Annotated in this window: 104 protein-coding genes, 1 other RNA gene and 1 pseudogene (2 of these 106 only partly in view); 55 read left to right on the top strand and 51 right to left on the bottom strand. The window is 69.9% G+C overall.

The genetic code is table 11. From position 1 onward, the window contains the following. Positions 1–116: the beginning of a uroporphyrinogen decarboxylase gene (gene hemE, locus Pph01_RS16720; RefSeq protein WP_204073998.1), read on the bottom strand. It extends 922 nt beyond the left edge of the window; only the first 116 of its 1038 coding nucleotides appear in the window; its start codon is at positions 114–116; its stop codon lies beyond the left edge, outside the window. 325 nt (positions 117–441) lie between these two features. Between hemE and Pph01_RS16715 the strand changes: the two genes are divergently transcribed. The 6 genes from Pph01_RS16715 (at position 442) to Pph01_RS16690 (ending at position 5784) form a co-directional block, all read left to right on the top strand. Then, positions 442–600 carry a hypothetical protein gene (locus Pph01_RS16715; RefSeq protein WP_204073997.1) on the top strand — a complete coding sequence of 53 codons (159 nt, stop codon included), beginning with the start codon at positions 442–444 and terminating at the stop codon, positions 598–600. A gap of 69 nt (positions 601–669) precedes the next feature. Next, positions 670–1266, top strand: a complete 597-nt coding sequence (locus tag Pph01_RS16710; RefSeq protein ID WP_204073996.1) for a DUF3000 domain-containing protein — start codon at positions 670–672, stop codon at positions 1264–1266. A gap of 17 nt (positions 1267–1283) precedes the next feature. Further along, the gene (locus Pph01_RS16705) at positions 1284–2507 is read left to right on the top strand and encodes an HRDC domain-containing protein (protein WP_204073995.1); all 1224 of its coding nucleotides are present in this window, start codon (positions 1284–1286) and stop codon (positions 2505–2507) included. Positions 2508–2627: 120 nt separating this feature from the next. Further along, a complete protein-coding gene (locus Pph01_RS16700) occupies positions 2628–3773 on the top strand; it encodes a Gfo/Idh/MocA family protein (RefSeq protein WP_204073994.1) in 1146 nt (381 codons plus the stop codon). Further along, positions 3770–4945 (top strand): dihydrodipicolinate synthase family protein, encoded by a 1176-nt coding sequence (locus Pph01_RS16695; protein ID WP_373315670.1) that lies wholly within the window; start codon positions 3770–3772, stop codon positions 4943–4945. Before Pph01_RS16700 ends, Pph01_RS16695 begins: the two co-directional genes overlap by 4 nt. Beyond that, complete coding sequence (locus Pph01_RS16690) at positions 4936–5784, top strand: sugar phosphate isomerase/epimerase family protein (protein ID WP_204073993.1); 849 nt, start codon at positions 4936–4938, stop codon at positions 5782–5784. Before Pph01_RS16695 ends, Pph01_RS16690 begins: the two co-directional genes overlap by 10 nt. Here the strand turns inward: Pph01_RS16690 and Pph01_RS16685 are convergent. Then, positions 5771–6757 (bottom strand): LacI family DNA-binding transcriptional regulator, encoded by a 987-nt coding sequence (locus tag Pph01_RS16685; protein ID WP_204073992.1) that lies wholly within the window; start codon positions 6755–6757, stop codon positions 5771–5773. The genes Pph01_RS16690 and Pph01_RS16685 overlap by 14 nt on opposite strands. A 129-nt stretch (positions 6758–6886) precedes the next feature. On the opposite strand from Pph01_RS16685, the gene Pph01_RS16680 reads away from it, so the two are divergent. Together Pph01_RS16680 and Pph01_RS16675 are read left to right on the top strand one after the other, a co-directional pair. Beyond that, complete coding sequence (locus Pph01_RS16680) at positions 6887–8071, top strand: thiolase family protein (RefSeq protein ID WP_204073991.1); 1185 nt, start codon at positions 6887–6889, stop codon at positions 8069–8071. Then, a complete protein-coding gene (locus Pph01_RS16675; protein ID WP_204073990.1) occupies positions 8068–10176 on the top strand; it encodes a 3-hydroxyacyl-CoA dehydrogenase NAD-binding domain-containing protein in 2109 nt (702 codons plus the stop codon). Before Pph01_RS16680 ends, Pph01_RS16675 begins: the two co-directional genes overlap by 4 nt. A 44-nt stretch (positions 10177–10220) precedes the next feature. Here the strand turns inward: Pph01_RS16675 and Pph01_RS16670 are convergent, their stop codons facing one another. Further along, positions 10221–13088, bottom strand: coding sequence for a helix-turn-helix transcriptional regulator (locus tag Pph01_RS16670; protein WP_204073989.1), 2868 nt, complete (start codon positions 13086–13088; stop codon positions 10221–10223). Positions 13089–13283: 195 nt separating this feature from the next. On the opposite strand from Pph01_RS16670, the gene Pph01_RS16665 reads away from it, so the two are divergent. Together Pph01_RS16665 and Pph01_RS16660 are read left to right on the top strand one after the other, a co-directional pair. After that, positions 13284–14681 carry a sensor histidine kinase gene (locus Pph01_RS16665; RefSeq protein ID WP_204073988.1) on the top strand — a complete coding sequence of 466 codons (1398 nt, stop codon included), beginning with the start codon at positions 13284–13286 and terminating at the stop codon, positions 14679–14681. A gap of 67 nt (positions 14682–14748) precedes the next feature. Next, a complete protein-coding gene (locus Pph01_RS16660) occupies positions 14749–15363 on the top strand; it encodes a LysE family translocator (protein ID WP_204073987.1) in 615 nt (204 codons plus the stop codon). Here Pph01_RS16660 and Pph01_RS16655 read toward each other — a convergent pair. From Pph01_RS16655 to Pph01_RS16625, 7 genes are all read right to left on the bottom strand, one after another. Further along, positions 15335–16810: an amino acid permease gene (locus Pph01_RS16655; protein WP_275412839.1), complete on the bottom strand. Its 1476-nt coding sequence runs from the start codon at positions 16808–16810 to the stop codon at positions 15335–15337. The genes Pph01_RS16660 and Pph01_RS16655 overlap by 29 nt on opposite strands. A gap of 125 nt (positions 16811–16935) precedes the next feature. After that, positions 16936–18837, bottom strand: coding sequence for a 1-deoxy-D-xylulose-5-phosphate synthase (dxs, locus tag Pph01_RS16650; protein WP_204073986.1), 1902 nt, complete (start codon positions 18835–18837; stop codon positions 16936–16938). 263 nt (positions 18838–19100) lie between these two features. Further along, positions 19101–20306, bottom strand: coding sequence for an ROK family transcriptional regulator (locus tag Pph01_RS16645; RefSeq protein WP_204074117.1), 1206 nt, complete (start codon positions 20304–20306; stop codon positions 19101–19103). 82 nt (positions 20307–20388) lie between these two features. Then, complete coding sequence (locus tag Pph01_RS16640; RefSeq protein WP_204073985.1) at positions 20389–21639, bottom strand: sugar ABC transporter permease; 1251 nt, start codon at positions 21637–21639, stop codon at positions 20389–20391. Beyond that, on the bottom strand, positions 21636–22412 hold the full coding sequence (locus Pph01_RS16635) for an ATP-binding cassette domain-containing protein (protein WP_204073984.1): 777 nt from the start codon (positions 22410–22412) through the stop codon (positions 21636–21638). Before Pph01_RS16635 ends, Pph01_RS16640 begins: the two co-directional genes overlap by 4 nt. 66 nt (positions 22413–22478) lie before the next feature. Then, positions 22479–23594, bottom strand: a complete 1116-nt coding sequence (locus Pph01_RS16630; RefSeq protein WP_204073983.1) for a sugar ABC transporter substrate-binding protein — start codon at positions 23592–23594, stop codon at positions 22479–22481. 244 nt (positions 23595–23838) lie between these two features. After that, positions 23839–24567: a TSUP family transporter gene (locus tag Pph01_RS16625; RefSeq protein ID WP_204073982.1), complete on the bottom strand. Its 729-nt coding sequence runs from the start codon at positions 24565–24567 to the stop codon at positions 23839–23841. A 188-nt stretch (positions 24568–24755) separates the two neighbouring features. On the opposite strand from Pph01_RS16625, the gene Pph01_RS16620 reads away from it, so the two are divergent. Then, the gene (locus Pph01_RS16620; RefSeq protein WP_204073981.1) at positions 24756–25079 is read left to right on the top strand and encodes a hypothetical protein; all 324 of its coding nucleotides are present in this window, start codon (positions 24756–24758) and stop codon (positions 25077–25079) included. Then, the gene (locus tag Pph01_RS16615) at positions 25045–25383 is read left to right on the top strand and encodes a type II toxin-antitoxin system PemK/MazF family toxin (RefSeq protein WP_204073980.1); all 339 of its coding nucleotides are present in this window, start codon (positions 25045–25047) and stop codon (positions 25381–25383) included. The genes Pph01_RS16620 and Pph01_RS16615 overlap by 35 nt, the downstream gene beginning before the upstream one ends. A 56-nt stretch (positions 25384–25439) precedes the next feature. On the opposite strand, the gene Pph01_RS16610 is transcribed toward Pph01_RS16615, so the two are convergent. The 3 genes from Pph01_RS16610 to Pph01_RS16600 all read right to left on the bottom strand — a co-directional run bounded on the left by Pph01_RS16610 (position 25440) and on the right by Pph01_RS16600 (position 30644). Next, a complete protein-coding gene (locus tag Pph01_RS16610) occupies positions 25440–28214 on the bottom strand; it encodes an aconitate hydratase (RefSeq protein ID WP_204073979.1) in 2775 nt (924 codons plus the stop codon). A gap of 163 nt (positions 28215–28377) precedes the next feature. Further along, on the bottom strand, positions 28378–29094 hold the full coding sequence (locus tag Pph01_RS16605) for a metal-dependent hydrolase (RefSeq protein WP_239116754.1): 717 nt from the start codon (positions 29092–29094) through the stop codon (positions 28378–28380). 182 nt (positions 29095–29276) lie between these two features. Then, entirely contained in the window at positions 29277–30644 is a 1368-nt protein-coding gene (locus Pph01_RS16600) for an MFS transporter (RefSeq protein WP_239116753.1), read from the bottom strand. 88 nt (positions 30645–30732) lie between these two features. Here Pph01_RS16600 and Pph01_RS16595 point away from each other — a divergent pair, with 88 nt between their 5' ends. The 6 genes from Pph01_RS16595 (at position 30733) to Pph01_RS16575 (ending at position 34831) form a co-directional block, all read left to right on the top strand. Then, entirely contained in the window at positions 30733–31269 is a 537-nt protein-coding gene (locus Pph01_RS16595; protein WP_204073977.1) for a CGNR zinc finger domain-containing protein, read from the top strand. A gap of 97 nt (positions 31270–31366) precedes the next feature. Further along, positions 31367–32080 (top strand): PadR family transcriptional regulator, encoded by a 714-nt coding sequence (locus Pph01_RS16590; RefSeq protein WP_204073976.1) that lies wholly within the window; start codon positions 31367–31369, stop codon positions 32078–32080. A gap of 5 nt (positions 32081–32085) precedes the next feature. Then, positions 32086–32625 carry a DUF1707 SHOCT-like domain-containing protein gene (locus tag Pph01_RS16585; RefSeq protein ID WP_204073975.1) on the top strand — a complete coding sequence of 180 codons (540 nt, stop codon included), beginning with the start codon at positions 32086–32088 and terminating at the stop codon, positions 32623–32625. A 150-nt stretch (positions 32626–32775) separates the two neighbouring features. Then, positions 32776–33879 carry a HesA/MoeB/ThiF family protein gene (locus tag Pph01_RS16580; protein ID WP_204073974.1) on the top strand — a complete coding sequence of 368 codons (1104 nt, stop codon included), beginning with the start codon at positions 32776–32778 and terminating at the stop codon, positions 33877–33879. Between the two features lie 104 nt (positions 33880–33983). Then, on the top strand, positions 33984–34109 hold the full coding sequence (locus tag Pph01_RS43340; protein WP_275412838.1) for a hypothetical protein: 126 nt from the start codon (positions 33984–33986) through the stop codon (positions 34107–34109). Between the two features lie 107 nt (positions 34110–34216). Next, on the top strand, positions 34217–34831 hold the full coding sequence (locus tag Pph01_RS16575) for a DUF6879 family protein (protein WP_204073973.1): 615 nt from the start codon (positions 34217–34219) through the stop codon (positions 34829–34831). On the opposite strand, the gene mug is transcribed toward Pph01_RS16575, so the two are convergent. From mug to Pph01_RS16555, 4 genes are all read right to left on the bottom strand, one after another. Next, a complete protein-coding gene (gene mug, locus Pph01_RS16570) occupies positions 34774–35373 on the bottom strand; it encodes a G/U mismatch-specific DNA glycosylase (protein ID WP_204073972.1) in 600 nt (199 codons plus the stop codon). The two genes, Pph01_RS16575 and mug, sit on opposite strands and share 58 nt — an antisense overlap. A 55-nt stretch (positions 35374–35428) precedes the next feature. Then, complete coding sequence (locus Pph01_RS16565; RefSeq protein WP_239116752.1) at positions 35429–37909, bottom strand: polynucleotide kinase-phosphatase; 2481 nt, start codon at positions 37907–37909, stop codon at positions 35429–35431. Positions 37910–37970: 61 nt separating this feature from the next. Next, complete coding sequence (locus tag Pph01_RS16560; RefSeq protein WP_204073970.1) at positions 37971–39542, bottom strand: 3' terminal RNA ribose 2'-O-methyltransferase Hen1; 1572 nt, start codon at positions 39540–39542, stop codon at positions 37971–37973. Between the two features lie 63 nt (positions 39543–39605). Continuing rightward, positions 39606–40523 carry an LLM class F420-dependent oxidoreductase gene (locus tag Pph01_RS16555; RefSeq protein WP_204073969.1) on the bottom strand — a complete coding sequence of 306 codons (918 nt, stop codon included), beginning with the start codon at positions 40521–40523 and terminating at the stop codon, positions 39606–39608. A 93-nt stretch (positions 40524–40616) separates the two neighbouring features. Between Pph01_RS16555 and Pph01_RS16550 the strand changes: the two genes are divergently transcribed. Further along, positions 40617–41690, top strand: coding sequence for a glycoside hydrolase family 18 protein (locus Pph01_RS16550; protein WP_204073968.1), 1074 nt, complete (start codon positions 40617–40619; stop codon positions 41688–41690). A gap of 24 nt (positions 41691–41714) precedes the next feature. Here the strand turns inward: Pph01_RS16550 and Pph01_RS16545 are convergent, their stop codons facing one another. The 3 genes from Pph01_RS16545 to Pph01_RS16535 all read right to left on the bottom strand — a co-directional run bounded on the left by Pph01_RS16545 (position 41715) and on the right by Pph01_RS16535 (position 46024). Further along, a complete protein-coding gene (locus tag Pph01_RS16545; protein WP_204073967.1) occupies positions 41715–42536 on the bottom strand; it encodes a helix-turn-helix domain-containing protein in 822 nt (273 codons plus the stop codon). Between the two features lie 175 nt (positions 42537–42711). Further along, positions 42712–43947 carry a class I SAM-dependent RNA methyltransferase gene (locus Pph01_RS16540; protein ID WP_239116751.1) on the bottom strand — a complete coding sequence of 412 codons (1236 nt, stop codon included), beginning with the start codon at positions 43945–43947 and terminating at the stop codon, positions 42712–42714. A gap of 31 nt (positions 43948–43978) precedes the next feature. Beyond that, positions 43979–46024, bottom strand: coding sequence for an APC family permease (locus Pph01_RS16535; protein ID WP_204073965.1), 2046 nt, complete (start codon positions 46022–46024; stop codon positions 43979–43981). A gap of 107 nt (positions 46025–46131) precedes the next feature. On the opposite strand from Pph01_RS16535, the gene Pph01_RS16530 reads away from it, so the two are divergent. Together Pph01_RS16530 and Pph01_RS16525 are read left to right on the top strand one after the other, a co-directional pair. Next, on the top strand, positions 46132–46800 hold the full coding sequence (locus Pph01_RS16530) for a potassium channel family protein (protein ID WP_204073964.1): 669 nt from the start codon (positions 46132–46134) through the stop codon (positions 46798–46800). Then, positions 46800–47459, top strand: coding sequence for a potassium channel family protein (locus tag Pph01_RS16525; RefSeq protein WP_204073963.1), 660 nt, complete (start codon positions 46800–46802; stop codon positions 47457–47459). The genes Pph01_RS16530 and Pph01_RS16525 overlap by 1 nt, the downstream gene beginning before the upstream one ends. 178 nt (positions 47460–47637) lie before the next feature. On the opposite strand, the gene Pph01_RS16520 is transcribed toward Pph01_RS16525, so the two are convergent. From Pph01_RS16520 to Pph01_RS16500, 5 genes are all read right to left on the bottom strand, one after another. Next, positions 47638–48312, bottom strand: coding sequence for a DUF3159 domain-containing protein (locus tag Pph01_RS16520; protein ID WP_204073962.1), 675 nt, complete (start codon positions 48310–48312; stop codon positions 47638–47640). A gap of 16 nt (positions 48313–48328) precedes the next feature. Further along, positions 48329–48721: an OB-fold nucleic acid binding domain-containing protein gene (locus Pph01_RS16515; RefSeq protein WP_203951509.1), complete on the bottom strand. Its 393-nt coding sequence runs from the start codon at positions 48719–48721 to the stop codon at positions 48329–48331. Positions 48722–48868: 147 nt separating this feature from the next. Continuing rightward, positions 48869–49534, bottom strand: coding sequence for a DUF3710 domain-containing protein (locus Pph01_RS16510; RefSeq protein ID WP_204073961.1), 666 nt, complete (start codon positions 49532–49534; stop codon positions 48869–48871). Between the two features lie 44 nt (positions 49535–49578). Then, positions 49579–50016: a dUTP diphosphatase gene (dut, locus tag Pph01_RS16505; RefSeq protein WP_203883216.1), complete on the bottom strand. Its 438-nt coding sequence runs from the start codon at positions 50014–50016 to the stop codon at positions 49579–49581. An 11-nt stretch (positions 50017–50027) separates the two neighbouring features. Beyond that, a complete protein-coding gene (locus Pph01_RS16500) occupies positions 50028–51251 on the bottom strand; it encodes an AI-2E family transporter (RefSeq protein ID WP_204073960.1) in 1224 nt (407 codons plus the stop codon). 378 nt (positions 51252–51629) lie between these two features. Here Pph01_RS16500 and Pph01_RS16495 point away from each other — a divergent pair, with 378 nt between their 5' ends. Next, positions 51630–51923 carry a DUF4235 domain-containing protein gene (locus tag Pph01_RS16495; protein WP_204073959.1) on the top strand — a complete coding sequence of 98 codons (294 nt, stop codon included), beginning with the start codon at positions 51630–51632 and terminating at the stop codon, positions 51921–51923. On the opposite strand, the gene Pph01_RS16490 is transcribed toward Pph01_RS16495, so the two are convergent. The 5 genes from Pph01_RS16490 to Pph01_RS16470 form a co-directional block, all read right to left on the bottom strand. After that, a complete protein-coding gene (locus Pph01_RS16490) occupies positions 51920–53296 on the bottom strand; it encodes an alpha,alpha-trehalose-phosphate synthase (UDP-forming) (protein WP_204073958.1) in 1377 nt (458 codons plus the stop codon). The two genes, Pph01_RS16495 and Pph01_RS16490, sit on opposite strands and share 4 nt — an antisense overlap. 209 nt (positions 53297–53505) lie before the next feature. After that, the gene (locus Pph01_RS16485; RefSeq protein WP_239116750.1) at positions 53506–54258 is read right to left on the bottom strand and encodes a hypothetical protein; all 753 of its coding nucleotides are present in this window, start codon (positions 54256–54258) and stop codon (positions 53506–53508) included. A 21-nt stretch (positions 54259–54279) separates the two neighbouring features. After that, positions 54280–54579: a DUF4193 domain-containing protein gene (locus tag Pph01_RS16480; protein WP_030505490.1), complete on the bottom strand. Its 300-nt coding sequence runs from the start codon at positions 54577–54579 to the stop codon at positions 54280–54282. A 260-nt stretch (positions 54580–54839) separates the two neighbouring features. Beyond that, entirely contained in the window at positions 54840–56282 is a 1443-nt protein-coding gene (locus tag Pph01_RS16475; protein WP_204073957.1) for a sensor histidine kinase, read from the bottom strand. Positions 56283–56308: 26 nt separating this feature from the next. After that, positions 56309–56962, bottom strand: a complete 654-nt coding sequence (locus Pph01_RS16470; protein ID WP_204073956.1) for a response regulator transcription factor — start codon at positions 56960–56962, stop codon at positions 56309–56311. Between the two features lie 240 nt (positions 56963–57202). Here Pph01_RS16470 and Pph01_RS16465 point away from each other — a divergent pair, with 240 nt between their 5' ends. Continuing rightward, on the top strand, positions 57203–57367 hold the full coding sequence (locus Pph01_RS16465; RefSeq protein ID WP_203951515.1) for a hypothetical protein: 165 nt from the start codon (positions 57203–57205) through the stop codon (positions 57365–57367). Between the two features lie 65 nt (positions 57368–57432). On the opposite strand, the gene Pph01_RS16460 is transcribed toward Pph01_RS16465, so the two are convergent. Both Pph01_RS16460 and Pph01_RS16455 read right to left on the bottom strand, forming a co-directional pair. Continuing rightward, positions 57433–58266, bottom strand: a complete 834-nt coding sequence (locus Pph01_RS16460; protein ID WP_275412837.1) for an inositol monophosphatase family protein — start codon at positions 58264–58266, stop codon at positions 57433–57435. Between the two features lie 389 nt (positions 58267–58655). After that, positions 58656–60623 (bottom strand): S9 family peptidase, encoded by a 1968-nt coding sequence (locus Pph01_RS16455; protein WP_204073955.1) that lies wholly within the window; start codon positions 60621–60623, stop codon positions 58656–58658. An 88-nt stretch (positions 60624–60711) separates the two neighbouring features. Between Pph01_RS16455 and Pph01_RS16450 the strand changes: the two genes are divergently transcribed. Continuing rightward, the gene (locus Pph01_RS16450) at positions 60712–61686 is read left to right on the top strand and encodes a ferrochelatase (protein ID WP_204073954.1); all 975 of its coding nucleotides are present in this window, start codon (positions 60712–60714) and stop codon (positions 61684–61686) included. A gap of 23 nt (positions 61687–61709) precedes the next feature. Here Pph01_RS16450 and Pph01_RS16445 read toward each other — a convergent pair whose 3' ends face one another. Then, positions 61710–62915, bottom strand: a complete 1206-nt coding sequence (locus Pph01_RS16445) for a lytic transglycosylase domain-containing protein (RefSeq protein WP_239116749.1) — start codon at positions 62913–62915, stop codon at positions 61710–61712. Between the two features lie 223 nt (positions 62916–63138). Between Pph01_RS16445 and Pph01_RS16440 the strand changes: the two genes are divergently transcribed. The 3 genes from Pph01_RS16440 to sepH all read left to right on the top strand — a co-directional run bounded on the left by Pph01_RS16440 (position 63139) and on the right by sepH (position 68315). Continuing rightward, positions 63139–64329 carry an MFS transporter gene (locus Pph01_RS16440; protein ID WP_204073953.1) on the top strand — a complete coding sequence of 397 codons (1191 nt, stop codon included), beginning with the start codon at positions 63139–63141 and terminating at the stop codon, positions 64327–64329. Positions 64330–64433: 104 nt separating this feature from the next. Next, positions 64434–65759 (top strand): D-arabinono-1,4-lactone oxidase, encoded by a 1326-nt coding sequence (locus tag Pph01_RS16435; RefSeq protein WP_204073952.1) that lies wholly within the window; start codon positions 64434–64436, stop codon positions 65757–65759. Positions 65760–66302: 543 nt separating this feature from the next. After that, on the top strand, positions 66303–68315 hold the full coding sequence (sepH, locus tag Pph01_RS16430) for a septation protein SepH (RefSeq protein WP_204073951.1): 2013 nt from the start codon (positions 66303–66305) through the stop codon (positions 68313–68315). Positions 68316–68393: 78 nt separating this feature from the next. Here the strand turns inward: sepH and Pph01_RS16425 are convergent, their stop codons facing one another. Together Pph01_RS16425 and Pph01_RS16420 are read right to left on the bottom strand one after the other, a co-directional pair. Then, complete coding sequence (locus Pph01_RS16425; protein ID WP_239116748.1) at positions 68394–70253, bottom strand: PH domain-containing protein; 1860 nt, start codon at positions 70251–70253, stop codon at positions 68394–68396. Then, positions 70250–70765, bottom strand: a complete 516-nt coding sequence (locus Pph01_RS16420) for a PH domain-containing protein (protein WP_239116747.1) — start codon at positions 70763–70765, stop codon at positions 70250–70252. Before Pph01_RS16420 ends, Pph01_RS16425 begins: the two co-directional genes overlap by 4 nt. Positions 70766–70883: 118 nt before the next feature. Here Pph01_RS16420 and Pph01_RS16415 point away from each other — a divergent pair, with 118 nt between their 5' ends. Next, positions 70884–71855 carry an ATP-binding cassette domain-containing protein gene (locus tag Pph01_RS16415; protein WP_204073950.1) on the top strand — a complete coding sequence of 324 codons (972 nt, stop codon included), beginning with the start codon at positions 70884–70886 and terminating at the stop codon, positions 71853–71855. A 109-nt stretch (positions 71856–71964) separates the two neighbouring features. Continuing rightward, entirely contained in the window at positions 71965–72777 is an 813-nt protein-coding gene (locus Pph01_RS16410) for an ABC transporter permease (protein WP_204073949.1), read from the top strand. A gap of 14 nt (positions 72778–72791) precedes the next feature. Here the strand turns inward: Pph01_RS16410 and Pph01_RS16405 are convergent, their stop codons facing one another. After that, positions 72792–76061, bottom strand: coding sequence for an AfsR/SARP family transcriptional regulator (locus Pph01_RS16405; protein ID WP_204073948.1), 3270 nt, complete (start codon positions 76059–76061; stop codon positions 72792–72794). 187 nt (positions 76062–76248) lie between these two features. On the opposite strand from Pph01_RS16405, the gene Pph01_RS16400 reads away from it, so the two are divergent. From Pph01_RS16400 to Pph01_RS16385, 4 genes are all read left to right on the top strand, one after another. Further along, positions 76249–76791 carry a YbhB/YbcL family Raf kinase inhibitor-like protein gene (locus Pph01_RS16400; RefSeq protein ID WP_204073947.1) on the top strand — a complete coding sequence of 181 codons (543 nt, stop codon included), beginning with the start codon at positions 76249–76251 and terminating at the stop codon, positions 76789–76791. A gap of 183 nt (positions 76792–76974) precedes the next feature. Further along, positions 76975–78879 carry a hypothetical protein gene (locus tag Pph01_RS16395; protein ID WP_204073946.1) on the top strand — a complete coding sequence of 635 codons (1905 nt, stop codon included), beginning with the start codon at positions 76975–76977 and terminating at the stop codon, positions 78877–78879. A 52-nt stretch (positions 78880–78931) separates the two neighbouring features. Continuing rightward, the gene (locus Pph01_RS16390) at positions 78932–81199 is read left to right on the top strand and encodes a SulP family inorganic anion transporter (RefSeq protein ID WP_204073945.1); all 2268 of its coding nucleotides are present in this window, start codon (positions 78932–78934) and stop codon (positions 81197–81199) included. Between the two features lie 86 nt (positions 81200–81285). Beyond that, entirely contained in the window at positions 81286–82302 is a 1017-nt protein-coding gene (locus Pph01_RS16385; protein WP_204073944.1) for an NAD-dependent epimerase/dehydratase family protein, read from the top strand. Between the two features lie 175 nt (positions 82303–82477). Here Pph01_RS16385 and Pph01_RS16380 read toward each other — a convergent pair whose 3' ends face one another. Continuing rightward, positions 82478–83203: a TetR/AcrR family transcriptional regulator gene (locus Pph01_RS16380; RefSeq protein ID WP_204073943.1), complete on the bottom strand. Its 726-nt coding sequence runs from the start codon at positions 83201–83203 to the stop codon at positions 82478–82480. Between the two features lie 171 nt (positions 83204–83374). Here Pph01_RS16380 and atpB point away from each other — a divergent pair, with 171 nt between their 5' ends. Further along, entirely contained in the window at positions 83375–84166 is a 792-nt protein-coding gene (gene atpB, locus Pph01_RS16375) for a F0F1 ATP synthase subunit A (RefSeq protein ID WP_239116746.1), read from the top strand. A 19-nt stretch (positions 84167–84185) separates the two neighbouring features. On the opposite strand, the gene Pph01_RS16370 is transcribed toward atpB, so the two are convergent. Together Pph01_RS16370 and Pph01_RS16365 are read right to left on the bottom strand one after the other, a co-directional pair. Continuing rightward, a complete protein-coding gene (locus Pph01_RS16370) occupies positions 84186–85706 on the bottom strand; it encodes an MDR family MFS transporter (RefSeq protein ID WP_239116745.1) in 1521 nt (506 codons plus the stop codon). A 427-nt stretch (positions 85707–86133) separates the two neighbouring features. Further along, the gene (locus Pph01_RS16365) at positions 86134–86781 is read right to left on the bottom strand and encodes an FMN-dependent NADH-azoreductase (protein ID WP_204073941.1); all 648 of its coding nucleotides are present in this window, start codon (positions 86779–86781) and stop codon (positions 86134–86136) included. An 84-nt stretch (positions 86782–86865) separates the two neighbouring features. On the opposite strand from Pph01_RS16365, the gene Pph01_RS16360 reads away from it, so the two are divergent. Next, positions 86866–87336, top strand: coding sequence for a MarR family winged helix-turn-helix transcriptional regulator (locus Pph01_RS16360; RefSeq protein ID WP_204073940.1), 471 nt, complete (start codon positions 86866–86868; stop codon positions 87334–87336). After that, on the top strand, positions 87296–87514 hold the full coding sequence (locus Pph01_RS43700) for a class I SAM-dependent methyltransferase (protein ID WP_373315668.1): 219 nt from the start codon (positions 87296–87298) through the stop codon (positions 87512–87514). The genes Pph01_RS16360 and Pph01_RS43700 overlap by 41 nt, the downstream gene beginning before the upstream one ends. A gap of 141 nt (positions 87515–87655) precedes the next feature. Here Pph01_RS43700 and Pph01_RS16350 read toward each other — a convergent pair whose 3' ends face one another. After that, positions 87656–88225 (bottom strand): TetR/AcrR family transcriptional regulator, encoded by a 570-nt coding sequence (locus tag Pph01_RS16350; RefSeq protein ID WP_204073938.1) that lies wholly within the window; start codon positions 88223–88225, stop codon positions 87656–87658. A gap of 107 nt (positions 88226–88332) precedes the next feature. On the opposite strand from Pph01_RS16350, the gene Pph01_RS16345 reads away from it, so the two are divergent. Further along, positions 88333–89265 carry an SDR family NAD(P)-dependent oxidoreductase gene (locus tag Pph01_RS16345; RefSeq protein WP_204073937.1) on the top strand — a complete coding sequence of 311 codons (933 nt, stop codon included), beginning with the start codon at positions 88333–88335 and terminating at the stop codon, positions 89263–89265. 52 nt (positions 89266–89317) lie between these two features. On the opposite strand, the gene Pph01_RS16340 is transcribed toward Pph01_RS16345, so the two are convergent. Continuing rightward, on the bottom strand, positions 89318–89689 hold the full coding sequence (locus Pph01_RS16340) for a VOC family protein (protein ID WP_204073936.1): 372 nt from the start codon (positions 89687–89689) through the stop codon (positions 89318–89320). Between the two features lie 285 nt (positions 89690–89974). Here Pph01_RS16340 and Pph01_RS16335 point away from each other — a divergent pair, with 285 nt between their 5' ends. The 4 genes from Pph01_RS16335 (at position 89975) to Pph01_RS16320 (ending at position 92903) form a co-directional block, all read left to right on the top strand. Beyond that, positions 89975–90496 carry a hypothetical protein gene (locus tag Pph01_RS16335; protein WP_204073935.1) on the top strand — a complete coding sequence of 174 codons (522 nt, stop codon included), beginning with the start codon at positions 89975–89977 and terminating at the stop codon, positions 90494–90496. A gap of 319 nt (positions 90497–90815) precedes the next feature. Next, on the top strand, positions 90816–91229 hold the full coding sequence (locus Pph01_RS16330) for a GNAT family N-acetyltransferase (protein WP_239116744.1): 414 nt from the start codon (positions 90816–90818) through the stop codon (positions 91227–91229). A gap of 213 nt (positions 91230–91442) precedes the next feature. Then, positions 91443–91790 (top strand): GNAT family N-acetyltransferase, encoded by a 348-nt coding sequence (locus Pph01_RS16325; protein WP_204073934.1) that lies wholly within the window; start codon positions 91443–91445, stop codon positions 91788–91790. 84 nt (positions 91791–91874) lie between these two features. Then, positions 91875–92903 carry a S66 family peptidase gene (locus Pph01_RS16320; protein ID WP_204073933.1) on the top strand — a complete coding sequence of 343 codons (1029 nt, stop codon included), beginning with the start codon at positions 91875–91877 and terminating at the stop codon, positions 92901–92903. A 45-nt stretch (positions 92904–92948) separates the two neighbouring features. On the opposite strand, the gene Pph01_RS16315 is transcribed toward Pph01_RS16320, so the two are convergent. The 3 genes from Pph01_RS16315 to Pph01_RS16305 form a co-directional block, all read right to left on the bottom strand. Continuing rightward, positions 92949–93230, bottom strand: coding sequence for a hypothetical protein (locus Pph01_RS16315; RefSeq protein ID WP_204073932.1), 282 nt, complete (start codon positions 93228–93230; stop codon positions 92949–92951). Between the two features lie 68 nt (positions 93231–93298). Next, positions 93299–94018, bottom strand: coding sequence for a transglutaminase domain-containing protein (locus Pph01_RS16310; protein ID WP_204073931.1), 720 nt, complete (start codon positions 94016–94018; stop codon positions 93299–93301). A 28-nt stretch (positions 94019–94046) separates the two neighbouring features. After that, on the bottom strand, positions 94047–94475 hold the full coding sequence (locus Pph01_RS16305) for a hypothetical protein (protein WP_204073930.1): 429 nt from the start codon (positions 94473–94475) through the stop codon (positions 94047–94049). A 220-nt stretch (positions 94476–94695) separates the two neighbouring features. On the opposite strand from Pph01_RS16305, the gene Pph01_RS16300 reads away from it, so the two are divergent. The 3 genes and pseudogenes from Pph01_RS16300 (at position 94696) to Pph01_RS16290 (ending at position 96347) form a co-directional block, all read left to right on the top strand. Continuing rightward, entirely contained in the window at positions 94696–95154 is a 459-nt protein-coding gene (locus Pph01_RS16300) for a hypothetical protein (protein ID WP_204073929.1), read from the top strand. Positions 95155–95172: 18 nt separating this feature from the next. Beyond that, positions 95173–95436 (top strand): annotated as a pseudogene (locus Pph01_RS16295) (arginase family protein); the annotation flags it as partial. Between the two features lie 266 nt (positions 95437–95702). Next, a complete protein-coding gene (locus Pph01_RS16290; RefSeq protein ID WP_204074108.1) occupies positions 95703–96347 on the top strand; it encodes a DNA alkylation repair protein in 645 nt (214 codons plus the stop codon). 356 nt (positions 96348–96703) lie between these two features. On the opposite strand, the gene Pph01_RS16285 is transcribed toward Pph01_RS16290, so the two are convergent. Next, positions 96704–97186 (bottom strand): PAS domain-containing protein, encoded by a 483-nt coding sequence (locus Pph01_RS16285; protein ID WP_204073928.1) that lies wholly within the window; start codon positions 97184–97186, stop codon positions 96704–96706. A 177-nt stretch (positions 97187–97363) separates the two neighbouring features. On the opposite strand from Pph01_RS16285, the gene Pph01_RS16280 reads away from it, so the two are divergent. From Pph01_RS16280 to Pph01_RS16270, 3 genes are all read left to right on the top strand, one after another. Further along, a complete protein-coding gene (locus tag Pph01_RS16280) occupies positions 97364–98293 on the top strand; it encodes a LysR family transcriptional regulator (protein WP_204073927.1) in 930 nt (309 codons plus the stop codon). Between the two features lie 376 nt (positions 98294–98669). Continuing rightward, on the top strand, positions 98670–99212 hold the full coding sequence (locus Pph01_RS16275) for a hypothetical protein (protein ID WP_204073926.1): 543 nt from the start codon (positions 98670–98672) through the stop codon (positions 99210–99212). 317 nt (positions 99213–99529) lie between these two features. Continuing rightward, positions 99530–99820: a tyrosine-type recombinase/integrase gene (locus tag Pph01_RS16270; RefSeq protein WP_204073925.1), complete on the top strand. Its 291-nt coding sequence runs from the start codon at positions 99530–99532 to the stop codon at positions 99818–99820. A gap of 35 nt (positions 99821–99855) precedes the next feature. Here the strand turns inward: Pph01_RS16270 and rnpB are convergent. The 4 genes from rnpB to Pph01_RS16250 form a co-directional block, all read right to left on the bottom strand. Further along, an RNA gene (gene rnpB, locus Pph01_RS16265) (RNase P RNA component class A) lies at positions 99856–100244 on the bottom strand. Positions 100245–100306: 62 nt separating this feature from the next. Further along, positions 100307–101455 carry a bifunctional RNase H/acid phosphatase gene (locus Pph01_RS16260; protein ID WP_204073924.1) on the bottom strand — a complete coding sequence of 383 codons (1149 nt, stop codon included), beginning with the start codon at positions 101453–101455 and terminating at the stop codon, positions 100307–100309. Continuing rightward, positions 101452–102192, bottom strand: a complete 741-nt coding sequence (locus Pph01_RS16255) for a zinc ribbon domain-containing protein (protein ID WP_204073923.1) — start codon at positions 102190–102192, stop codon at positions 101452–101454. The genes Pph01_RS16260 and Pph01_RS16255 overlap by 4 nt, the downstream gene beginning before the upstream one ends. Continuing rightward, a complete protein-coding gene (locus Pph01_RS16250) occupies positions 102189–103025 on the bottom strand; it encodes a Nif3-like dinuclear metal center hexameric protein (protein ID WP_204073922.1) in 837 nt (278 codons plus the stop codon). Before Pph01_RS16250 ends, Pph01_RS16255 begins: the two co-directional genes overlap by 4 nt. 72 nt (positions 103026–103097) lie before the next feature. Here Pph01_RS16250 and Pph01_RS16245 point away from each other — a divergent pair, with 72 nt between their 5' ends. The 5 genes from Pph01_RS16245 to Pph01_RS16225 all read left to right on the top strand — a co-directional run bounded on the left by Pph01_RS16245 (position 103098) and on the right by Pph01_RS16225 (position 108617). Next, entirely contained in the window at positions 103098–104147 is a 1050-nt protein-coding gene (locus Pph01_RS16245) for a dipeptidase (RefSeq protein WP_239116743.1), read from the top strand. Further along, the gene (locus tag Pph01_RS16240; RefSeq protein WP_204073921.1) at positions 104144–105262 is read left to right on the top strand and encodes a M20/M25/M40 family metallo-hydrolase; all 1119 of its coding nucleotides are present in this window, start codon (positions 104144–104146) and stop codon (positions 105260–105262) included. Before Pph01_RS16245 ends, Pph01_RS16240 begins: the two co-directional genes overlap by 4 nt. Beyond that, positions 105259–106068, top strand: a complete 810-nt coding sequence (locus tag Pph01_RS16235; protein WP_204073920.1) for a GNAT family N-acetyltransferase — start codon at positions 105259–105261, stop codon at positions 106066–106068. Before Pph01_RS16240 ends, Pph01_RS16235 begins: the two co-directional genes overlap by 4 nt. Next, positions 106065–107168, top strand: a complete 1104-nt coding sequence (gene menC, locus Pph01_RS16230; protein WP_204073919.1) for an o-succinylbenzoate synthase — start codon at positions 106065–106067, stop codon at positions 107166–107168. The genes Pph01_RS16235 and menC overlap by 4 nt, the downstream gene beginning before the upstream one ends. A 141-nt stretch (positions 107169–107309) precedes the next feature. Then, positions 107310–108617, top strand: coding sequence for a sensor histidine kinase (locus Pph01_RS16225; protein ID WP_239116742.1), 1308 nt, complete (start codon positions 107310–107312; stop codon positions 108615–108617). A gap of 3 nt (positions 108618–108620) precedes the next feature. On the opposite strand, the gene Pph01_RS16220 is transcribed toward Pph01_RS16225, so the two are convergent. After that, positions 108621–110243, bottom strand: coding sequence for a 5-guanidino-2-oxopentanoate decarboxylase (locus tag Pph01_RS16220; RefSeq protein WP_204073918.1), 1623 nt, complete (start codon positions 110241–110243; stop codon positions 108621–108623). A gap of 155 nt (positions 110244–110398) precedes the next feature. Next, a complete protein-coding gene (locus Pph01_RS16215; RefSeq protein WP_204073917.1) occupies positions 110399–111385 on the bottom strand; it encodes a 2-hydroxyacid dehydrogenase in 987 nt (328 codons plus the stop codon). A 318-nt stretch (positions 111386–111703) separates the two neighbouring features. Here Pph01_RS16215 and Pph01_RS16210 point away from each other — a divergent pair, with 318 nt between their 5' ends. The 3 genes in view from Pph01_RS16210 to Pph01_RS16200 are tightly spaced (each overlapping or abutting the next) and all read left to right on the top strand, a layout consistent with a single transcriptional unit that may run on beyond the window. After that, a complete protein-coding gene (locus tag Pph01_RS16210; protein WP_204073916.1) occupies positions 111704–113539 on the top strand; it encodes an SCO2524 family protein in 1836 nt (611 codons plus the stop codon). Beyond that, entirely contained in the window at positions 113539–114456 is a 918-nt protein-coding gene (locus Pph01_RS16205) for an SCO2523 family variant P-loop protein (protein WP_204073915.1), read from the top strand. Before Pph01_RS16210 ends, Pph01_RS16205 begins: the two co-directional genes overlap by 1 nt. After that, positions 114453–114777 carry the 5' end (the start) of an SCO2522 family protein gene (locus tag Pph01_RS16200; protein ID WP_204073914.1) on the top strand. It continues 632 nt past the right edge of the window, so the window shows 325 of its 957 coding nt (coding positions 1–325); it begins with the start codon at positions 114453–114455; its stop codon lies beyond the right edge, outside the window. The genes Pph01_RS16205 and Pph01_RS16200 overlap by 4 nt, the downstream gene beginning before the upstream one ends.

The raw sequence follows: 114777 nt of genomic DNA, 5'->3' as shown, positions 1-114777 counted from the left end.
CGCCGGTACTCGGGCAGCGAGCGCCCGGCCTGGCGCATGAACCAGACGGGGGTGTGCGGGACGGGCTCGCGCCGGCAGGCGCGGAGGAAGGCGGACTCGGCCAGCTGGGGATTCACTCCCCCAGCGTCCCATGCCGGACGAGCGCCCGGTGCGCCAACCTCTCAGCTCGGCGCGGCCATAGAATGATCTTCGTCGACGCCCGGCACGGCGCGGCACGCACGGCGCCAATGATCGGTATGGTTGGCCCACCCCGTCGTGTGAATCCCCTCACAGCTCGGCAAAATGTTCGTCAAACGACCATCCGGCATCGATTCCAATGCCACTTTCGAGACACGCCGAGCGCGTTGCGGGGAAATGTCGGCGGGACGTGCCAACGTCGGAGCAGTCCTGAGCGACCGACACGACCGCGGATCCGACGAGAGGCCCGGAGCGATGACTTCGATGTGGAGTTCCCCCGAACGCCGCACTGAGCACTGTGCCGGCTGCGACGCCGAGCGCACGTTCGAGCGGCTCCCCTGCCCGGACGGGCACGACGAGTGTCCCGAGTTCCTCTGCATGACCTGCGGGGGCGCCCTGCTGCTTGCGACGGCGACGGCTTGACCACCATCCATGCCCCCCATCGCCACCCCCGTGCTACGCGCTCTGCCGAATCCGACCTACTCTTCGGTCATGACCCTCGGTGAACCGCCGGCGCCTCCAGCCGCCTTCCGGCGCGCTCTGGAGACGCTGCGCCCCGCCGAGGTGCGGCCGGAGATCGAGCTGGAGGACATCCCCGCCCCCCAGCGCCTCGCCCCCTATTCGGGAGCGGTCGGAGCCTCCGTGTACCGCGACGACGACGAGCTCGCCGTCGGCCGCCTGATCATGCTGTTCGACCCGGACGGCCAGCGTGGCTGGGAGGGCCCGTTCCGCCTGGTCGCCTACGTGCGCGCCGACATGGAGCCGGAGATCACCTCCGACCCGCTGCTCGGGCCGGTAGCGTGGAGCTGGCTCACCGAGGCGCTCGACTCCCACGGCGCGAGCTACGCCGCCGCCGGCGGCACGGTCACCCGCGCGGTGTCGGAGGGCTTCGGCAACAAGGCCGAGGATCCCGTCACCACTGAGCTGGAGTTGCGGGCGTCCTGGTCGCCGCTGGACGAGGACCTGTCCGCACACGTCGCCGCCTGGTGCGACCTGATGTGCCTCGCGGCGGGCATCCCGCCGCTACCCCCCGACGTCGCGGCGCTCCACCCGCGCCCGGCCCGCCGAGAAGATCCGAAAGTTCCTTAACCTGTGACCGAGAACCTGTGACCGAACCCGAAGTCCAGCCCCTGTTGGAGCCGCGAGAAGGTATTCCGCCCGTCATCGAGGACCCGGCGGCTCTGGAGGCTGCCGTGCGCGCCTTCGCCGGGGGCACCGGCCCCGTGGCCGTCGACGCCGAGCGCGCCTCGGGCTACCGCTACAGCGGCCGGGCCTACCTCGTCCAGCTTCGCCGTACGGGCGCGGGCAGCGCCCTCGTCGACCCGATCGGGTGCCCCGACCTGAGCGGGCTCGACCACGCCCTCGAAGACGCCGAGATCGTGCTGCACGCGGCGACGCAGGACCTGCCGTGCCTGTCCGAGATCGGCTTCCGGCCGCGGCGGCTGTTCGACACCGAGCTGGCGGGAAGGCTCCTCGGGTACGAGCGGGTCGGGCTCGGCACGATGGTGGAGGTCGTCCTCGGGTTGCGGCTGGAGAAGGGGCACTCGGCGGCCGACTGGTCGACCCGGCCCCTTCCCGAGGCCTGGCTGCGGTACGCCGCGCTCGACGTCGAGGTGCTGATCGAGCTCCGCGACGCGCTGCACGCGGAGCTCGAGTCCACCGGCAAGCTCGACTGGGCGCTGGAGGAGTTCGCCTCCATCGTCGCCGCCCCCGCCCACCCGCCGAGGAGCGATCCGTGGCGGCGGACCTCGGGCATCCACCGCGTGCGCACGCTGCGCGGCCTGGCCGTCGTCCGCGAGTTGTGGACGCTCAGGGACGAGATCGCCCGGACCTCCGACCTCGCGCCCGGCCGGGTGCTGCCGGACTCGGCGATCGTGCAGGCCGCGCTCGACCAGCCGCGGACCACCAAGGCGCTCACCGAGATCGCCCCCTTCACGGGCCGCAGCGCCCGGCGTCACCTGCGTGACTGGCTGGGAGCCGTGACCCGGGCGCGCGGACTGGCCGAGTCGGATCTGCCGCAACCGGTCGGGCCGGGGGACGGCCCGCCTCCCGCCAACCGGTGGGCCGACCGCGACCCCGCCGCCGCGCGACGGCTCGCGGCGGTTCGCACGGTGGTCGCGGCGCTCGCCGACGAGCACCGCATGCCGATCGAGAACCTGCTCCAGCCGGACGCGGTGCGCCGGCTCGCGTGGGAGCCTCCCGCGGACCTGTCCGACGAGGCTGTAGCCGATCGGCTGCGCGGGCTGGGAGCCCGGGAGTGGCAGATCGCGCTGACCGCGCACCCGATGGCCAAGTCCCTCGAACGCCTGGAGATCAAGGGCGAGGTCTGACCGTCTCACCTCGGGGCCCCACCGCCGAGGGAGCCGCCCTGTCCCTCTTGTGACGCCTGTCGGGGGCGGTGTTATCCTCGCCGGGAAAGCGCTTTCCCCCCTCGATCAGGAGTGCTTCGGATGAGCGACCGCGTTCTCGGCGTCGTGATGAGCGGTGTGAGCGGGCGGATGGGATACCGCCAGCATCTGGTCCGTTCCGTTCTCGCCATCAACGAGCAGGGCGGGGTGACCCTGTCCGACGGCAGCCGGGTGCGCCTGCGCCCCGTGCTCGTCGGCCGCAGCCTCGGCAAGCTCGCCGACATCGCCGCACGGCACGGCGTCGCCGACTACACCACCGACCTGGACGCCGCCCTGGCCGACCCGGCCAACGAAATCTACTTCGACGCCCAGGTCACACAGGCGCGGGTCCCCGCGACGCTCAAGGCGATCGCGCGGGGCAAGCACGTCTACACCGAGAAGCCGACCGCCGACACTCTCGCCGACGCCGTGCGGCTGGCCCGGGCAGCCGAGGACGCCGGGGTGAAGAACGGCGTCGTGCAGGACAAGCTCTTCCTGCCTGGCCTGCTCAAGCTCAAGCGCCTCGTCGACGGCGGGTTCTTCGGCCGGATCCTCTCGGTCCGCGGCGATTTCGGCTACTGGGTGTTCGAGGGCGACTGGCAGCCGGCGCAACGCCCCTCGTGGAACTACCGGGCCGAGGACGGCGGCGGCATCGTGCTCGACATGTTCCCGCACTGGACCTACGTGCTGGAGAACCTCTTCGGCCGGGTGGAATCGGTGTACGCGCACGTCAGCACGCACATCCCGGAGCGCTGGGACGAGAACGGCAAGGCGTACGCGGCGACCGCCGACGACGCGGCCTACGGCGTCTTCGAGCTCGAAGGCGGCATCGTGGCCCAGATCAACTCCTCCTGGGCGGTCCGGGTGAACCGCGACGAACTGGTGGAGTTCCAGGTGGACGGAACCCACGGCAGCGCGGTCGCCGGGCTGCGCGAGTGCCGGATCCAGCACCGCACCGGCACACCCCGGCCGGTCTGGAACCCCGACCTGCCCGTCACCGAGTCGTTCCGCGACCAGTGGCAGCGGGTGCCGGACAACGCCGACTTCGACAACGGCTTCAAGATCCAGTGGGAGATGTTCGTCCGCCACGTGCTGGAGGACGCCCCCTTCCCGTACTCGTTCGCCGCCGGTGCTCGTGGCGTTCAGATCGCCGAGCTCGGGCTCCGCTCCCACGCGGAGGGTCGCCGCCTCCAGGTGGAGGGGCTGTGACCGGTCCCGTCATCTCGCTGCCCGGGACGCGAGAGCCGTACGAACTGGGGGAACCCGTCGCCTGGGCGCGCCCGGGCGGCCCGCCGACGCGCCGGGTCGCCTACGCGGCGGCGCACGTGGTCGCGGACGCCCGGGAGGACAACGGGCCCGGCCGGCCCGCCGCGGTCGACTGGGACGCCACGCTGCGTTTCCGGCGGCACCTGTGGTCGTACGGCTTCCGCGTCGCGGACGCCATGGACACCGCGCAGCGGAACATGGGCCTGGACTGGCCCGCGACGCGCGAGCTGATCGCGCGCAGCGCCGCCGAGGCCCGGTCGCTGGGCGACCCCGCCGACCTGCTGGCCTGCGGCGCGGGCACCGACCACGCGCCGGACGCCGGCTCGCTCGACACGGTCACCGCCGCCTACCTGGAGCAGATGGAGACGGTCCGCACGACGGGCGCCGGGGTGATCCTCATGGCCAGCCGTCAGCTCGCCCGGGTCGCACGAGGGCCCGAGGACTACCACACGGTGTACGGCAGGCTCCTCGGCCAGGCGGACCGGCCGGTGATCCTGCACTGGCTGGGCGAGATGTTCGACCCTCGGCTCGCCGGGTATTGGGGTTCGGCCGACGTGGAGAAGGCCACCGAGTCGTTCCTCGCCCTCGTCCGCGAGCACGCCTCCAAGGTGGAGGGCGTCAAGGTGTCGCTGTTGGACGAGGACCACGAGGTGCGCCTGCGCGCGGCCCTGCCGGAGGGCGTGCGGCTCTACACCGGGGACGACTTCAACTACCCCTCGCTCATCAGATCGGGGTCGCACGCGCTGCTGGGGATCTTCGACGCCATTGCCCCGGCGGCCGCGGCCGCGCTGGAGGCGCTGGATCGGGCCGAGGCGGCCGGAGACACGGAGGATCAGACCCGAAATTTCGCCATTTATGACGAGACATTCGGGCCGACGGTGGCGTTGTCGCGGAAGATCTTCGAGGCCCCGACCTTCCATTACAAGACGGGGATCGTTTTCCTCGCCTGGCTGGCGGGACACCAGGACGACTTCGTCATGGTGAACGGCGCCCAGTCGGCCCGGTCGGTCGAGCACCTCGCCGAGGTCTTCCGTCTCGCCGACCAGGCCGGCCTGCTCCCCGACCCCGACCTGGCCGTCCACCGCATGACCACCCTCCTCCGGGGGTGCGGGTGAGGCTGGAACGGTTGTCGTTGAACCAGTGGACGACCAGGCGGTGGTCGGTGGCGGAGGCCGTCGCCGGGTGCGTACGGCACGGCCTGCCGGCCATCGGCCTGTGGCGGCAGAACGTCGCCGAGCAGGGGCTGGACGAGACCGTCCGCCTGGTGAAGGACGCGGGCCTCCGGGTGTCCTCGCTCTGCCGCGGCGGGTTCCTCACCGCGCCCGATTTCGAGGCGGACAACCGTCGGGCTATCGACGAGGCGGCGGCGCTGGAGGCCGCCTGCCTGGTCATGGTGGTCGGCGGCCTGCCTGGGGTCGTGCCGGGCGAACCCCTGGGCGAGATCTCGCGCGACCTTCCCGCCGCCAGGGAAAGGGTCGCCGAGGCGCTGGCCCTGCTCGCCCCCTACGCCGCGGAGCGCGGTGTGCGACTGGCCCTCGAGCCGCTCCACCCCGTCTACTGCGCCGACAGGGCCGTGTTGTCGACCCTCGGCCAGGCGCTCGACCTCGCCGCGCCGTACGCACCGGAGACGGTCGGGGTGGTGATCGACACCTTCCACGTCTGGTGGGACCCGCAAGTCTTCGAGCAGATCGGACGGGCGGGGCGGGAGGGGCGCATCGCCTCCTACCAGGTCTGCGACTTCCTGAGCCCGCTTCCCGACGTGCTGCTCGGCCGCGGCATGATGGGCGACGGGGTGATCGACTTCGGGCCGCTGACCGGCGCCGTCGCCGCTGCCGGCTACGCGGGCGACGTGGAGGTGGAGATCTTCAACGCCGACGTCTGGGCCGCCGACCCCGACGAGGTCGTCGCCACGATGAAGAACCGCTTCGAACGTCTCGTCGTCACACGCGTGTGACGCTGTCGCGCAGCACGACCTGGCCCTCGACGCCGACCACGGTCGCCGGAGCGCCGGACAGGGCCAGGTCGACCGCCCTGGCCCCCATGTCCGCCAGCGGCAGCCGTACGGTCGACAGGGCCGGCGTCAGGTCGCGCAGGGTGGCGATGTCGTCGAAGCCCGCCACCGAGACGTCGTCGGGCACGCGCACTCCCCGGTCCCGCAGGGCGGCGAGCGCGCCTACGGCCATGACGTCGTTGACGGCGAACACGCACGTGGCGTCCGCGATCTCCTGGACCGCCGTGTAGCCGCCGTCGCGGTCGAACGAGCCGTGCACGATCCGCGGCTCGGGCAGGCCGAGTTCCTTGAGCGCCTCGGTGAAGCCGGTGCGGCGGTCGATCGCCGTGACCATGTGGGGCGGGCCCGCCAGCACGGCGAACCGGGTGTGCCCGAGCGCGGCGAGGGACCTCGCCAGGTCGGCCGCGCCCTCACGGTTGGCGGGGGCGACCGTGGCGACGCCGAGCAGGTCCTGCCCCACGCAGGCGACGCGGCCGCCCGTCTCCTGGTAGCGGCCGAGTTCGGCCCGCAGCCGGTCGGTCATGGCGGAGTCGGTGACGCGGGATCCGGCGATCAGGACCGCACGCACCCGCTGCGCGTGGAGGGTCGAGACATAGGCGATCTCACGTTCGGGGTCGCGGTGGGTGGTGCCGACCATGACCATGTGACCGCGGGCGTCAGCGGCTCGCATCGCGCCGTCGGCGATGGCCGCGAAGTAGGGGTCGACGAGGTCGTGGACGACCAGCCCGATGACGTCGCTCGCACCCCGGGCGAGGGTCTGGGCGGCCACGTTGGTCCGGTATCCGAGCTCGGCGGCGGCCTTTTCCACTCGCTCCCGCATCACCCGCCCGACCTGGCGTGAGCTGCCGTTGAGCACGCGCGACGCCGTCGCGAGCGATACCCCGGCATGCCGTGCGACGTCCTCAAGTGTGACCACACGACCTCCCACGACGAGGAAAGCGGTTTCCAGTATGGCAAGGCGATCCGCGCACCCCCCGATCCGGGCACTGGTTACTGGCCAGTAGCATTGGCTTCGGAAGCTGCCGAGCAGTAGGAGCGAATCCCCGTGCCCGCATCCCGTGAAGTCGTCTTCGTCGACGGCGTTCGGACGCCTTTCGGCAAATCGGGCCCCAAGGGCCTGTACGCCGAGACCCGCGCCGACGATCTGGTCGTCCGTGTCATCCGTGAGCTGATGCGGCGCAATCCGAACCTCCCGCCCGACCGGGTGGACGAGGTCGCGATCGCGGCCACCACGCAGATCGGCGACCAGGGCCTGACCATCGGCCGGTCGGCGGCCGTGCTCGCCGGGCTGCCCAAGTCGGTGCCCGGTTACGCCATCGACCGCATGTGCGCCGGCGCGATGACCGCCGTCACCAGCGTCGCGGGGGGCATCTCCTTCGGCGCCTACGACGTGGCCATCGCCGGCGGAGTCGAGCACATGGGCCGCCACCCGATGGGCGAGGGCGTCGACCCCAACCCCCGGTTCCTGTCCGAGCAGCTCGTGGACGGCTCGGCCCTGATCATGGGAATGACGGCGGAGAACCTGCACGACCGGTACCCCTCCATCACCAAGGACCGCGCCGACGCGTTCGCCGTGGCGTCGCAGGAGAAGGTCGCCAAGGCGTACGCCGACGGCAGGATCCAGCCCGACCTGGTGCCGACGGCGACGCGCAAGGCCGCCGAGGGCTGGGGACTGGCCACCGTCGACGAGGCGCCCCGCCCGGGCACCACGCTCGAGGGACTGAGCGCGCTGAAGACCCCGTTCCGCGCGCACGGCCGGGTCACCGCGGGCAACGCCTCCGGCATCAACGACGGCGCGACGGGCTGCATCGTCGCCGCCGAGGAGGTCGCCCGGGAGCTGGGCCTGACCCCGAAGATGCGCCTGGTCTCCTACGCGTTCGCCGGTGTGGACCCCGAGGTCATGGGCGTGGGCCCCATCCCCTCCACCGAGCGGGCGCTGCGCCTGGCCGGGCTGTCCATCGATGACATCGGCCTGTTCGAGATCAACGAGGCGTTCGCCGTCCAGGTGCTCGCCTTCCTGGAGCACTTCGGCATCGCCGACGACGACCCCCGTGTGAACCCGTACGGCGGCGCGATCGCGTTCGGCCACCCCCTCGCCTCCTCGGGCGTGCGGCTGATGACGCAGCTGGCACGGGAGTTCGCCGAGCACCCGGACGTCAGGTACGGCATCACGACGATGTGCGTCGGCATGGGCATGGGCGGCACGGTCATCTGGGAGAACCTGGCATGAGCAACGTCGAGAACTGGAAGTCCCTCCTCGCGGGGAAGAACGCCGACGAGGTCGTCACCAAGGCCGTCGTGCGCGACGTCGACCTGCCGTACGGCGCGGGCACCATGGCCCTGATCACGCTGGACAACGGCTTCGACCACACCAAGCCCAACACCTTCGGCCCGCAGGGACTGCTCGCGCTCGACGAGGCCCTGGACGGCGTCGCGGCCCGGACCGACGTCGTGGCCGTGGGCGTCGTCGGCAAGCCGTTCATCTTCGCTGTCGGGGCCGACCTCACCGGGGTCGCCTCGGTGACCTCGCGCGAGGAGGCCAAGGCCATCGGCGCGCTCGGCCACCACGTTTTCCGCCGTTTCGGCGAGCTGGGCGTGCCCTCGTTCGCCTTCGTGAACGGCGCGGCGATGGGCGGCGGCCTGGAGATCGCGCTGCACTGCGTCTACCGGACGATCTCCTCCGGAGTCCCGGCCGTCGCGCTCCCCGAGTGTTTCCTCGGCCTGGTGCCCGGGTGGGGCGGCACCCAGTTGCTCCCCCGCCTGATCGGCCCCGAGAAGGCCCTCAAGCTGATCATCGAGAACCCGCTTTCCCAGAACCGCATGATCAAGGGACGGGACGCGTTCGAACTGGGCATCGCCGACGCGATGTTCGAGCCGGCGGACTTCCTGGAGGAGTCACTGCGCTGGGCCGCCCAGGTGCTGCGCGGCGAGGCGACCGTGGAGCGGGTCTCCCACACCGACGCCGACTGGACGCCCGTCATCGACCAGGCGCGCACGCTCGTCGACCTCAAGTTGCGCGGCGCCTCCCCCGCGCCTTACCGGGCGCTCGACCTCGTGGCCCTGGCCCGTACGGCGTCGCGGGACGAGGGCTTCGCCGCCGAGGACGAGGCCCTGGCCGACCTCCTGATGGGCGACGAGCTGCGGGCCGGGCTGTACGCCTTCGACCTGGTGCAGCGCCGGGCCAAGCGGCCGGCGGGCGCCCCCGACAAGGCGCTCGCGCGCAAGGTCACCAAGGTCGGCGTCGTGGGGGCCGGGCTGATGGCCTCCCAGCTCGCGCTGCTGTTCGCGCGCCGGCTCGAGGTGCCGGTCGTGCTGACCGACCTCGACCAGGACCGCCTCGACAAGGGCGTCGGCTACGTGCACGCCGAGATCGGCAAGCTGCAGGCCAAGGGCCGGATCTCGGGCGACCAGGCCAACCGGCTGAAGGCCCTGGTCACCGGTTCGCTCACCAAGGACGCGTTCGCGGACGCCGACTTCGTCATCGAGGCCGTCTTCGAGGACCTCAAGGTCAAGCAGCAGGTCTTCGCCGAGGTCGAGGCGGTCGTCTCCGAGACGTGCGTGCTCGCCACCAACACCTCCTCGTTGTCGATCACGGAGATGGCCGCCGGGCTGCGTCACCCTGAGCGCGTGGTCGGCTTCCACTTCTTCAACCCGGTCGCCGTGCTGCCGCTGCTCGAGATCGTGCGCGGCGCGGCCACCGACGACGCGACGCTGGCGACGGCCTTCTCCGTCGGCAAGTCGCTCAAGAAGTCGTCGGTGCTGGTCAAGGACGCCCCGGCGTTCGTCGTCAACCGGCTGCTGACCCGCTTCATGGGCGAGGTGATCGCCGCCGTCGACGAGGGCACCCCCCTCGAGACGGCCGACCACGCGCTCGACGGCCTCGGCCTGCCGATGACGCCGTTCGCCCTGCTGCAGCTCGTCGGCCCCGCCGTCGCCCTGCACGTCGCGGAGACCATGCACGCGGCCTTCCCCGACCGTTACGGCGTGTCGGAGAACCTGGCCAAGCTGGTCGCGGCGGGCAGGCCGGGCCTCTACGGAGCCGACTTCCAGATCGATCCGCAGGCCCGGGCGCTGTTCGAGGGTGGTTCCCAGCCGTCGACCGGCGAGCAGGTGCGCCTGCGGGCGCTGCGGGCACTGGCGCAGGAGATCCGGCTCATGCTGGACGAGGGCGTCGTCTCGGCGGCCGAGGACATCGACCTGTGCATGATCCTCGGCGCCGGCTGGCCGTTCCACACCGGCGGCGTCACGCCGTACCTGGACAGGACCGGCGTCTCCGAGGAGGTCACCGGCGGCCGGTTCCTGGCCCCCGGAGTCGCCTCGGTCCCCACGGCCTGACCGGCCGGACCTTCACCCGGTGCCGCGGCTCATCGGCCGCGGCACTAGGTGCGGTCGTCCTCCTCCGAGTCGGCCAGATGCCGCTCGGCGAGCCGGGCGAGTTCGACTCTGGACGCGATGCCGAGCTTGCTGAAGACATGGCGGAGGTGAGTGGACACCGTGTGGGGCGAGAGGAACATCTGCGCGGCCGCATGTCGGTTGGTCAACCCTTTGGCGACCAGAGCGGCGACGGCCCGTTCGGTGTCGGTCAGGCTGGCCCAGCCGGTGGCCGGGCGCTCGGTACGAGCCCAGTGCCGATGGCGGACGCCCAGCTTCCGCAGCCGAGCCCTGACCCGGGCCACGTCACGTAGCGCTCCGATCCTCTCGTAGCCGTCGAGCGCCTCTTCGAAGCTGCCGACGGCGGTCCGATCACCTGATCGGCCGGTGTCCTCGAGTAGGAGGACACCGAGATCTTCGGCGGCCGAGGCCCGGCCCCACGGGTCCGGATGATCGGTGACGGCGACGGCCAGGGCGGCGGCGTCCTTGTGAAGCACACCCCGAGCATGGGCGGCCGCGGCGGCAAGCACAGGGAAGCCCGGATTGTTCCGCGCCAGCTCCTCCGCTGTGCCGACGACGTGCTCCGCGTACCGCCGCTCCCCCGTAGCCAGTGCGAGCCTGGTCATCCAGGCGGCCGCGGTGGCCTCGACGAGAAGCGTCCAGCGCCTTTCCCGCGCATCGGTGTAGGCGACGCGGAACACGTCCAGCGCCCGGTCTGGATCTCCTGTGGCATCCACGACCACTGCCCGCGCCCATCTCCCCCACGCACCGCCGTACATCATTCCCCGCGCGCCGCGCTCGGAGCGGTAACGGTCGATGCACTGGACGGCCGAGTCGAGGTCACCGCGCCGGACGAAGACGATCGCGAGCACGCAGAGTCCCACGAGATCGAATACGTGTGCGCCCAGCTCCTCGTCGATCATCAGCCCGGTCTCGGCCTCGGCCACGGCGTCGTCGAGCCGGCCTTCGGCCAGCCTCAGGCAGCTGCGGAAGAACGCGGGTTGTGCGGCCTGAACGGTCTGCCCAAGCATCTCGATCTCCTCGGCGAGGGCCTGGATGGACAGCTCGGCCTCCTCGAGTCGCCGCACGAACTTGTAGTTCATGCTCAGCAGCATGCGGGGGAACGGGCGTTCGATGGCCTCGACCGAGCCCGTGCTCGCGATCCGCACCGCCTCCTGAAGGTGGCGGAACGAGTCGGCGACCTTCCCGTCGACCATGGCGAACTGGCCGAGCAGCATGTGCGCGCCGACCAACGCGGTGTCGTCGCGGTACTCCCGATCGGCCAGAACGGCTTCCGCGCGCTCGCGCCCCTTCCAGAAGTCGCGCAGTGACATCAGTCCCCAGAAGAGGGCCGACTCGGCGAAGCCCCTGAGATCGTCGGAGACATCAGGCCGGGCGAGCACGCCTTCGGCTTCGGCGACCGCGTCGCCGGGCCGGCCGCTCAGTACCAGTGCGTACGCCAGCGCGCATCGCAGGCGCAGGGCGGCACCGGGCGGAGCCGTACCCAGCGTTTCGCGGGCGAGCCGGGTCGCCTCCGCCACCTGCCCGGTCATCGTCAGGGCGTCCACCGCGGTCGCGACCCGGTCGAAGCGGCCGGGGTCGGTGGGATCGCTGATCTCGATCGCCCGCATGGCCAGGTCGAGCGCGGTTTGCGGGGAGGTCGTGAGCACTTCGCGCGCCGCACGGTCCAAGCCGAGGAGGGCGCGGGCGTCACCGGGCAGGGCGCTCTTGATGAGATGCGGGGCGGCCGGTACGGCGGAGCCGCGGCTGTCGAGCAGCGTCAGCCCCGCCTCCCTGTGGAGCGCCAGCCGGACCGGTGAGGCCAGTGTCTCCAGCACGGCGTGCCGCAGCAGTTCGTGCCGGAAGGCCAGCCGGTCGACGCCAGCCACCAGGATGCCCGCCGTCATCGCCTCGTCCAGCATCCAGATCAGCTCACTGGTCGGTTTGCCGAGCATCGCGGCCAGATCGCCCACGGAGATCGCCTGGCCCAGGATCCCGGCCACCTGCACCAGGTTGCGGGTCGCCGGGGAGAGGTCGTCGATGCGCTTACGTGTGATCGTCTGGACCCACGGCTGCTGTTCCGATGTCAGTCGCACGTGACCGTCGGCCGTCTCGACCAGGCCCTCCGCGGTGAGCTTGCCGAGCGTCTCGACGAGCAGGAAGGGGTTCCCCTCCGCCAGCGCCGCCAAGGCGAGCACATCGGGCCCGGGCGCGGCGCCCAGGACGTCCGTGGCGACCTCCGTCACCGCTTGCTCGTCCAGCGCCTCGAGCATGCTCCGGTCGGCGCCGTCCCGCTCCAGGCCGCCATACAGTCGGTCCAGAGGGGAGACGGGACCGCCGTCCGTCGTGCGCGCCAACATCCACACGAGCGGGTACGAGCTGAGATCCCGCACCATCGACCGGATCGCCAGCAGGGTCAGCGGATCGGCCCACTGCAGCTCGTCGAGGGTGAGCAGTGCCGCCCTCCGCGCCACCAGCCTCTCCAACGGCTCGCACACCTCACGCACCAGCATGAGCCGCATGTCCGCAGAAGACGGGGCGTTCATGCGCCCAGCGGCCAACCGGCCGCCGTGAATCTCCTCGACCGCAGATTTCAGGGGGGCCAGCGGAGCCAGCTCCAGCTCGTCCGCGGCGCCCCGGCCGACCTGGAACCTCGCCGACGCCGCGACGTCAGCGGCCTTCTTGAGCAGGCAGGTCTTGCCCATCCCCGCCCGGCCCTCGATCAGCACCACGCCGCCCCGGCCTTCTCGGGCCGCCCGCAACGCCCTCGCCACAAGGTCCCACTCCCGCGCACGGCCACGCCAGCCCGGCCATGACGACCGTCCGGAGTCCGGCCCGCCCGCGGCCGCCCGTTCCTGCGAAGAAGCGCCCGCCACAACCCCGAGCTTACGGCTCGCGTGACTTCGCACAGGCTGCCGACCTCGCCGTGGCCTATGCGTATGCGGTATGCAATATCGCCCATACATGCGATGTGCGGACCGATACGCGGGGTCACGATACGCAGAGCCCCATCCATACGAGGCCGCAGGAGTGTTCGGCGCGGGCGGCCACCATTAGGCGAGGAGGTCTCCGTGCGCGAGACGCCGCTGTCCGCCCCTTTCGCGCGACCGTTCCTACGGTCCATCCGTTCTCGCACGGCCCTGCTGGCCACTGCGTTGATCGTGCTCCTCATGGTGCCCGCGTGTGCGCAGAGGGAGGCCCTGGCGCGTCAGGCCGAGATTCAGGCCACATGGGCGGCCGTCCAGCGGCAGGCCATCCTGACCGTGTCCGCGATCCAGTTCGGCCATCTGACGAGTCCCGTGAAACCGCAGGTACCCGGTGTGGACCTGGTCCAGGTCGTCGGCCTGAGCCACCGCGTACTCGCCTCCACGACCGCCGCTCACGGGCTCGCGCCGCTGACCGACGTGTGGCCGTCGGTGCTTCATCCGCAGCAGGCCGTCCACAGCTGTTCGCGCCGGCGTCTCGGGTGCCTGTTAATCGCGGCCATCAGGGTCCGTCCTGACCAGGGCTCCGCCGTCGTCTACGCCGCCCGGCACGTGCCGGTCGGAGACCCCGTCGCGAACCGCCGGCTCCTGATCGTCGTCGAGGCGGCCGCGCTGATCCTGGCGGCCGCCTGGACGATCTGGAGGGTCGCCGGTCGCCTCCTGTCCCCGATCGAGGCCATCAGCACGCAGTTGGCCACGGTCACCATCGACAACCTCGGCCGCCGTCTCCCCGAACCGTCCGGGACGACGGAGATCGCACTGCTCACCAGGACGATCAACAGCACTCTCGTCCGGCTCGCGGAGGCGGACGAGCGCGCCGGACAGGCGCTGGCCCGGCAGCGCCGGTTCACCGGCGACGCCTCGCACGAACTGCGCACGCCCCTCGCCGGATTGCGCGTCCTCCTGGAGGAGGCGCGGCTGCATCCCGGCCAGACGGAGCCGCCCCTGGTGATCCGCGATGCTCTGAGTGCCGTGGACAGGCTCGAGGCGATCACCACTGACCTGCTCCTGCTGGCGGGCACGGATGCCGGAACGCCGCCCGAGCGCGAACCGGTCGACCTGTCCGGATTGGTCGAGGAGGAGACTTCCCGGCGCTCGGACCGCCTTCCGGTGCGGCTTCGGCTCGAGACCGGGGCAACCGTCAAGGCCTGCCGAATTCAGATGGGCCGCGTGTTGACCAATCTGCTGGACAACGCCCAGCGGCACGCGGCCCACGTCGTGCAGGTGGAGGTGCGCCGCGAGGGCTCCGTCGCCCTGCTCGTGGTCTCCGACGACGGGACGGGGATCGCCGACGCCGACAGGGAACGGATTTTCGAACGGTTCGTCCGGCTGGACGCCGCGCGCAGCCGCGACCAGGGAGGCAGCGGTCTCGGCCTCGCGATCGCCCGCGACATCGCCCATGCCCACCAGGGAACCCTGACGGCCGGATGTTCGGATATGGGCGGCGCCCGGTTCGTGATGAGGATCCCGCTAGCGGAGTACTGATCACGCCGATTCCCCCGCCGGCGGCCTTCCCGGTAACCTCACCGGGACAGATCGGGAGGATCGCCGCGTGACGGAGTTGCTGCTGGGGCTCAGCCTCGGGCTGGGCGCCGGAGTCACTCCGGGCGCGCTGCTGAGCCTCGTGATCGCCGCCAGCCTGCGCGGCGGCTTCCGGTCCGGAGTGCGCTTGGCCTGCGTACCGCTGCTGTCCGACTTTCCCGTCGTGGTGCTCTCCCTGACCGTCGTCGGCGCGATGCCGGGGACGTTCGTCCGTGTGTTGTCCGTCGTCGGCGGGCTCTACGTCGTCTACCTGGGCGTCTCGACCATCCGCGAATCCCGTACGGCGGAGCCCCCGCGGCCCGGCGAGGCGGAGCCCTCCTCGGTGCGGCAGGTCCTGAACGCGGTCGTGGTGAACCTCCTCAACCCTCATCCCTGGCTCTTCTGGATCGCCGTCGGCGCACCCGCCTTCGACGCCGCGTGGGAGCACTCGCCCGCGTCGGCCCTGGCCTTCGTGGGCGGCTTCTACCTGGTCCTGTGCGGCTCCAAGGTGGCCCTCGCCTGGGCCGTGGGGGCCGGCAGGCATCGCCTCGGTCTCAGGGGCTACCGGCTGCTGCTGGGCGGCAGCGGGCTCCTGCTGACCGTCGCGGGCGCCGTCCTCAGTTTTCGAGGACTGGCTCCTCAGTGACCGACACCCGGCTGCGGCGCCGGCCGTACCCGAAGTAGACACCGGCGCCGATCACCATCCACACGAGGAACCTGAGCCAGGTCTCGACCGGCAGGTTCAGCATCAGGTAGACGCACGCGAGCACCGACATGACCGGCACGACCGGCACCCAGGGGGTACGGAAGGCCCGGGGCAGCTCAGGTCGCGTGCGCCTGAGGATGATCACCGCGATCGAGACCACGACGAACGCGAACAGCGTGCCGATGTTGACCAGTTCGGCGATCGCGGCGAGCGGGATGAACGCCGCGAGGATCGCCGTCATCACCCCGATGACGATCGTGATCCGGTACGGCGTGCGGAACCGGGGGTGGACGCGGGCGAGGGTCCGCGGCAGCAGGTTGTCCCGGCACATCGCGAACAGCACCCGGCTCTGCCCCAGCATGAGGATCATCACGACCGTGGTCAGTCCCGCGATGCCGCCGACGCTGATGAGCGTGGCCAGCCACGGCGCTCCCACCGCCCTGAAGGCGTCGGCGAGCGGCGCCGACACGCTCAGCGAGGAGTAGTGCTGCATGCCGACCACGACGAGGGAGACCGCGACGTAGAGGATCGTGCAGACGGCCAGCGAGACGATGATGCCGATGGGGAGGTCGCGCTGGGGGCGGCGGGTCTCCTCCGCCGCCGTGGCGACCACGTCGAATCCGATGTAGGCGAAGAAGACGAGCGCCGCACCTGTGAAGATCCCGAAGACGCCGAAGACCACGGGCTGCACGCCGAACAACACCTGGATGAGCGGCGCGGCGAGCCCGCCCCTGCCGTCGACCTCGTGGGACGGCGGGACGAACGGCTGGTAGTTGGCGCCCTTCACGTAGAACAGCCCCGCGACGATGACGAGCAGGACGACCGCCATCTTGATCGCCACCATGGTCGCGTTGAAGCGCGCCGAGAGCTTGATCCCGGCGACCAGGACGGCCGTCAGTGCCAGCACGATCAGCGCCGCGGGCACGTTGACGACAGCGGTGTCGCCGGCCAGGGAGGCGGGCAGGTCGATCCCGAAGTTCTTCAGCAGCGACGTGAGGTATCCCGACCAGCCGGATGCGACGACGGCGGCGCCGAGGGCCATCTCGAGCATGAGGTCCCAGCCGATGATCCACGCAGGGAGCTCACCGATCGTCGCGTAGGCGAAGGTGTAGGCCGAACCCGCGACGGGGACGGTGGACGCGAACTCGGCGTAGCAGAGCGCCGCCAGCCCGCAGGCGATCCCGGCGACGACGAACGACAACGCGACGGCGGGGCCGGCCGTGTTGCGCGCCGCCACGCCGGTCAGCACGAAGATCCCTGTGCCGACGATGACGCCGATCCCGAACACCGTCAGATCGAGCGCGTTGAGGCTCCGCTTCAGGCGGTGTTCCCCGCCCTCGGCGTCCCGGATCGACTGCTCAACCGTCTTGGTACGGAACACGCTCATCCGCAGGCTCCTCATCGTGCCGATGACCTGCAGACTTCCCGTAATCGCCGGGGTTACGCACGGTCACCGTCAGCGGGCCCCGTCCCGGCGAACCGGTCCGGGGCCGCCGGATCACGTGGGGATCACTACACCTGGCGCGCGGGATGCCGTTCCAGCACGGGCGAGCGCTTGGCGACCGCCTCGGTGATCTCGCGGGCGAGGTCCTGCCCGGTGAGACCGATTTCGGTGAGGATCTTCTGGCGCTTGGCGTGGTCGAGGAAGCGCTGGGGGATCCCGTACGTCCGCACCGGCACGTCCACGTCGGCGTCGCGCAGCATGCGGGCGACGGCGTCGCCCACGCCTCCGGACCGCCCGCCGTCCTCGACGACCACGACCAGCTTGTGCGCCGCCGCCGCGAGCACCAGGGCCTCGTCCAGCGGCTTGGCCCAGCGGGGGTCCACCACCGTGGCGGAGATCCCCTGGGCGTCCAGCAGGGTCGCCGCGTCCATGCAGATGTCGGCCATGGGGCCGACGGCGACCAGCAGGACGTCGGGGTCGCCCGCCCGCAGCACGTCCATCCCGCCGAGGTGGCCGACGGCCTCGATCTCCCGGGGCAGCGCCCCCTTGGGGAAGCGGACGACCGAGGGGCCGTCCTCGATGCCGACCGACTCGGCGAGCAGCTCGCGCAGCCGTACGGCGTCGCGCGGCACGGCAATGGACAGGCCGGGGATCACCTGGAGCATCGACAGGTCCCACATGCCGTTGTGGCTAGGCCCGTCGTCGCCGGTGACGCCCGCACGGTCGAGCACGACCGTGACGGGGAGCCGGTGCAGGGCGACGTCCATCAGCAGCTGGTCGAAGGCCCGGTTGAGGAAGGTCGCGTAGATCGCCACCACGGGGTGCAGGCCGCCGAGGGCGAGACCGGCGGCGCTGGTCAGCGCGTGCTGCTCCGCGATGCCCACGTCGTAGATCCGCTGGGGGTAGGCGTCCGCGAAGGCGGCGAGCCCGACCGGGTGGAGCATGGCCGCGGTGATCGCGACGACGTCCTCCCGCTGCGCGCCGATCTTCACCATCTCCTCGCTGAACACGTTGGTCCAGCTGTGCGGCCGCGGCCGCTCCTCGCCCGTCTCGACGTCGAAGGGCGCCGGGCTGTGGAAGCAGTCCTCGTCGTGGTTCTCCGCGTGCGCGTAGCCGTGGCCCTTGTGCGTGAGCACGTGCACGATGACGGGCCCGCGGTAGGCCCTCGCCCGGCGCAGCGCCGCCTCGACCGCCGGCTCGTCGTGGCCGTCGATCGGGCCGACGTACTTCAGTCCCAGGTCCTCGAACATGACCTGCGGGGCGAAGATGTCCTTCAGCCCCTTCTTCACGCCGTGCAGAGTCTCGTACAGGGGCGCGCCGACGACGGGCACCCGGCCGAGGTTGTTCTTCACGAGCTCCAGCGCCTGCTCGTACCGCTGGGTCATCCGCAGCGTCGACAGGTGGGAGGCGAGGCCGCCGATCGTCGGGGAGTAGGAGCGCCCGTTGTCGTTGACCACGACGATCAGGGGCAGGTCCTTGCGCGCCGCGATGTTGTTCAGCGCCTCCCAGGCCATGCCGCCCGTCAGCGCGCCGTCGCCGATCACGGCGATCGCGGTGCGGTCGGTCTCGCCGCGGAGGGCGAACGCCTTGGCCAGGCCGTCGGCGTAGGACAGCGCGGTGGAGGCGTGCGAGTTCTCGATGACGTCGTGCTCGGACTCCGCCTGGCTGGGGTAGCCCGACAGGCCGCCCTCCTGGCGCAGCGTGCCGAAGTCGCCCGCGCGGCCGGTCAGCATCTTGTGCACGTACGACTGGTGGCCGGTGTCGAACAGGATCCGGTCCCGCGGCGAGTCGAAGACGCGGTGCAGGGCGATGGTCAGCTCCACCACGCCGAGGTTGGGGCCGAGGTGGCCCCCTGTGCGGGCGACGGTGGAGATCAGCAGATCCCGGATCTCGGCGGCGAGCTCCGGCAGATCGCCGGAGGCCAGCTTCTTCAGATCGAGCGGGTCCTTAATCGTCTCCAGAATCCCCACCGAGTCATCCCTTTCGCTCGTCTTCGAACAGACCAGAGTGTAGTTCGCGAGAGCGTGTCTCCTTCTAGGAACCGCACTGAACCTTCACACCCCGCGAGGGAATTCTCGTTAATTGTGCTTTACCGCGCATTCACCTCGACACCTGGGGTCCCCGTTCGCGTCCGGCGCTTCTCTATGGGGTGGGATGCCCATTCGAGCTTCGTCTTAGGCTTTCGCCGGGTGCGTGCCGGTCTGTGAGCCAGGTCACGCGGATCCGCGCCGGATCACCCTGTATGACGGGACAGGACGTCGAGAGGATCCGCGAGCACCTGGCCGAAGGCCAGCTCGGCGGCCCCCAGCAGGGGCGCGTCGTCCCCCAGGCCCGACGTGCGCAGACGGAGGTTCTCCCGCGACGCTCCCAGGGTCCCGAGGTTGATCTGGCTGCGCACCTGGGCCGCGGATCCCAGGTACATCTCCCTGAGCGTACCCCCGAAGATCACCATCTCCGGGTTGAAGATGTTGACCAGGTTCGAGACGCCGAGGCCGAGCCAGTTCCCGACCCCGTGAAGGGCCTCCTGGGCGACCACGTCGCCCCGGTCGGCGGCGTCGACCACGGAACGCACGCTGTCGCGGCCGACCGCGTCGCTGCCGTTGCGCCCGGCGTGCTCCATCAGCGCCCGCTCCCCCACCTCGGCCTCGAGGCAGCCGCGGGACCCGCAGCCGCACGGCCGGCCGCCGGGGTTGACGATCATGTGGCCGACCTCGCCGCCGTAGCCGGCGAACCCTCCGAGGAGCTGGCCGTTCACCACGATGCCGCCGCCGATTCCCACGTCGCCGTGCAGGTACACGAGGTCGCGGCAGCCCTGGCCGATCCCCCGCGTGTGCTCGGCGAGCGCGCCGAGGTTGGCGTCGTTGCCGACGTTCACCGGCAGCCCGAGCGCGAGCTTCCCGGAGAGCTCCTCGCCGAACGGCGTCTCCTCCATGCCGATGTTCGGCCCGATCCTGACGACCCCGTCCGACTTCCGCACGGCGCCGCAGATCGCCGCCGCCGCCCCGACGCAGACGGTGTCGGGGCGGGTCTTGCGGAGCATCTGCCGGGCGAACCCCGCCAGGATGCCGACGACCTGGGCCATGTCGAACGACCCGCGCTGCCGCACGGCCACCCGGCGGTCCAGGATCACTCCGCCGAGGCCGACCCGGGCCGCGGCGAGCCGATCCACGCCGACGTCGAACGCCAGCACGTAGACCCGCGCCGACTCCGGCCGCACGACCAGCGACGGACGGCCCGCCTTGCCGGTGTCCTTCGGGAGCTCTTCCCTGACCAGGCCCGCGGCCGTCAGATCGGCCGTCAGCGCCATGATGGTGCTGCGGTTCAGCCCCATCAGGCTGGTCAGCTCCGCCCGGGAGGTGGGCCCTCCCAGGTGGACGTGGCGGAGCAGTGTGCCGAGGTTGTGCTTGCGGATCTCCTCCTGTGAGGGACCTGCGCGCATCATCTGGACAGCCTCGGTTCTCCTTGTGGGTCAGGGATCGGTGATCACCCTACGGGGAGATCACCCTGTCGCTTTCGGTGGGTCATCGCCGGCCGGTCGAGGCCGCCCGCCTCCTGGACAGGGCGTCCACGCCAGCGGCGAGCAGCAGCACCGAGCCGGTGACGACGTACTTCACCCCCGCGCTGTAGCCCATCAGGCCCATGCCGTTCTGGATGACGGCCACGACGGCGCCGCCGAGAACCGCGTCGAGGGCTCGCCCCTTGCCGCCGAAGAGGCTGGTGCCGCCGATGACGGCCGCGCCCACCGCGAACAGGAGCACGTCGCTGCCGCCCGTGTTCGGGTCGACCGAGTTGGCGCGGGACGCCGCGATGACGCCGCCGATCGACGCCATGAACGAACAGATCACGAACGCGGAGATGCGGATGCGGTCCACGTTGATGCCGGCGCGGCGCGAGGCCTCGGCGTTGCCGCCGACGGCGTAGATGTGCCGGCCGTACGCCGTGCGGCGCAGGACGAACGTCCACACGATCAGCAGCACCACGATGATCGGGACCACGATCGGCACGCCCTTGAGCGACACGATCAGGGCGTTGCGGCTGCGCTCCAGGTTGAGCACGTAGATGGCCACGCCGCTGATGACGGCGAGGGACAGGACGCGGAAGGCGATGAGCGTGAGCGGGTCGGCCGCCAGCCCGCGGCCGATGCGGCGCCGGGCCCGGAAGAGCTGGATGCCCGCGTAGACGACCACGCCGACGACCAGCACGATCCAGCTGACGATCGGCGGCACGTTCTTGTTGGCGATCGCGAGGATCGTGGTGTCCCTGATCGAGATGTTCGTGCCGCCCTTGACCAGGAGCAGCAGGACGCCCTGGAAGCCGAGGAAGGCCGCCAGCGTCACGACGAACGACGGGATGCCCAGCTTGGCGACCAGTGATCCCAGGACCAGGCCGATGACGACGCCGGTCGCCATCGCGGCCACCACCGCCACGTACCAGGGGTAGCCCTGGTTGGTCAGGGACACGGCGAGGACGGCGGCGCACACGCCGCTGGCGTAGCCCGCCGACAGGTCGATCTCGCCGAGGAGCAGGACGAAGATGAGGCCCATCGCGATGACCACGACGGCCGCGCCCTGGGTGAACAGGTTCGCGAAGTTCCCCGGCGTCAGGAAGGCCGGGCGGAGGATCGAGAAGATCACGCACAGCACGATGAGGCCGAAGACCGCGGGCAGCGCGCCGAGCTCGCCGCCCCGCACCCGGTCGATGTAGCCCTTGGCGTAGCCGGCGATCGAGGCGTCGTTCCTGCGCTGCTGCTCCGGGAGCGTTTCCGTGGTCATGCTGCCGCTCCGTTGCCGTTCTTGATGCCGAGCTCACCGCTGCGCCCGGCCGTGATGAGTTCCACGACCTGCGAGTGGGTGACCTCGGAGGTCTTGACCTGGGCGGCCATCCGTCCCAGGTAGAGGGCCGCGACCCGGTCGGACACGGCGAAGACGTCGTTCATGTTGTGCGAGATGAGCACGACGGCGAGACCGTTGTCCGCGAGGCGGCGGACCAGCTCCAGCACCTGGGCGGTCTGCGCGACGCCGAGGGCGGCGGTCGGCTCGTCGAGGATGACGACCTTGCTGTTCCACAGGACGGCCTTGGCGATCGCCACGGTCTGGCGCTGGCCTCCGGAGAGGCTGGACACGTACTGACGCAGCGAGGTCACCGTGCGGACCGACAGGCCCTCGAGGGTCTTGGCGGCCATCTCCTCCATCGTGGCCTCGTCCAGCACCAGGCCGCTCTTGCGCTCACGGCCGAGGAACATGTTCTGGACGATGTCGAGGTTGTCGCACAGCGCGAGATCCTGGTAGACGATCTCGACGCCCAGAGCCGCGGCGTCCCGGGGCCCGCTCACGTGGACCTTCTCGCCCTCGAAGAAGTATTCGCCGGTGTCGATGGGGTGGATCCCACCGATGCACTTCACCAGCGTGGACTTGCCGGCGCCGTTGTCGCCGACCAGTGCTGTCACCTCTCCTGAGTAAGCCGAGAAGGCGACATCATGAAGGACCTGCACGGCACCGAAGCTCTTGTTGATGCCGCGCAGTTCCAGGACCGGTCCCTGGGACACGATGGATGACTCCGTACTTCAAGGGGCCGGTACGGCTGCCGCCGTACCGGCCCGATCGAGTGGAACTCAGCTGACGCCGGCCTCGGTGCACTTGGCGGCGAAGTCGCCCGTGCACAGCTCGTCCTTGGTCACGTAGCCGTCGGTGACGACGTCCTTGACGTTGTCGAAGTAGATCGCCTGCGGGTCGAGCAGGACCGAGGGGACGTCACGGTTCGACTCCGGGTCCTTGACCGTGGCGGGAGCGGCCGGCTTCTCACCCTTGGCCAGGGCGATGGCCAGCTGCGAGGCCGCGTCGGCCTCCTTCTTGATCGCCTTGTAGACCGTCATGCACTGGTCGCCGGCGAGGATGTTCTGCAGACCCTGGACGGTCGCGTCCTGGCCGGTGACCGGGACCTTGCCGTTCAGCTTCTCCTTCTTCAGCACCGCGATGGCCGCGTTGCCGAGGCCGTCGTTGGCGGCGAGAACACCGGCGATCTTGGGCTGCTGGGTCAGCTGCTGCTCGAAGATGGTGCCGGCCTGCGCGTTGTCCCAGTCCGGAACCGAGTCGTCCGGGCCCTTGACGTACTCGCCGGAGTCGTACTTGGGCTTGAGGACCGAGTCGTAGCCGTTCTTGAACAGCGTGGCGTTGTTGTCGGTCGGCGAGCCGTTCAGCTCGGCGATGATCGGCTTCTCCACCTTGTCGTCGGTGAGGCACTTCACCAGGCCCTCACCCTGCAGCTGGCCGACCTTCTCGTTGTCGAACGACACGTAGTAGGAGGCGCTGCCGCCGAGGGTCAGGCGGTCGTAGTCGATCGTGGCGACACCCTGCGACTGGGCCTTGTCGAGCACGGCCTTGCCGGTGCCGCTGTCCAGGTTGACGATCACCAGGACCTTGGCGCCGTTGGTGATCATCTGGTCGGCGATCGTCTGGAACGCCGTCTTGTCGCCCTGGGCGTTCTGGATGTCCGACTCCACGCCCGCCGCGTCGAAGGCCTCCTTGAGGTACTTCCGGTCAGCGGTCTCCCACCGGGCCGACGACTTGCTGTCGGGGAGGATGACGCCGATCTTGCCGACCGAGGCGCCGGACGCCGCCGGCGCCCCGCTCGCCGTGGCCGAGGTGCCACCGTCGTCGCCCCCGCAGGCGGTGAGACCAAGAGAGAGCGCCGCGACTGTGGCGCCGATGGTGAGGATCCCCTTGCGCATTGGCCTGGGTCCTTTCTGGCTGGGGGTCTATGAGGAGGTGCGGCCGGCCACGTGGCGATCCCAGAAGCCGGCACTGAGATTGCTGGTCGGCCGCCCTGTTCGGCAACGCCGGGTCACGGCACTCACCGCTTCAGGGAATGTTGTTTGAGACAACGTAAGACAGAAACAAAGCGGGAGGTAAGACACAGGACGGTAACTTTTGTTGTCCGCGGTAACAATGAAGAAACGAGAATTCGCCGAGCCGTCACCACCTGGCAAGACTCTGGCCGATGAGGGTGCACGCGGACACGGACGCGACCGTGAGCACGGCGACGCGCAGCCTTCCGCCGTCGAGACGCCGCCGCAGGGGGCCCGACACGGCGAACCCGAGGATCATGAACGGGATGAGGGCCGCTCCGGTCCACAGCGCCCGGGCCGGCAACTTTCCGACGACGGCCAGGATGCCCAGCGACTGCAGGGCGCCGAACAGGAAGAACAGCGCGAGAGTGGCCCTGACCTGGGTCCCTCTGGCGCTCTGGTACACCAGTGCCATCGGCGGGCCGCCGATGCCGGTCGCCGTCCCCGTGACCCCGGAGAGGAAGCCGGCCGACGCGATCGTCTTGCCGTTGCGCGGCACGGCCGGCGCGCGGGCCGTCAGCACGACCGCGATCACCACCATCACGCCGACGAGCACGCCCAGCGCGCGGGTGCTCACGTAGACCACGACGACGGCCCCGATGGCGCTGCCGGGCAACCGGCCCAGTACGGCGAAGCCGAGGCCCCTCCAGTCGACTCCGCGCCACTCGACGGCCAGCGTGAACAGCGGCAACGTGGCGTTGACGACCTGGACGGCACCCGGCATGACGTCCGGGTTCGTGATGGCGATCAAGGGAGAGGCCATCAGGCCCAGCCCGAAGCCCACGCCTCCCTGCACGACCGCGCCCACGAACACCGCCACGCCCCCGGCGAGCAGGGGAAAGAGCTCAGACCACATGCCGGGCAACCCTAGCCAGGGCCGAGAACCGCCGGACAACCGGTTATCTCGCCCCTCGAGCACCCTTCGGCCGACAATCACCGACAGTAATCGAAACCCCTTGCGAGAGCGATCGGCCGACTCGTATGGTTGTATCTCGACGACATCGTCATAGACCCATCTGTAGACATCGGCGTAGCCTCTTTCGTATGAGCGGCGAGCAGAAGCACACGACGATCAGGGTCAGCACCGTTACTCGCGACAAGATCGCGCAAATCGCCGAACAGGAAGGAAGACCCATGACCGCAGTGATCGACGATGCCGTCTCCGATTACGAGCACAAGAAGTTCGTCCAGGCATGCGCGGCGGCCGTCGCCCGCACACAGGCGGACCCCGAGGCCTGGGCCGACTATCTCGCCGAAACCGCGATCTTCGACAACGCCGTGGCGGACGGCCTCGAGCCGGAGGACTTCTCCCATCTCACCCCTCAGGAGCACGATGAGAATCGATCAGGGCGACATCTGGCTGACTGACTACGGCCAGACGCTAGGCCGCGAGCAGGCCGGCACACGGCCTGCGGTGATCATGAGCGGCTCAGCGCTCAACGGTGTCCCCCTCGGCCTCGTGGTGACGGCACCCGTCACCACGACGGCGCGTGACTGGCCGTTTCACGTATCGGTCGACACCCTGGAAACAGGTCTGAACAAGCCGAGCTGGGTCATGTTGGAGCAGGTGCGGAGCGTATCCGTGCGCAGGCTCCATCGACGACTGGGGTCGGTGGACGACGCGGCGTTCGACCAGTTGAAAGCCGTTCTTCGGCATCTGCTGCGGAAGTGACAAACGAAGAGCCGCCCGGACGGAGATCCGTCCGGGCGGCTCAGACGCCGTCGAGGTCAGCTCTTGGCGAGCAGCGACCGCAGGACGTACTGCATGATGCCGCCGTGGCGGTAGTAGTCGGCCTCTCCGGGGGTGTCGATCCGGACGACCGCCTGGAACTCGACGTCGCCCGCCTTCACCGTCACGGTCGCCGGCGTGGTCCCGTCGTTCAGTTCCTCGACCCCGGTGATGTCGAAGGTCTCCTCACCGGTCAGGCCCAGCGACGCCGCCGTCTGGCCCTCGGGGAACTGCAGGGGCAGCACGCCCATGCCGATCAGGTTCGACCGGTGGATGCGCTCGTAGGACTCCGCGATGACGGCGCGGACGCCGAGCAGCGCGGTTCCCTTGGCCGCCCAGTCACGCGACGACCCGGAGCCGTACTCCTTGCCCGCCAGGACGACCAGCGGGATGCCGGCGGCCTGGTAGTTGCTCGAGGCGTCGTAGATGAACGCCTGCTCGCCGCCCTTGGTGAAGTCGCGGGTGAAGCCGCCCTCCACACCGTTGAGCAGCAGGTTCTTCAGCCGGATGTTGGCGAAGGTGCCCCGGATCATCACCTCGTGGTTGCCGCGGCGGGAGCCGTAGGAGTTGAAGTCCTTGACCTCGACCCCGTGCTCGCGCAGGTAGCGGCCCGCCGGGGAGTCCGCCTTGATCGAGCCGGCCGGCGAGATGTGGTCGGTCGTGACCGAGTCGCCGAGCAGCGCCATCACCCGCGCGCCGGAGATGTCCGTCACCGGCTCCGGAGAAGCGGGCATCCCGTCGAAGTACGGCGCCTTGCGCACGTAGGTCGAGGACGGGTCCCACTCGAAGGTGTTCCCGGTCGGGATGGGCAGCGACTGCCAGTTCTCGTCGCCCTTGAAGACGTCGGCGTAGTCGCGCAGGAACATGTCCTGCCCGATCGACTCCGACACCACCGACGCGACGTCCTCCGGCGCGGGCCAGATGTCGGCGAGGAACACCGGCTCGCCGTCGGCGCCCGTGCCGAGCGGCTCGTTGTTCAGGTCGATGTCCATCGTGCCGGCCAGCGCGTAGGCGACGACCAGCGGCGGCGAGGCCAAGTAGTTCATCTTGACGTCGGGGTTGATCCGGCCCTCGAAGTTGCGGTTGCCGGACAGGACCGCCGTCACCGCGAGGTCGGACTCCTGGATGGCCGCGGAGATCTCCGGCTCAAGCGGGCCCGAGTTCCCGATGCACGTGGTGCAGCCGTAGCCGACGAGGTTGAACCCCAGCTTGTCGAGGTACGGCGTGAGCCCGGAGCGCTCGAAGTAGCCGGTGACGACCTGCGAGCCGGGAGCCAGGGAGGTCTTCACCCAGGGCTTGCGGGTCAGGCCCTTGTCGACGGCGTTCTTCGCGAGCAACGCCGCGCCCAGCATGACGTACGGGTTGGAGGTGTTGGTGCACGAGGTGATCGCGGCGATGGTGACGACGCCGTGGTCGATCTCGAACGACGTGCCGTCCGACAGCGTGACCGGGGTCGGCCGGTGCGGCCGCTCGCCGTTGAGGTGCGCCGCGTGCGGCACGTCCCCGTTGCCGGAGTGGGAGATCGCCGGAGAGTCCGAGGCGGGGAACGACTCCGCCGAGGCCTCGTCCGCGGGGCCCTGGACGCTGTCGCCAGGGGCGTAGTCCCGCACGGCCGCACGCCACGCGGACTTCGACTCCGACAGGGCGATGCGGTCCTGCGGGCGCTTGGGACCGGCGATCGACGGGACCACGGTGGCCAGGTCGAGCTCGATGTACTCGGAGAAGACCGGCTCGGGCGCTGACGGGTCGAGCCAGAGGCCCTGCTCCTTGGCGTACGCCTCGACGAGCGCGACCTGCTCCGCGGACCGGCCGGTCAGCTTGAGGTAGTCGGTCGTCTGCTCGTCGATCGGGAAGATCGCGCAGGTGGAGCCGAACTCGGGGCTCATGTTGCCGATCGTGGCCCGGTTGGCCAGCGGCACGCTGGAGACGCCCTCGCCGTAGAACTCGACGAACTTGCCGACCACGCCGTGCTTGCGCAGCATCTCGGTGATCGTGAGCACGAGGTCGGTGGCGGTCGCGCCCGCGGGCAGCTTGCCGGTCAGCTTGAAGCCGACCACCCGCGGGATCAGCATCGAGATCGGCTGGCCGAGCATCGCGGCCTCCGCCTCGATGCCTCCGACGCCCCAGCCGAGGACGCCGATGCCGTTCTCCATGGTGGTGTGGGAGTCGGTGCCGACACAGGTGTCGGGGTAGGCCTTGCCGTCCCGGATCATGACCACGCGGGCCAGGTGCTCGATGTTCACCTGGTGGACGATGCCGGTGCCGGGCGGCACGACCTTGAACTCGTCGAAGGCGGTCTGCCCCCAGCGCAGGAACTGGTAGCGCTCGCGGTTGCGCTCGTACTCCCGCTCGACGTTGCGGGCGAAGGAGTCGGGGTGGCCGAAGTAGTCGACGATGACCGAGTGGTCGATGACCATCTCGGCCGGGGCGAGGGGGTTGATCCTCGCCGGGTCGCCTCCCAGGTCGCGCACGGCCTCCCGCATGGTGGCGAGGTCCACCACGCAGGGGACGCCGGTGAAGTCCTGCATGATCACGCGGGCCGGCGTGAACTGGATCTCCACGCTCGGGGTTGCGCCGGGGTCCCAGCCCGCGATGGCGCGGACGTGGTCGGCGGTGATGTTCGCGCCGTCCTCCGTGCGGAGAAGGTTCTCAAGCAGGATCTTCAGGCTGTACGGGAGGCGCGCCGACCCCTCGACGGCGTCCAGCCGATAGATCTCGTACGACGCGTCACCGACGCGGAGCGTGTCACGGCTGCCGAAGCTGTTCGCGGACACGAAGGATCGCCTCCCCAGGTTTCCGGGCTTGTCTCACGTTGTATGCATCCTGCCGCACCTGCGGTGCGCGCCGGGCAACGAGGTCGCCCGGGCGCGTCCGGATGTCTCGACATCAAGATATCTCCAGAGATATCTCGACATCAAGTTAACCCCCTGGCAGCGGTCAGGCGGGCACGAGACGCAGGCAGAACAGCGCGATCACCGCGATCGACAGGACCGGCCCGACGATCTGGTTCTCGAACTTCTTGCCGGTCTTGAAGCCGATGTCCCACGGGAGCAGCCACCGCGCCTTGATGGGCCACAACACCGGGCAGCCGCGCTCGGTCAGGCAGTCACCGACGATGTGGGCGAGACAGCCGATCCCGATCGCGAAGCCCAGCCAGGAGTACGAGACGTCCATGAAGTGGAAGGCGGTGAACAGTCCCGCCGTCAGCGCGACGTTGAGGACCGCCGAGGTGATCGTCTTGTTCGGGATGCCGATCCCGATCGCCCGCAGTGCCAGGCCGATCATCAGCGCGACGAGGATGTCGCGCCCGATCGGGGAGTACTGCCCCAGCAGGTGGGCGCCGACCCCGGACACAGCGGCGAAGAGCAGGGAATGGGTGGCGTGGCGATGCCCGCCGCTGATGAAGTTGACCCCCTTGCTCAGCAACCACGTGGCCGGCCCGAACGTCTGCGCGATGGTCGCACTCGGGTGGTCGAGGTCGGGCAGCATGGCCGCCCCCGCACAGATGACCGCGCCAGCGATCAGCTCCGGCGGGGACATGATGCTCCCCGTCACGGTGGCCAGCTCCGGAGAGGTCAGACCTGGTAACGCTATGAGTGCCGGCGATACCGCCAGCCAGGCGACAGCCCCGCTGAGGGCATGCGAATGCCCCATCATGACAAGATCACGGCCGAGATCGTACGGCACCGGGCCGACAAAATCATCGAACCGAACATTTGCCGCGTGTCGCCCGAAATGACCTGCAGATACAGCAGACGGGATTGTTCCTCTCCGAGAGCACCCCCCAGCCCTCTCAGAGCAGAACAACCCCGTCTGCTGGAGATAACGTGCCGGTCTCAGATCCTGTTCCCGTTCTGGCGGATATTCTCGTGATCTGCATCACTATCCTCCCCCGTATCCGATTCGGTGGCCCGGCGCAGCTCCGCCGGGGTGACGACCCGCAGGAACGGCACGGTCAACGCGGCCACCACGACGGCGAAGACGCCGAAGGCGAACCGGAGACCGAACACCTCCGCGAGCACCCCGGCGAGCGCCGCGCCGAGCGGCAACGTCCCCCAGCCGAGCAGGCGGGCGGCCGAGCCGTACCTGCCGAGCAGCCGGTCGGGCACGAGGGCCTGGGCGATCGTCCGGGAGTTCACCGACCAGAGGGTGCCGCCCATTCCCCCGGCGAACGCGGCGACGCCGACGGCCCAGGCGACCGGGAGGATCGCGGGCACGACCACCATCAGGAAGGTGCCGACCAGATCGGCGAACAGCGCCCACCGCACGCCCAGCAACCTGTTGACCACGGCGGTCGTCCCCGCGCCCGCGAGCCCGCCGAGGCCGATGGCACTGATCAGCAGGCCGTAGCCGCGGGGATCGGTCTCGAGCACCGCGGTCGCGTAGGACGGCATGAGCGCCAGCCATGCGCTCCACGCCCCCGCGAGGACGGTGATCGTCAGGGAGAGGGTCCGCAGCAGCCGGTCGCGCCACAGGAAGCGCAGACCTTCCCCGATCTCGGCGAGCATCCCCGCGGTGCCTCTCCGTGTCGTGGGCACGGACCCGGTCTGGGACGCCGGTTCGGCCGCGTTCCGGCGCGCCGGCCGGAAGGAGCCGGCGAGCAGGGCGATCAGGACGGCTCCCGCCGCGAATGCGGCGGCAGAGGACCCGAGCGCGAGTGAGGCGCCGACGCCGACGAGCAACCCGCCGACCGCGGGCCCGCAGAACTCGTTGGCCAGGGTCTCCGTCCCGGCGATCCACGCGTTGGCCCGCGCCCGGCGCCGCCGGGGCACGGCCGCGGGCACGACGGCCCCGGTGGCCGTGTTGGCCACGACCTCGGCGACGCCGATGACCAGCCCCGCCGCGTACAGGACCGCCAGGGACAGCCCGCCGCTGGAGGCGGCGGCGAGCAGCGCCAGCGCGGCCGCCAGGCGAACGAGGTCGGCGACGATGATCAGCCGGCGCCGGTCCGCCCGGTCGGCGAGCACGCCCACGGGAAGCGACACGAGCAACCACGGCAGCGTGAGCGTGAGCCCGACGCCGGCCACCTGTCCCGCACTGCCGCCGAGCCCGACGGCAAGCAGTGGCAACGTGATCTTCAGGACGCCGTCGGCCAGGTTCGTCATCGCCGTGAAGGCGACCAGGACGACCTCGTTGCGGCCGGGGCGGGATCTCTCCGCGCCCGGTGACGTGATCGGGGGCTCACTCACCGGCGTCTCGCTCACGGGCGCTCCAACCTTCTATCGAGTTAGACGGTTAGAAGGCTAACCGTCTAAGTGGTTTGATGGAAGATGTGAAGGCAGGGTGACGAACATGACCGAACCGTCCCGGCACGCGGCGTTGATCCGCGATTTCGCCAACACGGTGGACGTCGAGGCGGAGACCGACACGATCACGTCGCCGGAGGGGCTGTCGGCCTGGCTGCGGGAGCAGGGGCTCCCCTCCGACGGCGTGGACGAGGTCACGCACCGGCAGGCGATCGTCCTGCGGACCGGCCTGCGGGCCCGGCTGCTGGCCGCCAACGGCGGCGCGGCCGATCCCCGGGCGATCGAGGCGGCCCAGGCCGTCCTGGACGGGGTGCCGCTCCGGGTGCACCTGGGGGCCGGGCACGAGCCGGGCGAGCCCCTGCTCGGCGCCGGACCGCTCGCCGTGATCGCCGCCGCCTGGGCCCGCGTGGTGGCCGGCGGCGAGTGGTCGCGGCTCAAGCAGTGCCCCGGCCACTTGTGCGAGTGGGTGTTCTGGGACGCCACCCGGAGTCGCACACGACGCTGGTGCACGATGCGGGTCTGCGGCAACCGCGCCAAGTCGCGGGCGTACGCCGACCGCCAGAAAACGGCGCGCGACACCTAGATCCGGCGAAATTTCGAGATATGGCTTGTTCTTCAGAACGCTCGCGATATATCGTTGAAGCATCAAGAGATAGTCGAGACTGTTCAAGGAGGACACCATGACAGCGGCTTTCGCCATGAACGGGCCATGGGCCCATCGAGAGGAGTACCGCCGGTTAGGGCACGCGCTGCGTGCCGCCATGAGAGGAGCAGCCATGTGGCATGACGAGCATCACAACCCCGGTCCGCAGGAGCACCGGCACAGGGGCGGCCACCGGGGGCGCGGCCCGTGGGGCGGCTTCGGACCGGGTGGTCCCGGCGGACCGTTCGGACCGGGCGGAATGCCCTTCGGCCGGGGGTTCGGCAGGCCGAGGAAGGCCAAGCGCGGCGACGTCCGCGCCGCCATCCTCGCGCTGCTCGCCGAGGAGCCCCGCAACGGCTACCAGATCATCCAGGAGATCGCCGAGCGCAGCGAGGGCGGCTGGAAGCCCAGCCCCGGCGCCGTCTACCCGGCTCTCCAGCAGCTCACCGACGAGGGCCTGGTCCGCGCCGAGGAGACGGACGGGCGCAAGACCTTCCAGCTCACCGAAGCCGGCCGCGCGTACATCGAGTCCCACCCGGACGAGGTGCGGGCGCCCTGGGAGGAGATGACGCCGGACATCGGGGACAACGTCCACGAACTGTTCGACCTGTCCCGCCAGGCCGCCTCGGCCCTGTTCCAGCTCGCGCACAACGGGACCGACGGCCAGGTCAGGCAGGCCAAGCAGGTGCTGACCGAGACGCGGCGCAAGCTCTACCAGATCCTCGCAGACGGCGACCCCGCCGAGGAGTGACGGCAATGGCCTCTCCGGACGAGATGCGAATCGGCGACAGGGAGCGCGACGAGGTGACCCGGAGCCTGCACGACGCGTTCGTGCAGGGCCGGATCACCCGCGACGAACTCGACCAGCGCCTCGACGCCGCTCTTTCCGCCCGCACCGCGGGCGACCTCCGGCGGGTCACCGCCGACCTCCCGGGCGCCGACGTGCCGTACGGTGCCGACGCCTCACCTCACAAGCCGGCGCGGGAAGCGCACGGCATGCCGTGGGACCATGGCGTGCCGCCCTGGCAGCGCCATCACGGCGACCTCGCGACCTGGGGACCGCACCTGGCCGCGGCACGCCGGCGGGCTCATCGCGGTCGTGTCCGCAGGGGCGGGCCTCCCGTCCCGCTCCTGGTCGTCGGGGCACTGGTCCTCGTCGCGGTGCTGACCGGCACGGCATGGCCGCTGTTCGCCGTGATCAAGGTCATGTTCGTCATCTGGCTGATCATGGTCGTGGCGGGCGTGGCCCACCATCGCCGCGGTCATCGTCACCGGCGGCCCGGAATTGGGTCTTGAACAACCGGGCCCCAGATGATGACTTGGCGAGCGAGGCCTGTCCCGGTCGGCTGCCGTACACGTCGCGACACCGGTTCGACCGTGTGACCTTCGGGCAGACGGCCGGCGGAGGCCTGCTCCGCCGGCCGATGTGCGAGGGGGTCCGGACAGGTGCTGCTGCCACGCGTCAAGAGCAGGCACGAGCCGCACAGGCTCGACGACGGCACGGTGCGCATCGGGGGCGAGATCTACGGGCTCGCCTCGGAGATCACCGATCCCCTCGGGGGCGCGTGGGCCGCGCTGACCCTGATGGACGGCACGCGGACGCCCGACGACATCGCCGAAACGATCTGCCGCTCGGTGCCCGGCGTCTCGGCGCCCGAGGCGCGGGAGATCGTGGGCACACTGATCGACTCGGGCTACGTGGAGGACGCGTCCGCCCAGGTGCCCGAGGAGATCAGCGCGCGGGAGCGCGACCGGTACGGGAGGAGCCAGGCGTTCTTCCACCTCGTGGACCTGACTCCCCGCCCGCACGCCTGGGAGGCGCAGGTGCGCCTGAAGAAGGCCCGCGTCGTCGTCCTCGGGCTCGGCGGCACCGGCAGCCACGCCGCGTGGGCCCTCGCGGCGACCGGAGTCGGGCGCATCCACTGCGTCGACGCCGACGTGGTGGAGTTGTCGAACCTGAACCGGCAGGTCCTCTACAGCGAGGAGGACATCGGCCGCATGAAGGTCGACATCGCGGTGGAGAGGCTGCGCCGGCTGAACTCCGACATCGAGATCACCGGTGAGAGCCGCAGGGTGGACGGCGAGGCGGACCTGCGGCGCCTCGTCGAGGACTGCGACGTGCTCGCGCTGTGCGCCGACGAGCCGAGGGGGTGCGGCCTGGCCGAGGGGATCAGCGTCTGGGCCAACCGCGTCTGCGCGGACTCGGGCGTGCCCTGGGTCGGCGGCGGCTACAACGGCCCGCTGGTGACCGTGGGAACGTTCGAACGCGGCCGCGGTGCCTGCTACGAGTGCCTCATCGAGGGCGAGGCGCGCAGGCGGCGGCCCGGCCTTCCCGCGGACCTCGGCGGACCAGGGGTGATGGCCATATCGGCCGGCATCTCCGGGCAACTGGTCGCGCACGCCGTGATCTCCCTGATCACCGGGGTCCCCCAACCCACGGCGGGAACGCTCCAGGGACTGAACCTCATCGCCCCCGAACACCACGTATGGGTCCGCCACCCGCCGCGCCCGGGCTGCCCCGTGTGCGCGCCCTCCGGCCTGACCGCGTGAGCGGAACGGAATTGGGTCTTGACCGGCGATGGCCCGCGACGAACCATCAACCTGTCGCTTTCGGGGGAAACGGGCGCGGCCACATCGAACTACGGAGGGCGAGGATGCACCCGACCGAGGCAGAGCCCGAGCCGGACGAGCGGACCGAGCGGCAGGCCATCACGAAGATCCTGATCAGAAGGCTGGACACGACGGAGACGACCGTGTGCAGCAACTCCACTGGGAACTGAAGACCACCACGTTCGTCAGGACGAACCGCGCGAGGTTCCACGATCCGGGCTGGGGCCTCGGCGCGGGTCCCATGACTCGATCTCGGCGGTACGCCGAAGGAGGCCCCATGCCCGGAGAAGCGATCGAACGCGTCAGACGGACCGCAGGAGTGATCCTGCCCGTCGACGACTACCTGATGGAGTTCTACGAGTGCTTCCAGGACGTCGAGGGAGTCGTCTGGAAGCTCGAACGCGCCCAGCACTTCCACGAACCCGACGTGCCCAGCTGGGTCGCCATGATGGACGGCGACTGGCGCCGCGCCCTGACCCTCATCAAGGAGATGCGGTTCTCCCGCGACCTGCCCTCGCGGATCGAGCTGCGGCGGCTGCGGATCGTGGAGACGCCGCTCACGCCGTACATGCAGTGGGAGCTGGAGCTGCTCGCGGCGCGGACCCGCGCGGGCGAGCGGGCCCGCGTGCTGCCCGCCTCAGCGGTGCGGTGGCTGGAACGCGCCGCCCCGCTTCCCGAACTCGTGATCCTGGGGCCCGACCTCATGTACGAGGTGCTCTACGACCGGGCGGGCGCCCACACCGGAGGACGACGGATCACCGACATGTCCCTGATCGAGGAGTGCGTCGGCATCATGGCCGAGCTGTACGGCGCGGCCGAGGACCTCCTCGACCACTATGAGCGGGAGGTCGCCCCGTTGCCACCGCCGGCGGTAAGCCGGGTCTCCTCCTGAACGCCGTCGGGCGCCGGGCGCAGGCGGGCCATCTCCGCGGCGATCCCCTCCAGCCTCCAGTGGGCGTTGAGGCCGCTCGGGTTGGGCAAGACCCACACGGCCGCGCCACCGATCACGTCGTCCTGCGGGCCGATCGCCGCTTTGGGCCGGCCGAAGGCGACGCGGTAGGCGGAGACGCCGCAGACGGCCAGGACCCGGGGACCGGCGCGCCGCACGAGATCCGCGAGCAGCGCGCCGCCCTCGCGGAACTCCTCGGGCCTGAGCTCCTCCGCCCGCGCGGTCGCCCTGGCCACCAGGTTGGTGATGCCCAGGCCGTACGACGGTAAGAGCCCCTGCTCGTGCGGCGCCAGCAGTCGCGGGACCAGACCTGACAGGTGCAACGCCGGCCAGAAGCGGTTGCCCGGGCGGGCGAAGTGGAAGCCGGTCGCGGCGGAGTACAGGCCCGGATTGATCCCGCAGAACAGCACGTCGAGACCGGGCCCGATCACGTCCGGGATCGTCGCGTCCCTGGCCGCCTCGAGCTCGGCCTTGGTCGGAGGCATGAGCAGATCGTAGGCCTCGCCGCTTCGCCGCCTCGCGGCGAGGCCCACGGTCACCTCACAGCCGAGGGTCGACCGGCTCGGACTCCAGCGCGAGCACGGCGAACACCATCTCGTGCACGCGCCACAGGGGGTCGCCCTCAGCGAGGCTGGTGAGCGCCTCCAGGCCGAGCGCGTGCTCGCGCGACGCCAGCGACCGCTTCCTGCCGAGGAAACGTCCGCGCAGCTCGCCGAGCGACTCCGTGTAGTCCGGGCCGTAGATGATGCGCAGGTACTCCCGCCCGCGCACCTTGATCCCCGGCTGCACCCGGCCGGGCGTGTGCTCGACGGGCTTGACGACCATGCCCTCTCCCCCGGCGGCGGTCAGCGCCGACCACCAGTCGACCGCGGCCGCCCGTTCCTCCTCCGAGTCCAGCGACACGTACACGTGCCGGGTCGGCGCGAGGATGCCGGAGTCCAGGCGCCCGAGCACGTCCAGGTGCCACGAATGCGGTTCGAGCACGGCCGTCGCGCGACCCTCACAGGCGAGGATCTGGAACGGCGCGAGCCGTACGCCGTCGAGGCCGGAAACCGGCCAGCAGTATCGGGCATATGCGTCGCGAAACAGGGCAGCGTTGTCCAGACGGCGTCGGGTGCGGTCGACCAGGCCGCCTACATCCAGGCCGCGCCCGGCCGCCGTCTCGAGCAGCGCCAGCGCCTCGGGCAGGGCGGCCCCCGCCGCGGCGCCGACGGAGGCGTACTGGTCGCGGATCAGTCCCTCGGCCTTCGCCGACCAGGGCAGCAACTCGCAGTCGAGCACCACCCAGTCGGTTCCCAGCTCGTCCCAGAGCGGGCTCACCGCGTCACGGAGCCGGTCGACGAGTTCCCCGCCGAGGGCGTCGAAGAACGGCCGCCCGGTGCGGGTGTAGACGCTGCCGGTCGTGCCGTCCGTGACGCCGAACCGCTTGGCCGCGGCGTCGGGGGTCCTGGCCAGCACGGCTATCGCCCGCGAACCCATGTGCTTCTCCTCGCACACGACCCGGGACACGCCCGCCCTGGCGTACTCCTCGAACGCCTGATCCGGGTGCTCGAGGAAACCGTCGAGCGACGAGGTCTCCGGCGGCGCCATGGTCGGCGGGAGGTACACCAGCCAGCGGGGATCCACGGAGAAACGGCTCATGATCTCCAGAGCCGCCGCCGAGTTCTCCTGCGCGATCTTGATCCGTCCGCCGTACCTGGTCTCCACGTACCGCGTGCCCGTCACGTCGCCGATGTCGAGGACGCCGGGGTCGCGGGAGTACTGGGACGTGAGCGGCCTGACCGGCTCGTACCAGACCTTCTCCGCCGGAACCGAGACGATCTGCCGTTCGGGGTAGCGGAGCGCGGTCAGGCTGCCGCCGAACACGGCTCCCGTGTCCAGGCAGATCGTGTTGTTGACCCACTCGGGCTCCGTGGTCGGCGTGTGGCCGTAGACGACCATCGCGCGTCCCCGGTACTCGTTCGCCCACGGGTAACGGACCGGCAGGCCGTACTCGTCGGTCTCGCCCGTCGTGTCGCCGTAGAGCGCGAACGCGCGCACCCGGCCGGACGCACGCCCGTGGTAGGCCTCCTTGAGGCCGGCGTGCGCGACGACGAGCGCGCCACCGTCGAGCCGGTAGTGGCTGATGAGGCCGTCCATGAACGCCTTCGCGGCGTCCCTGAACTCCTCAGGCTCCGCGGCGAGCTGGGTCAGCGACTCCTCCAGTCCGTGGGCGACCCTGACCTTGCGCCCGTTGAGCGCGCGGACGAGTTTCTGCTCGTGGTTGCCGGAGACGCACAGCGCCGTTCCCGCCTCGACCATGCCCATGACCAGCCGCAGCACGCCCGGGGTGTCGGGGCCGCGGTCCACCAGGTCGCCGACGAACACGGCCGTACGGCCTTCGGGGTGGACGGCGCCCGTGGGCGTCACCGTCCAGCCGAGGGTCCGCAGCAGGGTCTCCAGCTCGGAACGGCAGCCGTGAACGTCGCCGATGAGGTCGAAGGGGCCGGTGAGCTCGGTACGGTCCGACCACGCCTTCTCGTAGGTGACGACGGCGCCGTCGATCTCCTCGCCCCGCAGCACGTGAACCCGGCGGAAGCCGTCCCTGCTGATCTTGCCGAGCGAACGGCGCAGGTCCTTCCTCTGACGGGTGATCACGTGCGGGCCGAACGCCCGGTCGAGCCTGGTGGCGTTGCGGGCGATCGCCACCTCCTCGGGGACGTCGAGCACGATCGCGTCGACCAGCACGTCATGGCTCTTGGCCAGCTCGATCAGCTGCTTGCGCGCCTCCCACTGGACGTTGGTGGCGTCGACGACCGTCAGCAGGCCGCGCCTCAGCCGGGTGCCCACGATGTAGTGGAGGACGTCGAACGCGTCGGGGGTCGCCGACTGGTCGTTCTCGTCGTCGGAGACCAGGCCACGGCAGTAGTCCGAGGAGATGACCTGCGTGGGCGCGAAGTGCCTGGCGGCGAAGGTCGACTTCCCGCTGCCCGAGATACCCACGAGCAGCACCAGCGCCATCCGCGGAACACTGATCTCCATCACGACCGCCTCTTCCGTAATCCGTAGTGCATGCGTCCGCCACATCCGATTCCGCGCATGATCATGCCGAGGAGGGCTGGGCGGGGAGGCGGAAGACGGCCATCTGGGTCGGCGGGCCCACCTCGGGGTCGTCCTCCCCCACCGGTCTGAAGGCCGCCTCGTAGCCGTACGCGTCGCAGACGCCGGCCGCCCACGCGGCGAACTCGGCCCTGGTCCACTCGAACCTGTGGTCCGGATGACGCATCCGCGAGGGACCCGCCTCCGGATCCGTCAGGCCTTCGTACCTGACGTTGTACTCGACGTTCGGCGTGGTCACGACGACATGGCGCGGCCTGGCCACGCCGAAGACCACCCGCTCGAGAGCGGGGAGCCTCGGCGGGTCGACGTGCTCGACGACCTCCATCAGCACCGCCGCGTCATGTCCCGCGAACCGGTCGTCCGTGTACGTCAGCGACCCCTGGAACAGCTCCACCCGTGCCCGCTTGGCGTCCGGCATGCGCTCCAGCCTGAGCTTGCGCGCGGCCATGGCGAGCACCCGCGCCGACACGTCCACCCCGGTGACCTTGGCGAACGACGGGCGGCTCAGCAGCGCCGACACCAGCTGCCCCGAACCGCAGCCGAGGTCGATGACGGAACGGGCGCCGATCTCCTCCAGCGCCGACACGACCGCGTCACGCCGCAGGGTGTTCAGCGGCGTACGGGGCTCGGCCGCCTGAGCCTCCTCGGCGGCGTCGCCGGCCGCGGCCGCGTCACCGCTGTCGGTGTCGCTGCCGGTCTCGCTGTCGGTGCCGCTGCCGGTGTCGGCGTCGCTGCCGGCGTCGGCGTCGGCGTCGGCGTCGTGCGGCGCGTCCGCGACCTCCTCCTCGGCGGGCGGCTCCAGCGACTCCTCGACGTCGTCGCCGATCTCGGCCAGGCGGGCGAAGGCCGTCCGGGCCAGCGCCCAGCGGCGGCCGAGATAACGGCGCGTGATCAGCATCCGCTCCGGATGCGCGCCCAGCCAGCCGCCGCCCGCCCGGATCAGCTTGTCCACCTCGTCGCCCGCGATCCAGTAGTGCTTGGCGTCGTCCAGCACGGGAAGCAGCACGTACAGGTGGTTGAGCGCGTCGGCCAGGCGCACCTCGCCGCGCAGCGTCAGCCGGACGTAGCGCGAGTCGCCCCATTCCGGGAAGTTCTCATCGAGTGGGACGGCGGTGGCCTCCACCTGCCAGCCGAGGGGCTCGAACAGCCGGCGCGCGAGGTCGGCGCCGCCCCTGCACGGCAGTGCGGGCAGTCCGAGCTCCAGCGGGATCGGCCCGTCGGCGAGCTTCTGCCGGGCGGCGCAGCGCCCGGTCCTCGCCGTGCGGAACACATCGGCCAGGGCGACCGCGAGCAGCGACGACGCGGCGTACGGCCGGTCGTTGACGTACTGCCCGAGCGAGAAGTCGGGCGACGACTTGCCGCGGGATCGGACGAGCCGGATCGGGTCGACCTCCAGCAGCAGCGCGGCCGTGCACCGGTGCTCGCCCGCCTCCGGATACAGGACGCGGGCCATGCCGAACGACTGGCCGAACTCCTGAACGCGGTCCGGATGTTTGTGCAGGAGGAAGCCCAGGTCTGTGGCCGGCGACATGGTCGTCGAGATGGTGAGGAGCACCCGGCAAAGTGTGCCGGATGCCCCTTTCGTCCGCGACTGATTTGCCTTGCGCGGATTGCCGGCTCAGACGTGCGGCATGACCTCGGCCGCGAGCAGCTCCAGGTGGTCGAGGTCGGCCAGGTCGAGCACCTGGAGATAGACCCGCTCCGCGCCCAGCGCGCCGAACTCGCCGATCCTGTCCACGACCTCCGACGGAGTCCCGGCCAGTCCGGTCCTGCGCAGCTCCGTCACGTCCTGGCCGATGACCTCGGCCCGTTTGGCGAGCTCGGCCTCGTCCCGTCCCACGCAGACGACCTGGGCGGCCGACAGCAGGACGGTCTCGCGGCCGGCCTCCTCGCACGCCGCCCGCACCCGGTCGTAGGCGGTGCCGGTCTGCTCCACGGTGCGGAAGGGCACGTTGTACTCGTCGGCGAAGCGGGCCACCAGGCTGGGCGTCCGCCGTGCACCGAAACCGCCCAGGATGAGCGGAGGCCGCGGGCTCTGGACCGGCTTCGGCAACGCCGGCGAGTCCACCACGCTGTAGTGGGCGCCCTCGTACGAGAAGGACTTGGCGGCGCCCCAGAGACCGGTGATGATCTCCAGCTGCTCCTCCAGCCGATCGAACCGCTCCCGCACCGGCGGGAACGGGATGCCGTACGCGTGGTGCTCGTCGTCGTACCAGCCGGCGCCGAGGCCGAGCTCGACTCGCCCGCCGCTCATCTGGTCGACCCCGGCGACGCTGATCGCGAGCGGGCCGGGGAGCCGGAAGGTGGTCGGCGTCACCAGCGTGCCCAGCCGGATGTGCGAGGTCTCTCTCGCGAGCCCCGCCAGCGTCACCCATGCGTCCGTCGAGCCGACTCCGGGGTCACCCGCACCGATCCGCTGGTAATGGTCGGACCGGAAGAACGCGTCGAATCCCAGCCGCTCAGCCGCCTGGGCCACCACGAGCAGATCGTCGTAGGTCGCGCCCTGCTGGGGCTCAGTGAAGATCCTCAATTTCATCGGGCCATTATCCCCTCCCCTCATGAGAGCGATTGCTAAAGTTCAAGCCTCCTGTGCGCAACGTAGTCACAAGACGACTGAGGGTGGCGAACGGTGGATTCGGCACGGCATACCCGCGAGGTGGGGAACCCGCCTCGTTTCCTGGTGATGCTGGGCGCGGTCGCACTGGTCACGACCACCGGGGTCGCCCTCTGGCTGCTTCCCGCGCAGATGCGCGCCGACTGGGGCACGGCGGAGGGGCCCACGAGATCGCCAGTCGCGGCGCAGCCGCCCCTGGCGGTCGATCCGGGACGGCCGACGGCGCAGCCGCCCGGCGGCCTTCCGCCGCAGCGGACGCACACCAGCCGCCCTTCGGGCTACATGGGATTCGTGGACGCCGCCCGGAGCCCGCGGTTCGACCTGGCGGCGAACGCCCGGCGCACCGGGATCGTCTGGTACACGGTCGGCCATCTCACCGCGGGAATCGACGGGTGCACCCCCACCTGGGACGGCACGGTCGAGAGGGACGACCAGGTCGCCGACAGCATCGACCGGCTGCGAGCGCAGGGCGGGGACGCGGGGCTGGCGTTCGGCGGGCCGTACGGACCGGAGCTTTCCGCCGCCTGCCCGAGCCGGACCCGCCTGACCGCGGCCTACCAGCGCATGATCGACGCCTTCGAGCCCGTCGCGATCGACTTCGAGCTCGACGATCCGGGTGACCCCGCGACCATCGAGCGCCGGGCCGTGGTCATCGCGATCCTTCAGCACGAGGCGCAGGACGCGGGGCGCCCGCTCGGCGTCACCTTCACCCTCCCCGTGACCGAGGACGGCCTGCTGCCCGCACACGCGGAGATGTTGCGCGCCACCGGCGAGGCGGGAGCCGAGGTCGACACCGTCAACCTGCTCATGAGGTTCGCGCCCGGCTCCCGCGACAACCTGCGCAGGCTCTCCATCGCCGCCAAGGCGGCGCACGCCCAGCTCGAGGAGGCCCTGGGGGTCACCGGCAGGGCGGGCTGGCAGCGGATGGGGCTCACCCCCGTTCTGGTGGGCCCGGACGACCTCAGCGTCTCCGAGGCGGAAAGGCTCCTGGCGTTCCGGTCGAGGACCGGGCTCGCGTGGTTGTCGGTCCGGGGCGCCCGGCCGGCGGACGAGGTCCTTCGCCTGCTCAGCGCCCCGACGGTCACCTGACCGCCGCTCGCCCGCCCATGTGCGTCACCGGCCGCCGCAGCTGAGGGCGCACAACCGGGCCATGGCGTCGCTCGACGGGCCCGGCTCGGGCTCGCCGACGAAGACGCGCAGACCGGGGACGCTGTCGATGCGGAACGTCTCGTTCCACAAGGTGATCTCGCCGACACGGCCGTGGTGGAGGCGTACGAGGCCCCGGGTCCTGCCCCGCACGTCGTGGCGCGCCCACAGCCGCCGGAAGTCCTCACTCCCGCGTGACAGCTCGTCGACCAGCTTGCGGAGCGACGGGTCGTCGTGGTCCGCTCCCGCCACGGCACGCAGGTGCGCCACGTTGGCGGCGGCCTCCTGCTCCCAGTCCAGCCAGAACTCGCGTGCGATGGGGCTGAGGAAGGTCAACCTGATCAGGTTGTCGGTGTGCTCGAACTCGCTGAGGAGCCCGGTGGCCACCCGGTTCTTGGCCAGAATGTCCAGGCGGCGGTTCACCACGAACGCCGACGCGTCATCCCATCTCTCAAGGAACCGCAGGACGCGCAGATCGAGCCGATCGACAGGGGCCGTGGCCGCATGGAAGCCCGCTCGCGGCTGCGCGAGCGTGTACAGGTGCTCGGTGGCGTCGGGACTGAGCCGGAAGGCCTGCGCCAGGGAGGCGAGCACCTGAGCCGACGGGTTGTTGTCCCGTCCCTGTTCCAGCCGTGCGTAGTAGTCGGTGCTGAGGCCCGCCAGCATCGCGATCTCCTCGCGGCGCAACCCGGGTGTCCGGCGGCGGTCGCCCGCGCGCGTCAACCCGACCTGATCAACGGTCGTGAGGTGACGCCGAGCGCGAAGGAACTCGCCCAGAAGACTGCCCATGCCAGGGAGGATAAGAAATTTGAGGTCAAATCCACGCAAAAGGTACAAATATTTGCGCTTCTGGCCCGCTGGACCCCCATGGTCGACGGTCGTGCGCGCTCCGTGCGCCGGAACAGGTCGGCGTGGCATGAACTGAGGACCCGGGGCCGTTCCGGCCCCGGGTCTTCACCTTGATCTACTCCTTGACCAGCAGCGCCACACACTCCACGTGGTGGGTCATCGGGTACTGGTCGAACGCCCTCAGCCCCGCCAGGCGGTAGCCGTGCCCGGCGAACCAGGCGATGTCCCGCGCGAGCGTGGCGGGGTCGCAGGAGACGTAGACGATCCGCGGCGCACGCAGGGAGGCGACGCGGTCGACGACCGGGCGGCCGAGGCCGGCTCTGGGCGGGTCGGCGACGACGAGATCGGCCACCTCGACGTCCAGCCGGTCGAGCGCCTCCTCCACCCTGCCGCGCTCGAACGTGGCCTGAGGGAGGTCACGCAGGTTCCACCGGGCGTCCTGGACGGCCTGCGGCTCCGACTCGATCCCCAGCACCGCCCCCTCGGGGCCGACGGCCCGGGCGAGTCCCGCGGCGAACAGGCCGGCTCCGCAGTAGAGGTCGAGGGCCCACTCCCCCTCCTTCGGCTGCCCGAAGTCGAGCACCGCGTCGAGCAGCGTCTCGGCCGCCCCGGGGTGGACCTGCCAGAAGCCGCTCGCGGTCACCCGGAAGTCCCGGTCGCGGACCCGCTCGACCAGCGACGCCTGCCCCCTGAGCGCGCGGGTGCCGCGCCTGCCCTCGTCGAGCAGGACCGACGCGTCCACGTCGGGTACGGCCACGCGCCGGTGAGGCAGGGGTTCCACGATCACGGCCCGGTCGCCGCTCGCCGCCGCGACCACCTCGACCGAGGCGCTGCCACGCCAGTCGAGGGTCTCGGCTCCGATCTCCTCGACGGCGGGATGGGCGATCAGGCACCGGTCGATGTGCTCGATGACGTGGGACCGATGCCGGCGGAGCCCGGCGGTCCCGTCGTCGTCGACGGCGAACTGCACACGAGTGCGCCAGCCGAGGCCGTCCGGCGCGCCCGGCACCTCCTCGACCTCGACCTTCCACTCGAGTCCGGCCAGCCGCTGAAGCTGTTCGGCGACGACCTCGGCCTTCATCCGCCGCTGCGCCTCGAGCGAGGCGTGCTGCCAGTCGCACCCGCCGCACCGGCCGGGCCCGCTGAAGGGACAGGGCGGCGTCACCCGGTCAGGGGAGGCCTCGAGGATTTCGACGGCGTCGGCCCTCAGGAACCGGGCGGTCTCCTCGGTGATCTCAGCCAGGACCCGCTCCCCCGGCAGGGCGTGCCGGACAAACACCACGCGGCCCTCGTGCCTGGCCACGCACCAGCCGCCGTTGGCGACTCGATCCACGGTCAGCTCGATGGGCACAGCGCCCCTCCTTCGCATGTCATGAGGTCAATCATGCCTTGACCTGATCGTCCTTCGGCGCGGGCGCCGAATACGAGCGGCGGGCGGCGCCGGGCGCGAGGCCGACCGGACGGCTCTTGAGACGGTCGGAGGAGGCCAGCTGCCACGGCACGCTGGTCACCATGACACCCGGCTTGAACAGCAGCCGGCCCTTGAGCCGCAACGCGCTCTGGTTGTGGAGCAGGTGCTCCCACCAGTGGCCGACGACGTATTCCGGGATGTAGACGCTCACCACGTCGCGCGGCGAGCGGCGGCGCAGCGACTTCACGTACTCGAGCACGGGCCCGGTGATCTCGCGGTAGGGCGAGTCGAGGATCTTCAAGGGCACGGGGATGCCCCGGCGGTCCCATTCCTCCTGCAGCCTGGCCGCCTCGTCGGCGTCGACGCTCACCGTGACGGCCTCCAGCGTCGAGGGGCGGGTCGCCTTCGCGTACGCCAGGGCGCGCAACGTCGGCTTGTGGATCTTGGAGACGAGCACGACGGCGTGGTTGCGCGCCGGCAACATCGACTCGTCGTGCTCGCCCTCCTCGGGCGCGGCCAGTTCCTCGGCGACGCGGTCGTAGTGGTGGCGGATGCCCTTCATCATCAGGAACAGGACGGGCATGGCGATGCAGACGATGTACGCGCCGTGGGTGAACTTGGTCAGCAGGACGACGACCAGGACGATGCCGGTCATGACGCCGCCGAAGCCGTTGATGACCCGCGCCCTCAGCATGCGGAACCGGACCTTGGGGTCGGTCTCGGTCTTCAGGTGACGGGTCCAGTGCCGGACCATGCCGAGCTGGCTGAGCGTGAACGAGACGAAGACGCCGACGATGTAGAGGTTGAGCAGCTTGCTCACGTCGGCGTTGAAGGCCCAGATCAGCAGTCCCGCGCCGGCGGCCAGCAGGACGATTCCGTTGCTGAAGGCGAGGCGGTCGCCACGGGTGTGGAGCTGGCGCGGCAGGTAGCGGTCCTGGGCGAGGATCGAGCCCAGGACGGGGAAGCCGTTGAAGGCGGTGTTGGCGGCGAGGAAGAGGATCAGCGCGGTCACCGCCGAGATCACCACGAACAGGGCCGAGCCGTCGCCGAAGACGGCCGACGCGACCTGCGCGATGATCGGCTGCTGGTAGTAGTCCGGCCCGGCCGGGTGACCGTTGATCAGGATGTCTCTGGCGACGTTGGCGGGCTCGGTGACCTTCACCCCGGATTTGAGCCCCAGGAAGATGATCCCGCTGAACATCGTGACGGCGATGCCGCCCATCAGCAGCAGCGTCGTCGCCGCGTTGCGGCTCTTGGGCTTGCGGAAGGCCGGCACGCCGTTGCTGATCGCCTCGACACCCGTCAGGGCGGCGCATCCGGACGAGAACGCCCGCAGGACGAGGAAGGCGAGGGCGAACCCGGCCAGGTCCGCCTGTTCGGACACGATCCGGTAGTCGGCCGTCGGCGCCCGGAGGTCGTCCCCGAGGACGAGCAGCCGGAACATGCCCCACAGGACCATGCCGATGACCGCGATCATGAAGGCGTACGTGGGGATCGCGAACGCGACGCCGGACTCGCGCAGGCCGCGCAGGTTGATGACGGTCAGGATGACCACGATCCCGATCGCCACGAGGGGTCGGTGCTCGGCCACGAACGGAATCGTGGCGCCCACGTAGTCGGCGCCGTTGGCCACCGACACGGCGACGGTGAGCACGTAGTCGACGAGCAGCGCGCTCGCGACCGTCAGCCCGGCGTTCGCCCCGAGGTTCGTCGTCGCCACCTCGTAGTCGCCGCCGCCGCTGGGGTAGGCGTGCACGTTCTGCCGGTAGGACGCGACGACGACCAGCATGACGAGGACGACGGCGGCCGCCACCCACGGGCTGTAGCTGTAGAAGGTGGCGCCGGCCAGTGACAGGATGACCAGGATCTCCTGCGGCGCGTAGGCCACGGAGGACAGCGCGTCACTCGCGAAGACCGGCAGGGCCACGCGTTTGGGCAGCAGCTGATCGTGGAGCTGCGTGCTTCGCAGAGCGCGCCCCACGAGGAGCCGTTTGACAAGATCCGTCACCTTTGACACGTCTGTTGAGCCTAGTACGCGACAGCCCGCCCGGCGCACATGGTTGGGAGGAGAGCGCGACATACTGTCTGCAACAGGAGTCCGCCACAAACCCACGGCGGGAGAGTATGCATATCGTGATCATGGGATGCGGGCGGGTCGGATCGACTCTCGCTCACATCCTCGAGGACAACGGCCACTCGGTCGCCATCATCGACCGCGACCCGCAGGCCTTCCGCAGGCTCCGTGCGGGCTTCCGCGGCCGGCGGGTGACCGGGATGGGCTTCGACCGCGACGTGCTCGGGGAGGCCGGCATCGAGTCAGCCGCCGCCTTCGTCGCCGTCAGCAGCGGCGACAACTCCAACATCATCTCGGCGCGGGTGGCGCGGGAGATGTTCGGCGTCGAGAACGTCGTCGCCCGCATCTACGATTCCCGCCGGGCCGAGGTGTACCAGCGGCTCGGCATCCCGACCGTCGCCACCGTCCGATGGACGGCCGACCAGATCCTGCGCAGGGTCCTGCCCGAGGGCGCGGAACCGCTCTGGCGCGACCCCACGGGCACCGTGATCCTGGCGGAGGTCACCTTCCACCCCGGGTGGATCGGCTTCCGCAGCACGGCCGTCGAGAGCGCAGCGGGCGCCCGCGTGGCCTTCGTCAACCGCATGGGTGAGGCCCTGGTGCCCAAGGAGGACACCGTGATCCAGGATGGCGACATCCTCCACCTGATCGCGGCCGAGAACGAGATGGAGCGGATCAACAAGGTGTTGTCCAGCGCGCCGTCGGACGAGGAGCACTGATGCGCGTCACCATCGCGGGCGCAGGCGCCGTGGGCCGCTCCATCGCGGCCGAACTGCTGGAGAACGGCCACGACGTCCTGCTCATCGACATCGACCCTCGAGCCATCAAGATCGACAGCGTGCCCCGGGCCGAGTGGCTCCTCGCCGACGCCTGTGAGATCTCCTCGCTCGACGAGGCGGGGCTCAACGGTTGCCAGGTCGTGATCGCGGCCTCCGGCGACGACAAGGTCAACCTCGTCGTCTCGCTGCTCGCCAAGACCGAGTACGGCGTGCCGCGCGTGGTCGCCCGCATCAACCACCCGAAGAACGAATGGCTGTTCAACGAGTCGTGGGGGGTGGACGTCGCCGTCTCGACCCCGCGCCTGCTGTCGGCGCTGGTCGAGGAGGCCGTCAGCGTCGGAGACCTGGTCCGGCTGATGACCTTCCGCCAGGGCCAGGCGAACCTCGTCGAGCTCACCCTCGCCGAGGACGCGCCCGTCGTCGGCCAGCGGGCGGGTTCCGTGCCGTGGCCGGAGGACGCCGCCCTGGTCGCCATCCTCCGCGAGGGCCGGGTGCTCGTCCCCTCGGCCGACGATCCGCTTGAGGCGGGCGACGAGCTGCTCTTCGTGGCCAATCAAGAGGTCGAGCACGAGCTCGCCCAGCTGCTGTCCTCGCACTGAGCCGCCGATCGCGGGCCGCGGTCGCCGCCTGGACGCGGCGGCCGCGTCAGGCCACTCGCTGGGCCGGACCGGGGGTGTGACACGTCAGCCCGCCGGCTGAGCCGGACCGGGCTGCACGGGGGTGTACTGCGTCAGCCCGCCGGCTGAGCCGGACCGGGCTGCACGGGGGTGTACTGCGTCAGCCCGCCGGCTGGGCAGGAGCGGGCTGGACGGGGGTGCGGCCTCTGGCCAGCACCCAGAGCATCGCGGCGAGCCCGGCCACCTGCAGCGGCCAGCCCAGAGCGAGCTTGGCGATGCCGAGTGGGGCCACGAGGTCCGCCCAGTAGAGCGGCAGCTGCACCACGACCCGGATCAGACAGGGCAACATCAGCAGCCACGTCAGCCGGTTGCACAGGCGCACCAGGCCGGGATCCTTGTGCCAGGCGGTCGGGTCGCCGGTCACCGATCCGACGAGGAAGCCGACGATTGGCCAGCGCAGGACGATCGACAGGAGCATGCCCGCGGCGTAGATCCCGTTGTAGTAGATGCCCGGCAGGAAGACGTCCTTGGCCTCACCGGTCCTGGACGCGAAGAAGGCGCCGATTCCGATGCCGACGAGGCTGTTGAGCACGAACTGCGGGGTGCTCCGCTGGGCCAGCCGTACGACCAGGAGGATCACGGAGGCGGCGATGCTGACGATCAGCGAGAGCTTCAGCTCTTCCGTCGTGATCCACATCGCGGTGAAGACGATGGTGGGAACCGCCGCCTCGACGATTCCCCGCTTACCGCCCAGCGCCTTCGACAGCTGGGCACGGACGGCCGACTCAACGGTTGCGTGCGCCTCCGGCGCGGCCGTCGTGTCCGCTGTGCTCATACCGTCTCCTGAATGATCAAGGGCCACCCGCAGGGCGCAGCTCGTAACGAGGATTGAACATGACCTTGCGGCCGTCCTGGAGACTCACCAGGCCCTCAGCCCGTACGACGCGGCCGGGCTCGATCCCGACGATCTTCCGGCGGCCCAGCCAGACCAGGTCGATCACGTCCGACCCGTCGTACAGCTCGGCCTCCAGAGCGGGCGCACCCCCGCGCGGCCGCAATGTCACGGTACGTAGCGTACCCGCCACACAGAAGCGGCGCCGTTCGCCACACGCGGCGATCGGAGTGGCCCCCTGCCGTCCCAGGTCCTCACGCAGCTCAGCCGCCTCGAGGTCGGCCTGGCTGGTGGCCAGCCGCTGAAAGAAACCCCGCAGTCCGCCGCGTTTGGCAGGCTCCGGCGTGCTCATCGGTCGCTCACCAGCTTCCCAGCTCGCAGTTAAGAGGACCCGTCATCATGCCTTCAAGCGTAGGGGACGCTCTCATCGCACACTACTTGAGCACATCCGAAGCCTAAAGGACAAGAATGCAGGATCTCCGCATCACGGACAGGGCCGTCAGCGTGTCTCGGTGATCTCCGGGCCGCGCTCGAACGGGAACTTCGGCTGCTGCGCTGCCTGTTCCTCCATCGCCTGCCTGGCCTCCGCCGGCAGCCGGAGCTGGATCGGGTCCTTGGGGGCCATGGGCTCGTCGCCCCGGACCACCACGATGTCCCTGACGACGTTCTCGAGGGTCTCGGCCACGGCGGGGTCGACGGCCGCGCGCCCGCTGATGACCGCCCTGAGGAACCAGCGAGGGCCGTCGATCCCGATGTACCGGACGGGCTGCGGCTCCTGGCCCTGCGTGGGGACCATCGCCGCCAGCTCGGCGCCGAAGGGCCCCTCCTGCTCCCGGACCGTGCCGCCCACGGCCACGACCTCACGGGACAACTCGGCGCGGACCTCGTCCCAGATTCCACTGCGCTTGGGCGCGGCGAACGCGTGCACCTGCAGGGCGCTCTCGTTCACCAGGACGAGCGCGCCGTCGATCTGGTCCCCCGCCAGGCTGAGCTGCACCTCGAACCCCGGGCCGATGGGGAGGTGGAGACCTCCGAGGTCGACCCGCTCGGCCTCCGGGTAGCCCTCCTGGGCGTCCCACGGGCCCGATGTCCGCGCGGGAGCGGGCCGGTCCTCCGAGACGGCCGGTGCCGCCTCCACCTCCGCGCTTCGCCTGCGTCGGAACACGTTCCTTCACACTCCTCTGTCTGCCGTGCCGTGATCGACGGCTGTCAGCTGCCGGTGGATCCGAACCCGTCGGCGCCCCGCGCCGATCCGGGCAGGCGCTCCACCTCATGAAACGCGGCCTTCTCCACGCGCTGGACGACCAGTTGAGCGATCCGGTCGCCGCGCTTGAGCCGTACCGCCTCCTTGGCATCGGTGTTGATCAAGGTCACCTTGATCTCACCCCGGTACCCCGCGTCGACCGTCCCCGGCGCGTTCACGAGCGTGACGCCGTACTTGGCGGCCAGCCCGGAGCGGGGGTGGACGAACGCGGCGTAGCCGTCGGGAAGCGCGATGGCGATCCCGGTTCCCACCACGGCCCGCTCTCCGGGCAGCAGTTCGACGTCCACGGTAGCGCGAAGATCGGCGCCGGCGTCGCCCGGATGGGCGTACGACGGCAACGGAAGCCCGGCGTCCAGGCGATGGATCAGGACTTCAACGCTCATGACGCAAGACCCTACCCGTTGTGCTGCGGAGACACCGCCCCTCCCGCGTTAGACGACGGTTGATCCTCATCCGGGACGGTGGGTTCGGGGATCGACGGTCTCGGCCGCTCAGGGGAGGGTTCCGAAGACTGCGGAGGAACCTCCGGCAGGGGGCCTTCCTCGGGGGGCGGGGCCTCGGGCTGGCTCCGTCTCAGCTCGGGCAGCGCGCGGTAGATCACGGCCGTCACGGGCACCGCAACCGCGGCTCCGGCGATCCCGCCCAGGACGCCGCCGATGGCGAGGACCAGGATGATCGCGAGAGGGTGGAACGCCAGGGCGCGCCCGACGATGAGCGGCTGGAGGACGTGGTTCTCCAGTTGCTGCTCGACGACGAGGACTCCCACGAAGATCAGCGCGTACACCCAGCCCTGCGAGCCGAACGTCACGAGGGTCGCGATGGTGCCGGCGAAGAAGATCCCGACGATCGGGATGAAGCTGGCCAGGAACACCACCACCGCCAGCGGCGCCCAGAGCGGGACCTGCATGCCCGCGAGGACGACGCCGATGACGACCCCGTGGATCGCCGCGACGGCGACCGTGCCGTGGACGTAGTGGGAGATCGTGACCCAGGCGGCGCGCCCGGCGCGGTCGACGCGCGGCGAGGCGGTGCCGAACGCCCGCAGGAACCAGGCCCAGATGCGGTCGCCGTCCTTGAGCAGGAAGAACGTCACGAACAGCATCAGAATGATGGAGGTGAGCACCTCGACGATCGCGGTGGCCCCGGTGAGCAGCGTGTCGGTGATCTGGCTGCGCTGGTCGTTGATCTGCTTCGTCAGCTCGTCGACCATGTCGGCCAGCTGGGCCTCCTTGAGCTGGAGCGGCCCGTGAAGCAACCAGTCCTGCACGCTGCGGGCGGTGAGCTGGATCTGCTCGACCAGCCGCGGGAACTCCTCGTTGGCCCGCAGCCCGATCATGAAGCCGACGCCGACGATGATCGCCAGGCCGAACAGCATGGTGATCCACGTCGCGTAGATGGGCCGCAGGCCGAAGCGGCGCAGCCGCCTGGTCATCGGGAACAGCAGAGCGGTCAGGAGGAAGGCTATGGCCACGGGCAGGACGACGAAACTCAGCCGCCCGATGATCAACGCGAACACATAGATCATCGCGCCGAGCAGCAGCACGCGCCAGCTCCATGCGGCCAGCGTGACGAGAACGCGGGGAACCGCGGCGTCTTCACGCTCCTTAGGCGAGATCACGCGTCAAGCCTGGCATGTTCTCCGCCCCGGCGCGCACGTGTTCTCGCTCACGCTCCGCATTTTGGAATGAACACCGCGTCCCCGCCCTCTCCCTGGGCGCGATCCCCCTCCCCCTCGGCGTGATCATGCACACATTCGTGAACATGGCCCCCGACCTCCCCCTCCCCCGGCTGTGATCATGCACATGTTCGCCGAAATGGGCCCTGACCTGCCCCATCTCCCGGCGTGATCATGCACACATTCGCGAATGTCTGCATGATCACGACCAGGGGAGGGGCAGGTCCGCGGGCAGATCTACGAATCCGTGCATGATCACGCCCGAATGGCGTGGCGGGGGTTGCTATGGGTAGACACTATGGTCATCACTGAGGAGGAATCATGGCGGACATTACGCGGGCTGACGCGGACAAGCCCGACATGCAGTGGCGGATCGTAGGCGGTCTCGTGGGGCTCGCCGTGGGCTTCGCCTCACGCAAGGTGCTCTCGTACGCCTGGGAGAAGTCGACGGGCAAGAAGCCCCCGGCCAACGTCGACTCCCCCGAGATCAGCCTCCGCGAGGCCATCGCCTATGCCGTCGTGATGGGTCTCGGCATGGAGGTCGCCCGCATCGTGGCGACCCGCGCCGCCGCCCGGAAGTGGCGGTCGTGGAAGGAATCGGCGAAGGACCTCTAGTGCTCCTCGAGAGCGGTGAGGAAGTCGCTGGCCCACTTGTCGACGTTGTGCGTGGCGACCCTGCGCCTCAGTGAGCGCATCCTGCGGCCCAGCTCGTGCGGGGTAGCCCGCATCGCCGCGAGCATCGCCCGTTTCATGCCCTCGATGTCGTACGGATTGACGAGGAACGCCTGCCGCAACTCGTCGGCGGCCCCGGCGAACTCGCTGAGCACCAGGGCACCACGCAGGTCGTGCCGGCACGCGACGTACTCCTTGGCCACCAGGTTCATGCCGTCGCGCAACGGGGTGACCACCATGACGTCGGCGGCGCAGTAGAGCGCCGCGAGCTCGGCCTTGCTGTACGACTGGTGGAGATAGGTGATGGGCTGGCTGCCGAGCATGCCGTGCTCGCCGTTGATCCGGCCCACCTTCCGCTCGATGTCGTTGCGCAGCCGGATGTACTCCGCGACCCGCTCCCGCGTGGGCGTGGCCACCTGCACGAACGCCGCCTCGCCCGGCTTGACCGTGCCGTCGCCGAGCAGCTCGCCGAACGCCTTGAGCCGCTGGCCGATGCCCTTGGTGTAGTCGAGCCGGTCCACGCCGAGCAGCACGTGCTCGGGGTCGCCGAGTTCGGCCCTGATCTCCTTGGCGCGGGCCTGGATGCGCGGCTCGCGGACCATCTGGTCGAGCTCGCCGAAGTCCACGGAGATCGGGAACGCGTCGGTCCGTACGGTCCGGCCGTCGACGTAGATCTCGTTGCGGTGGTACTGCAGGCCGAGGAGGCGGCGGCAGAGCCGGATGAAGTTGGAGGCGCCGCCGGGACGCTGGAATCCGACGAGGTCGGCGCCGAGCAGACCCTCGAGGATCTCGCTCCGCCAGGGAAGCTGCCAGAACAGCTCGGCGGGCGGGAACGGGATGTGCAGGAAGAACCCGATCTTCAGGTCGGGGCGAAGCCTGCGCAGCATGGCGGGCACGAGCTGGAGCTGGTAGTCCTGCACCCATACGACGGCCCCGGGGGCCGCTGCGTCCGCGGCGGCGCGGGCGAACCGGTCGTTGACCGCCCGGTAGGCGTCCCACAGCACCCGCGAGTAGACCGGGGTCGCGACCACGTCGTGATAGAGCGGCCACAACGTCGCGTTGGAGAAACCCTCGTAGTAGAGCTCGACCTCCATGGCGGACAGCGGAACCGGGATCAGGTGCATGCCGTCGTCGTCGAACGGCTTCAGCTCCTCCTCGGCGGCACCGGTCCAGCCGAGCCAGGCGCCGTCACGCCGCTGCATCACGGGCGCGATCGCGGTGACGAGTCCGCCGGGGCTGCGCCGCCATTCCTTCTCGCCCACGCGGTCCACGGGAAGCCGGTTCGCGACGATCAGAAACGAGCTGGTGCCATGCATGAAGCCCTCCAGGGTCGCCTGTGCCCCACCATATGAAAGGCCACTGCGATCGCCCATACCCGTCAGGACGTGCACAATTCACAAGGGGCGATGTGAGGATGATCTCACGCAGCTCACAGCCGCCGCCCAAGAGGTTTAGACCAATCCGCCATACTTCGCTACCGGGCTTCCCGGTCCTGCCGCGGATCAGTTGGGGGACGGACCGGAAATCAGGTGGGGGGCAGGGCCCGTTGCCGGCGCAGATCGGCGCGTACGGCCTCCGCGAGCCTCTTGGTGGCCGCCCGGTTGAGCGCGCCGCCGGCGACCGCGCCGGTGAGGAAGGGCCCGAGGGTGGTGAGGTGCCTGCCGAGTGTCCGCATGAGGCGGTTGCGCAGGGCCGTCTTCGCCGCCGCCCCCAGGGCGAAGGTGGCCGAGCCCGGCGTGAGGGGGTTGACACCACGCTGCTTCGACCAGGCCATGGTGTAGGCGGCCGCCCGCTGGGAGCCGTTGCCCTGGACGGGCACGCCGTACACCTCGTGCAGCTCGGCGAGGAGCTTGACCTCGATCGCGGCCACGACCAGCGTCTCGGCCACAAGCTGCGCCGGAGCGGACAGCAGCAGGGGCGGAGCCGCGAACTCGGCCGCGGCGAGGGCTCCCCCCACCGCGCCTATGGCCGTCGTCGCCTTCGCCGCCGTGCGTACGAGGTCGTCGGCCAGTTGCTCTCCCGTCAGGCCGTAATGGTGTTCCTGCAAGGTCGCGTAGTCGCGGATCGGCAGCCGCTGGGCGATGTTGACGAACATGTCGGCCAACCATCGTCCACGCCCCGCACCTGACCCGCGGGCGTTCTTGGCCGATGTCGCGAGCGCCTTGCTGAGGCGGCCGAGCAGCCGACGCCGCTCGGCCCCGTCCGCCTCATCAGGGGTCACAAGCTTGCCGACCAGGTCGGCGACCTCTTCGTTCGATCGATCCGTTTCGGGAGTCAACGGACCCTCCTCAAGAGACTCCTAGGCCGCACACTCTCGGCAGACCTGCTGACCGTTCTTCTCGGAGGCCAGCTGGCTGCGGTGATGCACCAGGAAGCAGCGAGAGCAGGTGAACTCGTCCGCCTGACGCGGGATCACCCGAAGAGACAACTCCTCGTTGGAGAGATCAGCCCCCGGCAGCTCCAGCGACTCGGCGAGATCCGTCTCGTCGATGTCGATGCTGCCCGACGACTTGTCACTGCGCCGCGCCTGAAGTTCCTGAAGGCTGTCCTCATTCAGGTCGTCATCAGTCTTGCGCGGGCTGTCGTAGTCGGTTGCCATTTGCGTACTCCATCCCCCTCATCTATCTGTCTGCGCCTACGTCGCGCGTCTTCAACGCTCGGGAGGCGGAAAATGTGCCCGTCGCCGCCGGGAGATTTGCAATCGGTACCCGCATCGACGAACACTCAACCTCCCAACACGAGAGGGGCATCCCGCACTAGGCTCTGGTTAGCCAAATATGGCGAAAACCACAGTATCGACGGTATGACCCACCGCGTTTCGACGGCACATCCAACCACATGTGCGGCGCGGGCGCTCCATCAGCGCGCCGACTGCGCCCCACCGGCGGTCACCCCAACCCCCGACAGACGCACCGTCATCACGAGTCCTCCGCCGTCACGGGGGACGGCGCTCACCGATCCGCCGTGCGCACGGACGATCGCGCGCACGATGGACAGGCCGAGACCCGCGCCTTTGGCCGACTGGATCCGGTCGGCGTTCAGTCTCCTGAACGGCTCGAACAGGCTGTCCACCTCGTACGCGGGAACGTGTGGTCCCGTGTTCGCGATCTGAACAACGGCACCCCCACCGACAATTCCCGTACGGACCCACACTTTTCCGGAAGGTCCGGCATTGTGCTTGATGCCGTTCTCGATCAGGTTCGAAACGCAGCGTTCGAGAAGAACCGGATCACCTGTCGTGAGCGCGGGATGAAGGTCGTATTCGACGGCGATCTCTTCCTCTTCCGCGAACGGGGCGAGTTGATCGATGGCCGTCCTGGCGACCTCCTGAATGTCCACCGGTTTGCGTACGGACAACTCCCGATCGCTCCGGGCCAGCAGCAGCAGTCCCTCGATCAGGCGCTCGTTGCGCGCGGTGGTCCCCAGGAGCGTACGGCCGAGCACCTTGAGATCTTCGGACGCCTCGGGGTCGGCGAGCGCGACCTCCAGAACCGTCCGGTTGATGGCGAGAGGGGTCCTCAGCTCGTGCGAGGCGTTGTCGACGAACCTGCGCTGGGCGTCGAAGGCCGCGTTGAGCCTGATCAGCATGGCGTCGAAGGTGTCGGCGAGTTCCTTGAGCTCGTCGTCGGGGCCGGTGAGGTCGATGCGCTCGTGGGCGAGCGAGGTCTCCGACAACTTCCGCGCGGTGGCCGTCATCTGCTTGATCGGCCGAAGGGCCCGGTCCGCGACGACGTACCCGAGGATCACCGCGATGATGCCGACTCCCAGGAGCGCCAGAAGCCCGCGGGTGATCAGCGCGCCGAGCACCGCGTCGCTCACGGAGGCGTTCCTGTAGGTGATCTCCTGCCCCCAGTAGTCGATGAGCCACTGGGGTGTGTCGCCGGGGACCGTGAGGTAGACCTTCAGCGCGCTGTTCAGCACCGGGCGCACCAGCACATACATCACGAGAAGCAGCAGGGCGCCCGCCGCGAAGAACAGGGCGCTGTAGGTGAGCGTCAGCCGCCACCGGATGCTCATCCGGTCCGACAGCGCCTTGACCTGGTCGAGGAGGCTCACCTTCACAGGATGGGCCACCAGAGGCGGTGGCCCGTCCCAGGCGGGAGGTCCGCTGGGCGGCGGGGCCTGGCCACGGGACGCGCGCCGGGCCGGTCCCACGTGCAGGTCCTCTGTCCGCTCTTCCGCCTGCGGCGCCCCTGCGGGCGGGGTGGGCACCGAGTTCTCGGCCCCGTGCCCCGGACGGTCGCCGGGCTTGTCCGACCCGTCCCCCGGGCGGGCGCCGGGCTCGCCCGGTCCGCTCACCATGTCACCTCGAGTCCCCTGTGATCGGCTCACAGCCGGTATCCCACCCCCGGGACGGTCTCGATGACCTGGGGTTCACCGAGCTTCTTGCGCAGGGTCATCATGGTGACCCGTACGACATTGGTGAACGGGTCGATGTGCTCGTCCCACGCCTTGTCGAGAAGATCCTCCTGGCTGACGACGGCGCCCTCGGCGCGCATCAGCTCCTCGAGGACCGCGAACTCCTTCTTGGTCAGCGCGATCTCCTTGTCGTCGCGCGTGACGAGCCGCTTACCCGGGTCGAGACGGATCCCCGCCCGCTCGAGTACGGGAGGCAGGGGCGGCGCCGACCTGCGGCCCAGCGCCCGCACCCGGGCGACCAGTTCCAGGAAGGCGAACGGCTTGGCGAGGTAGTCGTCGGCGCCCAGTTCCAGGCCCTCGACCTTGTCGTCCACGTCGCCGGCGGCCGTCAGCATGATGATCCGCGAGCCCGACCTCTGGGTGACGAGCTCCCGTGCCACCTGATCGCCGTGGACCTTCGGCAGGTCGCGGTCGAGGACGATCACGTCGTAGTCGATGTAGCCGGTCTTCTCCAGCGCGGCGGCGCCGTCGTACGCCACGTCCACGGCCATCGCCTCTCGGCGCAGCCCGGTCGCGATGGCGTCCGCGAGGACACGCTCGTCCTCCACCACAAGCACGCGCATCAGGGTCCTCCTCAGCTGGAATGACGTCCTCATTCTCGCAACACCCGGCGTAAGCCTGCGGTAAGCGGTTGCCCGCGATCACGTGATGCAGAGCACATGATTTGGGTGGTTTGGGACAAGGCCGCCGGTGGGTACTGGGGGTCTACACCCCAAATTGTCGTGTGCCGGGGAAGGTATTCCCTCCCCAGGATCCGCTGCGGGGTCCGCGCGCGGCACGTTCGTCCCGAGAAAGAAGGTGAGATGGGCGAGTTCACCAGCACGATCGAATCCCGGCTCGACCAGGCCTACAAGGGTCTCGAGGAGGCCAGGTCGAGTGGAGACGCATTCCTCGCCGACGCGCTCACCGCCGAGATCGAAGACCTACGCCGCCTGGCCGACGATCACGGCATCCTGATCCAGCGATAAGACGGCAACAAACTCAAGGGGGCCCACCGCTGCGGTGGGCCCCCTTCGCCGTCTCCGGACGGCGCTCAGTCGTGGTCGGGGTCGAGCGGGGTCAGCAGATTGCGCAACTCCTCGAACAACCCGGGCGCGGCGGACATGACCAGGTCAGGATGGACCGGCCTGCCGCGCAGGCCGCCGACCCTGGCGCCGGCCTCGGCCGCGATCAACCCGCCCGCCGCGTGGTCCCAGTAGTTGGTGCCGCGCTCGAAGTACGCGTCGACCCGGCCGGCGGCGACGGAACACAGGTCGACGGCGCAGGAGCCCGACCTCCGGATGTCCCTGATCCTCGGCATGACCTGGGCGAGCACCTCGGCCTGGACGCGCCGCCGGTCGGCTCCGTAGCCGAACCCCGTGGCCACGAGCGCCCGGTCGAGGGGGACGCCGGTGTTGCACCTCAGTCGCTCGCCGTCCAGCCACGCACCCTCGCCCTTCGCGGCCGTGAACAGCTGGCCGCGGGGGATGTTGTTCACCACTCCGGCGACGATCTCGCCGTCCACCTCGACCCCGATGCTGACGGCCCAGTCCGGCAGGCCGTACAGGAAGTTGACGGTGCCGTCGATGGGGTCGACGACCCAACGGACGGCGCCCTCGCCCGGCGTGTCGCCGCCCTCTTCGCCGAGTACGGCGTCGCCCGGGCGAGCCTGGGCGATTCGGGCGCGGATCAACTCCTCGGCGGCCTTGTCCAGGGCGGTCACGACGTCGGTCGGGCTCGACTTGGTCGCGAGGACCTCAGGCCGCGGGGGGCGCTTGGCGAGGAGCATCTCCCCCGCTTCGCGGGCGATGTCGACGGCCAGCGTCAGCAATTCCCCCGCCGCCGTCCCCTCTCCGCCGTGATCATGCACACCTTCGCGATCAACCACTGTGACCTGCCCCCTCACATTTCGTGATCATGCACAGATTCGAGATCATGCCGTGTGACCTGCGCGAACGCCTCACACGATCATGCAGTCCGGAAATTTCCGGACTGCATGGTCACGGACGCCATCCTCCCAGACCGGCATCAGCCGGCCCGAAGGCCTGCATGATCACGGACGGCGACACCGTAGGTCGTACGGCTGATCGCCGAACCTGTGCATGATCACGAACGAGGTAAGCGCAGGTCACGAGGGATGCGACCGAACCTGTGCATGATCACACCCAGAGGAGGGGCAGGTCAGGGCAGGTGAACACGAACCCGTGCATGATCACCACAAGAGTTCGGCGGGAGTTCGTCTCTCGTTTCCCTCGGCCGATCGCCTGGGCCCGGGCGTCAGGTCAGGGACTCGGGGGTCTCCCAGGGGGTGCCGAGGACGTGCTGGGCCAGGAAGGCCAGCACGGTCTCGTACCAGGCGATTGCGTTGCCCGGCTTGAGAACCCAGTGGTTCTCGTCGGGGAAGTAGAGGAACTTCGACTCGACGCCCGACCGCTGGAGGTCCCACCAGAGCCGCAGCCCCTCCCCGATCGGCACCCGGTAGTCCTTGTCGCCGTGGATCACCAGCATCGGAGTGGAGATCTTGTCCAGCGAGTGGTGCGGCGACAGCCGGGCGTAGCGGGCCGAGCCCGGCGCGCCGAACTCCCGCTGCCAGTACATCGAGGCGTCCGTGGTCCCGGCAAACTGGTCCAGGTTCCACAACGAGGCGTGGGTGACGATGGCCTTGAACCGGTCGGTGTGCCCGGCGACCCAGTTGGCCATGTATCCGCCGAAAGATCCGCCCATGGCCGCGATCCGCTGGTCGTCGATCTCGGGCCGCTTGAGGCACTCGTCCGTGATCGCCATCAGGTCGGCGTGCGTGACGGGTCCCCAGTCGCCCCAGCCTCTGTCGATCATCGACTGGCCGTATCCGGTGGACAGGGCCGGGTCCGGCAGCAGCACGGCGTAGCCGTTCTTGGCCATCAGCCACGGGTTCCAGCGCCAGGACCAGTCGTTCCAGCTCCCCAACGGCCCGCCGTGGATCCACAGGAGGAACGGCGCGGGGTTCTCCGCCGACGCCTCTGACGGCACGACGAGCCAGCCGCGGATCTCCGTCCCGTCCTCGGCGACGGCGCCGACCTCGGTCAACGTGCCCGGCAGGTCGAGGGACGGCGCAGGCGAGGGCAGATCGGTGACGGAGCCGTCCAGGGAGATCCGCACGGGCCGGGGAGCCGAGTCGACGGCGCTGCGCAGGGCGTAGAGCGTGCCGTCGGGGGCAGGGCACAGCTCCTGGTAGGCCCCGTCGTCCGCGGTCACCCGGGTCACGTCGCCGTCGAGGGAGATCCGGTACACCGGCCGGCGGCCCAGGTGGTCGGCCACGATGTAGATCGCGTCCGACGACGGCGCCCATGCGACGGCGGACGGGAACAGTTCGCCGCCCAGGGCACGGCCCTCGCCGGTCTCCAGGTCGACGACCCACAGGTCGAGCGCGGTCGAGAGCTCCTGGTCGCCGAGCCGTTCCCGCGTGCAGGCGACGTACCGGCCGTCGGGCGACACCGCCACGGGGCCGCCGAACTCGTGGCCCTCGGAGGCGGCCAGGGTGCGCCGCGAGCCCGTCGCGACGTCGATGGCGACGAGGTCGGCCCGCATCTCACCGTCCGACAGATAGGCCAGCCAGGTCGTGATGACCGTGGACCCGTCGGGGGTGACGGCGAACGACGCCCTGTCCAGCGCCCGTCCCGGCTCCGGCGTCAGGTCCGCGGCGTCGTCCAGGCCGTGAATGGCGCCGGCGAGCAGGCGGGTCTGAGCGGGCCCGAGGTCGTGGTCCCAGTAGCGGATGGGGTACTGCTCGTGCAGGATCGCGCTGATGCCGGCGTCCTTGCGAGCCTTGCGGCGCTCCTCCTCGGTGGCGGCGTCCCCGGGCAACACGTTGGCCGCGACGATGACCACGCCGCCCGCCGCCCGCACGCCGCCGATCCCGCCGGGCCTGGCCGCGATCCGGCGGGGCTCGCCGCGCTCGGGGAGCAGCCACAACGCCGGAACGTCCTCGTCGTTGTCCTTCACCGTCTCGTCGGGCCGCCGGGAGACGAACAGCAGCTCTCCCTCGGCGGTGAACTCCGCACCCGCCTCGCCCTTCGCCGACCGCGTCAGCCGGTACGCCTCGGCCGAGGGGTCCAGGGGGATCTCCCACAGGGCGGTGCCGTACGACGAGCGGTCCGGATTGAGGGACTGGACCACGGACACCAGCCGGGTCCCGTCGGGGGAGAGCCGCAGCGACACCACGCGCGGCAGGGCAACGTATTCACGGATGTCCGGAAATTGGCTCACCGCTCGAACCTACCCGGATCTCCGCAAGATCCCAACGGAGCCCACCTCCGGCCGCGACCGGACCGGACCGTGCGTAGGCTGGACAGCCATGGGGAGCACCTTGCCTTACGACGCGTTGCTGGTCGTCTCATTCGGCGGACCGGAGAAGCCCGACGACGTCATGCCGTTCCTGGAGAACGTCGTCCGCGGGCGCGGGGTGCCGCGCGAACGGCTGCTCGAAGTCGAGGCGCACTACCAGGGCTTCGGCGGAGTCAGCCCGATCAACCAGCAGTGCCGCGACCTGATCGAGGCGCTCGACGTCGACCTGCCGGTCTACTGGGGCAACCGGAACTGGCATCCCTTCCTGGAGGACACCGTCCGCCAGATGAAGGCCGACGGGGTCAGGAAGGCGGCGGCGTTCGTCACGGCGGCCTACAGCTCCTACTCGAGTTGCCGGCAGTACCTCGACGACATCGACCGCGCGCGGGCCGCCGTCCCCGGGGCGCCGGAGATCGTCAAGCTGCGGCACTACTACGACCACCCCGGTTTCATCGCGGCGATGGCCGACCACACCCGCGCCGCCCTCGAGGCCCTTCCGCCGGCCGACCGGGACGGCGCGCGCTTCGTCTTCACCGCGCACAGCATCCCGGTCTCCATGGCGAGGACCGCGGGTCCGGCGGGCGGGGCGTACGAGGCCCAGCTCAGGAAGGCCGCCGCGCTGGTCACCGAACAGGTGGACGCCGGTCGGTCCTGGGACCTGGTCTGGCAGAGCCGCAGCGGCCCGCCGAGCGTCCCCTGGCTGGAGCCGGACGTGTGCGACCACCTGGAGGCGCTGTACGAGGACGGTGTCCGCTCGGTCGTGGTGGTGCCGATCGGATTCGTGTCCGACCACATGGAGGTCGTCTACGACCTCGACATCGAGGCGGCGACCATGGCCGACAAGCTCGGCATGGCGCTGAGCCGGGCGGCCACCGCGGGCACGCACCCGCGCTTCGTCTCCATGGTGAGCGAGCTGCTGGCCGAACCCGAACCGGTCCGCTGCGCCGCGACCTGTTGCCCGGCGCCGGTGCGCAGGCCCTCCTGAACACTCCGAAGTCCTCCTGAGGACTACGGATATCTCCGGGCGTACGCGGCGGCCAGGCCGAGGACCTTGTCCACGTACGACCACGAGTGGTTGTAGAACCAGACGCTCTTCCTGAGCTTGTCGCCGCCCTGCCCGGCGCCGTTCGCGCAGAGGTATTTCGCGGCCGCCGGGACGGCGTCGTAGGGGCTCCAGATGTCCTTCTCGCCGTCCCCGTCGCCGTCGACTCCGTAGGCCTTCCACGTGGCGGGCATGAACTGCATCGGCCCGAGCGCGCCCGCCGAGGACGGCCCGTTGTTGCGCCCGTGGCCGCTCTCCACCTGCCCGATGGCGGCCAGGACGGTCCACGACAGGCCGGGGCAGACGGTCGCGGCCCGCTGATAGAGCTCCAGGTAGCTGCCCGGCTGTCCGACCAGCCCGGACGTCGACGCTGGCTTCGAGGGGGTGACGGCCGGCGTGCGGCTCGCGCCCACGGTGACGATCTGCGCCTTCTGACCGAGCAGGCGGCCGACCGCGTGCCTGTCCGCCGTGCCGCGTTCCGTGTGGATGAGGACCACGACGCCCGGGGAGAGTCCCAGACGACGCCCCAGGCCGGTGCTGACCAGGCCGTCGACGCCCGGCAGACCGAGCGGGGCGGACGCCGCCAGGCGCACCCGCGGTCCCCCGTCGATCTGGAATTCGGCGCCGAGCACCATTCCCGTGCGGTCGACCGTCCCGCTGTCGGCCACGACCTCGTCGCGCGCCAGCGCGCTCCAGACCTCGGGCTGGTCGGCCACGGGCTTCGGCGTCCACGAGCGGAACTCGGTGGGGTCGACGGCCAGCAGTTGCAGCCCCCGGCCCGACGCGCGCACCGCTCCGCCGTCGGCGCCCGCCACGTCCCGCACGTTCTTCAGGCCGGCGATGGCCCGCAACGTGTCGGCGGAGACGGGGGCGGGAGCGATGGCCATCAGGCTCGGCGGCGTGACCCGCACGGCGGCGACGTCGGCGACGGGCGGGCTCGAGGGCAGCGCCGCGTCGGGGACGGTCGTCGCCGGAGCAGGACCAGGGTCAGGGTCAGGGTCAGGGTCCGGGTCAGGGTCCGAGGTCGGAGCCTGGGTGCCGGCCGCAACGGGCCGTTCACCCACGTCCGCTGAACGCAGCAGTACGAAGCCTCCGGCGATGATCCCGGCGATCAGTACGGTCAGCCCGGCCACAAGAGCACGAAGATGCGCGGACCGGGGAAGAAGACGCACCCGACCCAGGTTAATCCCTTCACCCCAAAGGCGTAAAAATCACTTGCCTTACGCCAGGGTTGTGCGCGAGGGTCGAGCGGCGTACGTCATCGTCCGCGTGCCGTGGGAACGAGGCCCGCGGCCGCCGCCGCTCCCAGCCGGTGTGCCCGGACGCACAGCGTGGTCTCCGCGGTCCCCGGCCGTATCGCGACCACGTGACGACACCGGGCTGAAGGGATGCGACATGGTGGGGCCCTATCGAGGTCTGTTCGGCACGCCCGGGGTCAAGGGCTTCGTCATCACGGGCTTCGTCGGGCGGATCCCCATGTCGATGCTGGGGATCGGCCTGGTCCTCCTCATCTCGGCGATCACGGGCTCCTACGCCACCGCCGGCGCGGTGTCGGCGGCCTTCTCGGTCGCCTACGCGGTGGCCGCCCCGGTGTCCGGCCGCCTCGTGGACAGGTACGGCCAGGCGAAGGTCCTGGTGCCGCTCGTCGTCCTCCACGGGGCCGCGCTCGCGGGCCTCATGTTGTGCGCCCACACGAAGGCCCCCGTCTGGACCCTCTACGCGACCGGCGTGGCGGCGGGGGGCACGGCCACGTCCCTGGGCTCGATGGTGCGGGCCCGCTGGTCACACGTTCTCAAGGGCTCCTCGCAGCTGCACATCGCCTTCTCGTTCGAGTCGGTGGCCGACGAGGTCATCTTCGTCTGCGGCCCCGCCTTCGTGACCGCTCTCGCCACGGCGGTGAACGTGTACGCCGGGCTCATCGTCGCCCTGGTCCTCGCCGTCGCGGGCACGCTGGCGTTCTCGGCGCTCCGCGGCTCCGAGCCGCCGGCCCTCCGGCACAAGGAACACTCGGGCTCCCCCATCGCCATCCCCGGGGTGGCCCTGCTGTCGGGCGTCTTCCTCGCGATGGGCGCGGTGTTCGGCTCGGTCGACGTCATCACGGTCGCCTTCGCCGACGAACAGGGCAGCAAGGTGGCGGCGGGGTTCCTGCTCGCCTCGCTCTCGGGCGGGAGCATGGTCTCCGGCCTGTGGTACGGCTCCCGCGACTGGAAGATCAGCCTTCGCAGCCGCTTCATCCGGGGGTTGTCGGTGTTCGCGGCGGGGCTGACGCCGGTCCTGCTGATGGGCGACATCCGCGCGATGGCGGTGGCCCTGTTCTTCGCGGGGCTGGCGATCTCCCCCACCCTGATCACGGGCTTCTCCCTCATCGAGCGCCTGGTCCCGGCCTCCCAGTTCACCGAGGGCATGTCGTGGCTGTCGACGTCCATCGGCTTCGGCGTGGCCATCGGCGCGTGGGCGGGCGGCCACCTGACCGACACGTACGGCGCGTCCAACGCCTACGGGTTCACCTTCGCCTGCGCCCTCGCCGCGGCGCTCGTCGGCGTGGCGGGATCCACCCTGGTCCGGGCGGAGCACCGCACCAACTGACTCACCCGAATTTCATTCGGGTATCCATAGGCAGCCGCCTATTTTATGAGTAGTGTTCATGTTCCACGACGGGGGCGTGCGGTTTCCACTGCGCGAGGAGGAACATGGGCGCCTTCGTCAACTGGGCACGCAACCAGTCGGTCACTCCCTCGGAGCTCCGGACGCCCTCGTCCGCCGCCGACGTGGCGCGCGCCGTGACGGACGCCGCGAGCAGCGGACGGCGGGTCCGCATGCTGGGCACCGGGCACTCGTTCACCGGGGTGGCACTCACCGACGGGATCCTCCTCAGACCGGAAGAGCTGACCGGGATCATCGAGACGGGCGACGGCCGGGTCAAGGTCGCCGCCGGCACGCCGCTCCGCGTGCTCAACGAGGAACTGCAGGCACGCGGGCTGGCCCTGGCCAACATGGGGGACATCACCGCCCAGACGGTCGCCGGCGCCATCCAGACCGGCACCCACGGCACGGGACGGGAGATCGGCGGTCTCGCCGACCAGGTCCTCGAGATGGACATCGTCCTGGCCGACGGCTCGACGGCCACCGTGAGCGAGGGCGACCTGTTCGACGCGGCGCGGGTCGGCCTGGGCGCCCTCGGCATCCTCACCGCAGTGACGTTCCGGGTCGAGCCGTCGTTCCTCCTCCACGCGCGCCGGGAGCCGATGTCGTTCTCCGGCATCCTGGACTCGATCGACGAACTCACGGGCGACAACGAGCACCTCGACTTCTTCTGGCTGCCGCACACCGACACCTGCCTGGTCAAGCGGAACAACCGCTCCCCCGGCCCCGCCCGGCCGCCGGGCGCGTTCAAGCACTGGCTGGACAACGTCTTCCTGGAGAACATGCTCTTCGGCGCGATGTGCGCCCTCGGGGACCGCCTTCCCGGAACCATCCCCCGCATCAACGGGCTCTCCGCGAGCGTGCTGAGCGCGTCGGAATGCGTGGACACCTCATACAAGATCTTCACGTCGGTCCGGGAGGTGCGCTTCCTCGAGACGGAGTACGCCATCCCCCGCCACCACCTCGCCCAGGCCCTGCGCGAGACGCGGGACCTGATCGAGCGCTCCGGCTGGAAGATCACCTTCCCGGTGGAGGTGAGGGTGACGCCGCCGTCCGACGCATGGCTGTCCACCGCGTACGGCAGGCCGTCGGCGTACATCGCGTGCCACATCTACCGCCCGACGCCGAACCCCGCCTACTTCGCCGGCGTCGAGGAGATCATGACGAGGTTCCAGGGCCGCCCGCACTGGGGCAAGCTGCACACCCGGGACGCGGCGTACCTCCAGACCGTTTACCCGAAGTTCGCCGACTTCCAGGCGTTGCGTGACAGGCTTGACCCTCTCGGGCTGTTCGCCAACGACTACCTCGACCAGGTGCTCGGCGCGGCACCGGCGAATTCCCCGACGGAGGGCTCGGAAACCACGGCCACGTAAAGAGAAGGCCCACATGGCGCGTTCCCGGCGTGTCGGGTTGCCTCACCTGGCCGGTTTGCGGGCACATTGCGAGGCACGGGCGGCCTGAGCCCGGCGTGCCACTCGAACCCCGGGGGAGCAAGTGCACATCAACCCCTCCCGCTGGTGGGGCCTGAGGGCCCATCCGGCGGGGGCCGCCACGACCTCCGCGGCGACCACGACGCCCTCCGTCGCCGTCCCGGCGCCGGGGCGGCCGCGGCCACGGACGGTGAGCGCGCATCACCTCAGGAAGAACGACCCTCCGTTCTCTCGCGTCATGAGCCGACTCCGCCCCGCGGGGCGGCGCCGTACGGGACAATCCGTCGAGAACACCTGCCCGCTTGCCGTAGCCCGCCGGGCTGTAGCAAGGTGAGCGCGGAAAATGTGACCGGCGTCACAACATCTGCCCCACCCCTCGGCGAGGCGATGTTCGGACATGCCGGGTACGGTGCTGGAAGGCAACCGGCTCACGCGAGAAACTCAAGGGTCCGGGGGAAGACGCAGCACGATGACGAAGGGACTCGCATGCAGGAGCTCCGTCTCGTCGCGGTAAGTGAGGACGGAACGTATCTCGTCCTGGCCACGGCCGGACGGGGCACGCGGTTCACGCTTCCCGTCGACGACCGGCTCCGCGCCGCGGTCCGCGGCAACTTCTCCCGTCTCGGCCAGTACGAGATCGAAGTGGAGAGTCCGTTGCGCCCCAAGGAGATCCAGGCCCGAATCCGCGCCGGTGAGACGGCTGAGGAGATCGCGGCCACCGCCGGCATCCCGGTGGAACGAGTCCGCTGGTTCGAGGGACCCGTTCTCCAGGAGCGCGAGTACATGGCCCAGCAGGCGCAGCGCGTCCCGGTCCGCCTGCCAGGAGAGACCACCCCCGGCCCGACGCTCGGCGACCTCGTCGCCGAGCGGCTCACCCGCCGTGGCGTGCCCGCCGACGAGATCGACTGGGACTCCTTCAAGCGCGACGACAACCTGTGGCGGGTGAGGCTCGGTTTCGTCTGGAACGGGCACACCCGCAACGCCGAGTGGCTGTTCGACCCGCGCCGCCGCCACATCACCCCGAACGACGACGAGGCCATGCGCCTGTCGGCGGCCGAATACGTCGAGCCCCAGAGCGACGACTCGACCGTCCGCCCCTTCGTGCCGAGGCTGGCGGCGAAGCTCGCCCCCGTGGCGCAGCTTCCCGGCTCGTCGCTGCCCGGCCGGCAGGACACACAGGGACGCGCCGAGCACGGTTACGACCGCCCTGCGGTACGGCACGAGCCGCCAGCAAGACTCGACCCTCCGCTGCGCCAGGAACCCCCCTCGTGGCACGAGCCTCGCCACGAGGAGCCTCCGGCCTACCGGCCCGAGCCGCGTCACGAGGAGCCCGCGGCGTACCGGTCCGAGCCCGCGCCGTACCGTTCCGAGCCCGCGCCGGTGCCCTTCCGGCTGCCGGAGCCGCTGGTTGAGCCGGACGAGATGGAAGAGCCTCCCGCCTTCCGGCTGCCGCAGGCGACGCCGGTCACGCACGCTCCGACGCCGCTGCGCCCGGTCGCGGACGACCGGCACCTCGACCACCCGGCCGTTTCCGCGCCGGAGTTCACCGCGCACACGGTTCCCGAGTCCACGCTCCCCTTCGCCGCCGAGCCTTCCGAGCCTGAGGCGCCCAAGCCCGTTCTCGACGGCCCGGGACAGTCGCGGGACGCCGTCTCGGAGCCGGCGACGGAGCAGGAGACAGAGCAGGAGACGGCCGCGACGGACTCCGCCAGCGAGACGGACGCTCCGGCGCGCGAGGCTTCGACTGCGGACGCCGCGACGGCGGTCGCCACCGCACAGGGCGAAGACACCACAGAGCAGCCGCGCGTCGAATCCGACGCCGGAGAGCCCCAGGAGACGGCCACAGCGGACACCGCGGGGAGCTCCGAGGAGTCCGCGGACTCCGGGCAGTCCGGAGACAAGGCCGCCGGCGCCGCGGCGGCGGGATCCGCTCCTGCGGAGAAGCCGGCCGAGACCGCGGTCGAGCCTGCTCCCACGCCTGCTCCTCAGCCGGTCCCCCGGCCCGCTCCCCGGCCGGTTCCCGCACCTCCGCGTGCCGCCACCGGAACGGCGGCAGCCGCCGGCCGGCCCGCGGGCGGCGCTCCGGTCCCGGCGTCCGCCTCGAAGGAGACGGAGAAGGCCCAGCCGGCGCCGTCCAAGCCCGCCGCTCCCGCCACGACCGGACGTGAGGTGCCCGCTCAGGCGCCCGCGGCCGCTCGGACCGGTGCCCCGGCCGCGAACGGCAACCGCCCCAGTGGCGGAAGCGCCGCCCCGGCCCCGGCAGCCAAGGCGACCGGCAGGGACGGCGCCGAGCCGGCTGCGAAGGACGAGGCCGCCAAGGCTCCCGCGAAGGAACCGGTGAAGACCGCCGTCAAGGAAGCGCCCAAGGACGCGAAGCCGGAGACGCCCGCACCGCCTGTTCCGAAGCCGGCTCCGGCGCGGCCGCGGAAGTCGCGGGGCCGTCGTGCTTCCGTCCCGACCTGGGACGAGATCATGTTCGGGACGCGCAAGCCGGAGTGATCGCCGCCCACCTCGTGTGGGTCGCCCGGGCTGCCTCTGCGGAGCCGGCCCGGGCGAAGTGCCCGCCTCGCGTGACCGCTACTGAGTATCAGCCGCGCCGGCCTGAGCCTGCGGGGCGAGGAACGGGCGGATCCAGTCGGGAGTGACCTCCGCGGCGAACTCCACGCCCTGCTCCTGTCCGGTGTCGATCGCGGGATATCCGCCGGTTCCCGCTCCGACGCCGGCGACCACGGTCAGCACTCCCGACGTCCGCTGGAACACCGTCTGCCGCAGGGTCCAGCCCACGACGGCACGGCGCTCCACGACGGCCTGCGCCCGGCGCAGCGACCCGCTGCGCACCGACAGCCTCGTGCCGTCGTAGGCGTGCCCGAGGGAGCGGTACCGGTCCAGCCCGAGGGGTATTCCGAGCAGCGCCAGGACCAGGGCCGCCAGCGCGGCCACCTCCCATCCCAGCAGGCCCGCCGCGGCGGCGACGGCCAGCCAGGGAGCGATGGCCCGGAACAACCTGCGGCGCCGCGCCTGAGGCGGGTGCGGCCGCAGTGGAGCGGAGAGGGGCCCGACGGCGTCCGAGGCGACCGCGGTGGCGAACGTCCGGGGTGCCACCGGCAGCAGTTGCCCTCTGGTCTCGGAGTCGCCGAGGCCGGTGACCACCGCCCACAGCCGCACGACGTTGAACCGGCGTTCGATCAGGCCGTCGACCAGCTCGTATCCGCGGATCCTGCGGCGTTCCAGCGAGACCGTGCGGCGCGTGACCAGGCCGCGCTCCGCCACGAGATACCCGTCCCGGGTGCGCAGGGTGAAGTCCCAGTTGAAGACGGCGTACATGACGCCGCCGGCCACGGGCATGGCGAGGATCAGCAGCACCGCAGCGGCGACCAGAAGGGCGGGGTGTGCCTCCACCCAGGCGAACGCCGCCCGCGCCGTCCGCGCGTCGACGCGCAGTTCGCCGCTCACCTGGAAGGCCAGGCCGACCGCTCCGGCGAGCAGCGCGAAGGGCGTCAGCAGGTACGCCCCGGACAGCGGGCCGTACCTGAGCCAGGATCGGGGCACGCGGCCGACGACTCGCTCGTCGTGGTGCTCGGACGCCCGCCCGGGAACCGCCCCGGATGCCTGTCCGGATGCCTGTCCGGCAGCGCCGCGGGCGACGCCGTCAGGGGTGCCGCCATGCGCGGCGCCGTCCGGTGCCGTGACCTCCGTTGCCGCGGGCGAGCCTTCCGGCCGGTGGAACGGTGTCACCGCACGACGGGCCAGCAGCACCGCCCGGAGGTTCTCCGCCTCCTCGAGGGTGAGCGCGTCGAGTTCACCCTCCTGCTCGTCGCCGCCCGCGCCCGTGTCCAGCTTGAGTACGGCGAGGCGGAGCAGGCGGTGCAGCGGCGGGGTGGTGATGTCGATGCCGCGGACCCGTTCCAAGGGGATCGTCCGCACCGACCGGCTGATGAGCGCGCGGGTGAGCTCCAGCCGGTCGCCGGTGACGCGGTAAGTGAACGTGGCCCAGCGGACGACCGCGTAGACCACCGAGCCTGCCACTCCGAGGGCCGCCCAGCCGAACGACGCGGGCGAGAACCCACCCGCCACCAGGACTCCCGCGAGGGGCAGCAACAGCCCGGGCAACATCCGGATCGGGTCGATCAGCAGGACGCGCGGGCTCAGCCGCCGGGGCGTCCCCGCGTCTCCGTACGGCGTCGCGCCCGGAGGGACGGGGTGACCGCCCGGCCCCGGCGGCCCGGCCCCCGGCCGAGCAGAGCCGGACTGCGCGGGCCCGGTCTGAGCCGGCTCAGACCGAGCAGGACCGGGCTGGATGGGACCGGGCTGGATGGGGCCGGGCTGGATGGGGCCGGGCTGGATGGGGCCGGGCTGGGTCGGCTCGGGCCGAGCAGGCCACGGCCGCCCCGGCCCGGACGGCGCGGGACCCTGCTGTCCGGGACCGGGCTCTGTCATGTCGCGTCGTCCCTGAGTTCCTGGGCCCGGCGGGCCAGTTCCGCGGCGAAGCCGGCGGCCACCTCGTAGTCGAGGCCCTTGATCGTCGACGACCCGGCGTGCGACGCGGTGCGGATCTCCACTGTGGCCAGGCGGAGCGCGCGCTCGAACCAGCCCTGCGCCTTGTCCACGGTCTGGATCCGGCTGACGGGCACGAACACCCATTCCCTGCTCAGCCAGCCCGATCTCGCGTACACGACGTCGCCCGACAGCTCCCATCGATGCACGGCGTAACGCCACAGCGGTTCGATGATCACCAGTGGCGCCGTCACCACGCCGACGACGAGCGGCAGCAGCCACGCGTTGTCGGACAGCCAGCCGGGCAGGGCCGACCAGTCGCTCCGGCCGATCCAGTACGCGAGCAGCAGGGCGCCGCCGAAGAAGACGGCGAACCCCATCAGCGACTCGATCAGCCACAGGACGATCGCGCGCCGTGACACCCGATGGGCGGGATCCCGTAATGGACCTCTCACAGCCCCACCCTAAAAGACCGAGGCCCTCCGTCAGCGATATGTCAGCGGCTGATTGCGACGCTCAGTGAACTGTCAGTGGCATGCCGCAAGGTGGTGTCCACGACAAGGGAGGACATCGATGAGATACGCGATCCAGGCGCAGGGCCTGGCCAAGCACTACGGCGAGACCCGCGCCCTCGACGGGGTCGATCTCGAGGTGCCCCAGGGGCGGCTGCTGGGGGTGCTGGGGCCCAACGGGGCGGGCAAGACCACGGCAGTCCGCATCCTCGCCACCCTGCTGCGGCCGGACGGCGGCCGGGCCCAGGTGGGCGGGTTCGACGTGGTGAGGCAGGCGCACCAGGTGCGCTCGCTGATCGGCCTGACGGGCCAGTACGCCGCGGTCGACGAGACGCTGACCGGCGTGGAGAACCTCGTGATGATCGGCCGGCTGCTCGACATGTCGCGGGCCGACGCCCGGCGGCGCGCCGCCGAGCTTCTCGAGCGCTTCGACCTGACCGACGCGGGAGGCCGGGCGACGAAGACCTACTCCGGCGGCATGCGCCGGCGCCTCGACCTCGCGGCCAGTCTGATCGGCCGCCCGCAGGTGCTGTTCCTCGACGAGCCGACGACGGGGCTCGACCCGCGCAGCCGCACCGAGCTGTGGGGCGTCGTGCGCGGCCTCCAGAGCGATGGTGTGACCGTCCTGCTGACCACGCAGTACCTCGAGGAGGCCGACCAGCTCGCCGACGACATCGTCGTGTTCGACCACGGGAAGGTCATCGCCAACGGCACGTCCGACGAGCTCAAGGCGACGGTCGGCGGCCAGGTGCTCGAGGTGCGCCCGGCGGAGGCCGCCCATCTCGACCTGGTGGGGCGCGTGGTGGGCGACATCCTCGGCGTCGCGCCCACCGTGTCCGGCGGCCTGGTGCGGGCCGGCGTGCGCGACGCCGCCGCGGTTCCCGCCATCGTCCGCCGTCTCGACGACCTCGGCGTGATCGCGTCCGAGCTGTCGCTGCGCAAGTCGAGTCTCGACGAGGTCTTCCTCGCCCTCACCGGACGCGCCGCGGAGGAGGCCCAGGAGAAGGCACAACCGGAGGGGGTCCCGGCATGAGCCGGACGGCCCTGCCAGCCACCGCATCGACGGTCACACCTGCGCCCCTGGGCCCGGCGGCGTCCGGGGCACGACCGAACACTCCCGACAACCTTGACGAGGAGACATCATGACCACGATCGCCGAGACCGCCGGAGGGGCCGTCGCCGCCCCCAGGCTCAGCCCCTCGGCCACGTTCCGCCACACCATGACGCTGTCGTGGCGAAGCCTGGTGCAGATCAAGCACAATCCGATGGAACTGCTCGACCTGAGCGTCCAGCCCGTCATGTTCCTGCTGCTTTTCACCTATGTCTTCGGCGGCGCCATCGCCGGGTCCACCGGCGACTACCTGCAGTTCGCGCTGCCCGGCCTGGTCGCGCAGAACATGTTGTTCGCCAGCATGACCACGGCCGTCGGGCTGAACACCGACATCACCAAGGGCGTCTTCGACCGGTTGCGAAGCCTGCCGATCGCCCGCTCGGCGCCGCTCGCGGGACGGATCGTGGCCGACACGCTGAAGCAGGTGTGGGCGTTCGCCCTGTTCCTGGGGCTGGGCCTCGTCCTCGGCTTCCGGGTGCACACGGGCCTGATCGGCGTCGCCGGCGCGCTGGCGGTGCTGCTGGCCTTCGCTCTGGCCATGTCCTGGGTGGCGGTCCTGGTCGGCCTCCGCGCCTCCGACCAGGAGAAGGTCCAGATCCTGATGTTCTCGCTGATGATGCCGATCACCTTCACCAGCAACGCCTTCGTGCGGACCGACACGATGCCGTCCTGGCTGCAGAAGTGGGTCGAGGTCAACCCGGTCAGCCACCTGTCCGACGCGGTTCGGGGCCTGCTCAGCGGTGGTCCCGTCGCTGAGCACGCCGGAATCTCGCTGCTGTGGGCGGTCGGCATCGCGGTGGTGTTCGCACCGTTGTCGATCCGGGCCTTCCGCGACCGCGTCTGATGCCGGCGCCGGGGTCAGCCCGCGAAGACGACGACCTGTTCCCGGGTCATCGCCCGGCCGCGCTCGTAGCACCGGGAGAACTCCTCCCCGCCGAGCGCGGCCTTGGCCGCCTCCGTGGCGCGGACGTGGTCGAAGCCGACGACGTCCACGATCCCGCGGACGGCGGTCGCCCCGCCGAGCAGCACCGCGGCGCTCTCGTGATCGCCTTCGACGGCGGCGAGACAGGCGTACGCCACGATCACATGGGCGACCACCGGGCCGTCCTGCGATTCGACCGCGAGGGCCAGCGCCTCGCCGTGGAGGCGGCGAGCCCGTCTGAGGTCGCCCTCCTGCGCGGCCAGCATGCCGAGCGACGCGCTCAGCGTCGCCTGGAACTGCCGGGCCGACGACATCTCCGGACCGCCCAGCAGCCGCAACGCCTCGTGGTAGCACTCGCGGGCGGCGTCGAAGTCGCCCGCCTCCCGGGCGAAGTCGCCGCGGACATGTTCCACGCCGGCCTTCCCCACGAGGTCGGCGTTGTCGACGCAGATGCGCATGGCCTCCTGCAGGACCGCGGCCGCGGCCGCGCGGTCACCGGCGATGTTGAGGGCGATCGCCAGGCGGGTCCGCATGTACGGCGTGTCCTCCACGGCCCCGACCTCGTCGACGAGCGCGATGGCCTCCCGCAGGATCTCAATGGCCTCGCCGCTGCCACGCATCGTGCCCGCCTCCGCGAGCGACGCGAGCGCGTTGCCCATCCCCCACCGGTCGCCGACCTCTCTGAACAGCTCGAGGGAGGCCCGCAGGTCGGCCTCCCCCTCGGCGACGCGGCCCGAGTTGAACGCCATGTTGCCGCGGAACATGTAGGCGGCGGCGACCACCCAAGGATCGGGATGGCCGAACAGGTCCTCCAGACGGGCGTTGGCCTCCCGGTCCGAGCTGAGCAGGAGCGCCAGGATGGGCGCGGCCATGGCCACCATCGGATGCGGCGGATCCGGGGCCGGGTGGTCCCGCAGCAGCCGGATCGCCGTCTTCAGGCTGTCCTTCGCCCTGTCCCACTGGAGGTCCGCCGCGGCCCACGTCAGGCCGAGCACCGCGTGGGCGAGCGCGACCTTCACCGGGTCGGCCTCGGGATCCGCGCCCTCCGCCATGCGCAGGACCTCCTCGGCCCGCTGCGCGCCCTCCCGACGCTGCCCCACCAGCCACCAGTACCAGCCGAGGTTGCCGACCAGTGCCAGCGCCACGTCGGCCTCGCCCTGATCGGTGGCCCACAACAGGGCCGACGTCAGGTTGTCGTGCTCGGCCCACAGCCGGGGGAGCCACTCGACCTGCTCGGCCCGGCGCAGATGCGGGTCGGCGGTCTCGGCCATCTCGGCGAAGAACCGGGCGTGCGCCATCCGGATCTCGCGCTCGTCGCCCGTCTCCGCCAGCCGGTCGCCCGCGTAGGCGCGGACCGTCTCCAGCATGCTGTAGCGGCCGCCGTCGAACACCACCAGAGACTTGTCGACGAGACGGCCGAGCACGTCGAGGTCTCCGCGGCAGACCTCCTCCGCGCTCTCCAGCGTGGCGCCTCCCGCGAAGACGGACAGACGTGCCGCGAGCGTGCGCTCCCCGTCGTCGAGCAGGTCCCAGCTCCACTCGACGACCGCGCGCAGAGTCTGGTGGCGGGGCATGGCCGTACGGCTCCCGCTGGTCAGCAGGTGGAAACGGTCGCTGAGCCGGTCGGCTATCCCGTCCGCGGACAGGGTCCGCAGGCGGGCGGCCGCCAGTTCGATCGCCAGGGGCATGCCGTCGAGCCCGCGGCAGATGCGCTCGACCGCGTCCCGGTCGTCCTGCGCGCGGTAGCCGGGCCGCGCCGCCGCCGCGCGGTCGGCGAACAGCCGTACGGCGTGGTCGAGGCCGAGCGGCTGGACCGGCCAGAGCACCTCGCCGGTGATGCCGAGCGGTTCGCGGCTCGTCACCAGGATCCGGATCCCGGGGCAGTCGGCGAGCAGCCGGTCCGCCAGGATGGCCGCGGCGTTCACGAGATGCTCGCAGTTGTCCAGCACGATCAGCACTGAGCGTCCCGCCAGCGCCGTCACCAGACGGTCGGTCGCGTCGGAGTCGGCGGCCGGTCCCGCCGACGAGCGCACCGGCACGAGCCCCATGTCCCGGAGACCGAGCGCGGCCAGGACCGCGCGCGGGACCTGGGCCGGGTCGACCACGGACGCCAGCTCCACGAGCCACACGCCGTCCGGGGCGGAGGGCGCGAACGCCTCGGCCGACTCGACGGCGAGCCTGGTCTTCCCCGCGCCGCCCGGCCCGAGAAGTGTGACGAGGCGGTTGCGGGCCAGCAGCTCCCCCGCCTGCTCGACGTCGCCCTCTCTCCCGACGAAGCTGGTCAGCCGGGCGCGCAGGTTGCCCTTCCGCGCGGGCGGCGCATCGAGTGGCCGGACCGGCTCGTGCACGCGCGGCGGAACCTGCGGCTCCCCCTCGTCAGGGCCGCGCAGCGCGGAGCCGTCTCCCCCCAGGGCGGAACCGTCTCCCCGCAGGGCGGAACCGTCTCCCCGCAGGGCGGAGCCGTCTCCTCGCAGGATGGACAGGTGCAGCTCCGCCAGCGCGGGCGACGGGTCGGCGCCGAACCGTTCCGCGAACGCGACACGGGCGTCCTCATAGGCGGCGAGCGCCTCCACCTGCCTGCCCGAACCGTAGAGGGCGCGCATCAGCAGCCCGCGCAGCCGCTCGCGCAGCGGGTGGGCGGCGATGAGCCGGGACAGCTCGGAGACGACCTCGGGGAACTGCCCCAGCCTGAGCTCGGCGTCGATCCTGTCCTCGGTCGCGGCGATCCTGATCTCCTCGAGCCGGGCCACCTCGACACCGCCGACGGGCAGGTCCGTGAGCGGTGCGCCGCGCCACAGGCGGAGACCCTCGGTGAGCACCCGTACGGCCAGGCCGGGGTCTCCCGTCTCCAGCGCCCTGCCTCCCTCACGGGCCAGCCGGGTGAAGCGGTGGAGGTCGACCTGGTCGGGCGGGACCAGAAGGCGGTAACCGGACGGGTCCGCCACCACGAGCGTCCGGTCGATCGTCCCCCGGAGCCGGGACACCAGCGCCTGCAGCGCGTTGCCCACGCCGTTCGGCGGGCGGTCGTCCCACACGCCGGCGACCAGGACGTCGGTGGGGACGGTGCGGCCGGTGTCGAGGAGCAGGAGGGTGAGCAGGGCGCGCAACCGCTGCCCGCCGATCTCGATCAGGCGGCCGTCCTCGCGTACCTCGAGAGGCCCGAGGACGGCGAAGCTCACGCCCGTGTCCAGCGTCACCCCCTGCATGCCTCGATTGTCGCCGAAAACGCCGCATCCCCGCGCAGTCAGTACCCTCTAGCGGGACCAGTGGTCGGAATGGGATGAATCAAGAGACAGGACGCAGCAGGTGAGAGCGGTACGCCCGGCTGAACAGCGGCACGGATCAGCCCGATTCGGTCGGCGCACCATTCCGATCCGCGTAGCATCATCGGGCATGGGGTCGCCGACGAAGTCCATGGGCGCACGTTGTGCCGTCGCCATCACGGCGGTGGCGCTCGCTGCGTCGGGCTGCGGGATCCTGGGCGGCGGATCGCCCAGGAACCTCGACGTGATCAGTGTGTCGAGCCCGCGCTTTCGTGACGGGGCGCCCCTGCCGCACGGCTATTCCTGCAGCGGCGGGCTGGGCAACCCTCCCCTCCGCTGGTCGGGGACGTCGGGCGCGAAGTCCGTTGCCATAGTCGTCGACGACAGCAGTGCGAGGAGCAGCGCGGTGAACTGGGTGGTGTTCAACATCGACCCGAACACCACCGAGCTGGCCGAGAACGGCGTCCCGAGAGGTGCGAGGCAGGGCCAGGCGTCGAACGGCAAAGTCGGGTATACGCCTCCGTGCCAGACCGACGGCAGTTACCGTTTCACTGTCTACGCCCTCGACGCGAAACTCGACCTCAGGCAGGGAGCGCCCCTGGCGGAGACGCTCGAGCACATCGCCGATCACACCATCGCTCGCGGACGCCTCACGGCGGACAACATCGAGTGACATGCTGAACGCCGGAGGTAGTCGTGCTACACCAATCTTCGCCTAGGGTGTGACAACGGTCATTGTGGTCAAGCAGAATCGGATCCAATTGCTGAGCGCAGGTGGTCAAAGGGGGCAGGTCGCGTCGATGGCCGCGCGATCTCACCGGCGCCGCAGGCAGGCCATGGCCTTGAAGGTGGTGCTATGACTGCGGTCATTATGGGCCTCGTCGCCGTCGTGCTCTTGGTGCTCGTCGTCGTGGCTCTGGGCATGCGCTCGATGAACCGCAGGGAGAGCGCCCTTTCTTCCGAGCGGATCAAGGCGATGGCCGAGAACAAGGGCCCCAAGCCTCGCCGTCCCGCCGAGGAGACGTTCTTCGAGAGCTTCCCTCAGGGTTTCGACGCCTTCGAGGAGCCCTCCGACAAGGACAAGACCGCGGCCAAGCAGCGTCCCGCGGCCAAGCCCGGAGGGCGCCAGGCGGCGCAGCGCGGCGGAGGCAAGCAGCCCGCCGCTCCGCGCGGTCGTCGCGGCGTCGACGAATGGGGCGAGTCGGACGACTACGACGACGAGTACTGGAGCCGCGTCCGCGCCGACGACGGCGGCTTCACCGGCGGCCCCGGCGCCCGGATGGGCACCCCTCGCCCCACGGGCCGATCGGGCGCGCCTTCCGACGCCCCGGCGAACGCGCAGGCGGCGACCCCGTCCCGGGCCGCCGACCCCGACGCCGCGACCGTTCAGGCTCCGCTTCCGCTGCGCTCCGCCTCCGACCGTCCGAGCAGCCGCAAGCGCGCCACCCCCGCATCGGCCGCCGCCGACCAGAAGACGGTGGCGTTCTCCGCGCCGACTCCCGACGTCCTCGGCGCGCTCGGAACGCCCGCGCCCGGACGGCCTCAGTCCTCCACTCCCGCGGATGTGTTCGACTCGAACCCGTCGACCGGGTCGTTCGACGCGACCCCCTCGGCCGCGTCGTTCGACGCGAGCCCCGCCACCGGATCGTTCAGCACGACTCCCTCCGCGGCGTCGTTCGACGCGAGCCCCGCCACCGGACCGTTCAACGCGCCCCCGGCGGGCGACTCTTTCACCCCTCCGGCCCGCCCGTCGGGCTCGGCCTCGTCCCGGTCCGGCAGATCCGGCAGGTCCTCGCGGTCCGCCCGCCGTGCCGCGGCGGCCTCGTCCGACACCGGCGCCGGCCGCGCGAGCGGGTCCTTCGAGGCCCCACTCGGCACCGGTCCGCTGGCCGGCGGCTTCGACGCGACGCCCGCACCGGCTCCCGCCACCGGGCCGTACCCCACTGGAACGGGCTCGTTCGAAACGGCGTTCCCCCCGGCCGCCACGCCCGCGCCCGCCTCCGATCCGCTGACCTCGGCGACACCGTCCGCTCCCGGCACGGGATCCTTCGAAAGCTGGACGGCCTACGAGGCCCCCCGGAGCAACGACTCCTACGACCTGCCCCCCGGCTCCAGCGGCCTGTTCACGACCGCGGACACGGGTCCCTCCTACACGGTGCCGCCGAGCGTGCCGCCCGTCACCCCGATCCCCGCCACCCCCACCCATAACGAGACCTCCTGGCCGGCGGCCTCGGCCGCACCGGCTCCGGCCGCCCCGTCGTCCTGGCAGGGTGCTCGCGACATCTTCGACGACCCCGAGCCGGCCCGCGGCAGCGGCAGCAACACGACCTGGCCCAGCACCGAGAGCTACCAGCAACCGGCCGCCCAGCAGCCGGGCTACGACGGCTACTCCCCGTATTCGAGTGACCCGACATACTCCACCGGGACCCCCTCCTACGAGGTGAGCGCGGGGTGGGCGACGATCGATGACGCCGACTCCGCGGCCGGGCCCACGGGCGCCCACACGGGCCCGGGCCACACGGTGTCGCCGTACGAGTCGGCGGGGTACGACGTGCCCTCCGGCCAGAGCCCCTACGGCTACGACCAGCAGCAGGGTCAGACCGGCGGCAACGGCCAGCAGTCGTGGCCGGAGCAGAACGCGGGCGGCAGCTGGCCGTCCTACGACGAGCTCTACGGATCCGCCCAGCAGTCGACGAGCTCACGCAGGGGCAACCACCGTCAGCCGGAAACTGAGCCTGACTATCCCGACTATTACCGGTGATTTTCCGCCGGCTTGCCTGAGCGGCGGGTGGCCCCTGTCATAGGGTCGCCCCATGACACAGAGTAGTCAGGCGAGTTCCAAGCGTTATTGGGGGTCGGTGCTCCAGCACGATGTGCCGGCTTCTCTGGTGGTGTTCCTCGTGGCGGTGCCCCTGTCGATGGGCATCGCCGTCGCCTCCGGAGCCCCGATCGCGGCCGGTCTCGTGGCCGCGGTCGTGGGCGGTGTGGTCGCCGGGGCGCTGGGCGGATCGGTCGTCCAGGTCAGCGGACCGGCGGCCGGCCTGTCGCTCGTCGTCGCCCAGCTCGTCCACACCTACGGCTGGCGAGCCACCTGCATGATCACGCTCCTCGCCGGCCTGCTCCAGCTCCTCCTTGGAGCGTTCCGGGTGGCGAAGGCGGCGCTGGGCGTCTCCCCCGCCGTCGTCCACGGCATGCTCGCCGGGGTGGGCGTGGTGATCGCGCTCTCCCAGCTGCACATCGTGCTGGGCGGCAAACCTCAAACCTCCGCGTTCGAGAACATTCTCGAACTGCCGTCGCAGATCGTGAACAACCACAGCCACGCCGTCCTGGTCGGCCTCCTGACGATCGGGATCCTGCTCGTCTGGTCGCGGGTGCCCCGGCTCGGCAAGGTGCCCGCTCCGCTCGCGGCGCTGGTCATCGCCGCTCTGACGGCGGCCGTGCTCGGCTGGGACCTGACCCGGGTCGACCTGTCCGGCGGCTTCTCCTCCCTGGAGTCCCCGCTGCTGCCGCAGGGCGACTGGCACGCCATCGCCGGCGCGGTCCTGCTCGTCGCCCTCCTCGCAGGCGTCGAGTCGCTCCTCACCTGCGTGGCGTCCAACCGGCAGCACGACGGCCCGCGTGCCGACCTCGACAGGGAGCTCGCCGCGCAGGGCGTCGCCAACGTGGTGTCGGGCGCCCTCGGCGGCCTGCCGGTGTCCGGCGTGGTCGTGCGCACCACGGCCAACGCCAGGGCGGGGGCGCGCAGCCGCTGGTCGACCGTCCTGCACGGCCTGTGGGTGCTGCTGTTCACGGCCGGATTCGCGTGGATGATCGCACTCATCCCCCTCGAGGCCCTGGCGGCGCTGCTGCTGTTCATCGGCGTGCAGATGGTCAACCTCGGACACGCGCGCAACCTGCGCGGGCACCGTGAGATGCCCATCTACTTCGTGACCATGGGCGGCGTCGTGGTCATCGGCCTCGCGGAGGGCGTCGCGCTCGGCCTCGGGCTGGCCGCGCTGCTCGCCCTGCGCCGCCTCGCCTGGACCTCCGTGGTGGTACGGCAGGCGGGCGACCGCTGGCGCGTCGTCGTCACCGGGTCCCTCACGTTCCTCGGCGTGCCCCGCCTGGCGGAGTCCCTGGCGACGATCCCGCAGGGCACGGCGGTGGAACTCGACCTGAACCTCGACTTCATGGACCACGCCGGCTTCGAGACGCTCCACGCCTGGCGGCTGGAGCACGAGCGCGGCGGCGGCACGATCGACATCGACGAGTTGCACGGCGAGTGGTACGCCGCGGCCGTCAGCGGCGCCCGAATGTTGCCGGCCAGGACCCCGCCGAAGCACGATCGCTTCTGGCTGCCGTGGGCCTACCGCCGCCGCGTGGTCGATCCCGTGCGCCAGGCCGAGAGCATGTGCGCCTACGACGAGATGTGCGAGAACGGTCCCAACGGCGACCACGTGACGGACCAGGCTCAGGCCGTGCCGGACCTGCTGCAGGGGACGCGGGAGTTCCACCGCAGGACCGCGCCGCTCGTCCGGCCGCTCCTGCACAGAATGGCCCGCAAGCAGACTCCCTCCCATCTGTTCATCACGTGCGCCGACTCGCGGATCGTGCCCAACATCATCACCGCGAGCGGCCCGGGAGACCTGTTCACGGTGCGCAACATCGGCAACCTCGTGCCACGCGTCTCGAGCGCTCCGCCCGACGACTCGGTCTCGGCGGCCATCGAGTACGCCCTGAATGTCCTCGAGGTGCGGACGATCACGGTGTGCGGCCACTCGGGGTGCGGCGCGATGTCCGCCCTCCTCAGCGAGGCGCCCGACTTGCCCGCGCTGCGCAACTGGCTGCGGCACGGGCAGCAGAGTCTGGCCCGCTTCGCCGCCGTCCCCGAGCAAGACGACGACGCCGGTCCGCTCGACCGGTTGTGCCGGGTGAACGTGATCCAGCAGCTGGACAACCTGGAGACCCACCCTCTCGTGAACGAGCTCGTGCGTGCCGGAAAGCTGGAACTCACGGGGCTCTACTTCGACATCCCCGCGGCCCGCGTCCACGTGCTCGAGAGGGAGCACTTTTCGGCCGTTCCAGAACTGCGCCGCGGCTGAACCGACCCGTCTGCTCTCAGCGGAGCCCGTCCGCTGATCGTGAAACCACGGCGACACGGTCGTACGGTCTCGCGAAGGATGGGCTCATGAGAGTTCTGATCATCGGTGGTTCGGTTTTCCTGGGCCGGGCGATCGTGGCGGAGGCCCTGGCCCAGGGGCACGAGGTCACGACGTTCAACCGGGGCGTGAGCGGACCCGGCCTGCCGGGCGTGCACGCCGTACACGGCGACAGAGAGGTCCTCGAGGACCTCGATCGGCTGGTGGACGGGCGTGAGTGGGACGTCGTCATCGACGTCTGCGGCTACACGCCCGCCAACGTCCTCGAAGCGGTACGGCGGCTGTCCGGGCACGCCGGCCATTACACGTTCATCTCCAGCATCTCGGCCTATCCGGACTTCCCGGCCAAGCCCGCGGTGGACGAGACCTTCCCACGATATGAGTGCCCGCCCGACGCCGACGCGGACTTCGGCGAGTACGGCGTGCTGAAGGCGGGGTGCGAGCGGGCGGTCGAGGAGTACTTCGACGGGCCTTCGCTCATCGTCAACCCCGGCCTGATCATCGGGCCGTACGAGAACGTGGGCCGCCTGCCGTGGTGGCTCACGCGGATCTCCAAGGGCGGCCGGGTGCTCGCACCGGGAAATCCCGACCTGCCGATCCAGCTCATCGACGCCAGGGACATCGCCGCCTTCACCCTCGCGCAGGCGGAAAAGCGCACCACGGGCCGCTACCTCACCGGCGGCGTCCGCGCGAACGCCACCTTCGGAAGCTGGCTGGCCGACTGCGTGGAGGTCACCGGCTCCGATGCCGAACTGGTGTGGGCCGAGGACGGTTTCCTGCTCGACCACGAGGTGGAGCAGTGGACCGAGCTTCCCCTGTGGCTGGCCGAGGGCCCGGAGACCACGGGCGGCTGGACGCATTCGTCGGCGAAGGCCCTGGCCGCCGGTCTGACGTGCCGTCCGGTCACCGAGACCGTCAGGGACACCTGGGAGTGGCTGAAGGACGTCCCCGAGGGCGAGCGCAGCTTCGGCAACCGGATGTTGCGGCACGGCATCGACCCCGAGAAGGAGGCCCGCATCCTGGCCGACTGGGACGCGCGCACCTGATCTTCCGCGCCCTCGGGCTGATGTGAACCGGTGGGCGGCGGGTGTCGCCGCACTGATGGGTGCCGGCTTCGCGGTCGCGTGGCGTTCACGCGGCGCGGCAGCGAAGCCGGCGTCCCCACGCCCTCATCGGGGCCGAGGGTCTGTACCGGCTTCCGAAGGAAGGGGCTGAGCGGGCTCAGTCACCGGCCTGCGGGAGGCGTGCCGCGATGCCGTCCAGGAGGCGGTCGAGCCCGTAGGCGAACCGGTCCCCCACGTCGACGTAGTCCTGCCCGCCCTCCGTCAGCATCCTCACGACCATGGGGTATCGCCCGCTCGCGACGACGGACTGCAGGTAGGGAACCTGCAGAGTCATCCACTCCATCAGATCGAGGCCCGTACGGCGCAGCGCCTCGGCCTCGGCCAACTCGCTCTCCACGAATCCGTTGACGTACGCGAAGACCGTGCCGATGACCGTAAGCATCTCGTTGAAGCTCAAGCCGAGACCGTCGACCATGCGCAGGGCCGTGTCGAGCATCCGCACCCGGTTCGGGCTCGCCTGCTGCCGGGTGCCCGACAACGGGGCGATCCACGGGTGACGGAGGATGACCTCGCGGACCCGGCCGGCCAGCGCGCGCAGATCGGCCCGCCAGTCTCCCGACAGGACGAGGTCCGGCGGGAGGTAGTCGGCGACGACGGCGTCGATCATCAGCTCGATGACGTCGTCCTTGCCCGAGACGTATCGGTAGAGGGACATCGTCCCCGCCCCGATCTCGGTCGCGAGGCGCCGCATGGAGATCGCGGCCAGCCCCTCGGCGTCGGCGACCCGGATGGCCGCCTCCGTCAGCTGCGCGCGGCTGAACGTCGGCCGCGGCCCCCGGGCGGGTTGCTCCGGCCGCATCCAGAGGTTCTCCCGACTTGTCATCCTCACCATCTCTCGCTGTGCCTGGTCTGAACTACCACACCTCCACGACCTGATGCGATGTCAACGGTCCTTCCCGGCCAGATATTGCGTACTACGTATCCAGTAAGTAGCCTCAGGAACATAACCGAGTACGTCGTACCCGGTATTGCCGTCGCACGAGGGGACCGGTCGGTGGGCGTGTCACTTGTCGCCGTGGACGAGTTCGAGGCTCCGGGAGTCGGCATCTTCGATTTCCCGCCGCTCTGGGACGGTGCACCACACTGGCTGAACAAGCCCGTCGTCATGGCGGCGTTCGGCGTGGTCCTGGTGTGCTCGCTCGCGTGGGCCGCGTTTGCCTCACCGAAGCTGGTGCCGCGCGGCATGCAGAACGCCGGCGAGTATGTCTACGAGTTCGTGCGCGACCAGGTGGCGCGGCCGTTCCTGGGCAAGGACGCCGAACGCTGGATGCCGCTGTTGCTGAGTCTGTTCGTGCTGATCCTGGTGTGGAACTTCATGGGGGTCGTCCCCGTCCTGCAGTTCCCGGTGAACTCGCACATCGCGTTCCCGGTGATCTTCGCTCTGGTGGTATACGTGCTGAAGATCTATCTGGGCATCAGGCACCAGGGGCTCGGCGGCTACTTCAAGAACATGATGTTCCCGCCCGGCCTGCCGAAGCCCCTGGCCATCGCGCTGTTCGCCCCGCTCGAACTGCTCTACAACTTCGTCACCGCGCCGTTCACGCATGCCGTACGGCTGTTCGCCAACATGTTCGCGGGACACCTGCTGCTGGCGTTCTTCAGCGCGGCCGGCTTCTGGTTCCTGATCGCGCATCCGACCCTGCCGGGTGCGTCGATCGGCGTCCTCAGCGTGGTGACGACCGTCGCGATGACGGGCCTGGAGATCTTCATCCAGTTCCTCCAGGCGTTCCTGTTCACCATGCTCGCCGCCATGTTCATCGGCGGCTCCCTGCACCCGGACCACTAGGGACCCGGCGGGCCACCGGTCAGTCGAAGCTGAGCTGCTCGGTGCGCCGGGGCATCAGCAGGAGCGCGCCCACGCTGAGCACGGCCACCACGACGAGCGCGAGAAACGTGTGGTGTGCAGCGTCGTAGAGCGCTCGGCGGACGAAGACCCCCACCGCCGAATCGCGGACCGCCGACCCCTGCCCTCCGAGCACCAGGCTGGTCGCGTCGACGCTCTTCGGCAGGTGACCGGCGACACCGGCAGGAGGATGGGCGAACCGGTCGGCCAGCGTCGCGTTGGAGATGGCTCCCAGGACGGCCGCCCCCACCGCGCTGCCGATGGAGCGGCAGAACATGTTGGTCGCGGTGACCACGCCGCGCCGTTCCCAGCCGACGACCGACTGGACGGCGACGACGGTCGGGCTGGACGACAGGCCGAGGCCCGCGCCGACGACGAAGCACGCCGCGGCGACCTGCCACACCATGGCGTCCTGGGCGAGCAGTCCGCACAGGACGGCGCCGGCCACGATGAGCAGGCTGCCGATCAGCGCCGTGTCCCTGAAGCCGATGCGCATGTAGACGCGTCCCGACAGGGCGGCGGCGATGGGCCACCCGATGGTCAGCGCGGCCAGCGCGAAGCCCGCCACCAGCGCCCCGGTGCCGAGCACCCCCTGCACGTACGTCGGGATGTAGGAGCTCAGCCCGATCAGGAGCGCGCCGACGCCCACCGCGACGAGGTTGCCACCCGTGAGCGTGCGGTTGCGGAAGACCCACAGCGGCAGGACCGGCTCGGCCGCCCGCCGTTCGACCAGCACGAACACGACCAGCAGGACGATGCCCGCCACGAAGATGACCACGCTGGGCACCGAGGTCCAGCCCCACGCGACCCCGCCTTCGAGCAGGCCGAGGATGAGGAGGGAGGAGCCCGAGATGAGCAGGGCCGCCCCCGTGTAGTCGATGCGATGCGAGCCGGGTGTCACGTTCTCCTTGAACCGCCGGGCGATCATCCACATCGCGATGGCGCCGAGGGGCAGGTTGATGAAGAAGATCCACCGCCACGACACGTACTCGGAGAACACGCCGCCGAGGGTGGGCCCCAGCACCGAGGCGACGCCCCAGACGCTGGCGACGTAGCCCTGGACGCGGGCCCGCTCCTCCACCGTGTACAGGTCGCCGATCATCGTCATGCTGATCGGCTGGACCGCTCCCGCGCCGATGCCCTGCACGGCGCGGAAGGCGATGAGCGCCGGCATGCTCCAGGCGAACCCGCACAACACCGACCCGATGAGGAAGGCGGTGATGCCGAGCAGGATCACCGGCTTGCGACCCGCGATGTCGGCGAACTTGCCGTACAGCGGGACCGTCACCGCCTGCGTCAGCAGATAAATCGAGAAGAGCCAGGGGAACTGGGAAAAGCCGCCGAGGTCGCTGACGATGGACGGCACCGCGGTGGCGATGATCGTGCTGTCCAGCGCCACCAGGCCGGTGGAGAGCATGACGGCCGCCAGCACCGGTCCGCGCTCCGAACGGAGCCCGACGCCCTTCGAGATGGTTGTTGCCACGTGGGGAAGTTCTCCTTGCGGGTCGAGCACGAAATCACCAACGGACTCGTCCGCCTGAAAGCGCACTCGTCCCGACAAGCGCCAACTGCGACCGCCCCCTTCCGCATTCCCGTTTCGTCCGCATTCCCACGCCGTCCGCGTTCCCGGTTTCGCCCGCGTTGCCGGGTCGGCAGGTCAGTCGCCTCTCCCGTCGGCCGCCCCTCCCCCAGGACGATCCGCTTCCCCCTTCCCCGGCGGGACAGACGTGATGCCGCGAGCGATCGCCGTCATCGGCTTCGTCAGATCGGGTGTGGCCCAGACCCGTACGCCCAGGCCGGGCCGGATCACCCAGAGGAGCCCACCGGCCCACGCCGTCGTTCAGCCGGTACGGCGACCTCGTCGTTCACGAGGTCGCCGTACTGGTCATGGCAGAGGGCGAGCGTGTGCCTCAGACCAGTGCGGGCTCCGGGGACCACAGCCCGTCGATCTCCTGCTCCGCCGCGGCGAGGCTCTTGTGCGCCAGCGGGATCAGCTCGGCCATGGCGGGCGTCACCTCGGCGAGCGTGAGCTCGGCCGCGATGAAGCGCGGCTCCAGACCGGTGACGGCCAGGCCGTGCGGAAGCCACGTCCCGGCGTGGTCCCAGCCCTCACGAGGCGCGCCCGGGGTGTAACCGCCGCCGCGGCTGGCGACCACGATGAAGTCGCGTCCGCCGAGCAGGCCGGTCATGGTCGCGTGGTCGAACGACAGCCCGGCGGCGATGAGGTGGTCCACCCATGCCTTGACGCTGCTCGGTGCGCCGTAGTTGTACAGCGGGAGCCCCAGCACGATCGCGTCGGCCTCCTTCACTTCGTTGATCAACAGCTCGGTCAGCGCCCAGGACTCGGCCTGCGCCGGCGTGTGCTGATCAGGCGGCACCATCCTGGCCAGGCCGCCGGCCGCGTCGAGGTGCGGCAGAGGTTCGCCGCCCAGGTCCCGGTACGTGACGGTCCCACCGGGATGCCTGGCCCGCCAGACGGCGGCAGCCCGGGCGCTGAGCCTGCGACTGACGGATCGGTCGCCCTGGATGCTCGAGTCGATGTGCAAAAGGTGAGCCATGTCATTGACCTTCCATAGATGGTTCGTGTTGCATCAATGATTAGCGCTCAATCGATAGAACGTCAACTCGGCTAGACTCGGCTCATGACCTCCCTGCCCGTCGTCAACCAGCCGGTGCATCGGTCAGGCGCACTGCTCGACCAGCTGGCTCGCCGTGTGCGCCTCCGCGGCGAATCCGTGCTGGCGCCGCTCGGCCTCCGGCCCCGCCACCTCATCGCCCTCACGGTGCTGCGGGACCGCTCCGGCTGCACGCAACAGGCCCTCGCGGCCACGCTGGAGATGGACGGGACGAACATCGTCGGGCTGCTGAACGACCTCGAAGCCGAGAGTCTGATCGCGCGGCGGCGCTCGCCCGAGGACCGCCGCCGTCATGTCGTCGAGCTCACGGACGCAGGCGTCAAGCGGCTCGCCAAGGCGGAGTTCGCGCTCGCGGCGGTCGAGGACGAAGTGTTCGCGGCTCTCAACGAGGCCCAGCGGGAGACGCTCTACAGCCTGCTCCAGCAGGCGCTCGGCGGTGGCGAAGACATCGCCTGCGTGGCCGCGATCAACGAGTAGGCCACGTCACCCTGCGCCGGGGACATGCGATGTCGGGTGCGGGCAGGGAACGCAGGCCCTGCGTATGGCGGCGCGCGGGCATCGGGTCACTGCGTTGGATTCCTCGCAGGAGATGCCGGCCCGGCTACGGGAGGCTGACGCCAGACCTCTCCGTCGAGGTGGTGCACAGCTCGGCTGACGCGTTGCCCGCGGGGGCTCTGCTGGCCTGCGAAGAACGCGCGGGCCGAACTGATCCGTACCGCCAGGTCGCCGCTCTTCTGCATGTCATCGCCCGGCGCGACCGGTAGGGGCCTTGGGCGGCTCTGCCTGAGGCGACGGATCAGGGGTTGCGGCGGATGCCGTCGAGCAGCATGTCGAGCATCCGACCGGCCTGTTCGCGCTGCGCGGGTTCGCCGGCGGCCATGGCGATCCCGCTCAGAGTCATCAGCACGTCGTCGACGTTGACACCCTGTCGCGTGACGCCCGCCTCTGTCGTCGCCCCGACGAGCACCTCAAGCGCCGCGTCGAGCCGTTCGCGGCTGTGCGCGTACGGATTGCTCCCTGAGGAGATCACCGCACGGATCGCGTCGCTCATCCCGATCTTCGTGGTCATGTAGTCGATGAACCGATCCATCCAGGTGCGCAGGGCCTGCTCGGGCGCGAGCGTGCGTATCAACGCCGGAGCCGCGTCACACACCGCGTCGAGTTCGCTGCGATAGGCCGCCTCGATCAGGGCCTCACGGGTCGGGAAGTGCCGGTACACGGTCCCGACGCCGACACCCGCGTCCTTGGCGATCTCGATGAACGTGACGTCCGGGCCGCGTTCGACGAACAGGCGTGAGGCGGAGGCGAGCAGACGATCGCGGTTGCGCTGCGCATCCGCCCGCATCGCGCGGCCAGTCGTGGTCAAGGCCAGGCCCCTCCTTGTAAACCGGAATGGATTCCGGTTAGCATCACCGTATTCGGAATAGATTCCGCTTCTGATTCTACTTCCCACCTCAGAGGGGGCGCTGTCGCATGACCACCGACCGAATCATCACGCCGTTCACCCGCGAGACCACCGATGATCAGGTGCTCGAAGGCGTCGACCTGACCGGCAAGCGCGTCGTCATCACCGGTGGCGGATCGGGCATCGGCGCCGAGACCGCCCGGGCGCTCGCCGCGAAGGGCGCCGACGTGACCATCGCGGTCCGAGACGTGGAGACCGGAGAGAAGGCGGCCGCCGATCTCCGCAGGAAGGCCGGGGCCGGCGACATCCGCGTCGCCGGACTCGACCTCCTGGACCGCGGCTCGATCGACGCGTTCGGCCGCGCCTGGTCCGGTCCGCTCGACGTTCTCGTCAACAATGCCGGGATCATGGCCCTACCCGAGTTGCACCGCACGAAGGAGGGCTGGGAGCTCCAGTTCGCCACGAACCATCTCGGGCATTTCGCCCTCGCGCTCCGTCTCCATGACGCTCTCGCCGAGGCCGGCGACGCCCGGATCGTCTCGGTGAGCTCGAACGCGCACCGCGTCTCACCGATCGTCTTCGACGACATCATGTTCGAGCGGCGGCCGTACGAGGAATGGTCGGCGTACGGCCAGTCGAAAACCGCCAACGTCCTGTTCGCGGTCGAGGCGGCGAAGCGCTGGGCGGCCGACGGCATCACGGCCAACGCCCTCATGCCCGGCGGCATCCGCACCGGACTGCAGCGTCACCAGACCAGCGCTGCAGCCCAGGAGATCTTCGACAACTACGACTGGAAGACCCCCGAGCAAGGCGCGTCCACCTCTGTGCTGCTCGCCGCGTCCCCGCTCGTCGAGGGAGTCAGCGGACGGTACTTCGAGGACAACAACGAGGCCGAGCCCACGACAGACCTGCATGCCGAGACCGGAGTGCGTGCCTATGCGCTCGACCCCGTCGCCGCCGAGCGACTGTGGAACGTATCTCTCGAGCTGATCGGCCGCTGACCGACGCCTGACTGCGTATCTGGGACCTCTTCCGTATGAGCGCCGGCGCGGCTCACTCGGGGATGTGGCAGACGGCCTCGACGTTGTTGCCGTCCGGGTCGCGCACGAAGGCGCCGTAGTAACCCGCGTGGTACTCGGGCCAGACGCGCGGCTCATGCAGAATCTCGGCACCGGCGTCGACCGCGATTCGGAAGAACTCCCGGACCGCCGCCCGATCGGGTGCGGTGAACGCGATGTGCGACTCCCGAAAGCCGTCGCCCGCATCCCTCGGCCCGAGCCAGAAATCGGGCTTCGGCGCGATCCCGTAGCCGATGACACTGCCGAAATCCATCAGACGCCCACCGCCCAGGGGGGCCAACACGGCGTCGTAGAACGCGGCGCTGGCGGCCACGTCAGCGCATTGGATGGATAAGTGATCAAGCATTCGGCCATTGTGTCAGACGGGCTGAAGGCCGCAGGGGGCCTCCGTTACATTTCCAATGCCATCGCCGTACGCAGTCGACTCTCGGCGAATGATCCTGACCAGGCGATCAAGGACTTGTCCGTTCAGATGAGTGATTCGAGCAGGCCGATGGCCGGGATTCCAATTCCGAGTGCTCGTTATATGTACGGGCTTCGCTCTGAATGACATACGACCTGCGAAACACTTCCCCAACGATGTCAGTCCTGTCCTGACCACTCGGCACACGCGTGATCTAGGTTGATCTGCATGAGCGTGCGCGGGCGTACGTACCGTTACGTGGGACCCGCTGACCTACGTGTCCTGGTTCGACCCGGCGGTGAAGGTCGGGCAATCTCCTCGTCGACCGACCTCGATGAATGGGTGTCTCAACGGCCACCGGCCGAGCGGGAGGAGGCCTTCACCTTCGTCGTCGACGTGGACGGCGTGCTGCGGTTGGCGCCGCGCCGTAGCGAGCATGTTGTGTGTGCCGGCGGTGGGCGGGTCCTGAGTGCAGGTGAAATCAGTTTCCGTCACGACATGGGCCGTTGGCTCGTTGATGAGGTCAGCAACCAGTCGACCGGGTACTGCCCGGATGTCAGCTCGTGGCCGGCCGTTGCGGAGGCATTGGAGCACGCCGGAATCGAGCACCCTGCGGCGTTCACACTCCCGGTGGTGTTCCGGCGCTGTCCTGACTGCCGGGAGCACAACATCGTGCGCGAGGACGACTTCGTGTGCGTTTTCTGCGGTAGCGATCTCCCCCACGACTGGAACGTAGACCCGCGGGCGTGATTCCCCGCGGGGTCGTCGACCGTACGGGCACACCGCCGCCTCTTGTCCCCTAGCGTCTGGCGTGAACCCGACCGCGAGGCGGGTCACCCCGGTTGCCGTCGTCGTAGCGGCGGTGGGGCCCGTGACGCAAGGCAGGCTCTACCTGCGATGCGCTCCCGCTCGGCGTCATCACCTGCCACTCAGGGCGTTGTCACGCAGTGGTGACCCAGCCCGACGGTGACAGTGCTGACCCGAGGCTTCGCATGGTCGGCCGGCAGTCCACGCACCCCATGCCGCAGGCCCGATCCTGATAACTTCACCATTTGTGACGGAAATCGGGGTGACAATTCGAGCAGGTCGTCTCGATGAGGTCGAGGCGGTGCTGACGTTCTGGCGGAAGGCGGCCGAAGGCACAGACAGGCATGACACCGCCGCAGCCGTACTACAGCTGATCGAGCGTGATCCGGCGGCGCTCCTGATCGCGGAACTCGACGACGAGATCGTCGGCACGCTGATCGCGGGCTGGGACGGTTGGCGGGCCCACCTGTATCGCCTCGCCGTCCATCCCGACCACCGGCGCAAGGGCGTAGCGACCGCGCTGCTCAATGCCGCCGAGGAGCGTTTCGCCGGATTCGACGCCTTCCGGGCCGATGCAATGGTCCTGGACGACAACGTGCTCGCTCATCGCGCCTGGTTGGCAGCGGGGTACGCCAGACAGCCCCAGTGGGGCCGCTGGGTCAAACCCCTGCGGTAGCGGAACAGGCGGTGTGACAGCGGGTGAACGCCGCCATCGGCTCGTTGCGCGACGAGAAATCCCGATGACATCACGACTGGCGAATGCCACGCTCGTGGCATGGAACGTGTTTCGATCCGCCCGGCCCGGCTCGAGGAACTCCCGTTCCTTGACGAGCTGCTCCTGCGGTCGAAGTCGCATTGGACAGGCGGCCGCGTAGAGGACGTTCCCGCCGTGACGCCGAAGCTCACCGCCGAGGACATCGCGTCTCGCCATGCCACGGTCGCCGAGAAGGACGGCGTTCCCATCGGCTTCTACACACTCAACGGACACGAGGACTACCTGGGAATCGGCCTGCTGTTCGTTGATCGGCCGTTCATCGGCACCGGGGTCGGGCGCCTGCTGTGGAGCCACCTGATCCAGCGCGCGGTCGCACTGGACGCGCGTCTTCTCGGCGTCGGCGCGGAGCCGCGTGCCGAGGGCTTCTACCAGCGAATGGGCATGGTCACTCGGCACGAGATCGATCACAACGGCGAACGCCTGATCTGGATGACGGGCGAAATCGGCAAAGTCGTGACCTGACCAGGACACGGCCCCGCTCCGACGCAGTCGACGACCCACTTTCTCAGTGGCCGTCCGGCCGAGGATTCCGCCAAGATTGTGGGCATGAACGTGCGATACCCCGCCCCCTTGCGTCCCGGTGACTGGATCGGTGTCACCGCCCCGTCCAGCGGAGTGGACGAGAGCCTGCGAGATCGCCTGCAGGTAGCCATCCGCACCGTGGAGAGTCACGGATATCAGGTGGTCGTCGGGGAGTGCATGGACGGCGCCGGCCACATCAGCGCTCCGGCGGCCGAGCGGGCACGCGAACTGATGAACATGCTTACCGACCCGAACATCAAGGCCGTCGTGCCGCCATGGGGCGGGGTGACCGCGATCGACCTGCTGCCCCTGCTCGACTGGGACGCGCTACGTGAGGCCGACCCGACATGGGTCGTGGGATTCTCGGACATGTCGACGATCATCACGCCGCTCACGCTCTTGACCGGGATCGCGACGATCCATGGCAACAACCTGATGGACACGCCGTACCGCGCGCCGGAAGGACTGCTCAGCTGGCTGAACATAGCGGTGATGAACCAGGGAACCGCGTTCACTCAGGCTCCGCCGAACCGCTACCGAGCGCAGGGATGGGACGACTACAGAGCCAATCCGGAAGTGGGCGAGTTCACGCTCGACACCCCAGGGCGGTGGACGCGGCTGGACGGCGATGGCGACGTGCAGGTCGAGGGCCGGCTGATCGGAGGGTGCATCGAGACTCTGTGCAACCTCACCGGAACGCCGTACGGTGACATCGCGTCCTTCGCACGGGCCACGGCGCCCGAAGGCTTGCTCGTCTACATCGAGGCGTCCGACGACGACGCGGCCACCATCTGCAGAAACCTGCACGGGATGCGGCTCGCCGGGTTCTTCGCCAACGCGAACGCGGTCCTCGTCGGTCGCACCCGGGCACCAGGCATCGACTCACTCACTCAACACGAGGCGGTACTCGACGCCCTCGGCGGCCTTGGTGTACCGATCATCGCCGACGTCGAGTGTGGCCATGTCCCTCCGTACATGCCCCTTGTCAACGGCGCTCGCGGCCGGGTGGTGTACACCGAACATCGCAATGAGCTCACACAGGTCCTCAGCTGAGCCGTGAAGCCTCGGCGTTCATTGCGCATTCCGGGGGCCGTCCAATCATGCGCGGTCCACGAACGAGCGCGCCTCCTCTTCGACAAGGCCTGTTTCGCCCCGAACGAGCAACACAGCCTGCTCGTACCGTCCTTGAGATTTCAGGCCGCGAACCTTCGTTGCAAGATCGAAAGGACCGAACGATCCGGCGTTGCTGAACGGTTTCAACGCTGAGAGAACCTTTACGCCAACGTAGATGACGAAGGCGGGCACGCAGATGAAGAGGACGAACGCGAAAATTAACGGGATAAGGGCCGCGAAAAGATTAGGTTCGAGAGGATTAGACATGCGCTGATCGTAGTGGTGCGCGGGCGGATCTCTCGGAGTTGGAGCGCCCCGAGGTCTGCCCCTGCGGCTCAAGCCGCCCGACGACTCATGATGATGTCCGCAGTGATGCGAACCGGCAGACACAACGTTTGGCCATGCGTCCCGAACAGGGCGTCTCGGGAGCTGAAATAACCCAGATCAGCCAGCACGTAGCCGGATAGATCGCATGATGAGCAGGTGAGGCCGTCCCAATCCACGGCGGTGCGGGCGACCGCGTCGAAGAGCGTCTCACCGCCGACGTTGGCGAATCCGCCGGCTTTCTGCAACGTGTCCAGGTCACCGTACAGCTCTGAGACGCTTACCCACCGGCGGTCGAGCTGGAACTCGGGCCAGGCAAGCATCACCTGGTGAGGAATCAACGCCCGGAGCCGGGGAAATCGCGAGTACCAGAAGCGTCCGTCCACCAGCAATCCTCGCACTCGGCTGGCGATCCCACAGGCCCGCGCCACGGCTTCCAAGAGCGCCAGTCGCTGGCTGCACGAGCCGCGCTCCAGGAGGAGCGTTCTGGAGGCAGGCTGTTTCTCGTTCATGGCGTACACGGGCCGCACCCGTGTGGTGATGAGCCGATGGGCCGTGACCAGAAGATCCCTGTCAGTCTCGGCGCTCCCGTGCCGGACTTCGGCCGCCAACGCCAGTACCCGTGGATGCGTCCAATCGAGAATGGCGGTCGCCGCCAACTCACCCTCAGCCTTTGCCCGGCGGGAAACAGCAGCACTTTGGCACCATGGTGCCAGGAGCACCGACTTCATATGCGGCCCACTCATGCGTATGGTCTGGTCAAGTGTCCCGGCCGACGTTCTCCGCCGAATTCCCAGGTACACCTGGAGGCTCGAACAAACGGGGTAGCGGCTTTTCGGGGGCGAGTCGTCGCCTGTCCGGGCCGTGCTTGGCCCGGTAGGTTTCCGCGTTCACGCCCATCCGGCGCTTCTCATCGAGGGGCGCGTGCCCCGACTGGCGCTTCGCCACGTATACGTTCATCACCATCATCAGTCGCGCGAAGACAGCGATACCGAGACCCCAACCGCCCGTGAGCGTCCACGGGATGGGCCACTCCCCACTCGTCCATATGGCCACGCTGAACCCGACGAAGACGAACCCGCCAAGGCCCACGCTATAGATCATCGGATGCTGGTAGACCCGACGCTGCACCCGACTAGAGGTCGGGAGAAGCGGCACGAGCAGGTCGCCAAGGATGTCCAGCAACACGCATGTCGCCCATCTAGTTAAAAGGCTCAGGTCGCTGCAGACAGCGACCAGCGGTCACACTACTCCTTGTACTGATCTTTCGTCTGAACAGGTACGGCCCGGCGCGATCTGTCCCATCACCGGCGCTGTCGGCTCGGAAAGTCTTTCAATATCATGCCTGCGTGATCGGCAAAAGTATGACTTGGCATGATTCGTTCGTGCCCCATCCGGAGCAGGAGTCATGACCAGACGTCAGGAGATGATCCGCGCGGCGGTGATCGCCGTCCTCTGCTTGGGCGCCCCCATCGTCCCGATCGGCGTACTGCTGTTGGACGGGTTCTGGTTCTACTTCGTCACGATCGCGTACGTCGCGTCTCTCGTCGCGTTCTCGTTCTGGGAATCCCGGCTCAACAAGAGCCAAGCTGATCCGCGTGGCGCAACCGGTGGCGGGCAGCCTCCGCGATCTCTTCGCGTCAGGATTGCGCGCGGCCTCGCGCTCATCATGTTCGGGTGGATGGCCGCGGGCACAGCGTTCAGCCCCGAGTTCGCGCACCTGTCGTGGTCCTACTGGCCCACAATCACCGGGATCATCTCCGCCGTCCTACTGGTGAATCTGTTTGTGGACCTCCTCCTCCAAGTACTGGGGAAGGACCGCGGACCGGCGCAGCGAGTAGAGGACGGGGATCAAGTCGGTCTGTAGGCCGGGTGCGATCCCGGTCATTCTCCGGGGACGGGCACGCCCGAACCTGGGGGTCTAACGGCGCGGCAACTGCTGGACTCCGTACGCCGGATCGCCTACGAGCTGCCCGTTCTCGGCGTCGACGTCGACGAAGTGTCGCCACCATACGACCACGCCGAGATCACGTCGTACCTCGCAAATCGAGTCGTACTGGAGACGCTCACCGGAATTGCCCGTCGACGAAAGGACGCTCGCGACGGCACAACGTGGGACCCTCGCCAGCCGTTGCTGGACGGCCGCTGACCAGCGCTACCGAGAGTGGACTCGCCTTCCGAACACCCGCCCTGACCTGGTCAGACAGTCCACCACCGTCTACCAGCGTTCAGGCTCGTCCATGGCGATTGTCACTCGAATAGTCGCTCTGTCTGCTCCTCGTCCGGCAGCTCAGCGATTGCGGCTAACAACTCCTCCTTCTCATCGCCGACTACCGTCGTAGGCTGAATCTCGCACGTGACGGACAGGAGGCTGAGGTGGCCGAGACGACGGTGGCCGAGGTGATGGCCGAGGTGATGGCCGAGCTGGCCGAGCTCGAGGACCCGAAGGCACGCGAGGTGAACGAAAAACACGGTGACGATCACGGTGTGAACCTCAGCAAGCTGCGCGCGCTTGCGAAGCGGCTGAAGACGCAGCAGGAACTCGCATGCCGGCTCTGGGAGACGGATGACACCGCGGCGAGACTGCTGGCGATCCTGATCTGCCGCCCGAAGGCCTTCGAGCGTGACGAGTTGGACGTCATGTTGCGCGAGGCGCGCACACCCAAGGTGCACGACTGGCTCGTCAACTACGTGGTGAAGAAGAACCCGCACTCCGAAAAGCTGCGCCTGGCCTGGTCCGCCGATTCGGATCCAGTGGTCGCAAGTGCCGGCTGGGCGCTGACCACCGAACACGTGACGAAGAAGCCCGAGGACCTCGACCTCACAGGACTGCTCGACGTCATCGAGGCGGAGATGAGTGACGCCCCGGATCGCCTGCAGTGGGCGATGAATCACTGCCTGGCTCAGATCGGGATCGAGCACGGCGAGCACCGCGCGCGTGCAATCGACATCGGTGAGCGCCTGGAGGTGCTCAAGGACTACCCGACTCCCCCGGGTTGCACGTCTCCGTTCGCGCCCATATGGATCACCGAGATGGTGCGCCGACAGCACGACAACTAGGAAGGTTCGCGCTCACGCTCATGCCGCTACCTCCTCAGAACGCGCTACCCGTGGGCGTGAGGGGCTCACGTCGCCTACTGCTGGAGAGCACGCTAGGCCTGCCCGAGTCGAATGAGCCACCACCCCAGCCATCCACAACCCGCACGCGTGTTCGCGGCAGAAGAAGGAAGTGTCGCCAACCTCGTCGTGATCATGTAAAGCATCAGGCGGGGTCGAAGCGTTGTCCTACCTCGGCTGATGCTTGACACTGCGGCGACACTGCGTAGCGGCACCGCGATCAGCACTGTGTCGGGCACGGCCATGCGGACCACGCTCCGACACCTTCCGGGCGGGCTCCCGGGCCTTCTCGCATGCTTTCAGGCCGTCGGCAGACCGTTAGGCAGCATTTCTCTCTCGAAGGATTCGCGTCCCGACTCGTCGAACCGCGCGCAGAGCTCCTGTACCTCGTCCTTGAGAAGTACGATCTGAGAGAAGCCGACCAGTTCGCCATTGACCCGGATCGGTGAGACCGTGACCAGGATCGTGGTTTTCCCGTAGGGCCTGGCGACGTAGCGTACCGGCTCGACGCGGCCCTCCTCGAAAAGCCGGAGCATGGCGTCGAAACGGGGATTGGTCACCGCTCGGCGATGCCGCTTCCGGACGTCGTTTCCGATGTATTCGGGCTTCCGGTCGAGGTGCTCCGAAGCCCACTTGTTGTAATACATCACCGTTCCGTGGCAGTCCAGGATGGTGACTCCGACGCCAGCCTGCTCGAGAATCCGGTCCGCCCACTGGTCCAGGCCCCAGTCCGTGGCGATGCGGCTCTCGGCGACTTCGGCTAGCTCGACCTGAGATGACATTAATACCTCCGAAGAGGGGATTGGTGGATACCTGTCGTAGTAGACAGACCGCGTCCGGCGTATTAGCACAAAGTCTGGACGCTTGAGCCCCGAGTTCACAATGAGTCTTTTTTGGGGTGGGCCTTCGGCTGAGCCGAAGGCTTCCCGAGTGGGGCCGACGTGGGTACCGTCTCGACCATGACGTATGACCTGACCGATCTTCAGCTATTCCTGCAGGTAGTCGACCAGGGCAGCATCACCCGGGGTGCGGACCGGTCACACCTGTCGCTGGCTTCGGCCAGTGCGAGGATCAAGGCGATGGAGAAGGCTCTGGGGGCGCCGCTTCTGACCCGGCATCGCCGTGGCGTTGTGCCGTCACCGGCAGGGTGGCTGCTGGTGGCCCATGCCCGTGAGGTCGTTAGGCAGATTGCTCGGATGCGTTCTGAATTGTCCCGATATTCTGACGGCCTGCGGTCCACATTGGTGATCTCGGCAAACACTTCGGCAACCGAAACGCTCGTGTCGTCGGTGATAGTCGACTTCATGGCCGACAACCCCGACATCGACCTGGAACTGGAGGAGCGGCCGAGCCATGAGATAGTCGCCGCCGTCACCGACGGCCGGGCGGAACTGGGGATCATCGCCGATACTGTGGACTCGGGTCGGCTGGAACGGGCGGTGCTGCGTCCCGACCCGCTGGTCGTCATCACACGGCCAGGCCACCCTCTGGCCGCGCGTGCTCATGTCGCGTTCAGCGAGTGCCTCGGCCACCCGTTCGTCGGCTTCACCGAGGGGAACCCGTTGCAGGAGCATCTGAGCGGGCAGACCCAGCCGCTCGGGCTCCGGCCTCGCTACCGGGCGCATCTGCCGACCACGGAGGCGATCTGCAACGCGGTAGCGGTCGGCGTCGGCATCGCCGTGGTTCCCGCGCGCGCGGTCGTCCGTTGGCAGCGTACCTACGACCTGCGGGTCGTGGACCTGACGAATTCCTGGGCGAAGCGCAACCTGCTGTTGTGCAGCCGGCGCTGGTCCGGGCTCTCCGAAGCCGCGGCGGCGCTCGCCGCACGCCTCAAAGCGCACGGGGCGCCCGCCGCCGCACCGGACGACGGCGGCGCCGAGGGCGCGTAGGCGCCGACGGGCCCTGGCTCGGGCTCCGCATGATGAAGATCTCGGTAGAGGTGCGGTCGAAGCCATGGTCACCACAGCGCTGGCGGAACAGCAGCCTCAAGTAGCCGCAGAGGCACAGGTCAGAGGCTTAATAGCGGACGAGTCGGCCTGTAGGCCGGGTACAGATTCCGCACGCCTCCTACCTGCACGGATTCGCTCTGAACCACAAGCGACCTGCGAAAACGCTTCCATTCGTTGCCATTGCTTGCCAGTACTTTCCGATGCCATGTGCCCCCAAAGTGCCCCGACACCGGAGCCGATGCAGGCGTCGGACGTCCCAGATCAGAACTCCGCGGGCACTCTTGCAGGCGTCCCTGCAGCGTGCGATCGTGCTCGCGTGTCGCGAGAATCGGACCGGCAAAAGGTCGAGCGCGAACTCGGCTCAGATTCGTTCCTTGTGTGCTACTCCCCTCGTGATCTTGTCTGGCCGCTGACGACATCTTTCGGCCCGGTCATCTATGGGGCCGTGACGTCAGGGCGTGTCGCCTTCGCAGCGGGCATCGGGTTCTTCGCGTACGTCTTCGGCCAGTTATGGCGTGTCGTCCGCAGGCGAATCGCCTACGCAGTGGGGCCAGCCGGCATATATCTCGGTGGACAGTCGAAAATCCCTGCAGAGGTTATCCCCTGGGCGGACATCTCTGCTGTGGAAATATCGCTGAAGCCTCGCGTCTTCGGAGATGATCGGCCACACGCACTGATCATCTCCCTTAAGAGAGAAGACCAGAGTGACCGGGAGAAGGTAGCAGACGGCTGGATCCTCGATCCGGAACGCCTCACTCAGGCGGTCCTCCAGTTCGGAGGGATGACGGTAGGACTCCGCGAATCGCCGGCCGCCATCCACATCCGAGCCCTGCGAAGGATCCGTGGTCTCACGCCTTAAGGGGGCGCTCACCTACGCTCTCACCTTGTCCTGATCTCTCGTCTGCTGTCGACCCATCGCGGAGCGGCGACGGGCCGGCGACGGAGGGTCAAGCCTGGCCTCGCGTGTTCCATGTTCCGGGTGACCTTCCTCGCGCGCTGGTTGTCCTGCCTGCACGGCTGAGCTTGACCTGGAGGAGTCGGTCTGCTGGGCTCTGCCTGGGTCGATGGCAGGCGAGCGATCAGGCTTCCACCTCAGCCAGCTACGGCCCGTTGTCGTGGTGCGCGGGGCTGACTCTCTCGGAGCTGGAGCGCCCCGGGGTTCGGGGCGGAGCCCTCATGCGGCGGGACTACTTCAACGCTCGTATCTGGAAACCCGCGATCAAGGCGGCTGGGATTCTGCCCGACACCACCTTCCACGATCTGCGGCACACCTTCGCGAGTACGGCTCTGGCCGAAGGCGTTCCGATCTCCGAGGTGTCCCGATGGCTCGGCCATGAGTCGATCACCACGACGGTTGACCTCTACGGGCACCTCGTGCCGGAAGCCTCCGAACGGGCTCGTACGGCGCTCGACAACGCGTTCCGTTCCGCGCTCGATGTGCCCCCAATGTGCCCCGATCATGAATGAGGCGGGAAGAACTCCCAGTTCAGACGGGGAAACAGCGGACGAGTCGGCCTGTAGGCCGGGTTCTGTGATCAGCCGGAGCTGATCGGCGGCCATCCATCTAGGACCGCCGTTGCCGGCGGCCTCAAGCGGTCTACCCGCGCGGCTCGGGCGAGCAGCCCTCGAACGTCGCGCGCGGAACGCCTCCTAGGAAGCGCCCCTTCTTGACCTTGCTCCGGGTGGGGTTTACCTAGCCGCCCACGTCGCCGTGGGCGCTGGTGGTCTCTTACACCACCCTTTCACCCTTACCCCCGAAGGGGCGGTCTGCTCTCTGTGGCACTGTCCCGCGGGTCACCCCGGGTCGGCGTTACCGACCACCCTGCTCTGTGGAGCCCGGACCTTCCTCGGCGGGGCCCGAAAGCCCCGACGCGGCCGCCCGGCCGACTCGTCCGCTGTACTTACAAGCCTAGCGGGTCGGCCGGTTCTCCCCCGCCACAGCGGCCTCCCGGCTCACACCTGAAGATGCGCGGTGTCGTTGAAGGAGCGCATCACGCAGGGGCCGTCGGCGTAGTAGTCGATCACCGAGAGGCAGGCCAGGTCGAGATACATCCGGTAGAGCGCCTGCGGAGGGGCGTCGAGGGCCGACCGGACGAGCAGCTTGATCGGCGTCACGTGCGACACCACGAGAACTGTCCTGCCCTGGTGCGCCTCGATGATCCTCGCCCTGGCCCGCTCGACCCGGAGGGCGGTCGTGGCGAAGCTCTCGCCGCCCGGCGGAGCCACCTCGGGGTCCGCCAGCCAGGCCGTCAGCTCTTCCGGCCACCGCTTCTGGATCTCGGCGAACGTGTGCCCCTCCCACGCACCGAAGTCCGTCTCGCGGAGGTCTTCCTCCACCGACACGGCAAGCCCCACACGGGCGGCCACGGCCTCGGCGGTCTGCCGGGCGCGCGCCAGCGGCGAGCTGACGATCACATCGATCTCGTATGGCTTGCGCGACAACCGTGAGGCGACGGCTTCGGCCTGGGCCAGGCCGACCTCGGTGAGAGGCGGGTCGCCGAGACCCGAGAAGCGCTTGTCCACGGACAACGGGGTCTCACCGTGCCGCAGGAGGATCAGCGACGTGGGCCGGAGGGACGGCCGGGGCATCCATCCGTTGCCGCCGGCCTCCGCAGTCGCCGAAGACTCGACGCGGGTCGTCACGACGGTGGCGGAATCCGTGGCCGAGATGGTCTTGGCCTGCCACTTCTCACCTCGCGCCGCGGCGTCCATGGCCTCGTTGGCGAGCCGGTCCGCGTGGGTGTTCTTCTCTCGCGGGATCCATGTCCACGTAACCCGGAACCGCCGGGCGAGCGCGGCGGCCTCCAGCGCGAGCGGCCGCAGCCCCTCGTGCTTGACCTTCCAGCGGCCGGCCATCTGCTCGATGACCAGTTTGGAGTCCATCCGCACCGTAACGGTGGCGCCCTCGGCACCGAGGGCGACCAGCGCCTCAAGACCGGCGATCAGCCCGCGGTACTCGGCGACGTTGTTGGTCGCGTGGCCGATCGACTCGGCCGCCTCGGCGACGACCTGCCCGTCGGAGTCCTTCACCACGGCGCCGTAGCCCGCGGGGCCGGGGTTGCCCCGCGACCCTCCGTCGGCCTCGACGGCGAACGAGCTCACAGCCCGGACTCGAGGGTTCGGACCAGGATCCGGCGGCACTCCTCACAGCGGACCACCTCGTCAGGAGCGGCGGCCCGGATCCGGTTGAGGTCGGCGATCGACAGGCTGGTGCGGCACCCGAGGCACCGGCCGCCCTGCAACATCGCCGCTCCGGTGCCGGACTGATCGCGCAGCTTCTCGTAGAGGCCGAGCACGTCCGCCGGGATGTCGTCGGTGATCCCGGAGCGCTTGCCCTGGAGTTCGGCGGTCTCCTTGTCGAGCTCGGCGAACGCGGCGTCGCGGCGGTCCCCCGACGAGGCGAGCGCGGCCGTCACCTCGTCCCGCTCGGACTTGAGCGAAGAGACCTGGGTGTCGACGGCCTCGCGGCGCTCCATGATCTCCAGCACGACCTCCTCCAGGTCGCCCTGGCGCCGGTGGAGCGAGGCGATCTCGGACTGGAGGCTGGCCAGGTCCTTGGGCGAGGACACCTGGCCGGAGTCGAGCCGCTTCTGGTCACGCTCGCCCCGGACGCGCACGGCGTCCACGTCGGATTCGGCCTTGGCCTGGTCGCGCGACAGGTCACCGGCCTCGGTCTCGGCGGCGATCACCTGGGTGGCGAGCTGAGCGAGCCTCTTCGACGTCTCCTCGATCTCGGCGAGCTCAGGCAGGGTGCGACGGCGATGCCTCAGCCTGTCGAGCCCCGCATCCAGCTCAGAAAGATCGAGCAGACGCCTCTGTGCTTCGGGTGCGGCCTTCATCCCCATCCTCGATCCAGGTCTGTGGTCGTCCATACATCCGTGACGACGCGGGAGATACGCGCCTCAACATTAATGCCCCTGGCCGCCAGCGCCGACGTCAGATGTCCGGCGGCGTCGGCGAGCCACGGCCATTCCGTGGCCCAGTGGGAGGCGTCGATGAGCGCGGGCCGGTCGCCCGCCTCCATGTGCTCGCTGGCCGGATGGTGGCGCAGGTCCGCGGTCAGGAACACGTCCACTCCGGCGGCTCGGGCCGCCCCGAGCAGCGAGTCCCCCGCTCCCCCGCTCACGGCGACGGTCTCGACCATACGCTCCGGATCGCCCGCCACACGCAGTGCCGTACGGGGAAGGCCGGCCGCGGCGAGTTCGGCGAACCGGCCGAGCGGCATGGGCGAAGGCAGTCGGCCGATCCGGCCGAGCCCGCGGCGCGGGTCGTCCGCCGACGGCTGCAGAGGCCGCAGCTCGGAGGTCAGCCCGACGGCCCGGGCGAGCGCGTCCGAGACGCCGGGGTCGGCGACGTCGGCGTTGGTGTGGGCGGTGTAGAGCGCGACGTCGTTCCTGATCAGCCGGTGGACCACGCGGCCCTTGAACGTGGTCGCCGCGACGCTCGTGGTGCCCCGGAGATAGAGGGGGTGGTGCGTGACGATCAGGTCGGCGCCCCATTCCAGCGCCTCGTCGACCACCACCGCCACCGGGTCCACCGCGAAGAGGACCTTCCGTACGGGCAGCGCCGGATCGCCGCAGACGAGCCCCACCGCGTCCCAGGACTCGGCCCAGGCCGGGTCGTATCGCGCCTCGAGCTCGGCGACGACCTCGGCGAGAGAGCAGGTTGACATCCGCGCAGACTATCGAGAACCGCAAACCGAGGTAACGTCCATGTGATACCAGGCTGCAAGGGAGGACCCGACGTGCCCGTTGACCAGCAGGACATCCACAGGGACGCGGTCGTCGCAGACACGCACAACGATCTCCTGATGGCGGTGTCCGCACGCCCGCCGAAGAAATGGGGCTCCTTCTTCCGCGACCAGTGGTTGCCCCAGTTGGTCGAGGGCGGCGTCGACGTCCAGGTCCTCCCGGTGTTCATCGACGACGCGTACCGCCCGGAGGGAGCGCTGCGCCAGACGCTCCGCATGATCGAATGCGCCCACGTGCTGGCCGAGGAGAACCCCGACGCGGTACGGCTCTGCCACGACGGCACCGAGATCGACCAGGCGCTCGCCCTCGGCAAGATCGCCCTGGTGCTCGCCATGGAGAGCATGCCCGGCATCGACGCGAGCGTGGAGCTCGTCTCGACGATGCATCGGCTCGGCGTCCGCGTCGCCTCCATCGCCCACTGGGGCCGTACGGCTCTCGCGGACGGCAGCGGGCAGGACGGCACCGGGTCGAAGCTGACCAGCCACGGCGTCGAGGCCCTCCAGGAGATGGAACGGCTCGGCATGATCTTCGACGTGTCCCACCTGGGCGCCTCCGGGGTCGCGCACGTCCTGGAGCTCGCGACCCGGCCGGTGATCGCCACGCACTCCTCGGCGCGCGCGCTGCGCGACCATCACCGCAACCTGACCGACGACCAGCTCCGGGCGATCGCGGCCGGCGGCGGCGTGATCTGCGTGAACTTCCTTGCGGCCTTCCTGACCATGGACGCCCGCGCCGCGACCGTCGACCACCTGGTCGACCACATCGAGCACATCGCGGGTGTCACGGGAATCGACCACGTCGGCCTCGGACCCGACTTCATGCGAGAGGTCCATCTCGACCTCACCCCGCCGTGCTGCGAGGGCTTCAGCTACAGCGAGATCGACGCGACGGCGGCCATCCCCGGCCTCGAAGGCCCCCGGGGCCTGCCGCTGGTGACCGAGGCCCTGCTGAAGCACGGCTTCTCCGACGACGAGATCTTCAAGATCGTCGGCGGCAACGTGGTCCGCCTGTTCCGCGCCGAGCTGGGGCAGGGCCGCCGGTGAACCTCGACGGCATGCTGGCCGACCTCGAAGAGCTCGTCGTCTGCGAGTCGTACTCGAGCGACCACGACGCGGTCGCGCGGAGCGCCCGGGTGGTCGCCGCGATGGGGACCCGGATGCTCGACGCGAAGCCCGAGACGGCGGTGATCGGCGGGGTCACCCACCTGCGCTGGACGTTCGGCACGCCTCGGGTGCTGCTGCTCGGCCATCACGACACGGTCTGGCCGATCGGCTCGCTGCGCGACCACCCCTGGTCGGTCTCCGGCGGCATCGCCAGGGGTCCGGGGGTCTTCGACATGAAGGCCGGCCTGGTGCAGCTCTTCCACGCTCTGGCCTCGCTCCCCTCGCCGGACGGGGTCGCCGTCCTCATCGTGGGCGACGAGGAGCTCGGCTCCCCCACGTCCCGCCCGCTGATCGAGGAGAGCGCGGCGGCCTGCGAGGCGGCGTTCGTCCTGGAGGCCAGCGCCGACGGCGGAGCGCTGAAGACGGCGCGCAAGGGCGTCTCCCGGTACGAGCTCGTCGTCCACGGCCGGGCGGCCCACGCGGGCCTGGAGCCCGAGTTGGGCGCCAACGCCGGAGTCGAGCTGGCCCACCAAGTCCTCGCGATCGCCGGCATCGCCGACGTCGTCGAGTCGTCCTCACGCGCCGGTCTGGTCTCGGTGACGCCGACGCTCATGTCCGCGGGGACCAGCTCGAACACGGTTCCCGCGGTCGGCAGGGTCGCCATCGACGTCCGCGTTCCCGACGCCCGGGCTCAGGCCCGGGTGGACGAGCTGATGCGCGCCCTGACGCCCCGGACTCCGGGCACCCGGCTCGAGCTGATCGGCGGCCCGAACCGCCCGCCGCTCGACGCGTCCGCGTCGGCGGGGCTCTTCGAGGTCGCCGGGCGGATCGCCGACGATCTCGGCATGGGATCCCTCGACGGCGTCTCGGTGGGCGGCGGCTCCGACGGCAACTTCACCGCGGGGGTCGGCTGTCCCACGCTCGACGGGCTCGGCGCCGTGGGCGGGGGCGCCCACGCGCCCGGAGAGCACGTCGTCGTCGCGGAGATGCCCGTCCGGGCCCGCCTGGTCGCGGCGCTGACCTCCCATGTGCTCTCGGGCGAGCGTGCCCGGTGAGCGCCCCCGCGCGGCAGGCAGCCGACGCCGCGATCAGGAGCGGCGTACGGCTCTGCGAGCTGCATGACATCCCCGCGTTCGAACAGGTCGCCAGGCTGTTCGACGACATCTGGCACCCCGATCCCAACGATCCGCCCATCACGGTCGAGATGATGCGGGCGCTGTCCCACGCGGGGAACTACGTCGCGGGCGCCTACGACGGAACGGCGCTCGTGGGGGCGTCCGCCGGATTCTTCGCCGCCCCCGTCGGCAAGGTGCTGCACTCCCATGTCACCGGCGCGGTCAGGCGGGGCGCCGGGTTCGCCCTCAAGCTTCACCAGCGAGCCTGGGCGCTCGACCGGGGAATCGACCTCATCACCTGGACCTACGACCCGCTGGTACGGCGCAACGCCTATTTCAACCTGGCGAAGCTCGGGGCCCGTCCCGGCGAGTACCTGCCGGAGTTCTACGGATCCATGACCGACGCGGTCAACGCGGGCGACGAGTCCGACCGGCTGCTCGCCGTCTGGCGGCTCACCGATCCGCACGTCGTGGAGGCCTGCGACGGCAGGCCGTACCGGCCGGAGGTCCCGGCGGACGCGGTCGCCGGCGTCGCGTCGCACGAGGGGCGTCCGATGGTCGGGCCGACGGACGCGCGGGTCGTGCTCGTCGCCCTCCCCGAGGACATCGAGACTCTCCGCCAGCGCGATCCCGGGCTCGCCAAGGCGTGGCGGCATGCCGTACGAGAGGTGCTGGGCGGGATGATGGCGCAGGGCGCCCGGGTGACGGGACTGGCCGACGGCTGCTACGTGGTGGAGCGCACATGAAGATCACAGGAGTCGAGCTGCGGCGGATCTCGATGCCGCTGGTCGCGCCGTTCCGCACGTCGTTCGGGACCGAGCACTCCCGTGACGTGCTGCTGGTCCGGGTGGTGACACCGGAGGCGGAGGGCTGGGCCGAGTGCGTCGCCATGGGCGAGCCGCTGTACTCGCCGGAGTACGTGGACGGGGCGGCCGACGTGATGCGCCGCTTCATGGTCCCGGCCCTCACGGCGCTGCACCACGTCGACGCGTACGGCGTGGGCCAGGCGCTCGAGCCCCTGAAGGGGCACCGGATGGCGAAGGCGGCCCTGGAGACGGCCGTGCTCGACGCCCAACTGCGGGCCTCCGGGGAGTCGTTCGCGCGTTTCCTCGGCGCGTCGAAGGACGCCGTGCCCTGCGGCGTCTCCGTGGGGATCATGAATTCGATCCCGCAACTGCTCGACACGGTCGGCGGCTACATCGCCGAGGGGTACGTCCGGATCAAGCTCAAGATCGAGCCGGGCTGGGACGTGGAGCCGGTCCGGGCCGTCAGGGAGCGGTTCGGGGACGTGCTGCTCCAGGTGGACGCCAACGCCGCCTACACGCTGACCGATGCTGCTCATCTCGCCAAGCTCGACGCGTTCGGCCTGCTGCTGATCGAGCAGCCGCTGGCCGACGACGACCTGGTGCAGCACGCCGAGCTGGCCAGGCGGCTGCGGACGCCGGTGTGCCTCGACGAGTCGATCGAGTCGGCGGCCCACGCCGCCGCGGCGATCTCGCTCAAGGCCTGCTCGGTGATCAACATCAAGCCGGGACGGGTCGGCGGTTACCTGGAGGCCCGGCGGATCCACGACCTGTGCCGGGCCAACGGCGTCGCCGTCTGGTGCGGCGGCATGCTGGAGACCGGCATCGGCCGGGCCGCCAACGTCGCCCTCGCCGCGCTTCCGGGGTTCACGCTGCCGGGTGACACCTCGGCGTCGCGCAGATATTTCGCGAGAGACGTCACCCCGCCGTTCGAGCTGCGCGACGGGCACCTCGACGTGCCTACTGGTCCGGGGATCGGGGTGGACCCCGATCCGGCCGTCCTCGACGAGGTGACGACCTCCGTGGAGTGGCTCGCTGGCTAGCGATATTCTTGTGGTGGTTTGCCCGCTTTTAGTGTCGAATCTCCCTTAATTGGCGACAGGTCGACCAAGTGTGGTCATCTGATCACCGGGGGGGATCTGGTGGACTTGTGGCACGGATGGTCGGTTAGGACGCGCCTGGCGGTGATCGCGAGCGCCGTCATGCTGCTGGTCTGCGCTGCCGCCGGGGCATTCGTCCTGATCTCGGTCCGTGGCACCGCTGAGAAGTACAAGACCGAAGAGGTCGTCTCGACCGCCGTCCGGGTCAGCTACCTCATCAAGCGCGAGCGGCTGCCCCCGGTGATCCTCGACGAGGACGTCTCCGCCGTCCAGGTCGTGAATCCCACGGGCCAGATCGTGTCCACGAGTTACGACCTCTCCGGCAGGCCCCGGATGGCGGCCTTTCGCCCCAGCGAGTCCAGCGCGCAGGAGAGCAAGATCATCTGCCGTTCGCCCGCGTACCCGGACCAGTGCGTGATCGTCGTCGCCCTGCGCGTTCCGCAGTCCGACGGGCAGTGGCTGGCCTACGCCGCCGGTCCCGAGGTGCCCTGGTACGTCAGCCGCGAGCTCCTGATGGCCCTCATCGGCAGTTCCCTGCTGCTGATCGGGCTGACGGCCTTTGGAACGTACCAGACCGTGGGCAAGGCGCTGTCCCCCGTCGAGGCGATCGCGGACAAGCTCGCCGTGATCACCACCACCGACCTGGGCCAACGCGTGCCCGTACCGAAGTACCGCGACGAGATCAGACGGCTCGCGGAAACCGCCAACCAGACACTCGACCGGGCGGAACTCGCCGTCGAACAGCAGCGGCGGTTCGCCTCGGACGCGTCCCACGACCTGCGCAGCCCGCTGACCGCGATGCGCACCGAGATCGAGGAGGCACTGCTCCACCCGGAGGCCACCGACTGGCTTGTCACCGGTGAAGCCCTGCTCGACAGCCTGGACCGGCTGCAGGCCCTCGTCACCGACCTGCTCCAGATCGCCAGGCTGGACGCCGGAGCGGCCCCCAAACTGGAGCACGTCGATCTCGCCGACCTGGCCGCGCGCGAACTCAACCGCCGCCAGCGCAAGGTCGACGTGGACAGGGAGCTGGAGCCGGGCGTGGTCATCATCGGCGACCGGCTCCGCCTCGCGCGCCTGCTCAACAACCTGCTGGACAACGCCGAGCGCCACGCGACGTCGCTGATCACGGTGCGGGTGCGGCTCGACCGGGAGTGGGGGGCCCTGGAGGTCGTCGACGACGGCACGGGCATCCCGGCCGACCAGCGGGAGGTGGTCTTCGAGCGTTTCACCCGGCTCGACGCGGCTCGCAGCAAGGACGCCGGCGGCACCGGGCTCGGGCTCTCGATAGCCCGCCAGATCGCGGAGAGCCACCGGGGGACGCTGACGATCGAGGACAGCTCGGTCGGCGCCCGGTTCGTGTTGCGGCTGCCCATGGCCGCGAGCGCCTGACCCTCACTCGCTGATCACGATGACCGTCGGCACGGGAGCGCCCAGCGCCTCGGTGAGCGCCTCCCGCAGATCGTCCGGAGAACCCACCGCCCGCCCGCGCGCGCCGTACGCGACGGCCAGCGCGACGAAGTCGGGCGCGTGCAGGTCGACCGCGACCGGCGTCATGCCGCGGTTCTTCATCTCGTCGCGGATCTCGCCGAACCCGCCGTTGGCCGAGACCACGATGGGCAGGCTCAGCCGCAACTCCACCGCTGTGGCCAGCTCCTGCACGCTGAACTGGACGGCGCCGTCCCCCGCCAGCACGACGACGGGCCGGTCAGGCATGCCGATCTTGGCCCCGATCCCGGCCGGCAGCGCGAAGCCCAGCGTGCCGTACCCCGTGGGGAACAGGAACCGGCCGGGCGGATCCATCGGCAGGGCGACGAGCGCCCCGTGGTAGACCATCATCGAGTTGTCGCCGACCAGGATCGTGTCCTGCGGCAGTGCTCGGCGCAGTGCGGTGATGTGACCCGCCCACCTGGCGGTGAGCTCGTCCATCTCGGCGAGGTGCTCCCGCCAGGGCTCCTGCCGCGGCCTCGGCACGGCTCCGGCCTGCTCGATCCTGGCGTGCAGCCCCTCCATCGCGAGGCCGGCGTCGGACACGACCGCCACGTCGGCGACGTGGTCGCCGTACATCTGCCCGGGATCCACGTCGACCCTGATCAGAGTCCCGGGTAACACGAAGTCGTCCTGCCAGAGGTCGGCCGGCCCGAGCTCGGTGCCGACAGCCAGCACGACGTCGCAGGAGGCCAGCCATCGCCGGACGCCGGCCAGGTGCAACGTGGCGCCCAGGGCCAGGGGATGGCTCTCCGGGACCACGCCCTTGCCGTTGACCGTGGTCACCACCCGGGCGCCGACGCGCTCCGCGATCCGCATGGCCAGCCGGCCGACCGGCTGGTCCCGCGCTCCCGGCCGCTGCGCGCCGCCGCCGAGCACCAGCCCGGGACGCCTCGCCGTACGGAGGAGCCGCGCCGCCTCGTCGAGCGCGTCGGGGTCGGGAGTGCGCGGCATCAGCCGGTACGGCGGGGCGAGCTTGGCCTCGTCCTCCCGGTCGAGCAGGTCGGCGGGGATCTCGATGTGCACCGGACGGGGCCGTCCTTCGGCGAACTGGCCGAACGCGCGCGCGACGCCCGCGGGGATCTCCCGGACGGAGGTCACGCGGTGGCTCCACGCGCAGAGAGAGTCGATCGCGCCTGACTGGTCCTTGCTCTCGTGGAGGTATCCCCTGCCCTGGCGCGGATGGTCCGTGGGCACACCCGGCGAGATGAGCAGGAGCGGTGAGGAGTCGGAGTACGCCTGGCCGAGTGCGGCGGCCGCGTTGACCGCCGCGGGACCGGTGGTGGTCACGATCACGCCGGGACGGCCGGTGACCCGCGCGTAGCCGTCGGCGGCGTAGCCGGCGCCCTGCTCGTGCCGGGGGGTGACACATCTGATGCCGGCGAGGTCGAGTTCCTGGTAAATGGCCAGATTATGCGTTCCGGGAATGCCGAAGACGGTGTCCACTCCGTGTGAGCGGAGGGCCGCGACAAGCGCACGTGCCCCAGTCAACGACGTCGTCCGGCCGGCTGGGGAGTTCAAATCAGGCATCGCTTCCGGGCGGGAGGAGTCGCAGAAGCATTTCTAATCTGTTTCCGCGCTTCCGCGACGCCAAACCATTTCCTCCGCCTCAGCGAAACGTTTTCCTCAGGGGCCGTCAGACGAATGCCGCCCGTCGCGAACGTGCCGGGCCTGTTTCGTCAGACCTAGGGTTCGGGAATGCGGTCGGCCGCACCCACGGCGTAGCGGTCGGCGTTGCCGCTCAGCAGGTTCTCGATCGACGCGACGGCCTGGTCGAGCATCCTGTCCATCGCCTGACGGGTGTGGGAGGCGACGTGGCCGGTCACGAGCATCCGGCCGCCGAAGTCCCGCAGCAGCCTCGCGGCCGCCTCGGAATCCTTCCCGTAGAACCCGTCGAACACGGCGAGACGGACACGGTCGGCCTTCATGCTCGCGTACAGGGCGGCCGGGTCCACGACCGACGGGCGGGCCGTGTTGATGAGGATCGTCCCGGGGCGTGCTCTGCCGAGAACCCCATCGGAGATCATGGAGGTCGTCGAGGCGTTCCCGGGGACCATGACGACGAGGATGTCGCTCCACTCCGCGAGATCCGGGAGGTCCATGAAGCCCATGCCGAGTGTCCGCTCGAGGCGCTTCTTCCGCGACCGGCTGTAGTACGCCACGTTCGCGTCGAAGGCGCCCCGCAACATCTCCGCGATCCGCGATCCGATGACGCCCATCCCGACGATGCCGACGTTGCGGGCGCTGAGCTCGTACGGCAACTCGTCCGCCGAATCCCAGTCGGGGTAGCGGTTGCCGAACTGCTGGAAGATCCGGAGGTTGGCGTTGAGGATCTGGGCGACGGTGAACGTCGCGACCGAGTCTCTCGCCGCTCCGGGCGTGGACGTCACGACGATCTTCAGGTCGTCGGCCGCGGCCACGTCGACGAACGTCTCGTATCCGACGCCGAGGAAGGCGACCACCTTCAGCGTGGCCTTCGCGCTCTCCAGCGCCGCACGGGTGGCGTACTCCTCCCCCCCGTGCAGATAGGCGACCACGTCCTTGAGCTCGCGCGTCAACTGCTCCTCGGTCAGCAGAGGAGACGGCTGCCTGACGTCGTACCCCCGCGCTTGGAGAAGCTTCAGCCGGCCCGCGTCGAAGCCCGTCCCCGTGACCAGGATCGTCCCCTTCACCGCCCCCCCGCGCGCGGGGCGATCGGCCACGTCATTATGGCCCGATATATCCGTGATCACATCGGTATGGGGCATTTTATCTCTCAGACTAAGGACACGGATGTCCGTTTTTCTCGCGAGCAGCTCCCATCACAGCAAACCCGCCTGTGAGGCGATTTGCCCGCTAGGTCAGGCGACGGAGCAGGAATTCAATGGTATAAGGGTCTTGGTGGTCTCGTCTCCACCTAGCAGCAAAAGCAAGCCCTAAAGGAAGCCGAGAACCCCTTCATCGGCCTGCCGGACTACGTCGTCACCCCGTAGTGCAGAAAGGGTTCGTCTATGAAACTCCAGCCCCGCCAGCAGCTCTTGGAGGTCTGGGAGGCGGCCGCCCGAACGTCGCTCCGCGACGGGGCGTGGACATGGGGCGGGAGAGACGGGTCGAACTCCATCTCCGACGCCGAGCAGCTCCTGTGCTTCATGCATCCGGCCTCCGAGCTCCCCGGCTTCCGGCTGGACACCCCCGACGAGACGGCCGACGACGTGCTGACCTCGCTCGCCCGGCTCGGCGACAGCGTCGAGATCCCCAAGCTCCTCCTGAAGGTCATCGGCGAGTACCTGCGCACCTACACCGGCGACGACGGGCGCCCCCTGTTCGCCGGAGGCACCTACTTCAGCACCGCGGACCCCGACGTGAAGGTCACCCCGGAGCAGCTGCAGCTGGACGTGGTCGACTCCTTCTCCATGTCGGTCACGCTCATGCTGGGCACACTGGGCTTCCTCAAGGTCTTCCGGCAGAGCGTCCGGCGCGAGGACATCCGCAAGGAGATCCGCGCGCTGGAGGAGATGTCCAACACCCGCCTTTCCGCGGCCATGGTCGGGCTGCTGCGCAGTTTCACGGTCAACGCCTTCGACCCCGGCTCCCCCGCGGGCCGCGCCCTGCTGCGCACGGTCAACCAGACCGGCGCCGCCGAACGGCGGGTCCTCGACGACCTGCGACGCGAGTTGCGCCCCGTGCGCGCCGGTCTGCGCGACCTGACGATCGGATCCGGTAGCGAGGTCGACCTCGACAACGAGAACCTGCTGTTCGAGTGCGGCTGGACGTGGGGCATCGTGAAGGACGCCCCCGACGTCGTCACGCCGTTGCACGTCGGGCCGCAGCCCAAGGGCGTCGCCGCGGACAACCCCTTCCTGTACTTCACGGTCAACGCCCTCGTCGGCATCCAGGACCTGTGGTCGGAGCGGACCAGAGTCCTCGGCCTGCTCGACGACGACCAGCTCACCCTGTCCCAGGCTCTCCAGCGCCGCTGGGACATCACCCAGCGCTACTGGCGCACCATCGCCATGTACGGCAAGGGCACCTGGCCGCTGGAGGACATCCCCTGGAAGACCTCCGACGAGAAGGAGTCGGAGTACTACAGCCTCGGCGTCACCGCCATGGTCGTGCAGAGCCTCGTCAACAACCGCACCGGCGACGTCGACCTCGGCCGGGTCGCGGACGTCCTGGAGGAGCTCGCCATCCGGGCGAGGATCATCCGCAGGGCCGTGCCCGGCGACCCGCCCGTGCTCATGCACTCCCCCGGCGTCCAGGTCAATCTGCAGGGCAGCGACGCCCTCGGGCCCCACATGATCTGGGTCGTCTCCGACTTCGCGATCACGTTGCTCAAGAGGACGATCTGGGCCGCCTCGATCGCGCAGAACACCAGGACCAGAGAGAAGCTGCTGAGTCTGGCCGACCGGATCTGGGCGCACATCATGCAGCGGCGGGGCACCGAGGGCGTCGGACGCGGGCTCTGGGACCAGCCCTCCAACGTCTTCAGCGACCTCGAGGCGCACCACGAGGAGCCGTCCTGGTACTTCAGCGAGCGCGTGGTCGAGTTCCTCGTCGCGGCCGCCCAGGCCGGCGGCGAATCCCCGCTGCGGAGCCCACAGCTGGTCGACTTCGCCTACCAGATGCTCAGCGAGGCCGAGCATCTGCTGGACCAGGAGCTCGTCACCAGGCCGCTGATCGGCGGGCAGACCATCCAGCCCAAGCTGCGGAGCATCCAGGCCGCGCTCGGCCGGGCCCGATCGATCATCACTAGCAGACCAGCCACCGCCAACGCCCTTGTGATCGACGCGCTCCTCGACCTGGAACGCCTCACCGCCGCGCGCGACAGCGCCTCGGAGGCGATCTGATGCTGATCTTCGCCATCTCGGACAAGGGCGGGACCGGCCGGTCGGTCACCAGCACGAACATCGTGTACCGGCATGCCCTGCAGGGCAACGACGTCTGCTATCTCGACTTCGACTTCGGTTCTCCCACCGCCGGCGCGATCTTCAGCGTCGGCTCCGTGGCCAGGGGGACCACGCGCAAGGGCCTGCACGACTACCTCCTCAGCGAGGTCGCCCCCGAGCCGCACCGCGTGGACGTCTGGACCGAGTCCGACCGGGAGGGGCTGCGGACCAAGCCGCCCGGTGCGGGACGGCTGGTGTTGTTCCCCGGCAACGAGGGCGGCGGTGAGCTTCCCGCCGTCGACGAGGAGGCGCTCCGGCGGTGCGTGCAGCTGTTCAGCCGCCTCGATGAGGAGTTCGACCTGGTCATGGTCGACGTGAGCGCCGGCCGCTCCTTCACCGCGGAGATGGTCCTGCAGGCCACGGTGCGGCTTCCGTCGGTGCCCTTCCGCTGGCTGGTCTTCCATCGCTGGACGCGTCAGCACATCCTCGCCGCCGACGGCCTGGTCAACGGGGCCGACGGCCTGCTCGACGTCGGCACGAGGTTCGGCCACGACCGCGACAAGCTCCGGGACCGCATCCGTTTCGTCAGGACCGCCGTCCTCGAACCCGACGCCGCCGAACTGGTCGGCCTGCGTGACGAGCAGCGAGCCTGGTTGTTCGCCTGCGACACCGAGCTTCGCGAGCTGGCGAGCCGGCACAAGGTCGGCCGTACGGCGATGCTCGGCAAGATCCCGCTGGACCCGATCCTCCAGTGGCGCGAGCAGCTCATCTCGGACGAGGACGTCCTGGCGAGCAAGATCGCGAATGCCGAGACGGCCGCGGCGTTCGACGACCTGGCCAAGAAGATCGTGGACGACGCGGCGTGGGAGGGTCTGTGACCTCGGTGAACGCGACGTTCGGCGAGGTCGCGGCTGAGCGCCGGATCGCGTCCGCTCCCCTCTCCCACGTGTCCATCGAGCTCGGGCATCTCTACATGGAGGACTTCGAGGCCGGGCCGGAACGGCTGCGCGAGCAGTTCCGCCGGGTCGCTCCGTGGGCCGGCACCGTGCGGTCGAGCTGGCAGGACCGCATCCCCGGGGGACGCGCCAGGGTCAGCACGTGCTTCCTCATCGACGACTACTTCAGCAAGTTCAGCACCCCGGCCGAACTGGTGCCGATGGTGCTCGACGCGGCGGCCGACTGCGACCTGACCATCGACT

Source organism: Planotetraspora phitsanulokensis, assembly GCF_016863295.1.
Lineage (GTDB): Bacteria > Actinomycetota > Actinomycetes > Streptosporangiales > Streptosporangiaceae > Planotetraspora > Planotetraspora phitsanulokensis.
This window is presented reverse-complemented; position numbering and strand designations above follow the sequence as displayed.

Bases quoted from the DNA above. Each gene is read 5' to 3' on its own strand.
- Pph01_RS16630 (WP_204073983.1), bottom strand. From the start codon at position 23,594: ATGCGCAAGGGGATCCTCACCATCGGCGCCACAGTCGCGGCGCTCTCT.
- Pph01_RS16465 (WP_203951515.1), top strand. From the start codon at position 57,203: ATGGGCGAGTTCACCAGCACGATCGAATCCCGGCTCGACCAGGCCTAC.
- Pph01_RS16345 (WP_204073937.1), top strand. From the start codon at position 88,333: ATGACCACCGACCGAATCATCACGCCGTTCACCCGCGAGACCACCGAT.
- Pph01_RS16365 (WP_204073941.1), bottom strand. From the start codon at position 86,781: ATGGCTCACCTTTTGCACATCGACTCGAGCATCCAGGGCGACCGATCC.
- Pph01_RS16530 (WP_204073964.1), top strand. From the start codon at position 46,132: ATGCATATCGTGATCATGGGATGCGGGCGGGTCGGATCGACTCTCGCT.
- Pph01_RS16435 (WP_204073952.1), top strand. From the start codon at position 64,434: ATGGGCGCCTTCGTCAACTGGGCACGCAACCAGTCGGTCACTCCCTCG.
- Pph01_RS16300 (WP_204073929.1), top strand. From the start codon at position 94,696: ATGACCAGACGTCAGGAGATGATCCGCGCGGCGGTGATCGCCGTCCTC.
- Pph01_RS16440 (WP_204073953.1), top strand. From the start codon at position 63,139: ATGGTGGGGCCCTATCGAGGTCTGTTCGGCACGCCCGGGGTCAAGGGC.
- Pph01_RS16675 (WP_204073990.1), top strand. From the start codon at position 8,068: ATGAGCAACGTCGAGAACTGGAAGTCCCTCCTCGCGGGGAAGAACGCC.
- sepH (WP_204073951.1), top strand. From the start codon at position 66,303: ATGCAGGAGCTCCGTCTCGTCGCGGTAAGTGAGGACGGAACGTATCTC.
- Pph01_RS16575 (WP_204073973.1), top strand. From the start codon at position 34,217: ATGCCCGGAGAAGCGATCGAACGCGTCAGACGGACCGCAGGAGTGATC.
- Pph01_RS16360 (WP_204073940.1), top strand. From the start codon at position 86,866: ATGACCTCCCTGCCCGTCGTCAACCAGCCGGTGCATCGGTCAGGCGCA.
- Pph01_RS16645 (WP_204074117.1), bottom strand. From the start codon at position 20,306: ATGCGCGCAGGTCCCTCACAGGAGGAGATCCGCAAGCACAACCTCGGC.
- Pph01_RS16220 (WP_204073918.1), bottom strand. From the start codon at position 110,243: ATGCCTGATTTGAACTCCCCAGCCGGCCGGACGACGTCGTTGACTGGG.
- Pph01_RS16415 (WP_204073950.1), top strand. From the start codon at position 70,884: ATGAGATACGCGATCCAGGCGCAGGGCCTGGCCAAGCACTACGGCGAG.
- dut (WP_203883216.1), bottom strand. From the start codon at position 50,016: ATGAGCGTTGAAGTCCTGATCCATCGCCTGGACGCCGGGCTTCCGTTG.
- Pph01_RS16605 (WP_239116754.1), bottom strand. From the start codon at position 29,094: ATGGGGCATTCGCATGCCCTCAGCGGGGCTGTCGCCTGGCTGGCGGTA.
- Pph01_RS16470 (WP_204073956.1), bottom strand. From the start codon at position 56,962: ATGCGCGTGCTTGTGGTGGAGGACGAGCGTGTCCTCGCGGACGCCATC.
- Pph01_RS16585 (WP_204073975.1), top strand. From the start codon at position 32,086: ATGGCCTCTCCGGACGAGATGCGAATCGGCGACAGGGAGCGCGACGAG.
- Pph01_RS16290 (WP_204074108.1), top strand. From the start codon at position 95,703: ATGGCCGAGCTGGCCGAGCTCGAGGACCCGAAGGCACGCGAGGTGAAC.
- Pph01_RS16205 (WP_204073915.1), top strand. From the start codon at position 113,539: ATGCTGATCTTCGCCATCTCGGACAAGGGCGGGACCGGCCGGTCGGTC.
- Pph01_RS16400 (WP_204073947.1), top strand. From the start codon at position 76,249: ATGGGGTCGCCGACGAAGTCCATGGGCGCACGTTGTGCCGTCGCCATC.
- Pph01_RS16520 (WP_204073962.1), bottom strand. From the start codon at position 48,312: ATGAGCACAGCGGACACGACGGCCGCGCCGGAGGCGCACGCAACCGTT.
- Pph01_RS16595 (WP_204073977.1), top strand. From the start codon at position 30,733: ATGACCGAACCGTCCCGGCACGCGGCGTTGATCCGCGATTTCGCCAAC.
- Pph01_RS16545 (WP_204073967.1), bottom strand. From the start codon at position 42,536: ATGGGCAGTCTTCTGGGCGAGTTCCTTCGCGCTCGGCGTCACCTCACG.
- Pph01_RS16495 (WP_204073959.1), top strand. From the start codon at position 51,630: ATGGCGGACATTACGCGGGCTGACGCGGACAAGCCCGACATGCAGTGG.
- Pph01_RS16640 (WP_204073985.1), bottom strand. From the start codon at position 21,639: ATGACCACGGAAACGCTCCCGGAGCAGCAGCGCAGGAACGACGCCTCG.
- Pph01_RS43340 (WP_275412838.1), top strand. From the start codon at position 33,984: ATGCACCCGACCGAGGCAGAGCCCGAGCCGGACGAGCGGACCGAGCGG.
- Pph01_RS16590 (WP_204073976.1), top strand. From the start codon at position 31,367: ATGACAGCGGCTTTCGCCATGAACGGGCCATGGGCCCATCGAGAGGAG.
- Pph01_RS16285 (WP_204073928.1), bottom strand. From the start codon at position 97,186: ATGTCATCTCAGGTCGAGCTAGCCGAAGTCGCCGAGAGCCGCATCGCC.
- Pph01_RS16315 (WP_204073932.1), bottom strand. From the start codon at position 93,230: ATGTCTAATCCTCTCGAACCTAATCTTTTCGCGGCCCTTATCCCGTTA.
- Pph01_RS16395 (WP_204073946.1), top strand. From the start codon at position 76,975: ATGACTGCGGTCATTATGGGCCTCGTCGCCGTCGTGCTCTTGGTGCTC.
- Pph01_RS16255 (WP_204073923.1), bottom strand. From the start codon at position 102,192: ATGAAGGCCGCACCCGAAGCACAGAGGCGTCTGCTCGATCTTTCTGAG.
- Pph01_RS16390 (WP_204073945.1), top strand. From the start codon at position 78,932: ATGACACAGAGTAGTCAGGCGAGTTCCAAGCGTTATTGGGGGTCGGTG.
- Pph01_RS16480 (WP_030505490.1), bottom strand. From the start codon at position 54,579: ATGGCAACCGACTACGACAGCCCGCGCAAGACTGATGACGACCTGAAT.
- Pph01_RS16615 (WP_204073980.1), top strand. From the start codon at position 25,045: ATGAGAATCGATCAGGGCGACATCTGGCTGACTGACTACGGCCAGACG.
- Pph01_RS16250 (WP_204073922.1), bottom strand. From the start codon at position 103,025: ATGTCAACCTGCTCTCTCGCCGAGGTCGTCGCCGAGCTCGAGGCGCGA.
- Pph01_RS16405 (WP_204073948.1), bottom strand. From the start codon at position 76,061: ATGCAGGGGGTGACGCTGGACACGGGCGTGAGCTTCGCCGTCCTCGGG.
- Pph01_RS16320 (WP_204073933.1), top strand. From the start codon at position 91,875: ATGAACGTGCGATACCCCGCCCCCTTGCGTCCCGGTGACTGGATCGGT.
- Pph01_RS16270 (WP_204073925.1), top strand. From the start codon at position 99,530: ATGCGGCGGGACTACTTCAACGCTCGTATCTGGAAACCCGCGATCAAG.
- Pph01_RS16525 (WP_204073963.1), top strand. From the start codon at position 46,800: ATGCGCGTCACCATCGCGGGCGCAGGCGCCGTGGGCCGCTCCATCGCG.
- Pph01_RS16620 (WP_204073981.1), top strand. From the start codon at position 24,756: ATGAGCGGCGAGCAGAAGCACACGACGATCAGGGTCAGCACCGTTACT.
- Pph01_RS16340 (WP_204073936.1), bottom strand. From the start codon at position 89,689: ATGCTTGATCACTTATCCATCCAATGCGCTGACGTGGCCGCCAGCGCC.
- Pph01_RS16385 (WP_204073944.1), top strand. From the start codon at position 81,286: ATGAGAGTTCTGATCATCGGTGGTTCGGTTTTCCTGGGCCGGGCGATC.
- menC (WP_204073919.1), top strand. From the start codon at position 106,065: ATGAAGATCACAGGAGTCGAGCTGCGGCGGATCTCGATGCCGCTGGTC.
- Pph01_RS16555 (WP_204073969.1), bottom strand. From the start codon at position 40,523: ATGAAATTGAGGATCTTCACTGAGCCCCAGCAGGGCGCGACCTACGAC.
- Pph01_RS16565 (WP_239116752.1), bottom strand. From the start codon at position 37,909: ATGGAGATCAGTGTTCCGCGGATGGCGCTGGTGCTGCTCGTGGGTATC.
- Pph01_RS16450 (WP_204073954.1), top strand. From the start codon at position 60,712: ATGGGGAGCACCTTGCCTTACGACGCGTTGCTGGTCGTCTCATTCGGC.
- Pph01_RS16280 (WP_204073927.1), top strand. From the start codon at position 97,364: ATGACGTATGACCTGACCGATCTTCAGCTATTCCTGCAGGTAGTCGAC.
- Pph01_RS16410 (WP_204073949.1), top strand. From the start codon at position 71,965: ATGACCACGATCGCCGAGACCGCCGGAGGGGCCGTCGCCGCCCCCAGG.
- Pph01_RS16710 (WP_204073996.1), top strand. From the start codon at position 670: ATGACCCTCGGTGAACCGCCGGCGCCTCCAGCCGCCTTCCGGCGCGCT.
- Pph01_RS16515 (WP_203951509.1), bottom strand. From the start codon at position 48,721: ATGAGCACGCCGGAGCCTGCCAAACGCGGCGGACTGCGGGGTTTCTTT.
- Pph01_RS16655 (WP_275412839.1), bottom strand. From the start codon at position 16,810: ATGAGCGTGTTCCGTACCAAGACGGTTGAGCAGTCGATCCGGGACGCC.
- Pph01_RS16335 (WP_204073935.1), top strand. From the start codon at position 89,975: ATGAGCGTGCGCGGGCGTACGTACCGTTACGTGGGACCCGCTGACCTA.
- Pph01_RS16700 (WP_204073994.1), top strand. From the start codon at position 2,628: ATGAGCGACCGCGTTCTCGGCGTCGTGATGAGCGGTGTGAGCGGGCGG.
- Pph01_RS16380 (WP_204073943.1), bottom strand. From the start codon at position 83,203: ATGACAAGTCGGGAGAACCTCTGGATGCGGCCGGAGCAACCCGCCCGG.
- Pph01_RS16715 (WP_204073997.1), top strand. From the start codon at position 442: ATGTGGAGTTCCCCCGAACGCCGCACTGAGCACTGTGCCGGCTGCGAC.
- Pph01_RS16475 (WP_204073957.1), bottom strand. From the start codon at position 56,282: ATGGTGAGCGGACCGGGCGAGCCCGGCGCCCGCCCGGGGGACGGGTCG.
- mug (WP_204073972.1), bottom strand. From the start codon at position 35,373: ATGCCTCCGACCAAGGCCGAGCTCGAGGCGGCCAGGGACGCGACGATC.
- Pph01_RS16425 (WP_239116748.1), bottom strand. From the start codon at position 70,253: ATGACAGAGCCCGGTCCCGGACAGCAGGGTCCCGCGCCGTCCGGGCCG.
- Pph01_RS16490 (WP_204073958.1), bottom strand. From the start codon at position 53,296: ATGCATGGCACCAGCTCGTTTCTGATCGTCGCGAACCGGCTTCCCGTG.
- Pph01_RS16625 (WP_204073982.1), bottom strand. From the start codon at position 24,567: ATGTGGTCTGAGCTCTTTCCCCTGCTCGCCGGGGGCGTGGCGGTGTTC.
- Pph01_RS16210 (WP_204073916.1), top strand. From the start codon at position 111,704: ATGAAACTCCAGCCCCGCCAGCAGCTCTTGGAGGTCTGGGAGGCGGCC.
- Pph01_RS16310 (WP_204073931.1), bottom strand. From the start codon at position 94,018: ATGAAGTCGGTGCTCCTGGCACCATGGTGCCAAAGTGCTGCTGTTTCC.